General features: G+C 66.4%; 91 protein-coding genes, 1 tRNA gene and 2 pseudogenes (1 of these 94 running past the window's edge). 61 read left to right on the top strand and 33 right to left on the bottom strand.

The window, feature by feature from the left end:
- Positions 1 to 798 carry the 3' portion of an LTA synthase family protein gene (locus tag BCHO_RS00470; protein ID WP_081707943.1) on the top strand. The gene continues 1,218 nt to the left of window position 1, outside the view, so only the last 798 of its 2,016 coding nucleotides appear in the window; the start codon falls outside the window, past its left edge; the stop codon is at positions 796 to 798.
- Positions 799 to 898: 100 nt separating this feature from the next.
- Here the strand turns inward: BCHO_RS00470 and purD are convergent, their stop codons facing one another.
- The 3 genes from purD to purF form a co-directional block, all read right to left on the bottom strand.
- Positions 899 to 2,164, bottom strand: a complete 1,266-nt coding sequence (gene purD, locus BCHO_RS00465; RefSeq protein WP_024540741.1) for a phosphoribosylamine--glycine ligase — start codon at positions 2,162 to 2,164, stop codon at positions 899 to 901.
- Positions 2,165 to 2,272: 108 nt separating this feature from the next.
- The gene (gene purM / locus BCHO_RS00460; RefSeq protein ID WP_024540742.1) at positions 2,273 to 3,307 is read right to left on the bottom strand and encodes a phosphoribosylformylglycinamidine cyclo-ligase; all 1,035 of its coding nucleotides are present in this window, start codon (positions 3,305 to 3,307) and stop codon (positions 2,273 to 2,275) included.
- Positions 3,308 to 3,418: 111 nt separating this feature from the next.
- Positions 3,419 to 4,975: an amidophosphoribosyltransferase gene (gene purF / locus BCHO_RS00455; protein ID WP_024540743.1), complete on the bottom strand. Its 1,557-nt coding sequence runs from the start codon at positions 4,973 to 4,975 to the stop codon at positions 3,419 to 3,421.
- 350 nt (positions 4,976 to 5,325) lie between these two features.
- Between purF and BCHO_RS00450 the strand changes: the two genes are divergently transcribed.
- The 5 genes from BCHO_RS00450 to BCHO_RS00430 all read left to right on the top strand — a co-directional run bounded on the left by BCHO_RS00450 (position 5,326) and on the right by BCHO_RS00430 (position 10,729).
- On the top strand, positions 5,326 to 7,029 hold the full coding sequence (locus tag BCHO_RS00450; RefSeq protein WP_029675398.1) for a Y-family DNA polymerase: 1,704 nt from the start codon (positions 5,326 to 5,328) through the stop codon (positions 7,027 to 7,029).
- Positions 7,026 to 7,484 carry a hypothetical protein gene (locus BCHO_RS00445; RefSeq protein WP_024540745.1) on the top strand — a complete coding sequence of 153 codons (459 nt, stop codon included), beginning with the start codon at positions 7,026 to 7,028 and terminating at the stop codon, positions 7,482 to 7,484. Before BCHO_RS00450 ends, BCHO_RS00445 begins: the two co-directional genes overlap by 4 nt.
- Before the next feature lie 227 nt (positions 7,485 to 7,711).
- On the top strand, positions 7,712 to 8,374 hold the full coding sequence (locus tag BCHO_RS00440; RefSeq protein WP_024540746.1) for a DUF6591 domain-containing protein: 663 nt from the start codon (positions 7,712 to 7,714) through the stop codon (positions 8,372 to 8,374).
- 75 nt (positions 8,375 to 8,449) lie between these two features.
- Positions 8,450 to 9,670: a GTP-binding DUF697 domain-containing protein gene (locus BCHO_RS00435; RefSeq protein WP_024540747.1), complete on the top strand. Its 1,221-nt coding sequence runs from the start codon at positions 8,450 to 8,452 to the stop codon at positions 9,668 to 9,670.
- 483 nt (positions 9,671 to 10,153) lie between these two features.
- Positions 10,154 to 10,729, top strand: coding sequence for a hypothetical protein (locus BCHO_RS00430; RefSeq protein WP_237742998.1), 576 nt, complete (start codon positions 10,154 to 10,156; stop codon positions 10,727 to 10,729).
- A 181-nt stretch (positions 10,730 to 10,910) separates the two neighbouring features.
- Here the strand turns inward: BCHO_RS00430 and BCHO_RS00425 are convergent, their stop codons facing one another.
- Together BCHO_RS00425 and BCHO_RS00420 are read right to left on the bottom strand one after the other, a co-directional pair.
- Positions 10,911 to 12,155 (bottom strand): hypothetical protein, encoded by a 1,245-nt coding sequence (locus tag BCHO_RS00425; RefSeq protein ID WP_024540749.1) that lies wholly within the window; start codon positions 12,153 to 12,155, stop codon positions 10,911 to 10,913.
- Positions 12,156 to 12,340: 185 nt separating this feature from the next.
- Positions 12,341 to 13,000, bottom strand: a complete 660-nt coding sequence (locus BCHO_RS00420) for an XRE family transcriptional regulator (RefSeq protein WP_237742997.1) — start codon at positions 12,998 to 13,000, stop codon at positions 12,341 to 12,343.
- Positions 13,001 to 13,565: 565 nt separating this feature from the next.
- Between BCHO_RS00420 and BCHO_RS00415 the strand changes: the two genes are divergently transcribed.
- The 7 genes from BCHO_RS00415 to BCHO_RS00385 all read left to right on the top strand — a co-directional run bounded on the left by BCHO_RS00415 (position 13,566) and on the right by BCHO_RS00385 (position 21,296).
- Positions 13,566 to 15,164 (top strand): hypothetical protein, encoded by a 1,599-nt coding sequence (locus tag BCHO_RS00415; protein ID WP_152595861.1) that lies wholly within the window; start codon positions 13,566 to 13,568, stop codon positions 15,162 to 15,164.
- An 828-nt stretch (positions 15,165 to 15,992) separates the two neighbouring features.
- Positions 15,993 to 17,591, top strand: coding sequence for a DUF6591 domain-containing protein (locus tag BCHO_RS00410; RefSeq protein WP_081707944.1), 1,599 nt, complete (start codon positions 15,993 to 15,995; stop codon positions 17,589 to 17,591).
- Positions 17,592 to 17,628: 37 nt separating this feature from the next.
- A complete protein-coding gene (locus tag BCHO_RS00405) occupies positions 17,629 to 18,288 on the top strand; it encodes a hypothetical protein (RefSeq protein ID WP_024540753.1) in 660 nt (219 codons plus the stop codon).
- 111 nt (positions 18,289 to 18,399) lie between these two features.
- Positions 18,400 to 18,849 carry a hypothetical protein gene (locus BCHO_RS00400; RefSeq protein ID WP_024540754.1) on the top strand — a complete coding sequence of 150 codons (450 nt, stop codon included), beginning with the start codon at positions 18,400 to 18,402 and terminating at the stop codon, positions 18,847 to 18,849.
- 73 nt (positions 18,850 to 18,922) lie between these two features.
- Positions 18,923 to 19,501: a hypothetical protein gene (locus BCHO_RS00395; protein WP_024540755.1), complete on the top strand. Its 579-nt coding sequence runs from the start codon at positions 18,923 to 18,925 to the stop codon at positions 19,499 to 19,501.
- Positions 19,502 to 19,539: 38 nt separating this feature from the next.
- The gene (locus BCHO_RS00390) at positions 19,540 to 20,742 is read left to right on the top strand and encodes an SPFH domain-containing protein (RefSeq protein ID WP_024540756.1); all 1,203 of its coding nucleotides are present in this window, start codon (positions 19,540 to 19,542) and stop codon (positions 20,740 to 20,742) included.
- A 35-nt stretch (positions 20,743 to 20,777) separates the two neighbouring features.
- Positions 20,778 to 21,296 carry a hypothetical protein gene (locus tag BCHO_RS00385; RefSeq protein ID WP_024540757.1) on the top strand — a complete coding sequence of 173 codons (519 nt, stop codon included), beginning with the start codon at positions 20,778 to 20,780 and terminating at the stop codon, positions 21,294 to 21,296.
- Between the two features lie 672 nt (positions 21,297 to 21,968).
- Here the strand turns inward: BCHO_RS00385 and BCHO_RS00380 are convergent.
- From BCHO_RS00380 to purT, 3 genes are all read right to left on the bottom strand, one after another.
- Positions 21,969 to 25,700, bottom strand: coding sequence for a phosphoribosylformylglycinamidine synthase (locus BCHO_RS00380; protein WP_024540758.1), 3,732 nt, complete (start codon positions 25,698 to 25,700; stop codon positions 21,969 to 21,971).
- Positions 25,701 to 25,857: 157 nt separating this feature from the next.
- Positions 25,858 to 26,610 (bottom strand): phosphoribosylaminoimidazolesuccinocarboxamide synthase, encoded by a 753-nt coding sequence (purC, locus tag BCHO_RS00375; protein WP_024540759.1) that lies wholly within the window; start codon positions 26,608 to 26,610, stop codon positions 25,858 to 25,860.
- A 136-nt stretch (positions 26,611 to 26,746) separates the two neighbouring features.
- A complete protein-coding gene (purT, locus tag BCHO_RS00370) occupies positions 26,747 to 27,994 on the bottom strand; it encodes a formate-dependent phosphoribosylglycinamide formyltransferase (protein WP_024540760.1) in 1,248 nt (415 codons plus the stop codon).
- A gap of 116 nt (positions 27,995 to 28,110) precedes the next feature.
- Here purT and BCHO_RS00365 point away from each other — a divergent pair, with 116 nt between their 5' ends.
- Positions 28,111 to 29,361: a glycosyltransferase gene (locus BCHO_RS00365; protein ID WP_024540761.1), complete on the top strand. Its 1,251-nt coding sequence runs from the start codon at positions 28,111 to 28,113 to the stop codon at positions 29,359 to 29,361.
- Here the strand turns inward: BCHO_RS00365 and BCHO_RS00360 are convergent.
- A complete protein-coding gene (locus BCHO_RS00360) occupies positions 29,352 to 30,377 on the bottom strand; it encodes a threonine aldolase family protein (protein WP_024540762.1) in 1,026 nt (341 codons plus the stop codon). The two genes, BCHO_RS00365 and BCHO_RS00360, sit on opposite strands and share 10 nt — an antisense overlap.
- Before the next feature lie 48 nt (positions 30,378 to 30,425).
- Positions 30,426 to 31,355 (bottom strand): hypothetical protein, encoded by a 930-nt coding sequence (locus BCHO_RS00355; protein ID WP_152595860.1) that lies wholly within the window; start codon positions 31,353 to 31,355, stop codon positions 30,426 to 30,428.
- Between the two features lie 424 nt (positions 31,356 to 31,779).
- On the opposite strand from BCHO_RS00355, the gene BCHO_RS00350 reads away from it, so the two are divergent.
- From BCHO_RS00350 to tuf, 5 genes are all read left to right on the top strand, one after another.
- Positions 31,780 to 31,855: transfer RNA gene (locus BCHO_RS00350), tRNA-His, on the top strand.
- 578 nt (positions 31,856 to 32,433) lie between these two features.
- Positions 32,434 to 32,805, top strand: a complete 372-nt coding sequence (gene rpsL, locus BCHO_RS00345) for a 30S ribosomal protein S12 (protein WP_006294990.1) — start codon at positions 32,434 to 32,436, stop codon at positions 32,803 to 32,805.
- Positions 32,806 to 32,810: 5 nt separating this feature from the next.
- Positions 32,811 to 33,281 (top strand): 30S ribosomal protein S7, encoded by a 471-nt coding sequence (gene rpsG / locus BCHO_RS00340; RefSeq protein ID WP_003813834.1) that lies wholly within the window; start codon positions 32,811 to 32,813, stop codon positions 33,279 to 33,281.
- 33 nt (positions 33,282 to 33,314) lie between these two features.
- Entirely contained in the window at positions 33,315 to 35,444 is a 2,130-nt protein-coding gene (fusA, locus tag BCHO_RS00335; protein WP_024540764.1) for an elongation factor G, read from the top strand.
- 166 nt (positions 35,445 to 35,610) lie between these two features.
- Entirely contained in the window at positions 35,611 to 36,810 is a 1,200-nt protein-coding gene (gene tuf / locus BCHO_RS00330; protein WP_024540765.1) for an elongation factor Tu, read from the top strand.
- A gap of 287 nt (positions 36,811 to 37,097) precedes the next feature.
- On the opposite strand, the gene BCHO_RS00325 is transcribed toward tuf, so the two are convergent.
- Positions 37,098 to 37,787 carry a Pr6Pr family membrane protein gene (locus BCHO_RS00325; RefSeq protein ID WP_024540766.1) on the bottom strand — a complete coding sequence of 230 codons (690 nt, stop codon included), beginning with the start codon at positions 37,785 to 37,787 and terminating at the stop codon, positions 37,098 to 37,100.
- Positions 37,788 to 38,013: 226 nt separating this feature from the next.
- The gene (locus tag BCHO_RS00320) at positions 38,014 to 38,565 is read right to left on the bottom strand and encodes a hypothetical protein (RefSeq protein ID WP_024540767.1); all 552 of its coding nucleotides are present in this window, start codon (positions 38,563 to 38,565) and stop codon (positions 38,014 to 38,016) included.
- A gap of 236 nt (positions 38,566 to 38,801) precedes the next feature.
- Here BCHO_RS00320 and efp point away from each other — a divergent pair, with 236 nt between their 5' ends.
- The 6 genes from efp to gmk all read left to right on the top strand — a co-directional run bounded on the left by efp (position 38,802) and on the right by gmk (position 46,194).
- Positions 38,802 to 39,365: an elongation factor P gene (efp, locus tag BCHO_RS00315; protein ID WP_024540768.1), complete on the top strand. Its 564-nt coding sequence runs from the start codon at positions 38,802 to 38,804 to the stop codon at positions 39,363 to 39,365.
- 30 nt (positions 39,366 to 39,395) lie between these two features.
- The gene (gene nusB / locus BCHO_RS00310) at positions 39,396 to 39,833 is read left to right on the top strand and encodes a transcription antitermination factor NusB (RefSeq protein WP_024540769.1); all 438 of its coding nucleotides are present in this window, start codon (positions 39,396 to 39,398) and stop codon (positions 39,831 to 39,833) included.
- Between the two features lie 68 nt (positions 39,834 to 39,901).
- Positions 39,902 to 41,149: a glutamine-hydrolyzing carbamoyl-phosphate synthase small subunit gene (gene carA / locus BCHO_RS00305; protein WP_029675407.1), complete on the top strand. Its 1,248-nt coding sequence runs from the start codon at positions 39,902 to 39,904 to the stop codon at positions 41,147 to 41,149.
- Positions 41,136 to 44,528 (top strand): carbamoyl-phosphate synthase large subunit, encoded by a 3,393-nt coding sequence (gene carB, locus BCHO_RS00300; RefSeq protein WP_024540771.1) that lies wholly within the window; start codon positions 41,136 to 41,138, stop codon positions 44,526 to 44,528. Before carA ends, carB begins: the two co-directional genes overlap by 14 nt.
- A gap of 32 nt (positions 44,529 to 44,560) precedes the next feature.
- Positions 44,561 to 45,466: an orotidine-5'-phosphate decarboxylase gene (pyrF, locus tag BCHO_RS00295; RefSeq protein ID WP_024540772.1), complete on the top strand. Its 906-nt coding sequence runs from the start codon at positions 44,561 to 44,563 to the stop codon at positions 45,464 to 45,466.
- Positions 45,467 to 45,585: 119 nt separating this feature from the next.
- Positions 45,586 to 46,194 (top strand): guanylate kinase, encoded by a 609-nt coding sequence (gmk, locus tag BCHO_RS00290; RefSeq protein ID WP_029675408.1) that lies wholly within the window; start codon positions 45,586 to 45,588, stop codon positions 46,192 to 46,194.
- Between the two features lie 191 nt (positions 46,195 to 46,385).
- Here gmk and ilvD read toward each other — a convergent pair whose 3' ends face one another.
- Positions 46,386 to 48,245 carry a dihydroxy-acid dehydratase gene (gene ilvD / locus BCHO_RS00285; RefSeq protein ID WP_024540774.1) on the bottom strand — a complete coding sequence of 620 codons (1,860 nt, stop codon included), beginning with the start codon at positions 48,243 to 48,245 and terminating at the stop codon, positions 46,386 to 46,388.
- A gap of 205 nt (positions 48,246 to 48,450) precedes the next feature.
- Between ilvD and rpoZ the strand changes: the two genes are divergently transcribed.
- From rpoZ to fmt, 5 genes and pseudogenes are all read left to right on the top strand, one after another.
- Positions 48,451 to 48,735 carry a DNA-directed RNA polymerase subunit omega gene (gene rpoZ / locus BCHO_RS00280; RefSeq protein WP_024540775.1) on the top strand — a complete coding sequence of 95 codons (285 nt, stop codon included), beginning with the start codon at positions 48,451 to 48,453 and terminating at the stop codon, positions 48,733 to 48,735.
- A 170-nt stretch (positions 48,736 to 48,905) separates the two neighbouring features.
- On the top strand, positions 48,906 to 50,135 hold the full coding sequence (gene metK / locus BCHO_RS00275) for a methionine adenosyltransferase (RefSeq protein ID WP_024540776.1): 1,230 nt from the start codon (positions 48,906 to 48,908) through the stop codon (positions 50,133 to 50,135).
- A 155-nt stretch (positions 50,136 to 50,290) separates the two neighbouring features.
- Complete coding sequence (locus BCHO_RS00270) at positions 50,291 to 51,574, top strand: class I SAM-dependent methyltransferase (protein WP_024540777.1); 1,284 nt, start codon at positions 50,291 to 50,293, stop codon at positions 51,572 to 51,574.
- Positions 51,575 to 51,623: 49 nt separating this feature from the next.
- A pseudogene (locus BCHO_RS00265) lies at positions 51,624 to 53,838 on the top strand (primosomal protein N').
- 148 nt (positions 53,839 to 53,986) lie between these two features.
- Positions 53,987 to 54,964, top strand: a complete 978-nt coding sequence (gene fmt, locus BCHO_RS00260) for a methionyl-tRNA formyltransferase (RefSeq protein WP_024540779.1) — start codon at positions 53,987 to 53,989, stop codon at positions 54,962 to 54,964.
- 152 nt (positions 54,965 to 55,116) lie between these two features.
- Here the strand turns inward: fmt and serB are convergent, their stop codons facing one another.
- The gene (gene serB, locus BCHO_RS00255) at positions 55,117 to 55,830 is read right to left on the bottom strand and encodes a phosphoserine phosphatase SerB (protein WP_024540780.1); all 714 of its coding nucleotides are present in this window, start codon (positions 55,828 to 55,830) and stop codon (positions 55,117 to 55,119) included.
- A gap of 121 nt (positions 55,831 to 55,951) precedes the next feature.
- Between serB and BCHO_RS00250 the strand changes: the two genes are divergently transcribed.
- The 6 genes from BCHO_RS00250 (at position 55,952) to BCHO_RS00225 (ending at position 62,974) form a co-directional block, all read left to right on the top strand.
- Entirely contained in the window at positions 55,952 to 56,575 is a 624-nt protein-coding gene (locus tag BCHO_RS00250) for a DedA family protein (protein ID WP_081707945.1), read from the top strand.
- 226 nt (positions 56,576 to 56,801) lie between these two features.
- Positions 56,802 to 58,442: a proteasome ATPase gene (arc, locus tag BCHO_RS00245; RefSeq protein ID WP_081707930.1), complete on the top strand. Its 1,641-nt coding sequence runs from the start codon at positions 56,802 to 56,804 to the stop codon at positions 58,440 to 58,442.
- Positions 58,439 to 60,070: a depupylase/deamidase Dop gene (dop, locus tag BCHO_RS00240; protein ID WP_024540783.1), complete on the top strand. Its 1,632-nt coding sequence runs from the start codon at positions 58,439 to 58,441 to the stop codon at positions 60,068 to 60,070. The genes arc and dop overlap by 4 nt, the downstream gene beginning before the upstream one ends.
- 185 nt (positions 60,071 to 60,255) lie before the next feature.
- Entirely contained in the window at positions 60,256 to 61,179 is a 924-nt protein-coding gene (locus BCHO_RS00235) for an inositol monophosphatase family protein (RefSeq protein ID WP_418214991.1), read from the top strand.
- Between the two features lie 101 nt (positions 61,180 to 61,280).
- Complete coding sequence (locus BCHO_RS00230) at positions 61,281 to 61,484, top strand: ubiquitin-like protein Pup (RefSeq protein WP_024540785.1); 204 nt, start codon at positions 61,281 to 61,283, stop codon at positions 61,482 to 61,484.
- Complete coding sequence (locus tag BCHO_RS00225) at positions 61,484 to 62,974, top strand: proteasome accessory factor PafA2 family protein (protein ID WP_024540786.1); 1,491 nt, start codon at positions 61,484 to 61,486, stop codon at positions 62,972 to 62,974. The genes BCHO_RS00230 and BCHO_RS00225 overlap by 1 nt, the downstream gene beginning before the upstream one ends.
- Before the next feature lie 91 nt (positions 62,975 to 63,065).
- Here BCHO_RS00225 and BCHO_RS00220 read toward each other — a convergent pair whose 3' ends face one another.
- The 12 genes from BCHO_RS00220 to BCHO_RS00165 all read right to left on the bottom strand — a co-directional run bounded on the left by BCHO_RS00220 (position 63,066) and on the right by BCHO_RS00165 (position 75,989).
- The gene (locus BCHO_RS00220) at positions 63,066 to 63,347 is read right to left on the bottom strand and encodes an HU family DNA-binding protein (protein ID WP_022857750.1); all 282 of its coding nucleotides are present in this window, start codon (positions 63,345 to 63,347) and stop codon (positions 63,066 to 63,068) included.
- 161 nt (positions 63,348 to 63,508) lie between these two features.
- Positions 63,509 to 65,980, bottom strand: a complete 2,472-nt coding sequence (locus tag BCHO_RS00215) for a lysylphosphatidylglycerol synthase transmembrane domain-containing protein (protein ID WP_024540787.1) — start codon at positions 65,978 to 65,980, stop codon at positions 63,509 to 63,511.
- A 279-nt stretch (positions 65,981 to 66,259) separates the two neighbouring features.
- Positions 66,260 to 67,702 carry an adenylosuccinate lyase gene (gene purB / locus BCHO_RS00210; RefSeq protein ID WP_024540788.1) on the bottom strand — a complete coding sequence of 481 codons (1,443 nt, stop codon included), beginning with the start codon at positions 67,700 to 67,702 and terminating at the stop codon, positions 66,260 to 66,262.
- Between the two features lie 81 nt (positions 67,703 to 67,783).
- Entirely contained in the window at positions 67,784 to 69,076 is a 1,293-nt protein-coding gene (locus BCHO_RS00205) for a PGAP1-like alpha/beta domain-containing protein (RefSeq protein ID WP_474843895.1), read from the bottom strand.
- A 275-nt stretch (positions 69,077 to 69,351) separates the two neighbouring features.
- Positions 69,352 to 69,729, bottom strand: coding sequence for a hypothetical protein (locus BCHO_RS00200; protein ID WP_152595921.1), 378 nt, complete (start codon positions 69,727 to 69,729; stop codon positions 69,352 to 69,354).
- Positions 69,730 to 69,960: 231 nt separating this feature from the next.
- On the bottom strand, positions 69,961 to 70,563 hold the full coding sequence (locus BCHO_RS00195) for a DUF6466 family protein (protein ID WP_024540791.1): 603 nt from the start codon (positions 70,561 to 70,563) through the stop codon (positions 69,961 to 69,963).
- On the bottom strand, positions 70,560 to 71,570 hold the full coding sequence (locus BCHO_RS00190; protein WP_024540792.1) for a vWA domain-containing protein: 1,011 nt from the start codon (positions 71,568 to 71,570) through the stop codon (positions 70,560 to 70,562). The genes BCHO_RS00195 and BCHO_RS00190 overlap by 4 nt, the downstream gene beginning before the upstream one ends.
- Positions 71,567 to 72,619, bottom strand: coding sequence for a vWA domain-containing protein (locus BCHO_RS00185; protein WP_024540793.1), 1,053 nt, complete (start codon positions 72,617 to 72,619; stop codon positions 71,567 to 71,569). Before BCHO_RS00185 ends, BCHO_RS00190 begins: the two co-directional genes overlap by 4 nt.
- Before the next feature lie 2 nt (positions 72,620 to 72,621).
- Positions 72,622 to 73,155: a hypothetical protein gene (locus BCHO_RS00180; RefSeq protein ID WP_051354861.1), complete on the bottom strand. Its 534-nt coding sequence runs from the start codon at positions 73,153 to 73,155 to the stop codon at positions 72,622 to 72,624.
- Complete coding sequence (locus tag BCHO_RS00175) at positions 73,152 to 74,129, bottom strand: DUF58 domain-containing protein (protein WP_024540795.1); 978 nt, start codon at positions 74,127 to 74,129, stop codon at positions 73,152 to 73,154. Before BCHO_RS00175 ends, BCHO_RS00180 begins: the two co-directional genes overlap by 4 nt.
- On the bottom strand, positions 74,126 to 75,184 hold the full coding sequence (locus BCHO_RS00170; protein WP_024540796.1) for an AAA family ATPase: 1,059 nt from the start codon (positions 75,182 to 75,184) through the stop codon (positions 74,126 to 74,128). The genes BCHO_RS00175 and BCHO_RS00170 overlap by 4 nt, the downstream gene beginning before the upstream one ends.
- Positions 75,185 to 75,287: 103 nt before the next feature.
- On the bottom strand, positions 75,288 to 75,989 hold the full coding sequence (locus tag BCHO_RS00165; RefSeq protein WP_029675414.1) for a uracil-DNA glycosylase: 702 nt from the start codon (positions 75,987 to 75,989) through the stop codon (positions 75,288 to 75,290).
- A 135-nt stretch (positions 75,990 to 76,124) separates the two neighbouring features.
- Here BCHO_RS00165 and BCHO_RS00160 point away from each other — a divergent pair, with 135 nt between their 5' ends.
- The 3 genes from BCHO_RS00160 to groL all read left to right on the top strand — a co-directional run bounded on the left by BCHO_RS00160 (position 76,125) and on the right by groL (position 79,191).
- Complete coding sequence (locus BCHO_RS00160) at positions 76,125 to 76,805, top strand: LytR C-terminal domain-containing protein (RefSeq protein ID WP_024540797.1); 681 nt, start codon at positions 76,125 to 76,127, stop codon at positions 76,803 to 76,805.
- A 261-nt stretch (positions 76,806 to 77,066) separates the two neighbouring features.
- Positions 77,067 to 77,276, top strand: a complete 210-nt coding sequence (locus BCHO_RS00155) for a cold-shock protein (RefSeq protein WP_024540798.1) — start codon at positions 77,067 to 77,069, stop codon at positions 77,274 to 77,276.
- 301 nt (positions 77,277 to 77,577) lie between these two features.
- Positions 77,578 to 79,191, top strand: coding sequence for a chaperonin GroEL (gene groL / locus BCHO_RS00150; RefSeq protein WP_024540799.1), 1,614 nt, complete (start codon positions 77,578 to 77,580; stop codon positions 79,189 to 79,191).
- A 121-nt stretch (positions 79,192 to 79,312) separates the two neighbouring features.
- Here the strand turns inward: groL and BCHO_RS00145 are convergent, their stop codons facing one another.
- Positions 79,313 to 79,606 carry a WXG100 family type VII secretion target gene (locus tag BCHO_RS00145; RefSeq protein ID WP_024540800.1) on the bottom strand — a complete coding sequence of 98 codons (294 nt, stop codon included), beginning with the start codon at positions 79,604 to 79,606 and terminating at the stop codon, positions 79,313 to 79,315.
- 172 nt (positions 79,607 to 79,778) lie between these two features.
- Here BCHO_RS00145 and BCHO_RS00140 point away from each other — a divergent pair, with 172 nt between their 5' ends.
- From BCHO_RS00140 to BCHO_RS09710, 5 genes and pseudogenes are all read left to right on the top strand, one after another.
- Positions 79,779 to 80,639, top strand: coding sequence for a TPM domain-containing protein (locus tag BCHO_RS00140; RefSeq protein ID WP_160271599.1), 861 nt, complete (start codon positions 79,779 to 79,781; stop codon positions 80,637 to 80,639).
- Positions 80,640 to 80,728: 89 nt separating this feature from the next.
- Positions 80,729 to 81,466: a response regulator transcription factor gene (locus BCHO_RS00135; RefSeq protein ID WP_099721263.1), complete on the top strand. Its 738-nt coding sequence runs from the start codon at positions 80,729 to 80,731 to the stop codon at positions 81,464 to 81,466.
- A gap of 36 nt (positions 81,467 to 81,502) precedes the next feature.
- On the top strand, positions 81,503 to 83,317 hold the full coding sequence (locus BCHO_RS00130; RefSeq protein ID WP_081707932.1) for a sensor histidine kinase: 1,815 nt from the start codon (positions 81,503 to 81,505) through the stop codon (positions 83,315 to 83,317).
- 103 nt (positions 83,318 to 83,420) lie between these two features.
- Complete coding sequence (locus tag BCHO_RS00125) at positions 83,421 to 83,810, top strand: cold-shock protein (RefSeq protein WP_024540804.1); 390 nt, start codon at positions 83,421 to 83,423, stop codon at positions 83,808 to 83,810.
- A 3-nt stretch (positions 83,811 to 83,813) separates the two neighbouring features.
- Positions 83,814 to 84,824 (top strand): annotated as a pseudogene (locus BCHO_RS09710) (DUF3027 domain-containing protein); the annotation flags it as partial.
- 840 nt (positions 84,825 to 85,664) lie between these two features.
- Here BCHO_RS09710 and BCHO_RS00115 read toward each other — a convergent pair.
- Together BCHO_RS00115 and BCHO_RS00110 are read right to left on the bottom strand one after the other, a co-directional pair.
- Entirely contained in the window at positions 85,665 to 86,699 is a 1,035-nt protein-coding gene (locus tag BCHO_RS00115; protein ID WP_024540806.1) for a hypothetical protein, read from the bottom strand.
- Positions 86,700 to 86,799: 100 nt separating this feature from the next.
- A complete protein-coding gene (locus BCHO_RS00110; RefSeq protein WP_051354863.1) occupies positions 86,800 to 87,777 on the bottom strand; it encodes a universal stress protein in 978 nt (325 codons plus the stop codon).
- 177 nt (positions 87,778 to 87,954) lie between these two features.
- Between BCHO_RS00110 and BCHO_RS00105 the strand changes: the two genes are divergently transcribed.
- Together BCHO_RS00105 and BCHO_RS00100 are read left to right on the top strand one after the other, a co-directional pair.
- Entirely contained in the window at positions 87,955 to 90,504 is a 2,550-nt protein-coding gene (locus BCHO_RS00105; protein ID WP_024540808.1) for an ATP-dependent Clp protease ATP-binding subunit, read from the top strand.
- A 263-nt stretch (positions 90,505 to 90,767) separates the two neighbouring features.
- Entirely contained in the window at positions 90,768 to 91,367 is a 600-nt protein-coding gene (locus BCHO_RS00100; RefSeq protein ID WP_024540809.1) for a hypothetical protein, read from the top strand.
- A gap of 413 nt (positions 91,368 to 91,780) precedes the next feature.
- On the opposite strand, the gene BCHO_RS00095 is transcribed toward BCHO_RS00100, so the two are convergent.
- Complete coding sequence (locus BCHO_RS00095; protein WP_024540810.1) at positions 91,781 to 93,208, bottom strand: DUF349 domain-containing protein; 1,428 nt, start codon at positions 93,206 to 93,208, stop codon at positions 91,781 to 91,783.
- A gap of 118 nt (positions 93,209 to 93,326) precedes the next feature.
- Here BCHO_RS00095 and hisS point away from each other — a divergent pair, with 118 nt between their 5' ends.
- The 8 genes from hisS (at position 93,327) to BCHO_RS00055 (ending at position 102,539) form a co-directional block, all read left to right on the top strand.
- A complete protein-coding gene (gene hisS, locus BCHO_RS00090; protein WP_024540811.1) occupies positions 93,327 to 94,718 on the top strand; it encodes a histidine--tRNA ligase in 1,392 nt (463 codons plus the stop codon).
- A 114-nt stretch (positions 94,719 to 94,832) separates the two neighbouring features.
- Positions 94,833 to 96,629: an aspartate--tRNA ligase gene (gene aspS, locus BCHO_RS00085; protein ID WP_024540812.1), complete on the top strand. Its 1,797-nt coding sequence runs from the start codon at positions 94,833 to 94,835 to the stop codon at positions 96,627 to 96,629.
- 223 nt (positions 96,630 to 96,852) lie between these two features.
- The gene (locus BCHO_RS00080; RefSeq protein ID WP_024540813.1) at positions 96,853 to 97,635 is read left to right on the top strand and encodes an alpha/beta hydrolase family protein; all 783 of its coding nucleotides are present in this window, start codon (positions 96,853 to 96,855) and stop codon (positions 97,633 to 97,635) included.
- Positions 97,636 to 97,864: 229 nt separating this feature from the next.
- Positions 97,865 to 98,644, top strand: coding sequence for an amino acid ABC transporter ATP-binding protein (locus BCHO_RS00075; RefSeq protein WP_024540814.1), 780 nt, complete (start codon positions 97,865 to 97,867; stop codon positions 98,642 to 98,644).
- Positions 98,645 to 98,737: 93 nt separating this feature from the next.
- A complete protein-coding gene (locus tag BCHO_RS00070) occupies positions 98,738 to 99,586 on the top strand; it encodes a glutamate ABC transporter substrate-binding protein (RefSeq protein WP_024540815.1) in 849 nt (282 codons plus the stop codon).
- A 1-nt stretch (position 99,587) separates the two neighbouring features.
- Positions 99,588 to 100,265, top strand: coding sequence for an amino acid ABC transporter permease (locus BCHO_RS00065; protein WP_024540816.1), 678 nt, complete (start codon positions 99,588 to 99,590; stop codon positions 100,263 to 100,265).
- A gap of 3 nt (positions 100,266 to 100,268) precedes the next feature.
- A complete protein-coding gene (locus BCHO_RS00060) occupies positions 100,269 to 101,384 on the top strand; it encodes an amino acid ABC transporter permease (RefSeq protein ID WP_024540817.1) in 1,116 nt (371 codons plus the stop codon).
- Positions 101,385 to 101,558: 174 nt separating this feature from the next.
- On the top strand, positions 101,559 to 102,539 hold the full coding sequence (locus BCHO_RS00055; protein WP_024540818.1) for a PPK2 family polyphosphate kinase: 981 nt from the start codon (positions 101,559 to 101,561) through the stop codon (positions 102,537 to 102,539).
- A gap of 51 nt (positions 102,540 to 102,590) precedes the next feature.
- Here the strand turns inward: BCHO_RS00055 and BCHO_RS00050 are convergent, their stop codons facing one another.
- Positions 102,591 to 105,158, bottom strand: coding sequence for a DEAD/DEAH box helicase (locus tag BCHO_RS00050; RefSeq protein WP_024540819.1), 2,568 nt, complete (start codon positions 105,156 to 105,158; stop codon positions 102,591 to 102,593).
- 88 nt (positions 105,159 to 105,246) lie between these two features.
- Between BCHO_RS00050 and BCHO_RS00045 the strand changes: the two genes are divergently transcribed.
- Both BCHO_RS00045 and BCHO_RS00040 read left to right on the top strand, forming a co-directional pair.
- Positions 105,247 to 106,686 carry a replication-associated recombination protein A gene (locus BCHO_RS00045; protein ID WP_024540820.1) on the top strand — a complete coding sequence of 480 codons (1,440 nt, stop codon included), beginning with the start codon at positions 105,247 to 105,249 and terminating at the stop codon, positions 106,684 to 106,686.
- Between the two features lie 104 nt (positions 106,687 to 106,790).
- Positions 106,791 to 108,266, top strand: coding sequence for an MFS transporter (locus BCHO_RS00040; RefSeq protein ID WP_029675419.1), 1,476 nt, complete (start codon positions 106,791 to 106,793; stop codon positions 108,264 to 108,266).
- Positions 108,267 to 108,422: 156 nt separating this feature from the next.
- On the opposite strand, the gene BCHO_RS00035 is transcribed toward BCHO_RS00040, so the two are convergent.
- Positions 108,423 to 110,300, bottom strand: a complete 1,878-nt coding sequence (locus BCHO_RS00035; RefSeq protein WP_051354864.1) for an AMP-dependent synthetase/ligase — start codon at positions 110,298 to 110,300, stop codon at positions 108,423 to 108,425.
- Positions 110,301 to 110,585: 285 nt separating this feature from the next.
- Between BCHO_RS00035 and BCHO_RS00030 the strand changes: the two genes are divergently transcribed.
- The 4 genes from BCHO_RS00030 to BCHO_RS00015 all read left to right on the top strand — a co-directional run bounded on the left by BCHO_RS00030 (position 110,586) and on the right by BCHO_RS00015 (position 114,161).
- Positions 110,586 to 112,151: a DUF6508 domain-containing protein gene (locus tag BCHO_RS00030; protein ID WP_152595863.1), complete on the top strand. Its 1,566-nt coding sequence runs from the start codon at positions 110,586 to 110,588 to the stop codon at positions 112,149 to 112,151.
- Between the two features lie 129 nt (positions 112,152 to 112,280).
- Positions 112,281 to 113,003, top strand: coding sequence for a GNAT family N-acetyltransferase (locus tag BCHO_RS00025; protein ID WP_051354865.1), 723 nt, complete (start codon positions 112,281 to 112,283; stop codon positions 113,001 to 113,003).
- Positions 113,004 to 113,005: 2 nt separating this feature from the next.
- A complete protein-coding gene (locus BCHO_RS00020; protein ID WP_024540824.1) occupies positions 113,006 to 113,806 on the top strand; it encodes a MazG nucleotide pyrophosphohydrolase domain-containing protein in 801 nt (266 codons plus the stop codon).
- Entirely contained in the window at positions 113,793 to 114,161 is a 369-nt protein-coding gene (locus BCHO_RS00015; RefSeq protein ID WP_024540825.1) for a metallopeptidase family protein, read from the top strand. The genes BCHO_RS00020 and BCHO_RS00015 overlap by 14 nt, the downstream gene beginning before the upstream one ends.
- Before the next feature lie 191 nt (positions 114,162 to 114,352).
- Here the strand turns inward: BCHO_RS00015 and BCHO_RS00010 are convergent, their stop codons facing one another.
- Positions 114,353 to 114,712, bottom strand: coding sequence for a YccF domain-containing protein (locus tag BCHO_RS00010; RefSeq protein ID WP_024540826.1), 360 nt, complete (start codon positions 114,710 to 114,712; stop codon positions 114,353 to 114,355).
- A gap of 347 nt (positions 114,713 to 115,059) precedes the next feature.
- Here BCHO_RS00010 and BCHO_RS00005 point away from each other — a divergent pair.
- Positions 115,060 to 115,343, top strand: a 284-nt coding sequence (locus tag BCHO_RS00005; RefSeq protein WP_156097561.1) for a hypothetical protein, incomplete at its 3' end; no start/stop codon positions are given.

Raw genomic sequence — 115,343 nt, 5'->3', positions numbered from 1 at the left:
GCGCTCAAGGGCGACGACGTCATCGCGCATCAGGACCGCATCGACGATTCGCCGTACGTCTCCGACGAGGCGACCTACAGGAGCACCGTCGAGGAGATCAGGAAGACCGACGACAACCAGTTCCTGCAGGTCATCACGATGCAGAACCACATGCCGTACAACGACTGGTACAAGGACAATGAGTTCACGGTCACCGACGCGCCCGGCTCGGACAAGCCGCTCACCGACAAGGAGAAGCGCTCGATCCGCACCTACGCGAAGGGCATGGAGCTGACCGACGAGGCGACGAAGGACTTCCTCGAGGAACTCGACGACATCGACAAGCCGATCACCGTCGTCTTCTACGGCGACCATCTTCCCGGCATCTACTCGACGGCCGGCGCGGACGCGCGCAACTCGGTCGGGCTGCATCTGACCGACTACTTCATCTGGTCGAACAAGGCCTCGTGGAGCCACGACACGAAGATCGAGGACAGCGCGTACACGTCGCCGAACTTCTTCATCGCGCAGGCCGCCGAACAGATGAACGCGAAGGTCTCGCCGTACATCGGCTTCCTGACGCGCATGCATGAGCATGTGGCCGCGATGGAACCGCCGGTCGTCAACACGATCCAGGGGTGGGACCGCATCCCCGAAGGCCAGGCGATCTACCTCAACCAGGACGGCGAGCCGATGGCCTATGCGGACATGGACGCCGAGACCAAGCAGCTGCTCGCCGACTACCGCCTCATCCAGTACGACATCACGGCCGGCGCGAACTACCTCAAGGACACCGACTTCATGAACCTGCCGAAGTGACGCCGTCGGTCAATCGCATATCGCGCGGCATATGAAAGAGCGGCCGGCTTCCCCATCCGGGGATACCGGCCGCCCTTTCATATGCGCTCGGCTGCGCAGATCAGTCCTTGAGCGCCTTCGCGCCGATGTCGTGACGGTAGAACATGCCGGTCGTGTCGGCGGCGTCGAGGATTGCGTAGACCTTGTGCTGCGCCTCGGCGAGCGTCGGCGCCGAGGATTCGACGAGCAGCACGCGGCCGGAGTTCGCGACGAGGCCGTCGCCGTCGCGCGCGACGCCCGCATAGTAGACGTGCGAGTCGTCGTCGACGTGCAGCTCGGGGATGCGCGCGCCCTTGACGACGTCGTTCGGATAGCCGTCGGAGGCGAGCACGACGCCGAGCGTCGCATGGTCCTCGTCCCAGGTGAACTCGGGCGTCTCGCCGTTGAGGATCGCGTCGACCGCGGCGCCGAGGTCGCTCGTGAGCTTCGGCAGCACGACCTCGGTCTCCGGGTCTCCGAAACGCGCGTTGAACTCGATGACCTTCGGGCCGTCGGCGGTCGCGATGAGGCCGGCGTAGAGGATGCCGGTGAACGGCGTGCCGTCCTGCGCCATCGCCTCGACGGTCGGCTTGACGATCGTCGCGATCGCCTCGTCGACGACGTCCTGGCCGATCTGCGGGACCGGGCTGTAGGCGCCCATGCCGCCGGTGTTCGGACCCTGGTCGTCGTCGTAGGCGCGCTTGTGGTCCTGACTGATCGGCATCGGCCAGAAATCGGTGCCGCTGACGAAGCTCATCAGCGAGAACTCCTGACCCTCGAGGTAGTCCTCGACGACGACCTTCGCGCCGGCCGCGCCGAAACGGTGGTCGACGAAGATGTCGTTGAGCGCGGCGACGGCCGTCTCCTCGTCCATCGCGACGGTCACGCCCTTGCCCGCGGCCAGGCCGTCCGCCTTGATGACGATCGGCGCGCCGTGCCCGTGCACGTACTCGACGGCCGGGGCGAGCTCGTCGAAGGTGCGGTAGGCGGCCGTCGGAATGCCGTAGCGTTCCATGAGCTGCTTGGCGAAGTCCTTCGAACCCTCGATCTGCGCGGCGGCCTTGCGCGGGCCGAAGGCCTTGATGCCGGCTTCGGCGAAGGCGTCGACGATGCCGTCGATGAGCGGGACCTCGGGGCCGACGAAGACCCAGTCGTAATCGTTGTTGCGCACGAAATCGATGAGCGCGGCCTGGTTCGACGGCGCGAGCTGCAATGTGCGGATGCCGTCCTCGAGCTCCATGCCCGGATTGCCGGGGGCGACGGTGACCTCTTCGACGCTGCCGCCGCGCAGCAGCGCGTCGGCGATCGCGTGCTCGCGCGCGCCGGAACCGATGACCAAAACCTTCATGTCTCTTCTTTCTTCGGGAATGGTTGGGAACAATCGTTGGAAACGACGAAAATCGCCGGGAAACAACGTGGAAGGCCGCGCGCGTGACGCGCACGGCCTTCGGATGGCTCAGACGAGCTCCACGTCCCGGTCGGACTTCTCGACGACGGCGCCGATGCGGTAGGCCGCCTCGCCCGCATGGTCGAGCAGGTTCATGACCTCGTCGACGCGGTCGGCGGGCACGGCGACGACCATGCCGATGCCCATGTTGAAGATGTTGTACATCTCCATATGGTCGACGTCGCCGGCCTTTTCGATGACGTCGAAGATCGGCGGCACCTGCCATGCGTCCAGGTCGATATGCGCGGCGAGGCCGTCGGGCAGCATGCGCGGCACGTTCTCGATGAAGCCGCCGCCGGTGATGTGGGCGACGCCGTGCACCAGATTCGCCTCGAACAGCGGCATGAGCGCGTTCACGTAGATCTTCGTCGGCGTGAGCAGCACGTCGCCGAGCTCGCGGTCGCCCAGTTCGGGCAGACGCGTGTGCACCGTGTAGCCGGCCCGCTCGAAGAGCGCCTTGCGCACGAGCGAGAAGCCGTTCGAATGCACGCCGGTGGACGGCAGGCCGATGAGGACGTCGCCGGCGCGGATCGCGGAGCCGTCGACGATCTGCGAACGTTCGGCGCAGCCGACGGTGAAGCCGGCCAGATCGTACTCGTCGGCGTCGTACATGCCCGGCATCTCGGCGGTCTCGCCGCCGATGAGCGCGGCGCCCGCCTGCACGCAGCCGTCGGCGACGCCGGAGACGACCTGTTCGAGCACGGCCGGGTCGTTCTTGCCGCAGGCGATGTAGTCGAGGAAGAACAGCGGCTGCGCGCCCTGGGCGACGACGTCGTTGACGCACATCGCGACGCAGTCGACGCCGATCGTGTCGTGCTTGTCCATGAGCTTGGCGATGACGAGCTTCGTGCCGACGCCGTCGGTGCCGGAGATGAGCACCGGCTCCTTGTAGTCGAGCGACGCGAGGTCGAAGAGGCCTCCGAAGCCGCCGATGCCGCTGACGACGCCCGGACGGTCCGTGCGCGCGACGTGCGATTTGATGCGCTTGACCACTTCGTAGCCGGCTTCGACGCTCACGCCCGCGTCTTCATATGCTTGTGGCATGCTGACCTTTCTGTCCGCCGCGTGGAATCGGCGGGTCTCGTTGGGGTTTTCGGTGAGGTTTGGCCGGTCGGCTTTGCGCATGGGCGGAGCCGGCCGGACGGATCGGATGCGCTAGATGTTCGGGACCATGTATTCGGTGGGCGCGTCGGAGGCGTGCTCGCCGAGGGGCTTCTGGTGCATCGTGTACTCGGTGCCTTCGTACATCGTCTTCCTGCCGTTGTATCCGGGCAATGTGACGCGGTCCTCCGGCGTCAGCGAGGCGAGGAAGTCGGCCTCGTAGTCGTCGAGCGCGGTCGGGTAGTCGCCGTTGAAGTAGGCGACGCACAGGCCGCCGTACGGCGCGTCCGCGTTCAGGCCGATCGATTCGATCAGGCCGTCGAGGGAGAGGAAGGCGAGGGAATCCGCGCCGATGAACTCGCGGATCTCGTCGACCGACTTCTTCGCGGCGATGAGCTCCTGCGTCGTCGAGATGTCGATGCCGTAGAAGCACGGGTATTTGAGCGGCGGCGAGCTGATGCGCATGTGCACCTCGGCGGCGCCGGCCTCCTTGAGCAGCTGCACGATGCGCTTCGACGTCGTGCCGCGCACGATCGAATCGTCGATGACGACGATCCTCTTGCCTTTGACGACCGACTTGACGGCGGACAGCTTCATGCGCACGCCCTGCTCGCGCAGCGCCTGCGTCGGCTGGATGAACGTGCGTGCGACGTACTGGTTCTTGATCAGGCCCATCTCGTTGGGCAGTCCCGCCTCCTCGGAGTAGCCGGAGGCCGCCGACAGCGACGAGTTCGGCACGCCGATGACCATGTCCGCGTCGACCGGCGACTCCTGGGCGAGGCGCGCGCCCATGCGCTTGCGTGCCGAATGCACGTTGACGCCGTAGATGTCCGAGTCGGGACGCGCGAAGTAGATGTACTCCATCGAGCAGATGGACAGCTGCGTGCGGCTCGTGTACGTGTGGATGCGGTAGCCGGAGTCGTCGATGACGATCATCTCGCCCGGCTGGATGTCGCGGATGCGTTCGGCGCCGACGACGTCGAGCGCGCAGGTCTCGGACGCGAGCACGTAGGCGCCGTTGGACATGCGGCCCAGGGACAGCGGGCGGAATCCGTTGGGGTCGAGCGCGCCGATCATCTCATGTTCGGTCATGATCAGATACGCGAAGCCGCCGTGGATCGTGTTGAGCGCCTCCTGCAGCTTGTCGGTGATCTTCGCACGCACCGAACGGCGGACCAGATGCATGAGCACTTCGGTGTCCGAGTTCGAATGGAAGATCGCCCCCTCGTCCTCGAGCGCGCGGCGCAGCGAGAAGCAGTTCGTCAGGTTGCCGTTGTGGCACAGCGCCACGTCGCCGTCATGGAAGCGGAAGATGAACGGCTGGATGTTGTCGATGCCGCCGGATCCGGCGGTCGCGTACCTCACGTGGCCGATCGCGGCGTCGCCCTGAAGCCGCTGGATGTCCTTTTCGTCTTGGAACACCTGGGTGAGCAGGCCGAGCCCGCGGTGTCCGATGAGGTGGCCGTGGTCGTTGGAGACGATGCCGGCTCCCTCCTGGCCACGATGCTGCAATGCGTGTAATCCGAAGTAGGTGAGGCGCGCGGCATCGGGATGTCCCCATACGCCGAAAATGCCACATTCCTCATGGATCTCTTCGAGTTCAGCCGACAAGCCAAAACTCCTTCCACAACTGGAGACAGGGGATTCGCTACGAGATAAACCCTAGCAAGTGTCGACTACATCGGGAAACGCGGATTTCGCCAGAACGGCGTCATCGCAACGAATCGGCGACGCACGCCCATTCACATGCCGGACACGGGCGTGCGACGCGGCCGTTCGGATGTGGAGCGGCAGTTCCGCTTCCGCGGCGATCGGCGAGCGCGAATTCGCCTAGCGCATCATCGCGTCCCCAGGGCGGGGCGCCGGAACGGAACCGACGCTGCGCCCCGCGTTTGTATGGCGTGACGCCGACACGGCGCGCCGGGCTCGACATATTCGAACGTTTGTTCGATAATGGGGGCATGGACGCACGCAGCTATCTCGCCATAGACCTCAAGTCGTTCTACGCATCCGAGGAATGCGTGGAGCGCGGGCTCGATCCGCTCGACGCCAACCTGGTCGTCGCGGACCGCTCGCGCACGTCCAAGACGATCTGCCTCGCCGTTTCGCCGTCGCTCAAGGCGCTCGGCATCGGCGGGCGTCCCCGTCTGTTCGAAGTCGAGGAACGCATGCGCGAGGTCAACGAGGAACGGCGGCTGCATGCACCGGGACGCCGCTTCACCGGCGGATCGTCAAGCGCGGCCGCGCTCGCGGCCGACCCGTCGCTCAAGGCGGAGTTCATCGTCGCGAAGCCGCGCATGGCGCACTACCTCGAGGCGAGCGCGCGCATCTACGGCATCTACCTGCGCTACGCCGACGCGAAGGACATCCACGTCTACTCGGTCGACGAGGTCTTCATCGACGCCACGTCGTATCTGGGATACTTCGGCTGCGACGCGCACGAGCTCGCGCGGCGCATCGTCGCCGCGATCGCCGCCGAGACCGGCATCACGGCGACGGCCGGCATCGGCACGAACCTGTATCTGGCGAAGGTCGCGATGGACATCGTCGCCAAGCACGTCCCGGCCGACGCGGACGGCGTGCGCATCGCGCGTCTCGACGAGATGGCGTACCGGCGCTCGCTGTGGGCGCACCGTCCGCTCACCGACTTCTGGCGCGTCGGCCCCGGCGTGTCGCGCACACTCGAACATCATGGGCTGATGACGATGGGCGACGTCGCGCGCTGCTCGATCGGTTCGGTGAACGACTACTACAACGAGGGGCTGCTCTACCGGCTGTTCGGCGTCAACGCGGAGCTGCTCATCGACCACGCATGGGGCTGGGAGCCGTGCACGATCGCCGACATCAAACGCTACCGGCCGGCCCGATCGACGCTGAGCTGCGGGCAGGTGCTGCACGAGCCCTACGACTGGCGGCGGGCGCGCACGATCGTGCTCGAGATGGCCGACGATGTCGCCTACGAGCTGCTCGGACACGGCGATGTGACCGACCATGTCACGCTGACGGTCGGCTACGACGTCGCGAGCCTCGGCGGCGCGCACGATGGCGGATATATGGGCCCGGTCGACGTCGACCGCTACGGCCGGCGAGTGCCGAAGAGCGCGCACGGCTCGCATCGGATGGAGGCGGCGACGGCGAACGCGGCGCGGCTGCGCGAGGCCTTCGCCGGGATCTTCGACCGCGTCGTCGACCCAAGGCTGCTCGTGCGGCGCGTCACCGTCGGCGCATCGAAGATCGCCTCGGACGGAGCGGATGGTTCGGTCGCGGACGGGCATGCGGAGGGTGCCGGACGGTACGAGCAGCCGGATCTATTCGCCGCCGCGGATGAACGGGGCCCGGATGAGCTCAGCGCGGATGGGCGGCGCACGGGCGGACGGCATGCGGACGGGGAGCGTTCAAACGGACGAAGCGTGAGCGAACGGGGTGCAGGCGAGCGGGATGTAGGCGGGCAGAGTGCGAGCGGTGCGCGCGGAGGCGACGACCATGGCGGTCGCGGCGATGTGCGCCGCGACGCCGACCGCGACGCACGCGAACTCGCCGTACAGCGCGCGCTGCTCGGCGTCAAGGAACGCTTCGGTGGCAACGCTGTGATCACCGGCCTCAATCTCGAGGACGGCGCGACCGGCATCGAACGCAACCGGCAGATCGGAGGGCACGCTGCATGAGTCTCGAACACACGCATCGCTACGACGACATCGTCGATCTGCCGCATCACCGCTCGCGCATCCATCCGGCGATGCCGGCGGCGCAGCGGGCTGCGCAGTTCATGCCCTTCGCGGCGCTCACCGGATACGAGGAGATCATCGACGACGTCGCACGCCCGCGTGCGCGCCGCGCCGAACTGGGGGAGGATGCGCGGGAGGAGCTCGACCGACGTCTGTCCGCGCTGCTCGCACGTCTCGACGACATGCCGCATGTCGAGGTGACGTATTTCGTGGCGGAGCATGACGGCGCCGACGTCGGCGAGTACAGGACGGTGCGCGGCGCGGTGCGCGGCTATGACGGCGCCGCGCGGCGGCTGTCGATCGACGGAAGTCAGGATGCGTCGATCGATGCGCGCGGCGATGGACGCTGCGAAGTATCCTGCGCGGACATCGTGCGGATCGTCGTCGACGCATGAGCGGTCGTCGACGAATGCGAGATGGAGGCACGCAGCGCGGCGGGCGTGAAGATTGTGTCGAAAAACACGAAGAAACGGCGGTGTCGGCCGACGTTGTCATCGTCTGATTTGTTAGGATGGAATACGGATTAAAGCCATCGTGATGCAAACGATGGATGTGCCGCGCGTCGGCCGCGCGCATGGATGACGACGGTGCCATCCGTCGTCGATGAGGTCAAGGAGCCCGGATGGAAACCACAGAACCGAAGCAGTCGAAGTCGAAGAAGATCTGGATCATCGCCATCGTCGGCGTCGTCGTCGCCGCGCTCATCGCCGTCGGCGTCATCGTTGCGCTACGTCTCAACGCGAAGGACGATGCGGAGGCCGAAGCCAAGCCGGCCGCCTCCACGTCGCAGAGCGCGGCATCGGAGGACAAGGACGACAAGAGCAAGGAATCCGACGGCAAGGACGCCGACGGCAAGGAGGAGAAGGTCGCGCCGTCCACGACCGATCCCGAGCAGGTCATGAAGAACTACGAGGAGTTCATGACGAAATACGCGCACTACGCGACGCTGCTCAACAGCCAGGAGGGCATTCCCGCCGATGAGGTCGAAGGATACATCGAGTGGAACAGCCAGATGGAGGACATCCTCGCACAGATCGAGGCGGTCGAGAACACGAAGCTCACGCCCGAACAGCAGAAGGAATTCGACGCGATGCTCGACCGCGTCGACGACATGATGGTGAAGGCCACCGGCTCGGAGCTCGTCCGTACGCCACGCTCGGCGGAGGAGGCGAAGAAGCAGGCCGAGGAACGCAAGAAGGCCGCCGAGGGGTCGCGCAAGGCGCTGACCGGAGGCGCCGGTTCGAGCACGGATGACCAGAAGGACTCGTCGACGCAGACGAAGTGACGGCATCAGCCGATCGGACGTCCGCCGGTGGGACATGATAGGCATGCAAGCGGCAAACGCGGTTAGGATGGCGGCATGGCATACGACAACGGCGGTGTGAACGACGGGCGGCCCATCGCGCCGTCACGGCAGCTGGAACCCAAAGGCAACGTGCTCGTGCTGGGCAATTCGGGCGTCGGCAAATCGACGCTCATCAACGCCGTCATCGGCGAGGACGTCGCGAAGACGAGCTTCGGCACGCGCGGCACGACCGGGGAACTCGCGATCTACGCAAGTCCGTCGGTGCCGTTCCGCGTCATCGATTCGATCGGTTTCGAACCGTCGCCGATCGCAAGTTTGCGTGCCGTGCATGCGGTGCGCAAATGGTCGCGGATGAGCGCGAAGGAAGGCAGCGAGAACACGCGCATCAACGTGATCTGGTTCTGCGTGGACGGCACGGCGGCGAAGCTGTTCCCTGACACGATCCGCAACCTGACGAACGCCGTGCGGATGTGGAAGTCGGTGCCGATCATCGCCGTCGTCACGAAATCGTATTCGCAGCCGGACCGCGAACGCAACATCGCGATGGTGCGGGAGGCGTTCCACGGGACGCATATCGAGCGCAACCTGCGCGCGATCGTGCCGGTCGTCGCGCAGACCTATGTCATCAACGACACGGCCTTCGCGGCGCCCGAAGGCATCGCCGACCTCATCGACGCGACGATGCAGGCGATGCCCGAGGGCTTGCGCGGAGGCGCACATGACCTGCAGCACTTCAAACTGACACGCAAACGCGTGCTCGCGCAGGGACTGATCGGCGCATGCGTCGCGGCCGGCGCCACCGTGGGCGCCGTGCCGATCCCGATCGCCGACTCGCTGATCCTGTCCCCGCTGGAACTCGCCGAGCTGAACGGATTGGCAAGACTGTACGGGATCGACAAGGACGAGGACGCCAAACGGCTCTTCGATGAGGTCGTGCAGGTGGGCACGGCGGGCGTCGTCGCGCATTCGGCGATCAGCGCGATCAAGGCGATCCCGGGCATTGATCTCGCGGCGAGCGTCATCAACGCGATCGTCGCCGCGAGCATCATCGCCGCGCTCGGCGAGGGCGCCGTCGCCATGTTCGAGGAGATCTACTCCGGCAAACGCAGCGTGCACGACCTCGGATGGGCACGCCATCTGATGGAGGAACAGTTCGGCGAAGGATTCATCGGCAAGGTCAACGGCATCACCGTGGCCGCGCAGGCCGGCGGCAAGGACATGCGTCAGATGATCGTCGACCTGGTCAAGGCGGCGTTCCTGCAGCGCGGGAAGTAGGGGACGGAGACGATGTGCGGTGCGACCGTGAGAGAGGAAGTTGTTCGCGCCGCACGGGATGCGTCAGCATGGATTCCGCTGATTCGGATGGCTGAATCAGAAAACGTATTGTTGTCTAGTTTTATTCTTGTGTAAGCAGAGGTCGGTTGATGCAACAGTCGTGTTTGCATTGCGTCTGTTTACAGATGTTCGCTGTGATTATGGGCAATGGGGCCTGTCGATATCGCATGCTCTGATAGAGTAAATCTGCGGTGAGGCGAAGCGCGAATGTGAAGGCTTTGGAGGTGCTTCCGTCGAACTGCACCGAATGCATCGTCGCATGCGGAAGCCGATGGTTTTCCGGAAGGGCGCGAAGGAGGAGAGGCGATGGCGATGGGTGGAGGCAACAGCCTTAATAAGGGCAATAATAATAACAATGGAGGAGAGAAGAAGTGGTGGCAGAAAGGGAAAACGTGGGGCATCATTATTGTGCTGATTGTTGCCATGGGTGCAGGCTGGGCCACTAGTGTCGGATTCTATTCGCTGTTTCCGTGGGCGATGCCCGGGTCGATACGAGAGAAGGGTACCGAGGATACGCAGGTGATCCGTTCGATGCGGCGTACGAAGGAGGTGTCGCTGCTGAGGCTGGGTGTGACCGGCATCATATCGAAGGAGAACAAGAGCCACTTCTTCAATATGGAAATCCCCGGCACCGAGCGTGCGCGATTCATTCAGTACACCTTTGACGCGAAGCTCGGATTCGAAGGCAAGGAGGTCACCATCAAGAAGACCGACGAGAACACCTTCGACATCACGATCCCCGAATTCAAATTCATTGGCTACGACGATCCCGAGTACCGGGTGATCGTCGAGCAGAACGGGGCGTTGAGCTTTGGCACACAGCAGATCGATTCCCTCGACATGATCAACAACATCCTCACCGACAAGGCGAAGAAGGAATACGTCGATTCGAACAGGGACATCCTCGAGGAGCAGGCGAAATCATTCTACACCTCCATCGTCAACAGCATCAGTCCGGAGACGAAACTTCATTTCACGTTCCAACAAGCTAAAGAATGAGGACGCTTGTATGCGTTGACGGGAGGCTGCGCAAACGCCGATTGCTGCAGCGATATGCGAATCTGAAGAAGCCGCCTCGCGGACGATATGCCGTAAATCATATCGTTCGCGAGGCAGCTCTTTTATAACGGTGCTATAACAGTGCCGATGCGGATGAGGCAGATGTTGATGGGACGCGACCTCACCACAGCTTCGGGAAGTTGCTGAACGCCTTCTTGATCTGGTTGCCTGCCTCGTTAGCGGCATTGCCGATCTGCTTGGCGCCTTCGTCCAATGCGTTGCCGGTCTGCTGCAGCAGCTGCCCGGTGCCGTTCGCGATGTTCTGCCCGACTTCGCCCATCGCCTGATCCCACTGTTTCTCCGAATAATGCGGCGTCTTGTATTCCATGCCCAGCGCTTTGTCGAAGCGTGCGAGGGCGGCCGCGATCTCATTGCCTTCCCGTATGACGACTGGCGCATCCATCGGCAGCAGGATGACGCGCATCGTGTCGTCCTTGCCCTGCACCGCCTGCTTGATGGCCTGCTGCAGTCTGGCGGTCGCATCGGTGAGCGAGTGGTAGCGTGCGCGCCGATTGTCCGCGATGACGAAGCGATGCTTGCTGAGCAGTTCCGGATCGAGGTCGGCGTCGATGAACCGCTGTACCTTGAGCATGTCGATGCGGTCGCGCAGGCGCAGGCAATCCGCGGCGACTGCCAACCATTCTCCGATGCTGGGGCGTGCCTTGGTCAAGGCGTCTTTCGTGGATCGGGTATCGTTGGTGGACGCGACGATCTTGTCGGCGATGGCCTTGAGTTGCAGCAGCGCATATTGCTGTACTTCGTTCACGGTCTGGGCGCTGCTGCCCAGTTGGTCCCATGTCGCGTCGGAGAGGGCGCCGATATGCCGCAGTTCGTTTTCGGCCTCCGACACCAGTCCGGCGACGCTGAGGAATTTCGCCAGTTCGGCGTTCTTCTGCTGACGCAGCACCTGATCGACCTTGGCGTAGATCTGCTTGAGATAGTCGGTCATTTCCTTCATCGTCTGCTCGAGCGCCATCGTCAGCATCAGCATTTCGACATTCGCCAGTTTCTCCGGCGAAATGCCGCCGGCTATCTTCTCGAACTGCACGTTGCCCTTGATGCCGCCTTTGCCGCCCTTGCCGATCACTCCCATGAAATTGCCGGTGTCGTTGTTGCGCAGCAGACCGTGCTTGCGTGCTTTTTCGGCGGATTCCTTGGTGAGCTTCACCCATCGCCCTGAGCGCTCCTGCATCTTCCGGAGCATCTTCGCGGCGCGTTGCGCGTTTTTCAATATTGCGGCATTATTGATGTCCACGGTCTGCTCCTCTGCGATCTGGAGCTCGGCGAGGGCCTGCCGGATATCGTCGGAATCGCCCAACAGCATGATTCCGTCGTCGTCGCCGTACACTTCGATTTCGTTGGTCATGGCATCCCTTTCCATGTCGTGCAGGTCGAGCCGGCTGCATTGCCGCTATGAACCTTTTGCGAATTCAATTATCCTCATAATACTGTTTCGAAGAAGGGAGAGACGGTGGGCGTGGCGCGGAGCCTCATCGTTACAGCGGCTGCATCATGCAGAGAATAGGTGAGTGGCGTGTTGTCCGGTGGATCTCAGAGTGCGCCGTACCAGAGATCGTCGTTGTCGGAAACGTCCTGCGTATCCGATGCATCCGCGGAATCGGTATTCAGGGAATACTCGAATTGCTGCTCGGTCGGGGTCGGATAGGCGTCCTTCAGCAATGACGAGAACGATTCGTTCGCCATGCCGTAGAATGCTCCGGTGATCAATTGGAAGGTCCGGTTGTCCGGCAGGTCGCTGCTTGCGGCGAGCGATTGCATCAGGCTTTGGAATCGCTCGGGGCTGGAATAACAGATCGTGGACATCTCGTATAGCGTGAGCATCTTGGCCGCCAGCTCGCTGAATCCGCTGGAGGAGAGCATACGGTCGATCGTGTCGGCGCGCCAGCTGCGCAGTTCGTCGTCGGGTGCGCCGTCGGGAGCGTCGATCCACCGCCGGATGGCAAGTATGGAATCACTGCTCAGTCCGGTATAGGAGCTGGCTTTCTCCAGGTCGAAGGATGTCTCGTTGGTCTCGCCGGTCAGGTAGCCGACGTCGACTCCGAAGAAATCGGCGATGAGCATCATCGTCTCGTATTTGGGGAAGCCGATGACGCCGTTGGCCGTCTGGTTGCCGGTGTTGAGCCACCTGCTGACGTCCTTCTGATGGAATCTCGTCAGATAGGTGCGGTTGAGTGCGCTGACGAACTCCACCTGCGTCAGGCCCCGTTCGTTCAGACATTCACGCAGTCTGCGCCTCCAGCAGGCGGCCCTCGTTTGGTTTATATCATCCATGCCATAATTCCCTTCTCTTAATTCGTTTATATATAACATGTTATGTCATTGACACTATATGACGAAGCTTCGAGAATGGAACAACAGGGCAGAGGACTCGTCATATCCCCGGAAAACCGCCGATTGTCGCGATAGGTAAGGAGTGCGATTCGCGAATAAAACATGCCCCTTGATGACGAGAAGCATGACAGGGCGCAAGCCCAACGCGACCGAAGGCCGGTCGCGAACCATCTCTCGTCAGAAAGGAGTGCAGATATGTTCGCACAGTTGGCAAGCATGATTCTGCGCGGCGTTCGAGAGTTGGATGAGGCGGCACGCGAGGCGTCGTCGGGTGAGGGTCGTCCGCGTACGGCGGATGACGGGAGCTCGGCGCCGGTCTCTATGGGGAGTTCCGCGCCAGAACAGAACGACCGATAGATGAGCGGGTGTGCGGATGCGGCGACGCATCCGCACACCCTGTCTCCGAGAGAAGGGAAGGTCAGCCATGACCTCGCCAGAAGTGAACCCAGGAGCGGATCCGCAGAACGATTACACTCCGGTAGATTCCATGCAGACAGATGCGACGCAGCCTGTGCAAATGACGGAACCGACGATGCCGATGGCGGCAACGTCGGGGGTGGATCCGACGCGGGCGATGCCGACTCAGACCATGCCGCAGATTCCGTCACAGCAGTTCCCGCAGTCCGCCGATGTCGTCTATCAAGCGATGAAGGACGCGCTGCTGAAGAGTCAGGGCTTTACGCTCGACATGGCCGATGACGTCATCAAGACGGCGAATATCACTTCGCGTAGCGATGGCTCTACCTATATGGTGCAGGTCATGGAAAACCCATTGGGTGGATCCGTGGTCCAGATTGTGCCACAGGGCCAGACAGGCGCCAATATGCAGATGGAATCCATGGTCTTCTTCGGGGAGCTGAACCGCGAACTGATGATGCAGCAGATGACTGCCGCAGCACAGCAGAATCCTGCGGCGCTGCAGAACGCAGACGGTCAGCAGACGTGGGCCCCCCAGAGCGCGGGGACCGGCGGCGGGGCGCATGCTCCGAAGAAGCCTGCGGGCTGGGTGATGTACACTGCTATCGGCGCACTTGCGTTGGCGGTTGTGGCGCTCATCCTGCTTATCGTGCTCACTCCGAAGACCGGTGCCTGGCTCGTGTGGGTGCTTGGTCTGGTGTCGTTGGCGCTCTCTGGATTCGCTCTCTATGCAGCGTTTGCGCTCAACAAAAACACGGTGTCTAGGATCCTTGCGGCAGTTGCCGCGGTGGTGTCCGTATTGGCGCTTGTTTTGGGCTTTGTCAATGTTCCGAAAGCTGGAACCAGTCAACCGTCTAAGGCATCATCGTCAATGAGCAGCGGTGGGGCGACATCGGATTCCTCGGATAACAAGGTGGATACCAAGTCGGAGAATAAGCCGTCAGAGACGCAGACGCCTGCCAATGATGAAACTCAAAATCAGGCTGGTACGGCCAGCGGCCTTGAAGAAATCACGGCGGAAATTGAAAAGGACTTCCAGTCGAGTTCAGCGGCCATTACTGCCAAGATGACGGAAACCGAGGCGAAGATTGGCGACACCATCGATTCGTATAAGACAAATAAGTCGGCGCTGACGGATTGGTATGCTTTTGTGTCTAGCGAGACGGATGCGTTGTATAACAAGGTAAGCGATGGTGCCGTGAAGTATATGCAGACATTGTCACAGAAAGCCACGTCGGATAAATATCTTGATGCGGATGCTCTGCTTGATGATTTCTATAAGGCCGTGTACGAGGACGCGTTTGAAGATTATTATGATGATATTTATGATACTGCTTATGAAGATGTGTATGATAAATATTATGACGGTCTTCTTGATGACAAACCGGAGAATATGGAGTATTCGGAATGGTCGGATCTCCGTAGCGAGGCGTACAAGGCTTGGTCTGATTCCAAGTCTGATTTCTATTCCACATGGTCGGATATGAAATCGGCTGTCTATACGCTGTATTCGGACGTGAACTCGGAAATCTGGGATGATGAGTTCGACTTCACGAAGGCGATTGAGCGCTTCCAGAAGAAGACAACCCAGTTCAAGGCGCAGTGACAATGCGGCCATTGGCCGGATGAACGAGGCGATGGGCGGGGCTCGCCGCAGAAGGTCGATCCCGTCCATTCCCTCCGTATCCGTCGGTTTGAGGTGGGGATGCAGGTGTTCGAGCTCGAGTGCGGCGCAACGATCGTTGGCTACTGTGGACTGAGTTGGTCAGGTCGGATTTCAGGTCTGCTCGAATCGGTTGCCTGTCTCCGTTCTGGGGAGCTGAGTGTACACGGCTCGTCCGGTGATCCTTCGAGGTGAGGCTCGGTTTGCGGTCGCGATGGCGTCGTCGTCGAACTTGACGGAGGTAGTATGTTCAACGTCGTGATTACGGAGTCCAATTTTGTCGGATGCGATCATCCGAAGTGCCGGATGGTCGTTGGATGAAACGATGTGGAGATGATCGGATCGACATCCCTATTGCTGGTGACATCAATCTGAGGGTGAAGCTGAATTTCAACTTTCGGTAAGAAGGCGATAGGGGTGAGAATATTTGGCAATTAAGAGAATGAAGATAGTATGATTGTAGTCTATATTTTCTCTGCTGCCATATGATGCTAAATTTTACTGATTGTGAAGTTCTTGCGATGTGGAGGGCTGAATGCTATACATGATGAAGTGACATGTTTAATTAAGCGAAGATGCTTATGGAAGTAGACAGTCGTGACATGTTTGTGATATATTATCAAATCTGCACATTGTTTGTGCGATGTATGTCATGAATCACAATTACATGGTTTCTCTACAAAAACATGTGTTTTCTGCATTTCGCTTGCAGTAGTGGAGTAGAATCAAAACACTTTTATTCATGATGAGGAAATGAAGGGAAGGCTGACCATGACCACGCCAGAAGCGAATCCGGGGGCAAATCCGCGGTCAAACCAGCAAAGCTATATGGCCTCGGCACAGGACGTATACGGCGCGTTGGAGCAGATGCTGCAGTTCAGCGCCGTCTTTGATCTGATTCATAAGGATGACCAGACGAAGACCGTCACATTCAGCACTCCGAACATCAATGGGCTGTTTATCGCGAAGGTGACGGAGGGCACCGATCCCTCCTCCGGCGTCGTGCAGGTGACGGTACCAGTCGAAGCAGGGGATGCCGCACAGCAGGAGATCGCGAAATTCTACAAGGATCTCGGCGACCAGCTGATGGTGCAGGGTACGACGCAGACGATGCCGGTTGCGACGACGACCATGCTCAACGCGCAGGAACAGCCGACGCAGGCAATGCCGACTGTCCCGACGACGCCCGCTGCGAATGCGGCTGCCGACGAAGGCCAGACGGCATCGACGACGCATCGTGCGCCGAAGAACAAGTTCACGGCGATGCTGACTGACAAGAATACTGGAAAGACGTCCGCGGTCGCGGTCGCGGCACTCATTGTTAGCGCCGTATATTTCCTTATCGGTCTATTTGCTATGGCAACAAATCCGCCAATTGGGCTATGTGTAGTTTTCGCGATTGTTCCTATTGTGCTGTGTGTGTTGGCGTTCTCGCAAACACAGCCGGGGAGGAAACATGGTCGTATGATCACGGTCATTGCGGCTGCTATCGCTGTCATTGCGCTGGTGCTGTCTCTGATCGGCGCCGTCGGAGGCAGCAAGCATGAATCGCATACGACGAGTACTACACCGTCAAATGCTTCGTCGTCTTCTGCGGAGGACGAGGACCGATGCAAGACTTTCGCTTGGCCGACGACAGGTGCCGCCACCAAGATTCCCGCACCGAAATCCACCAGGGGTATGGATGTCTATGAATTTACGGCGTCCTACAGCGTCACGGTATGCGATGTCACGGCCAGCGATTTCGAATCCTATGCCAATGATCTACGTGCCAAGGGCTTCACTGTGGACCTCGCCAAGTCGGATGATACGTTCAGTGCGAAGAATACCGCAGGCGACAGTGTCATCGTGATGCATAATCCCAACGAAGACACGATGAGCATCTCCATCGATTCCAAGGAGGATGCGGATAAGGAAAAGCAGCGGAAGGCCGACGAAGAAGCTGCCAAGAAGGTCGAAGAGGAAGCCGTCAAGAAGGCTGAGGAAGAGAAGAAGGCTGAAGAGGAACGCAAGAAGGCCGAAGAGGAGCAGAAGCGCCTCGCAGAGCAGGAAAAGAAGGCTCAGGAGGAAGAGACGAAGAAGCAGCAGGAGTCGCAGAACCAGAACGCCGGCGGCGTGACTCCGTCCGTCAAGGAGGCGATGGATTCCTACGAGTCCTACATGAACAAGTACTGCGACTTCATGGAGAAGTACAACTCGTCCTCGAACCAGGCCGGCATGATGAACGACTACCTCAAGATGATGCAGGAGTATTCGGAGATGACGCAGAAAATCGATGACATGGATCAGTCGTCGTGGACTGATGCCGACCTGCAGTACTATCTCGAGGTCATGAACCGCGTCAACCAGCGCCTCGCCTCGGTCAGCTGATCCTCTTCTCCACGTTCCGATATCTGAAGGATGCATCATGACTACGTCGAATCCCGCGATCTCCCGCGTGTCCCTGGCGCGGCAGAGCTATCAATCATCGGTGGCGCAGACCTATGCCGCGTTGCTGCAGACGTTGCAGTACAGTGCGGGATTCGATGTGGCCGGCAACGATGATGCGGCGCACGCCGTGCGGTTCCGCCTGCCCGACGGCGATGACGAATTCGAAGCGCATGTGATCGCCGACGGCGATCACAGCGCGGTCGTCATCGACGCGCCCATCGGCGTGAACGACAAAGGCGCCGCCTATAGCCGTCTGTATCGGGAACTCTCGGAACAGCTGGCAGCGCAGAGCACCGCCATTCCCGCCGACGTCATCGCGAAGCGCCGTTTCTGGAAGTTCGTGACGGCCGACAACCAAGGGCCGCGGTCCAAATGGGCGATCGCCTCCGTCGTCGTCGCCTGCATCGGACTGATCGACGCCATATCCAGTTTCGACGCATGGCGTCCGAACTGGAGCGGCACCTTCATGCTCATCATCCTCATGTTCGTCGTGTGCGGCGTGGGCTTCGCGGTCACCGGACGCGGCGGCAAGGTATCGGGACGGAACCTGGTGCTCATCGCGATTGCAATCGCCTGCGCCGCCACCGTGCTGCTGCTATGCGCATGCACGATCGTCCAGATCAACTATTCGTATTAATCAACCCGGCGCTGTCGCCCATGGTCACGTCGCACGATATGCGGCTGCGGTTCATGGTCGGCGGCATCTTTCTCCAATAATCAGCCACCGATCACCGGCAAAGGAACAATCATGAACAAGAAATCACTGGCAGGTCCCCGCGCGCTCACGATCATCGGAGCAATCGTCATGCTCGTCTCGCTGGCGCTTCCATACGCCACGTCGAGCGACGACACGATGACCGCGTTCACGATCGCCGAACGGTGGAAGGAACTGCAGCGACTCACGAGTATGAGCATCGGCGTCTCGGAGATCATCCTCGCCATGATCATCATCATCGCGGTCTTCTCAGTGCTCGCGCTCATCTTCGCCATCGCCGCGAAAGGCGTCCCGACGCTCGTCTTCGCCATCATCGCGACGCTCGCCTACGTCTATTTCAATCTGAGTTTCACGCCATATGGTCAGTACAGCCTCGGCTTCGGCGTCTATCTGTTCTACATCGCCGCCGTCGCCGCCATCGCCGGATCGATCTGGATGATCGTCGTCAAGCACGGCAACAAGAACACGGCCGCCAACGCGTGACGGGCGAGGTCGTCCTGGTACGGCGGCCCTAATGAAGAGAGCACGTTCCACAGGGAAGTGAGGAGGAACAGGCATGCACAGCATCGATCTGCTGCCCAATGAGGGCATCATCGCGCAGTTTGACGGCGTCGGCTGCGAGAGCCCCGATTTCAAGGGCTTCGAACGTGGTGAACTGACGCTGACCAATATGAGTCTCGTGTTCACCTACACGCAGATCAAGATGTTCGGCAAGGACATCGACCATACGTTCTCGTGGTCGTTGCGCGACATCAAGGTGGTGAACGGCAAGCCGCAGCTCATCATCGACAAAGGCGACAGCCACCAATGCGACATCCTGCTGCGCAAGGGGAAGATCGAGCTGCGCATGGCTTCGCATGCGGACCTCTCGAAGCTGGCGAACGGCATCAACAAGGAGATCACCGGCAGCGACGAGGACATCGTCGGCGCGCCGAAGACCTTCATCAGCGGCATCGCCAGCGCACTGACCGGAGCAACCAAGGAAATGGCGGAGGCGTTCAACATGAGCGGCCTGACGAAGCCGAAGAGCGCGAAGACGGTATCGAAGACCTGCTTCGGTTGCGGCGCCGCCCTGCATGGTGCCGAAGGCACGTCGGTCCACTGCGAGTATTGCGGCAGAAACGAACAGCTCTAACCATCCACGGGATCCAGCAAGTCAGAAAGTAGGCAGCTATGGCGTTAATCAGGGCATTCACCGGCGCACTGGGCGGCACCTTCGCCGATCAGTGGCTCGACATCATCACCGTGGACCGCTTCGACGAGCATGCGGCGCTGATGCCGGGCGTCTATCAGGAGACGAACCGCGGACGCGGCTCGAACACGCGGCATTCGGATGCCGTGATCTCCAACGGCTCGCGCATCTATGTGCCGGAGAACACGGCCGCGTTCATCTTCGACCAGTCGGGCATCGAGAACATCATCACCGAAGCCGGCGGCTACGAATACCGCACCGGCGGCACCGACAGCGTGTTCGCCGGCGACGGCATCGGCAAATCGATCTTCGGGCAGATCGGCGAACGCTTCAAGTACGGCGGCGAACCGGTGGCGAACAAGCGCGTCGCCTTCGTCAACCTGCGCGAGATCCGCGGCCTCAAATTCGGCACGCCGGCGCCGCTGATGTACCACGACAGGTTCTACGACACCGATCTGGACATCCGCGCCTGCGGCATGATGTCGCTGCGCATCACGAATCCGACCGCGTTCATCCGGCAGTTCGTGCCGCCGAACGTCGACTACATCAGCTTCGACGATCCGAAGACGAAGTCGCAGCTGCTCAGCGAGTTCATGCAGTCGTTCTCGGTCGCGCTCAACTCGCTGTCGAACGAATACCGCATCTCCGAGCTGCCGAGTCAGGCGAATGCCATCGCGCAGGCGATCGCGGCGGACGAAGGCAACGCGGGTACGTGGGAGTCGCGGTTCGGTATTCATCTGGCGGGTATTGGTATCGAGAGCATTGAGTTCACGCCGGAGTCGCGTGAGCTGGTCAAGCAGTATTCGGCGAATCGTATGAATGTTGCGGCGTATGAGAACGTTTCGCAGCAGGCGTCGAACATCGCGGCGCAGCAGAAGATCGCGCAGGGTGTGCAGGAGAGCGGGTTCGGTGATATGGGCGGCATGATGCTCGGTGTGGGCTTCGCGCAGGGCGTCAATCCGATGACCGGGGCGATGCCGGGCCAGCAGGTGGCGCAGCAGGCGGCTGTGGCTGGTGCTGCGCCGGCGTCGCAGCCTGAGGCTTCGCAGGCGTCGTCCGGGCAGCCGGCGATGTCGTTGTCGGAGCAGATGGATGCGTTGAAGAGTCTCAAGGAGTTGTTGGACGCCGGCATCCTCACGCAGGAAGAGTTCAACCTCAAGAAGAGGCAGATTTTGGGGCTGTGATACGCCCCGTTATAAGGAAAAGGAAAGGGGACACCATGTCCGATCAGGGAGCCACCAGGAATCTGACGATTCCGAAGATCATTGCGATCGCGGGCAACGCGCTCATGCTGCTATGCATCTTCCTGCCGTACGCCTCAGCGCCGCAGGATTCGCCGTACCGCCAATTCGCCGATGAGACGATCGACGGCGTGCGCGCCGGCGAACTGGCCGACCCGTCATTGTTCAAGTTCGTGACGCTTTACAACAAGCTCAAGAACGACGTCGCCGGAGGCTCGGAAGTCGCGACGATTATCATGGTGATGGTCATCGCCATCGCCGTCGCGGCGCTTGTCGCACTGATCTTCGCATGCATCGCGAAGGGCATTCCGGCGCTGGTGTTCAGCATCATCGGCTTCATTCTGTTCCTCGTGCTGAACTGGGACTTCAGTGACCGCGGCGTCATCTCTTCGGACAACTACGGCTGGGGCTTCGGCTACTACCTGTTCTTCGTCGCCGCGATCGTCGCCGTCGTCGGCGCGATCTGGCTGATCGCCGCCAAGCGTCAGGCCAAGTAATCCGACATACGGCAGATTGAGAATGCAAGGCCCGCGCATCCGGTTGGGTGTGCGGCCTTGTTTTTTGCTGTGAAGACGGGGGGAGGAGGGATGTCGTGGCCTATATGCGATTTTGGGGTGGGGTGTTCCGGAGACCGGGCGGTTAAATGTGCTGTTCTTAGCGCCTTTGTTCGCATATGGTAGCTTTGGAGGTTGTTGGAGGCGGTGTCTCCGAGAGCGCCCACCCCAAAATCGCAGATAGGGCCTCGGGAGGGACGGAGAGGACGTCGGATGGGTCTTGCCGCATCCGACATATTGTCGGATAGGGCTTTGAGAGCGCGGAGAGGACAGTGTCCGGCACCGCAACGGCAGGTCCTTCGCAGATGGGGCCTCGGGACCGCGGAGAGGATGCTCAGTCGCGGCGCCGAGGCGGGGCGGGGTAGTGCTTGACCGTGAATTCGGCGGCATCGATGCGTCATGCCGCCACTTTTCCTGCACCACCTCAGAGAGGGAAACAGCGGTGCATCGGACAGGGATTGCGGACCGGATGTGGGTAGGAGCTCTGCTCCTTATATATGCAGGGGGATGCGGGATAGGGGATACAGGATAGGGGATACAGGATATACGAATCGGCCCCGCGGAACGGATTCCGCGGGGCCGATTCATGCGCTCAGCCAAGCGCCCGCCAATCGCTCAGCCGAAGTACTCGACGCCGGCTTCGAAGATCGGCTGGTAGGTGTTGCCCGGCACGTTGAGGTACAGGCCGTTGCCGGAGCGCTCCGAATGGCCCATCTTGCCGAAGACGCGGCCATCGGGACTCGTGATGCCCTCGACGGCGAGCATCGAGCCGTTCGGGTTGACCGACAGGTCCATGCTCGGCACGCCGTCCTCGTCCACGTACTGCGTGGCGATCTGGCCGTTCGTGGCCAGCTGCGCGAGCATGTCGTCCGAGGCGACGAAACGGCCCTCGCCGTGCGAGATCGCGACGGTGTGCACGTCGCTGACCTCGGTCTTCGCGAGCCACGGCGAGAGGTTCGATGCGACGCGCGTGCGCACGAGGCGGCTCTGATGACGGCCGATCTCGTTGAACGTGAGCGTCGGGCATTCGGCGGTCATCGGCACGATGTCGCCGAAGGGCACAAGACCGAGCTTGATGAGCGCCTGGAAGCCGTTGCAGATGCCGAGCATCAGGCCGTCGCGGTTCTTGAGCAGGTCGCGCACCGCCTCGGTGACGGCCGGCGCACGGAAGAAGGCCGTGATGAACTTCGCCGAGCCGTCCGGCTCGTCGCCGCCTGAGAAGCCGCCGGGAATCATGACGATCTGGCTGCGGCCGATTTCGTCGACGAGCGCCTGCGCGGATTCGGCGACCGCCTGCGGCGTGAGGTTGTTGACGATGAGCGTAGTCACCTCGGCGCCGGCACGTTCGAACGCCGCCGCCGTGTCGTACTCGCAGTTGTTGCCCGGGAACACCGGGATGACGACGCGAGGCTTGGCGATCTTCGGCCCCGCATACTGCACGCGGCGGTCAGTCTCGAAGGACACCGTCTCGACCTGCTCGAGTTCGGCGCCGGCCGGCGTGCGGTACGGGAACACCGATTCGAGGCCGCGTTCCCACGTCTCCTGCAGCTGCGCCATCGGCAGGTCCTCGCTGGCCGCATGGAAGACGTAGTCGTCGGTGGTCTCGCCGATCTGGCCGATTTCGACGAGGTTCGACGTCGCCGGCAGCTTCGCGTCGTCCGCCAGTTCGACGATGAACGAACCGTACGCCGGCGCGAAGAGGTCGTCGACGGCGATCGCGTCGTCGAGCTTGACGCCGATCTGGTTGCCGAGCATCATGCGGAACAGCGATTCGGCGGTACCGCCGTAACCCGGCGTGGACACGGCGAGCGCGTCATGGAAGTCGACGAGCTCCTCGACGACGTGGAAGGCCTCGAGCAGCGCGTCCTTGTCCGGCGTGATGCCGTCGGCGAGGTAGCGCGGCGCGAGGCGCACGACGCGATGGCCGCCCTGCTTGAACTCCGGGCTCGTCGCGCGGTTCATGTTGCCGACGGCGACGGCGAAGGAGATCAGCGTCGGCGGCACGTCGAGGTCCTCGAAGGATCCGGACATCGAATCCTTGCCGCCGATCGCGCCGACGCCGAGGTCGACCTGCGCCATCAGCGCGCCGAGCACGGCCGCGAGCGGCTTGCCCCAGCGTTCCGGCTCGTCGCGCAGCTTCTCAAAGTACTCCTGGAAGCTCAGATACGCCTTCTCGTGCTCGAAGCCGGCGGCCACGAGCTTGGCGAGCGATTCGACGACGGACAGGTAGGCGCCGGTGAACTGGTTCCGCTCCATGATGTACGGGTTGAAGCCCCACGCCATCGCCGACGCGGTCGTCGTCTCGCCGAAGACCGGCAGCTTCGCGACCATCGCCATCGGCGCGGTCAGCTGCGTGCGGCCGCCGAACGGCATCAGCACGGTGCCGGCGCCGATCGTCGAGTCGAAGCGCTCGGACAGGCCCTTGTTCGAGGCGACGTTGATGTCGGAGAGCATCGCGTCCATGCGTTCGGCGAGCGTGCCTTCGTTGAACGGCGTGACGTAGGTGCCCTGAGCGGTCACATGCGCGTCCTGATGCTTGTCGGCGCCGTTCGACGCGAGGAACTCGCGCGACAGGTCGACGATCGCGTCGCCGTTCCAGCGCATGACCATGCGCGGCTCCTCGGTGACGGTCGCGATGACCGACGCCTCGAGGTTCTCCTCGGCGGCGTACTTGAGGAACTCGTCGACGTCCTCGGCGGCCACGTCGACGGCCATGCGCTCCTGCGATTCGGAGATCGCGAGCTCGGTGCCGTCGAGGCCCTCGTACTTCTTCGGCACCTGGTTGAGGTCGACGTCGAGGCCGTCGGCGATCTCGCCGACCGCGACGGAGACGCCGCCGGCGCCGAAGTCGTTGCAGCGCTTGATCAGACGGCACGCGTCGCCGCGGCGGAACAGGCGCTGCAGCTTGCGTTCGACCGGCGCGTTGCCCTTCTGCACCTCGGCGCCGTCGAGCTCGAGCGATTCGACGTTGTGCGCCTTCGAGGCGCCGGTCGCGCCGCCGATGCCGTCACGTCCGGTGCGGCCGCCGAGCAGGATGATGCGGTCGCCTGGCGCCGGCGTCTCGCGGCGCACATGGTCGGCGGGCGTCGCCGCGACGACGGCGCCGACCTCCATGCGCTTGGCGACGTAGCCCGGATGGTAGATCTCGTTGACCTGTCCGGTTGCGAGCCCGATCTGGTTGCCGTAGGAGGAGTAGCCGTGCGCGGCCGTCGTGACGATCTTGCGCTGCGGCAGTTTGCCTTCGAGCGTCTGGTCGATCGGCGTGCGCGGATCGGCCGCGCCGGTCACGCGCATCGCCTGGTAGACGTAGGAACGTCCCGACAGCGGGTCGCGGATGCAGCCGCCGATGCAGGTCGCCGCGCCGCCGAAGGGCTCGATCTCGGTCGGATGGTTGTGCGTCTCGTTCTTGAACAGGAACAGCCAGTCCTCGTCCTCGCCGTTGACGTCCACCTTCACCTTGACGGTGCAGGCGTTGATCTCCTCGGATTCGTCGAGGTTCGTCAGGATGCCGTTCGCCTTGAGCCATTTCGCGCCGAGCGTGCCCATATCCATCAGCGTCACCGGGCGGTCGTCGCGGCCGAGCTCCTCGCGCATCTTCAGGTAGCGTTCGAAGGCGGCCTGGACGGTCGCGTCGTCGATCGTCACGTTGTCGAGCTGCGTGCCGAAGGTCGTGTGGCGGCAATGGTCGGACCAGTACGTGTCGATGACCTTGATCTCGGTGATCGTCGGGTCGCGGTCCTCGTTGACGAAGTAGTCGCGGCAGAACTGCAGGTCGGCGACGTCCATCGCGAGCCCGCGGTCGTCGATGAAGCGTTCGAGCTGCTCGTCGTCCATGTCGCGGAAGCCGTCGATGACCTCGACCCTGCCGGGCGTCGGGATCTGTGTCGCCAATGTGTCGCGCGTCGCGAGGCTCGCCTCGCGCGCCTCGACCGGGTTGATGACGTACTTCTTGATCGCGTCGATGTCCGGCGTGCTCAGGTCGCCCTTGAGCGCGTAGAGCGTGGCCGAGCGCACGGTCGGGCGCTCGCCCTGGCTGATGAGCTGGATGCATTCGCTCGCCGAATCGGCGCGCTGGTCGAACTGGCCCGGCAGGAACTCGACGGCGAAGACGGCGTCGTCGCCGAAGTCGGGAAGGTCGGAGGACACGTCATCGGACTGCGGCTCGCTGAAGACGGTCGGCACGACCTGCTCGAACAGCTCCTCGCCGATGCCCTCGACGTCGTAGCGGTTGATCAGGCGGATCTGCTCGAGCGGCTTGATGCCCAGGATCGTCCTGAGCTCCTGGGTGAGCTGCTGGGCCTCGACGTCAAAGCCCGGCTTCTTTTCAACATATACGCGGAAAACCACGGTTCTTCCTTGCTCTCTTGACTCTGATGGTTGCAGGTGGATATGGGGTAGGAATGGGAGAAAAACAGGGGCATGGGTGGCGGAGGGCGGCCCCATGCGGCGCGCTCACGGCAAAAACGGCCCGCATCCGGTATGTGCCGGATGCGGGCCGTCCGCGTCATTCGGCGCGCTCGATGCCTTCCTGTTCGGCAAGCGCCGTCAGACGGTCGTAGATCTCCTCGTAGGCGGGGATGATGTTTCCCAGGTCACGGCGGAACAGGTCCTTGTCGAGATGCTCGATCTGGCCGGAGCCGTCCCTGAGGTCCCACAGGCGGCAGGTGTCCGGCGTGATCTCGTCGGCGAGTAGGATCGTGCCGTCGGAGGTCTTGCCCTCTTCGATCTTGAAGTCGACGAGCTGCACGTCGATCTTCGAGAAGATGTCGAGCAGCGCGTCGTTGACGGCGCGCGCCTGCTTCGAGATCTCGGCGAGCTCCTCGTCGGAGGCCAGACCGAGCGCGACGATGCCGTCGTCGTTGATGAACGGGTCGCCGAGCTCGTCGGACTTGTAGCAGAATTCGAGGATCGGACGGGCGAGCTTCGTGCCCTCCTCGACGCCGTAGCGCTTCGCGAAGGATCCGGCGGCCGTGTTGCGCATGATGATCTCGAGCGGGTACATGTCCATCGCGCGTACGAGCTGCTCGGTGTCCGAGATGCGCCTGATGAAATGGGAGTCCACGCCGCGCGCCTTGAGCAGGTCGAAGAGGACCGAGGTGATGCGGTTGTTGAGGCTGCCCTTGCCTTCGATCTGGGCTTTCTTCGCGCCGTTGCCGGCGGTCGCCTGGTTCATGTATTCGACCCAGAGGACGTCCGGATCGTCGGTTGCGTACAGTTTCTTGGCCTTGCCCTCGTAGAGCTTGTCCATCTTCTGCATTTTCTGCTTCTGCCTTCCGTGGATTAAGGGAAATGGAACGCTGAACTGACGCCATCAGCGTAGCAAGCGGCGGCAACATGGGCGCGCCCCTGCTCACGTTTCAAACGCGGGAAGGGGCGCGCGGGCCTTCGCATGCTCAGACGATGCTGACCTGCAGCGCCTGGGCCGTCTCGACGGCGCGCACGCGCGCCTCCTCGACGTCCTGTCCGAGCGCGAGCGCGACGCCCATGCGACGGTGGCCGTCGACCTTCGGCTTGGCGAACACGCGCACGTCGACGCCCGGCTGCGCGAGCGCCTCGTCGAGGTCGTGGAACTCGGCTTCGCCGTGTCCCTCGACGACGATCGCGTGGCTCGCCGCCGCCGTGTACTTCGGGATGTCGAGCGCGACGTGGCCGTCCTTGACCGGCACACCGAGCATCGCGCGCGCATGCAGGTCGAACTCGCTCAGCCGCTGGCTGATCATCGTGACCATGCCAGTGTCGTGCGGACGCGGCGAGACCTCGTTGAACAGGACGGTGCCGTCCCTGAGCACGAACAGCTCGACGCCGAAGACGCCCCACGCCGTGTCGGTGCCGGCGCGCGCGACGAGTCCCTCGACGACGGCGTGCGCGATGCGGCGCGCCTCGTCGAGCACGTCCGCCGGCACCTGCGCCGGCTGCCACGAGTCTCGGTAGTCGCCGTCCTGCTGACGCTGGCCGATCGGCTCGCACACGACGACGCCGGCGACCGAGCTGACGGTGAGCATCGTCAGCTCGTAGTCGAGGTCGACGAGACGTTCGACGATGACGCGCGAGACGTCGCCCTCGCCGTGCGTGCGGCGGCCCTGCTGCGCCGCCGTCCACGCGTCGTCGACGCCGTCCGCGGCATGCACGACCGACTGTCCGTGGCCGGAGGAGCTCATGATCGGCTTGACGACGCAGGGGAAGCCGATCGCGTCGGCCGCCGCCTTGAGTTCGTCGAGCGAGCCGGCGAAGCGGAACGGCGTCGTCGGCAGGCCGAGTTCGTCGGACGCGAGCGTGCGCAGCGCCTCGCGGTCCATGCACGTCGCCGCGATCCTCGCACTCGGCACGACGCGCACGCCGTCGTGCTCGGCCGTCTCGAGCACCGACGTCGCGATCGCCTCGACCTCGGGGATGATGATGTTCGGGCGCACGTCGTCGATGAGCGCGCGCAGCGCGTCGGCGTTCGCCATGTCGACGACGCGCGCCTCGTGCGCGACCTGCTGCGCCGGCGCGTCCGCATACGAATCGGCCGCGATGACGCGCACGCCGAGACGCGTCAGCGAGATCGCGACCTCCTTGCCGAGCTCGCCGGAGCCGAGCAGGAGCGCGCGGGTGGGATGTTTGCCGTTGGGGGTGCCGAGTGCACAATCGATTTTCGTCATGGCATCCATTGTGCCACCGGTAGTGCACGGCCGCCGGCGGCGTTCCACGCGCCGTCATGGACGCCCGCGGGACGCGAACCGCCGGTTCGGCGGCGTGGCCGCTAGACTGGACGACTATGTGCGCACAACAAAACACGGCATCCTCCAGCGACGACCGGCAGGACGACGATCGGCCGCTCAAGGTCGCGCTCGTCGTCGACACGTCCGGCAACGGCGGCAATGGCACGTCCAATTCGGCGACCCAGTGGGCGGCCGAACTGCAAAGACAGGGACACGAGGTACGGCTCGTCGGCATCGGCGCTCCCGAATACCCGGCGCGCGAGAACCATATACCGCTCGTCAGCTGGATATCGGCGAAGCAGCAGATGCAGTTCGCGCAGCCGAGTCGCACGCTGTTCGACCGCGCCTTCGAAGGCGTCGACGTCGTGCACATCTACGAGCCGTTCAAATTCGGCAGGCACGCGCTCGCGAACGCGCGCGCGCACGGGCTGCCGGTGACCGCCGGCTTCCACGTGCAGCCGGAGAACGTCATGTATTCGGCCGGTCCGCTGCGCTACATCCCCGGCATGAACGCGTTCCTGTACTGGCTGTTCCACCACTGGCTGTACCGCAACGTCGACGCGATCCACGTGCCGACGAGGCTCGGCGCGCATCTGCTCAAGGAGCACCACTACGGCGAGCCGATCTACGTCATCTCGAACGGATACCAGCCCAGGTTCACGGCGAAGCGTCAGCGGCCGGGCGCCGAACCGGCCGGCGTGCCGTTCCGCATCGTCGCCTCCGGCAGGCTCGCCAACGAGAAGAACCATGTGGAGCTCATCGAGGCGATCGCGATGAGCGCGCACGCCGACGACATCCATCTGACGATCGCCGGCACCGGGCCGATCAGGCGGCGCGTCATGCGCAAGGCGCGCAAGCTGCTCAGCCGTCCGGCGACGATCGGCTTCCACCGCAACGTCGACATGCCCGACCTACTGCGCTCATGCGACCTGCTGTGCCATCCGTCGATCGCCGACCTCGAATCGGTGAGCGTCATCGAAGGCATGGCGTGCGGCCTCGTGCCGGTCATCGCCGACTCGCCGCTGAGCGCGGCCGGACAGTTCTCACTCACGCCGGAATCGTTGTACCCGGTCGGGCATCCAGAACAGCTCGCCGACCGCATCGACTGGTGGATCGACCATCCGCGCGAACTCAACGAATGGGGCCAGACCTACGCCGAACACACGAAGGAGACGTATTCGGTCGAACAGTCGGTGAAACGCTTCGTGCGGATGGAGCGCGAGGTCATCGCCGCGCATCGCGCCGGCAGGCGCGCCGCCGGCGACACCGACGGCCGCAGCATGTATCGGGGGAAAACTCACAGATAGGAGATCAGTTCAGCCGTCTGCTCGTCGGTCGTCGCCCAGCTCGTGCAGATGCGCAGCATGACATGGTCGGCGTCGACGGCCTCCATGAAGCCGAGCGTCACATGCTTGGCCAGCTCGGCGGCCTTCTTGTCGGTGACGGTGATGAAGATCTGGTTCGTCTGCGAGACGAAGGCCACGTCGTAGCCCTTGTCCGTCAGCGCCCGGCGGATCTTGTCGGCCTCCTTGTTCGCGTGTTCGGACAGCTTGAAGTACAGGTCGTCGGTGAACAGCGTGTCGAACTGCAGGCCCAGCAGCCAGCCTTTCGCGAGCAGCGCGCCATGCTGCTTGACGAGCGTCGTGAAGTTCGTCGGCGCGTTGCCGCGCGTGAACACGACGGCCTCACCGAACATCGCGCCGACCTTCGTGCCGCCGATCGTGAACACGTCGGCGACGCGCGCGATGTCGTCGAGGTTCGCGTCGTTGCCGTCGCTCGTCAGCGCATAGCCGAGGCGCGCGCCGTCGATGAACAGCGGCAGCCTGCGGTCGTGCGCGACCTGGGAGAGCGCCTCGAGCTCCTCGAGCGTGTAGACGGTGCCGTATTCGGTCGGCTGCGAGATGTAGACGGCGCCGGGGAAGACCATATGCTCGTGGTTCGCATCGGCGTAGAAGCGCTCGCAGTAGTCGTCGAGCTGTGCGGCGGAGATCTTGCCGTCCTCGTTCGGCAGTGCGAGCACCTTGTGGCCGGTCGCCTCGATCGCGCCGGCCTCATGCGTGTTGATGTGGCCGCTGTCGGCGCACACGACGCCGGCGTACTGCGGCGTGATCGACGCGATCACCGTCTGGTTCGTCTGCGTGCCGCCGACAAGGAACCACACATGTGCTTCGGGGTCGTCGCACAGTTTGACGATCTTGTCCGCCGCGGCCTTGCAGTAGTCGTCGACGCCGTAGCCGGGCTGCTGCTCCTGCTGGATCTGCTGCATGCGCGCGAGGATCTGCGGCGCGGCCGTCGAGGAATAGTCGTTCTGGAAGGACAGCATGATGGGCTCCTTGGGTCTGGATGGGTGTGGTCCGTGCTGTAGGACAGTCTAGTCGGTCGGCCTCCGGCCGCCGCGGATTGCGGCGACGGTGAACGGGCGGCGGGACATGTTGGACGCCTCGAGCGACTGCGCGAGCGAGAGCGCGGGCGTGCGGGCGCCCAGGTCCTCGTGCCAGCGTGCCGAGACGGCGAGGAAGATTAGATAGACGTACGGCATGCCGAGGTTCGTCTCCAGCAGCGAATCGATGACGAGCGGCCTGAGCGACTGCGCGGCGCTCAGACCGGCGCTGCGGATGCCGCCGAGCAGCAGCGCGAGCTCCCACGCGAACTGGATGCCGATGCCGCATACGAGCAGCCAGCGGATGTCGACGCGCAGCGCCGGGCGCGCGGCGAAGCCCAGATTGTAGACGACGAGGGCCGCATAGCCGGCGAACAGGATGAGCGCCATCCAGCCGTGGTAGGCGCCGGTCGTGCGCTGGATGACGATCGGGTCGGCGGCCTGGGCAGGCAGGAAGCGGGACGTGATCGTCTGCGTGATGAGCGGCGCGCAGAACCACCAGCCGAAGATCAGCGTCGACCATTCGACGAGCCGGTCGTCACGGCGCAGATACAGCCAGATCCAGCTGAAGTTCGTGAAGCCGTAGCTCATCGACATCCACGCCAGCACCCAGAACAACGACGCGTTCGGCGAGATCGAGCGCGTGTGCAGGGCCAGATGGAAGATGCCGAAGTCGACGGCGAAGTACAGCAGCCCGGCGACGAGGCCGACGAGCACCGTCATGCGCCGGCGGCGCCACAGCAGCAGCGCGGCGTACAGCACGAGGAACATGATGTCGAGCCAGATGTAGCATGGGGCGAACTGGCGGCGCGCGACGAAATCGGAGGCGGCGGTCGCGGCGGCGGTCGCGGGTGTGGGCGTCGCGGCCGTCGTCATGGCGGTGGTCATCGCCATGTCCGCGGAAAGGGGAAGCGTCATCATGGTTCCAGCGTAGACGATGGGAGATGGGAAAGCGGACGACGGAAGCGGACGCGACGGGGAAGCCGACGACGATGGGGAAGTCGACGATGGAGGAAGCGGCGGGCGGCAAAAAAGGGGCGGCCCCCGAAGCATCTAGATACCTTTGGGGGCCGCCTCGCCTGTTTCTCTTATCCTCTTGTCCATCATCTCCATCATCCGCGATCGCGTTCGCATCAGGAAACCATCAAGCCGGAAAGGAGTTCAGCGCCACATTGCGCTTTGTCTGTAACCCTGTGTCTGCAACTCTGTTGAATTATGCTTCCAGTCTACTCCCGATTGGCGCGCGACAGGCCCGGACACGGCCGCGACACGCCGTGTGGGCGTGTCGGAAGCAGATGGTGTATAGTGTTCATCTGTTGCCCGGTTCTACGGAGCCGTTGCGATGGTGGCTATAGCTCAGTTGGTAGAGCATCTGATTGTGGTTCAGAAGGTCGCGCGTTCGAGCCGCGTTAGCCACCCCACTGAAGACCCTCCCTCGCGGAGGGTCTTTTTGTTTCTCTCGGCGCGACCACGGCAAACGGCTCCAATGGTGTCCCGTTCCATCGAATCAGTCGATGGAACGGGACGCAAAAGGGATGGTGTGCGTCCAGGTTCGTCGGGCCGGTCGACGGTTCGTCCCGCGAAGGGGGCGGCTCGCGTCCCGTTCCGTCGGGCCGGTCGATGGTCCGTCCCGCGGAGGGGGCGGTTCGCGTCCCGGTTCGTCGGCGGTGCCGATGGAGCGGGACACAGAGGGACACGGCGGGGGGCGATTGTGAAGACACACCGAGGGTGTCTTCACAATTGATTCTTATCCGGGATCCGTGCTATATTCATCGATTGTGTGTGCCAGCCACGCACCTTATGTAACAGGAGCATGTGCTGGGATATCCCCGAGTTCGTTTGTACCACGCGCAGTAATGCGACCAGTGAGAGAACGAAGGGTCATCGGGCCGGTGAACAGTGGCTGTCTTTTCTTCATTCAGTGAATCGGGGGAAAGTGAGGCTGCGATCAGTCGGCTTCACTAGGAAGAACAGAAACCACTGAATCGGAGAATTCAAGTTGCCTACTATTGAACAGCTTGTCCGTAAGGGACGTAAGGCAAAGCCGAAGAAGTCCAAGACCTTGGCGCTCAAGGGAAGCCCGCTGCGCCGCGGCGTGTGCACCCGTGTGTACACGACGACGCCGAAAAAGCCGAACTCGGCTCTGCGTAAGGTCGCTCGTGTGCGCCTGAGCTCGGGCGTCGAAGTCACCGCCTACATTCCGGGCGAGGGCCACAACCTGCAGGAGCACTCGATCGTGCTCGTGCGCGGCGGCCGTGTCAAGGATCTGCCGGGTGTGCGCTACCACATCGTGCGCGGTGCGCTCGATACCCAGGGTGTCAAGGATCGTAAGCAGGGCCGTTCCCTGTACGGAGCAAAGAAGGCGAAGTAAGAGATATGTCACGTAAAGGACCCGCCAAGAAACACCAGCTGCTGCCGGACCCGATCTACGGCTCGACCGTCGTGGCGCAGCTCATCAACAAGATTCTGCTTGACGGCAAGAAGTCGATCGCCGAGGACATCGTCTACTCCGCGCTCGACATGGTCAAGGAGAAGACCGACCAGGAGCCGGTCGCGGTGCTCAAGCGCGCGCTGGACAACATCCGCCCGTCCCTCGAGGTCCGCTCCCGCCGTGTCGGCGGTGCGACCTACCAGGTCCCGGTCGAGGTCAAGCCGGCCCGCGCGAACACGCTGTCGCTGCGCTGGCTGACCGACTTCTCCCGCGCCCGTCGCGAGAAGACGATGGCTGAGCGCCTCGCCAACGAGATCCTCGACGCGTCCAACGGCCTCGGCGCCTCCGTGAAGCGCCGCGAGGACACGCACAAGATGGCGGAAGCCAACAAGGCCTTCGCTCATTACCGCTGGTAATTAGTCACAGAAACGAAGAGTTAAGGAACATTCATGGCACTGGACGTGCTTACCAACCTCAACCAGGTTCGTAACATCGGCATCATGGCGCATATCGATGCCGGTAAGACCACCACTACCGAGCGTATTCTGTACTACACCGGTAAGAACTACAAGATCGGCGAAACCCACGACGGCGCTTCGACGATGGACTTCATGGCCCAGGAGCAGGAGCGCGGCATCACCATCCAGTCCGCCGCGACGACGTGCTTCTGGAACCGCCAGACCCATGACACGGGCGATAAGTTCCAGATCAACATCATCGATACGCCGGGCCACGTCGACTTCACCGCCGAGGTGGAGCGTTCGCTGCGCGTCCTCGATGGCGCCGTCGCCGTCTTCGATGGCAAGGAGGGCGTCGAGCCGCAGTCCGAAACCGTGTGGCGTCAGGCCGACAAGTACGGCGTTCCGCGCATCTGCTTCATCAACAAGATGGACAAGCTCGGTGCCGACTTCTACTACTCGGTGGACACCATCAAGGAGAAGCTCGGCGCGACGCCGCTCGTCGTCCAGCTGCCGATCGGCGCTGAGAACGACTTCGTCGGCGTCGTCGACCTGATCCGCATGAAGGCCTACGTCTGGAACGACGTCAAGGACGACATGGGTGCTCACTACGACACCGTGGACATCCCGGACGATCTCAAGGAACGCGCCGAGCAGTACCGCGCCGAGCTCCTCGACCAGGTCGCGGAGTCCGACGAGGACCTCATCGAGAAGTACCTCGAGACCGGTGAGCTGAGCGAGGACGAGATCCGCAAGGGCATCCGCACGCTGACGATTTCGCGTCAGGCCTACCCGGTCCTGTGCGGCTCCGCGTTCAAGGACAAGGGCGTGCAGCCGATGCTGGACGCCGTCGTCGACTACCTGCCGAGCCCGGAGGACGTTCCATCCATCGTCGGCTTCGACCCGTCCGACGAGTCCATCGAGATCGACCGCAAGCCGACGCTCGACGACCCGTTCTCGGCGCTCGTCTTCAAGATCTCGACGCACCCGTTCTACGGCAAGCTCGTCTTCGTGCGCGTCTACTCCGGCTCCGTCAAGCCGGGCGACAACGTGCTCGATTCGACGAAGGGCAAGAAGGAACGCGTCGGCAAGATCTTCCAGATGCACGCCGACAAGGAGAACCCGGTCGACGCGGCCGAGGCGGGCAACATCTACACCTTCGTCGGTCTGAAGAACGTCACGACCGGCGACACGCTGTGCGATGAGAAGCACCCGATCTCGCTCGAGTCGATGACTTTCCCGGACCCGGTCATCGAGGTGGCCGTCGAGCCGAAGACGAAGGCCGACCAGGAGAAGATGAGCCTCGCCCTCGCGAAGCTCTCCGACGAGGATCCGACCTTCCAGGTCAAGACCGACGAAGAGTCCGGCCAGACCCTCATCTCCGGCATGGGCGAGCTCCAGCTCGACATCATCGTCGACCGTATGCGCCGCGAGTTCAAGGTCGAGTGCAACGTCGGCAAGCCGCAGGTCGCCTACCGTGAGACGATCCGCAAGGCCGTCATGGGCCAGGAGTACACGCACAAGAAGCAGACGGGTGGTTCCGGCCAGTTCGCGAAGGTCCTGATGAACTTCGAGCCGCTCGACACCGAGAACGGCGAGGTCTACGAGTTCGTCAACGAGGTCACCGGCGGCCACATCACGAAGGAATTCATTCCTTCGATCGATGCGGGCGTGCAGGAGGCCATGGAGTCCGGCATCCTCGCCGGCTTCCCGGTCGTCGGCGTCAAGGCGACGATCGTCGATGGCCAGGTTCACGACGTCGATTCCTCGGAAATGGCGTTCAAGATCGCAGGTTCGATGTGCTTCAAGGAAGCCGCCCCGAAGGCCAAGCCGGTCATCCTCGAGCCGATCATGGCCGTCGAGGTCCGTACTCCGGAGGAGTACATGGGCGACGTCATGGGCGACCTTAACTCCCGCCGTGGCGCCATCCAGTCGATGAACGACGCCACCGGCGTCAAGGTCATCGACGCGAAGGTGCCGCTGTCCGAGATGTTCGGCTACATCGGCGACCTGCGTTCCAAGACCCAGGGCCGCGCGATGTTCACGATGCAGATGGACTCCTATGCGGAGGTCCCGAAGGCCGTCGCGGACGAGATCATCAAGGCCCAGCGCGGTGAGTGACACGCGCTGCCATTTGGCTTGAACCTGTCCCCAGTCAGCGCTAATATTCTGTAGCGCTGACTGGGTTCGGGCTCTACAAGTGGCGAAAACCCAGAAACCCAGTAAACTGTAGCAAGTGCCTTGAGCGATCAAGGCTTACTACGAGAACGTCCAGGAGGACAAACACATGGCAAAGGAAAAGTACGAGCGTACTAAGCCGCACGTTAACATTGGTACGATCGGCCACGTCGATCACGGCAAGACGACCCTGACCGCAGCGATCTCCAAGGTCCTGCACGATGAGTATCCGGATCTGAACCCGGAGTACGACTTCAACCAGATCGACGCCGCTCCGGAAGAGCAGCAGCGTGGTATCACCATCAACATCGCCCACATCGAGTACCAGACCGCGAAGCGTCACTACGCTCATGTCGACTGCCCGGGCCACGCCGACTTCGTCAAGAACATGATCACCGGCGCCGCCCAGATGGATGGCGCGATCCTCGTTGTGGCCGCCACCGACGGCCCGATGGCCCAGACCCGCGAGCACGTTCTGCTCGCTCGTCAGGTCGGCGTTCCGAAGATCCTCGTCGCGCTGAACAAGTGCGATATGGTCGACGATGAGGAGCTCATCGAGCTCGTCGAGGAAGAGGTCCGTGACCTCCTCGACGAGAACGGCTTCGACCGTGACTGCCCGGTCGTCCACACCTCCGCTTACGGCGCGCTGCATGACGACGCTCCGGATCACGAGAAGTGGGTTGCGACGATCAAGGAACTCATGGATGACGTCGACGACTACATCCCGACCCCGGTCCATGACCTCGACAAGCCGTTCCTGATGCCGATCGAGGACGTCTTCACGATCTCCGGTCGTGGTACCGTCGTCACCGGCCGTGTCGAGCGTGGCCGCCTGCCGATCAACACCAACGTCGAGATCGTCGGCATCCGCCCGACCCAGACCACCACCGTCACCTCCATCGAGACCTTCCACAAGCAGATGGACGAGTGCGAGGCTGGCGACAACACCGGTCTGCTGCTGCGCGGCATCAACCGTACCGACGTCGAGCGTGGCCAGGTCGTGGCCGCTCCGGGTTCGGTCACCCCGCACACCAAGTTCGAAGGCGAAGTCTACGTCCTCACCAAGGATGAGGGCGGCCGTCACTCGCCGTTCTTCTCGAACTACCGTCCGCAGTTCTACTTCCGCACGACGGACGTCACCGGCGTCATCACGCTGCCGGAAGGCGTCGAGATGGTTCAGCCTGGCGATCACGCGACCTTCACGGTCGAGCTCATCCAGCCGATCGCTATGGAAGAGGGCCTCACCTTCGCAGTGCGCGAAGGCGGCCACACCGTCGGCTCGGGCCGTGTCACCAAGATCCTCGGCTGATTCGATTCAGCGTTGATCTGACGCGGTAGTACGCGACTGATCGGAAAGCCCCACCTGATTCATTCAGGTGGGGCTTTCCTTGTTATTACGTTGTTTCTACGTCCCGCAACGCCCGATGTGAGGATTCGGGTGGAGGTTGATTTGAGGTCGATCACACGCCGCTATTAGCGGCCATTGTCTGCAGTCGGTGGTTGAGGTCAATCATGGACTGCTGTCGGGTCGGCGGTCGTAAGGCATAAAAACAGCCGCCCGTAGGGGCGGCTGCGGAGAGGGATGGGAATCGGCGGCTAGTCGAGTTCGGTCGCGACTTCGCGCGCCGGCGTACCGGCGCGGTCGTCGGCCGGCAGCACACGGTCGAGACCGACCATCAGATAGCCGAAGGCGATGAACGCGATAAGCAGGACGCCGATCCAGCGCAGGACGCCGCCGACGCCGAGCTGCGCGGCGTCGAGGAAGAAATAGGGGTAGAGCAGCGGCGTGTCGGGGTCGAAATGGCACAGCCATGCGCGGATGTAGACGAAGCCGACGTAGCACAGCGGGAAGATCGTCGCGGCGAAGGGCCAGGTCCAGCGCACACGGCGGTGTTCGTAGCACAGCAGCCAGTCGAAGGTGAACATCAGCGGCAGCGCGACGTGGAAGAGCAGGCTCGTCACCTGGAAGTTCTGCGCGGGGTCACGGTCGGGCTGACCGGCGAGCAGCAGGTTGAAGACGAAGAACGTGAGCAGGATCGCGATGACGCTGACGAACTTGAGCTGCGGCGCGAAGTCGACCGGGCCGTCGTCGCGGCGGCGCGCCGTCCGGACGAGCTCACACAGCACGACGGTGATGCACAGGTAGTTCGACAGGTTCGTGAAGTAGACGAAGAAGTCGGCGTCGAACTCGGCGTCGTACAGGCCGATGCTGCCGAGGACGCCGACGGCGCCGAGCGCGACGTAGAAGGTCTGGAAGATGAGCTGCGCGGTTCTGCTGCGGATCATGGATGCTCCTGGGATGACGGTACGGGGATGGGCGGCGCCGGCGCGCGGGAGTCCCGTGCGCCGGCGCGACCGCTCCACGCTACGCCAGACGCGATCCGTCCGCGTTGTGCGACTCGCGCCAAGCGCGGCCGGCGAATTTGTGGGGAACCACAAAAAACGGCCGCCCGCACACCCCCCCTCGCAAGGTGCGCGGATGGCCGTCGCATGAGGCGCGTGGACGCGCGGATCAGCGGAATGTGACCGTGTGCAGGCCGTCCTTGTGCAGGTCGACGACCTTGATCGACTCGACGTTGCCGTTGGCGTCGAGCGAGACGACGACCGGGTTCATCGCCTTGATCGCCGCATCGGAGAACTCGGTGTGGCCGGACGGCGACGACTTGAGCAGGATCATCGGCAGGTCGTTGCGCAGCGTGTCCTCGGCGTCCGAACGCGCGTCGTTGACGAGGAGGACCTGGCCGTCCTCCTGGCCGGCGAAGTCCATCAGCAGACGGACGATGTCGCCGCGGCGCATGTTCGGCACGGCGACCGCCGTGTCGCCGTGCTCGCGGATCTCGCGGTGGATCGCGTCGACGCCCTTGAAGTCGACGTCGATGACGTCGGCGGACGGCGGCACGGTAGGCAGGACGTGCTTCTCGTCGATGATGGCGAGCTTGCGCGTGCCGGCGACGGCGTTGACGAGGGACTGGAACGTCGTGACCTTGTCCGCGAGCGGCGCGGCGCCGACGATGATGACGGAACGGCCGTCGAGCAGCGCGTCGTTGACGAGTGAATCGATCATGGATGCCTCCTTGACATAGGTCCTGCTAACAGGTATAGCGCGCCGCGGCGGCGCCGTGCGGGCGTTGTCGTCGATGGCGTAACCGCGTCCGCGCGGCGCGCCGCCGCCGGTTTCCCGCCGTGCGCCCCTCCCGCGCCGCTGCGCGGACCGCATATGCGGACTGTATAGAGGTGCTGGCATAATATGCAAGGCTCTTTGTATAGCTGCATGACACGTCGAATGAATAGGTGAGTAATTTGGCACAGACTACCAACGACATCAAGAACGGATCGATCCTCAACCTTGACGGCCAGCTGTGGCAGGTCATCAAGTTCCAGCACGTCAAGCCGGGCAAGGGCCCCGCCTTCGTGCGCACGACGATCAAGAACGTCCTGTCGGGCAAGATCGTCGACAAGACCTTCAACGCGGGCATGAAGATGGAGTTCGAGACCGTCGACAACCGCACGCTGCAGTACTCCTACGACGACGGCGACAACTTCGTCTTCATGGACATGACCACCTACGACCAGGTCATGATCCCGAAGACGCTCGTCGGCGACAAGGCGAAGTACCTGCTCGAGGGCACCGACTGCATCGTCTCCTTCCACGACGGCCAGCCGCTGTCCGTCGAGCTGCCGGCCTCCGTCGTCCTGACCGTCACCCACACCGAGCCGGGCCTGCAGGGCAACCGCTCGAACGCCGGCACGAAGCCGGCGACCGTCGAGACCGGCGCCGAGATCCAGGTGCCGCTGTTCATCGGCGAGGGCGAGAAGGTCAAGGTCAGCACCGAGGACGGCTCCTATCTGGGCCGCGAGAACTGATCCGGGACAAGCAGTAAGGATCACAGCTCCATGGCACGTTCCACCGCTCGCAAGAGGGCTCTGAACACGTTGTATGAAGCGGACGAGAAGGGACAGGACATCCTGTCCCTTCTTGATGAGCGCATCGCACAGCCCGGTGCGCAGACGCCGCTTCCCGACTACGCCGTCGAAATCGTGCGCGGCGTCGCCGACCACCGTCGCGACATCGACCGCATGCTCAACGACCATTCCACCAGCTGGAAGGTGCGCCGCATGCACGTCGTCGACCGTAATATCCTTCGTATTGCGACTTGGGAGATCGTCTACAACGACGATGTCCCCGACAAAGTGGCCATCGATGAAGCGATCAACCTCGCCAAGACCTTGTGCGACGACGACGCGCCGTCCTTCATCCACGGCTTGCTCAGCGCGATAAGCGCCGCCGAGCATCCCGACGGCAAGGACGCACGACCGGATCAGGCCGAATAGCCTCACGCGTTTGGCCGGGTCGCGAGTCTCAACCGGCCGCTATCCATCCTTTCGACAACAACTGATGAATGGGGGTTTGGGTGAACCAGATCGACTCGGCATCCGCTTTCACCACCGATGATGCCGTCCTCGTGCTCGAGGACGGACAGGTCTATGTGGGCGAACCTTACGGAGCGCGCGGAGAGACGCGCGGGGAGATCGTCTTCTCCACCGCGATGACCGGCTATCAGGAGACGCTCACCGATCCAAGCTACGACAGGCAGATCGTCGTGCAGACGTTCCCGCACATCGGAGACACCGGCGTCAACGACGAGGACCCGGAGTCCTCGCGCATCTGGGTCGCCGGCTACGTCGTGCGCGACCCCAGCCCGACGGTGAGCAACTGGCGTGCCGACGGCACACTCGACGACGCGCTCGTCGCCGACGGCATCGTCGGCATCAGCCACATCGACACCCGCAAGCTCGTGCGCCATCTGCGCGATGCCGGCGTCATGCGCGCCGGCATCTTCTCCGGCGACGTCCTCGTCGGCGCCGACGGCGAGCCGCGCACGATCGAATCGCTGCTCGACGACGTGCGCGCCACGCCGCAGATGAAGGGCATGGGCCTGTACGACGAGGTGAGCACCGACAAGGCCTACGTCATCGAGCCGGCCGGCGAGTTCGAGGGACACGAGCCCGTCGCGACCGTCGCCGCGATCGACCTGGGCATCAAGGCGATGACGCCGCACCGCATGGCCGAACGCGGCTGCCGCGTCCATGTGCTGCCGTCGACGACGACCTTCGAGCAGATCGAGGAGCTCAACCCCGACGGCGTCTTCTTCTCCAACGGACCGGGCGACCCGGAGCAGGCCGACGACATGGTCGCGCTGCTGCGCCGCGTGCTTGACGCCGGCTACCCGTTCTTCGGCATCTGCTTCGGCAACCAGCTGCTCGGCCGCGCGCTCGGCTTCGGCACCTACAAGCTCAAGTTCGGCCATCGCGGCGTCAACCAGCCGGTCAAGGACCTGACGACCGGCAAGGTCGAGGTGACCGCGCACAACCACGGCTTCGCCGTCGACGCCCCGATCGGCGAGACGGTCGACGCGCCGTACGACGGCGGCCGTTACGGCAAGGTCTTCGTCAGCCACGTCGACCTCAACGACGACGTCGTCGAAGGCCTGCAGTGCGTCGACATCCCCGCCTTCTCCGTCCAGTACCATCCGGAGGCCGCCGCCGGCCCGCACGACGCCGCCTATCTGTTCGACCGCTTCGTCGCGATGATGAACGACGCCAACGCCAAGAATGCCAAGGAGGAATCCACGAATGCCCAAGCGTAACGACATCAAGTCGGTAATGGTCATCGGCTCCGGCCCGATCGTCATCGGTCAGGCCGCCGAGTTCGACTATTCGGGAACCCAGGCCTGCCGCGTCCTGCGCGAGGAGGGCATCCGCGTCATCCTCGTCAACTCCAACCCGGCCACGATCATGACCGACCCGGAGATGGCCGACGCCACCTACATCGAGCCGATCGCCACGCCGATCCTCGAACGCATCATCGCCAAGGAGCGCCCCGACGCGCTGCTGCCGACGCTCGGCGGACAGACCGCGCTCAACGCGGCCGTCGCGCTCGGCGAGGCCGGCGTGCTCAAGAAGTACAACGTCGAGCTCATCGGCGCCTCGCTCGAGGCGATCGACCGCGGTGAGGACCGCGAATCGTTCAAGAAGGTCGTTGAGGAAGCCGGCGCCGAGTCGGCGCGCTCCGACATCGCGCACACGCTCGAGGAGGTCGATGCGATCGCCGAACGCTTCGGGTTCCCGCTCGTCGTGCGCCCGTCGTTCACGATGGGCGGCCTCGGCTCCGGCATCGCGCACGACACCGAGGAGCTGCACCGCATCGCCGGTGCCGGCATCCATTATTCGCCGACCGACGAGGTGCTCATCGAGGAGGGCATCGAGGGCTGGAAGGAATACGAGCTCGAGCTGATGCGCGACCGCAACGACAACGTCGTGGTCGTCTGCCCGATCGAGAACGTCGACCCGGTCGGCGTGCACACCGGCGACTCGATCACCGTCGCCCCGGTGTTCACGCTCACCGACCGCGAATACCAGAAGCTGCGCGACATCGGCATCGCGATCATCCGCGGCGTCGGCGTCGACACCGGCGGCTGCAACATTCAGTTCGCGATCCACCCGAAGACCGGCCGCATCATCGTCATCGAGATGAACCCGCGCGTCTCGCGCTCGTCGGCGCTCGCGTCGAAGGCCACCGGCTTCCCGATCGCGAAGATCGCGACGAAGCTCGCGCTCGGCTACACGCTCGACGAGATCCAGAACGACATCACGAAGTCGACGCCGGCGAGCTTCGAGCCGACGATCGACTACGTCGTCACGAAGGTGCCGCGCTTCGCGTTCGAGAAGTTCCCGGGCGCCGACCCGACGCTGACGACGTCGATGAAGTCGGTCGGCGAGGCGATGGCGCTCGCCGGCAACTTCGAGGAGTCGCTCGGCAAGGCGATGCGTTCGATCGACAAGCGCGACATGGCCTTCTCGTGGGACGGCGACAAGCCGTCCGCCGACGGGGTCGCCGAGCTGCTCGAGGCGATGCGCACGCCGACCGAGCACCGCTACCTGCAGCTGATGCGCGCGATCTGGGGCGGCGCCACCGAGGAGCAGATCTTCGAGGCGACGAAGATCGACCCGTGGTTCATCCGTCAGTTCACGCGCATCAACGACATGGCGATGCAGGTGCGCGCCGCCGAGACGCTGTCGCCGCGCCTGCTCAAGAAGGCGAAGCTCGCGGGCCTGTCCGACCTGCAGATCGCGCATCTGCGCGGCCTGGGCGACGCCGGCGAGAACACGATCCGCGAACTGCGCTGGAACTACGGCCTGCACCCGGTCTACAAGACCGTCGACACCTGCGCTGCCGAGTTCGACGCGGCCACGCCGTACTACTATTCGTGCTACGCCGACGAGACCGAGCTGCGCCGCCGCGACCGCGAGGCCGTCATCATCCTCGGCTCCGGCCCCAACCGCATCGGCCAGGGCATCGAGTTCGACTACACCTGCGTGCACGCGGTGCAGGAGCTCGGCAAGGACTATGACACGATCATGGTCAACTGTAACCCGGAGACCGTCTCGACCGACTACGACATGTCCGACCGCCTCTACTTCGAGCCGCTGACCTTCGAGGACGTCCTCGAGATCTACGAAGCCGAGAAGAAGATGGGCCCGATCAAGGGCGTTATCGTGCAGCTCGGCGGCCAGACGCCGCTGTCGCTCGCCGCGCGGCTCAAGGCCGCCGGCGTGCCGATCCTCGGCACGACCCCCGAATCGATCGACCTGGCCGAGAACCGCGAGCTCTTCGGTGAGGTGCTGCGCGCCGAGAAGCTCAACGCGCCGCGCTTTGGCACCGCGCTCAGCCTCGGCGAGGCGCTCGACGCCGCGCACAACATCGGCTACCCGGTGCTCGTGCGCCCGAGCTACGTGCTCGGTGGACGCGGCATGGAGATCGTTTACGACGACGCCCAGCTTGAGAAGTACGTCAACCGCGCGCTCGACCAGGCGAAGGCCGACACGGTCGTCTCCGGACGCCTGCCCTCGCCGCTGCTCATCGACAAGTTCCTGCAGGATGCGATCGAGATCGACGTCGACGCATTGTTCGACGGCCACGAGCTGTACATCGGCGGCATCATGGAACACATCGAGGAGGCCGGCGTCCACTCCGGCGATGCGGCGTGCACGCTGCCGCCAAGCACGCTGAGCGACGACCAGATCCGCCGTCTGCGCGAGGCGACGCTCGCGATCGCCAAGGGCTGCGGCGTGCAGGGCCTGATCAACGTGCAGTACGCGTTCATGGCGAACACGCTCTACGTCATCGAGGCGAACCCGCGCGCGTCGCGCACCGTGCCCTTCGCGTCGAAGGCAACCGGCGTCGCGCTCGCGAAGGCCGCGGCGCGCATCATGGTCGGCGAGACGATCCAGCAGCAGCGCGACAACGGCCTGCTGCTGCCGCATGGCGACGGCGGCGACGCGCGCATCGGACAGCAGGTGGCCGTCAAGGAGTCGGTGCTGCCGTTCAAGCGCTTCCGCACGCCGGTCGGCAAGACCGTCGACATCCTGCTCGGACCCGAGATGCGTTCGACCGGCGAGGTCATGGGCTTCGACCGCGACTTCCCGCACGCCTTCGCGAAGAGCCAGCTTTCGGCGTACGAGGGCGGCCTGCCGACCTCCGGCACCGTCTTCCTCTCGGTCAACGACACCGACAAGCGCCAGCTGCCGCTGTTCGCCGTGCGCCTCGTCGAGCTCGGCTTCACGATCTGCGCGACCGAAGGCACCGCCTCGGTGCTGCGCCGCTACGGCATCGATTCGAAGATCGTCGACAAGATCACGGCGCGCGTCGACACCGACCCGGACGCCCCGGTCGAGGTGCGCAAGGCGGCCGGCAGCATCGGCAAGAACGTCGTCGAGCTGATCGAGGAAGGCAAGATCGACCTCATCCTCAACACGCCGAACTCGCGTGGTTCGCGTTCGGACGGGTATTCTATCCGCGCCGCGGCGATCGCCGCCGATGTGCCGCAGTTTACGACGATGACCGAATTCGCTGCGGTACTATTGGCGATAGAGGCGGTCAAGGCGAACGACTACCAGGTCATGAGCATCCAGGAGCATGCCCGTGAGCTGTTCGCCCTCGAACGCCGTGCGCAGGACAACGGATAACCGACCAACCTCATCAGGGGAGGAGCAGCATCATGACCGACCCCAGCACGCAGGAGCAGCTTGCATTGCGGTCCGACTTCGGACTGCGGCTGAGCAATTCGATGAAACGGTACGGCCCACTGTGCGTGGGCATCGACCCGCATCGCCAGCTGCTTGCGGACTGGGGCTATGACATCGACGCGCAGGGCGCCGAGCTCTACGCGATGCGCATGCTGCAGGCGGCCAACGGACGCGCGGCCGCCGTCAAATTCCAGACCTCGATGTTCGAGCGCTACGGCTCACGCGGGTACGCGGCGCTCGAGCGCGTCCTCTTCGCCGCGCGGCAGATGGACATCATCACAATCGTCGACTGCCTGCACGGCGGACTGTCGACGACGATCTCGGCGATCGCCGACGCCTACTTCAAGCCGGACGCGCCGATGCTCGCCGACGCGATCACGCTGCTGCCGTACTACGGCGCACGTTCGCTCAGCGGCGTCATCGAGGACGCGCTCAACAACGGGCGCGGCGTGTTCGTCGCGTCGCTCACATCGAATCCGGAAGGCGCGAGCCTGCAGACGGCGATCCGCCAGACCGGCGAATACAAAGGCAAGACGGTCGCCTACGGCATCGCCAACACCGCGCAGAAATACAATGTGGACACACCGGGCCTCGGCTCGGTCGGCCTGATCATCGGCGCGACGATCGGGCAGTGGCTGCAGGAGAGCGGCGTGGCGCCGTCGAGCTTCACCGGACCGATCCTCTCGCCGGGCTACGGCTGGCAGGGCGCCGAGGCGAGCGACCTCAAGACCGTGTTCCGCGGCACGCACGGCAACGTGCTCATCACCGTCTCTCGCGCGATCGCCGAGCACGGTCCGGACATCCAGTCGCTGATCCAGGCCACCGAGAGCATCGCGCTCGACGTGCGGCTCGCACTGATGGAGGAGGCGCTCGACTGAAAAGGCGGCGCCGGACGGCGGTCGTCGGCCGGCAATCATCAACCAACACGGCGGCCTGGCCGCCGCATCAACGTGACGGGAAACGGAACGTGGAACATTCGCAGCAGCAGGCACAGGGCATCGTCGACACGGCGGACGACGCCGGCAAGGGCGGCAGGCTCGTCGTGCTCACCGGGCCGACGGCGGTCGGCAAGGGCACCGTCGAGGCGGCGATGCTCGCCAAGCATCCCGAGGTGTGGGTGTCGGTGTCGGCGACGACGCGCGACCCGCGCCCCGGCGAACGCGACGGCGTCGACTACTGGTTCATGGACGACGACGAATTCGTCGCCAAGGAGGCCGCCGGTGAGTTCCTCGAGACGGCCGTCGTGCACGGCATGGCGCACTACGGCACGCCGCTGGCGCCGGTGCGCGAGCATCTCGCCGCGAACACGCCGACGCTGCTCGAGATCGACCTGCAGGGCGCGCGCCGCGTCAGGGAACGCGCGAAGGAGCTCGGACTCGAGATCGTCACCGTGTTCATCGCGCCGCCGAGCTTCGAGGAGCTCAAGCGCCGCCTCGTCGGCCGCGGCACCGAGACGCCCGAACAGCAGGCGAAGCGTCTCGAGACGGCGAAGGTCGAGCTGGCGGCCGAATCCGAGTTCGACGTGACGATCGTCAACGAGGAGGTCGAACGGACCGCCGACGAACTGTGGAGGATCATCGCCGACGAATACGGCATCGCCGAATAGTCGAATAGTCGAATAGTCGAATAGTCGAATAGTCGAATAGTCGAATAGACGAATAGACGAATAGACGGAACGCCTCCGCGCCGTACGGCGGATACAGCATATCTATCGGCATGGCAAGAGGAAAGCCCCCACCGAGGGAACATCGGTGGGGGCTTTCACATCCTTGTACGCCGCCGCGGGCGGCCGGCCGGTCAGGCCAGGCCGGAGAGACGGTCGATGAGCTCCGGGTCGCGCGTCGCGCCCTTGTCGGCGGAGCGGGCGAAGGCGGCGAAGGCCTTGAGCGCCTGGCTCACCTGACGGTCGCGGTGCGCGACGTAGCCGTCGCCGGCCTCGAGCTTCGCGCGGCGTTCGGCGAGCTCCTCGTCGGACAGTTCGACGTTGATCGTGCGGTTCGGGATGTCGATCGAGATGATGTCGCCGTCCTCGACGAGCGCGATCGTGCCGCCGCTCGCGGCCTCCGGCGCGACGTGGCCGATCGACAGGCCCGACGAGCCGCCCGAATAGCGGCCGTCGGTGATCAGCGCGACCTCCTTGCCGATGCCCTTGCCCTTGACGAAGGACGTCGGGTAGAGCATCTCCTGCATGCCGGGGCCGCCCTTGGGGCCCTCGTAGCGGATGATGAGCGCCTGGCCGGGCTTGAGCGTGTCGTTGAGGATGACCTCGACGGCCTGCTCCTGCGATTCGACGACGAGCGCCGGGCCGCGGAAGGTCCAGATTTCCTTCGGCACGCCGGCGGTCTTGACGACGCAGCCGTCGGGGGCGAGGTTGCCGCGCAGCACGGCGAGGCCGCCCTCGGTGACGGCCGGATGCTCGACGTCGTGGATCGCGCCGTTGACGCGGTCGGTGTCGAGCGAGTCGAACTTCGTCTCGTGCGTCCACGGTTCGGGGGAGACGATATGGCCCGGCGCGGCCCTGAAGAAGTCCTTCGCGTAGTCGGTGCAGGTCTCGCGCATGATGTCCCAGTCGTCGAGCTTCGCCTCGAGCGGCGGATAGTCGATCGAATGCACGTCGCGGTGCAGCTTGCCGGCGCGGTCGAGCTCGCCGAGGATGCCGGTGATGCCGCCGGCGCGGTGCACGTCGGAGATCTCCCATTCACCGGAGGGAGAGGCCTTGCAGATGCACTGGACGGTGTGCGAGATGCGCTCGATGTCGTTGAGCGTGAAGTCGACGTCCGCCGACTGTGCCATCGCGAGGATGTGCAGCACCGTGTTCGTCGAGCCGCCCATCGCCACGTCCATCGTCATCGCGTTCTCGAAGGCGTGCTTCGTCGCGATCGAACGGGGGAGCACCGACTCGTCGTCCTCGTGGTAGTAGCGGTTCGCGATGTCGACGACGGTCTGCGCGGCGCGCTCGAAGAGCTGCCTGCGGTAGCCGTGGGAGGCGAGGACGGTGCCGTTGCCGGGCAGCGCCAGGCCGATCGCCTCGGTCAGGCAGTTCATCGAGTTCGCCGTGAACATGCCGGCGCACGAGCCGCAGGTCGGGCAGACGGTGCGCTCGTAGGCGAGCAGGTCCTCGTCGGTCATGTCGTCGTCGGCCGACGCGTACATGACGTCGATGAGGTCGGTGTTCTCCTTGACGGTGCCGTCGGGCAGCACCGTCGTGCCGGCCTCCATCGGGCCGCCGGAGACGAAGACGGTCGGGATGTTCAGACGCAGCGCCGCCATCAGCATGCCCGGCGTGATCTTGTCGCAGTTCGAGATGCAGATGAGCGCGTCGGCGCAGTGCGCGTTGACCTGGTATTCGACGGTGTCGGCGATGATCTCGCGGCTCGGCAGCGAGTAGAGCATGCCGGTGTGGCCCATCGCGATGCCGTCGTCGACGGCCATTGTGTTGAATTCGCGCGGGATGCCGCCGGCCTTCTTGACGGCCTCGGAGACGAGGCGGCCGACCTTGTTGAGGTGGACGTGGCCGGGGACGAACTCGTCGAAGGAGTTTGCGATGGCGACGATCGGCTTGCCGAAGTCCTTGCCATCCACACCGGCGGCGCGGTAGAGCGCACGGGCGCCGGCGAACATTCTTCCGTTCATGATTTTCGCAGATCGCATTTCCATAACACGCCATTCAACCGCACCGCGGGCGCGGCATGCCGCCGAATGGTCATATCGTGGGAAATTTTCGCCGAACCTTGACAAATGCGTGCGGCGCCATCGGCGGCGCCGACGGCGGGAGGTCTTGAACGGGTCGGCGCCCTGAGATAGAATGACTGTTTTGAACAAGCTGAACAAGCATCGTGCGAGTGATTTGGAGACCTCAACTATGGCATTCGGTACCGAGCCTACACCAACCGGACTTGCGAATCCGCCGATCGACGACCTGATGGAGCACGCCGACTCCAAGTACGCGCTGGCGATCTTCGCCGCGAAGCGCGCCCGTCAGATCAATTCCTACTTCGCGCAGCTCAACGAGGGACTGCTGCAGAACGTCGGCCCGCTCGTCGAGTACCAGAGCCAGGAGAAGCCGCTGTCGATCGCCTTCCGCGAGATCAACGAGGGACTGCTCGAGGAGACCCTCGGCGAGGACGACCTCAACGAGGGCAACTGACCGCAGGCCCTTGCGCCTCCGGAGCACGGCCCCCGGTTTCCCACGTCGCGTAATGCATGGCGTGGGGAACCGGGGGCCTCTAATATGCGACGGAGCGACTATGATGTGTCGCGGACGTTTCCAACCCATACGCCCGCCGCATCGCACACCACCAGCATCAGGGGAGTTTTATGGCCGAACTCAAGTTGATTTCCGCGGAATCGGTGACCGAAGGGCATCCGGACAAGATCTGCGACCAGATCTCCGACGCGATCCTCGACGACATGCTGCGCCATGACCCGCATTCGCACGTCGCCGTCGAGACGTCGGCGACGACCGGTCAGTTCTTCGTCTTCGGCGAGGTCTCGAGCGAAGGCTACAGCGACATCCAGAACATCGTGCGCTCCGTCGTGCGAAACATCGGCTACACGAGCTCCGAGGTGGGCCTCGACGCCGACTCGTGCGGCGTCCTCGTCTCGATCACCGAACAGAGCCCCGAGATCAACCAGGGCGTCTCGCGCCTGAGCCGCGAGGCCGAAAGCGCCGCCTCGCGCGAGGAGCGCTACGAGGCGCAGGGCGCCGGCGACCAGGGCGTCATGTTCGGCTACGCGAGCGACGAGACCGTCGTGCTGATGCCGCTGCCGATCCATCTGGCGCACCGCCTCGCCAAACGCCTGACCGACGTGCGCAAGTCCGGCGAGGTGCCGTTCCTGCGCCCCGACGGCAAGACGCAGGTGACGATCGAATACGACGAGCACGACGTGCCGGTGCGCCTCGACACCGTCCTTGTCTCGACGCAGCACGACCCGTCGGTGCGTCAGGACTGGCTCAGGGAGCAGCTCGACGAGCACGTCATCAAACCGGTGCTCGACGAGGTCCTCGCCGACCGCGTGCGCCACGACGACTACCGCGTGCTCGTCAATCCGACCGGCTCGTTCATCATGGGCGGCCCGGCCGCCGACGCGGGACTCACCGGCCGTAAGATCATCGTCGACACCTACGGCGGCGCCGCGCATCATGGCGGCGGCGCGTTCTCTGGCAAGGACCCGAGCAAGGTCGACCGTTCGGCCGCCTACGCGGCGCGCTGGGTCGCGAAGAACATCGTGGCCGCGGGGCTTGCGCACAAGGTCGAGGTGCAGGTCGCGTACGCGATCGGCGTCGCCGACCCGGTGAGCATCAACGTCGAGACCTACGGCACCGAGGCCGACGGCGTGACGCGCGAGCAGATCCAGCGCGCCGTGCGCCGCGTCTTCGACCTGCGTCCGGCCGCGATCGTCGACGAGCTCGACCTGCTACGCCCGATCTACGCGAAGACCGCCGCCTACGGCCACTTCGGACGCGAGGACGCCGACTTCCCGTGGGAGGCGACGGACCGCGTCGACGCGCTCAGGGACGCGATCGCCGCCGAACGCGAGGACTGAGACACGACCGGGACCCGGCGGCACGCCGCCGGGTCCCGCCATAACCGGTTTTACCGGCAGCTGAACGGCCATGCGACGCCGCATGGGTAGACTGTCCTTCCAAAACCGGCGCCGCGACAGGACGCGGCCGGACACGCACAGAGGAGGAACGAACAATGGCATCGATGACCGTCGCGCAGATGGTGGAGCTCTTCGTCAAACCGGACGCCCCGATCCATGTGACCGCCTTCGACGGATCGAGCTTCGGCGACCCGGACGCGCCGGTCACGATCAGCGTGAACAACGCGCGCGCCGTCTACCATATGGTCAACGCGCCCGGCGAACTCGGCCTGGCGCGCGCCTACCTGCAGGGCGACATCGACTCACCGCAGCTCGTGCCCGGCAACCCGTACCGGCTCTTCGGTGACCTCGTGGCCGTCAAGCCGTATCTGCGCATGCCGAACCCGGCGCAGCTCGCGCACGCGCTCGCCTCGGTCGCCTCACACGGCATCCGCCGCCCCGCCGCGCCGGATATCGAAGGCCCAGGCAGGCTGCGTCGCCTGACCGAGGGGCTGCTGCCGCATTCGAAGGCCGGCGACGCGGCGACGGTCAGCTACCACTACGACCAGTCGAACGACTTCTACGCGCTGTTCCTCGGCCCGTCGATGACCTACACCTGCGCCGTCTTCGACTCCCCGGACACGTCGCTCGAGGCCGCGCAGAAGGCCAAGCTCGACCTCATCCTCGACAAGCTTGCGCTCAGGCCCGGCGAACGCCTGCTCGACATCGGCTGCGGCTGGGGCTCGATGGAGATCGAGGCCGCCAGGCGCGGCATCAGGGTGCTCGGCGTCACGCTCTCCGAGGAGCAGGTCGAATGGGCGCAGCGCTGGATCCGCGACGAGGGCCTCGAGGACCTCGCCGAGGTGCGGCTGATGGACTACCGAGACGTGCCCGAAGGCGACTTCGACGCGATCTGCTCGATCGGCATGATGGAGCACGTCGGCCACAAGCACTATCCGTCGTACTTCAAGGAGATCTACGACAAGCTCAAGCCGGGCGCGAAGCTGCTCAACCACCAGATCACGCGCTGCAACTCGCATCAGGGCAAGAAGGCGGGCGAGTTCATCGACCGCTACATCTTCCCCGACGGCGAACTGTCGAGCCCGGCCGAGATCGAGATGGTCATCCAGGACACCGGCTTCGAGGTCGTCAACCAGGAGAACCTGCGCCAGCACTACGCGCTGACGCTGCACCGCTGGAACGAGAACCTCGCCGCGCACTGGGACGAGGCCGTCAGGCTCGTCGGCGAGCCGAAGGCCCGCCTGTGGGGCCTGTACATGGCCGGATGCGCGTACAACTTCGAGATGAACCACATCCAGATCCACCAGTTCCTCGCCGTCAAGCCGGAGGACAACGGCACCGACGTCTACCCGCTGCGCCCGTGGTGGCCGCGCCACTGAGCGCAACGCCGGCGGCGGCCGCCTCCGCGGGGTCGTTACACTGGGAGCCATGAGCACGAGCGATGCGACGCAACCCACCTTCGACGGCATGCAGCCGCGCCGCCGGCGTCCCCGCGGCGGGGCCGCGCACACGCCGGCCGTGCGGCTGCCGGTCGCGCGCGTCGTCCTCGACATCCAGGCCACCCATCTGGGACGCTGCTTCGACTATCTGATCGACGAACGCCTCTCCGAGGCCGCGCGCCCCGGCTGCCTCGTGCGCGTACGCTTCGGCGGCCAGCGCGTCTCCGGCATCATCTGGGAGCGCGTCGAGCACAGCGACACCGACCCGTCGGCGCTGCGCTACATCGAACGCGTGCTCAGCGGCGTTGTCATGGGCGGCCAAATGCGCCGCGACGTCGCTGCGATCGCCGACGCCTACGGCGGCACCTGCGCGAACATCGTGCGCGTCGCGCTGCCGCAGCGCATCGCCGCCGTCGACAAGGAGATGGCGAACCTCGCCGACGGACCGGACACGCGCGCCGACGCCGGCGCGCGCGCGGCCGCCGCGCAGGCGATGGGCGCCGACTTCGCGCGCCGCTACGAGCGGGCGCAGGTCCTCGCCGACGCGCTCGCCGGCGAACGCTTCCAGTCCTTCGTCGTCGACGCCGTCGCCGGCTCGGCGTGCGCCGACCTCACGTGGATGGCGGCGTCGGCGCTCGCGCACGGCAGGTCGGCGGTGCTCGTCATGCCGTCGATGCGCGAGGTGTGGGAGGTCATGCGTGCACTCGAGGGCGCGGGACTGACCGCCTTCGCGCCCGACGGCGAAGGTCCGGGCGGCGAAGCCTGGGGCGGTGACGTGGCCGTGCTCAGCGGCTCGCTCGGCCCCGCCGAACGCTACCGCGCCTACCTCGCCGTCGCGTCGGGGCGTGTGCGCTGCGTCGTCGGCACGCGCGCGGCGATGTACGCGCCGGTGACGGGCCCCGCGTTGTTCGCCGTGCTCGACGACGGCGCCTACCAGTACGCCGACGGGCTGATGCCGTACGCGAACGCACGCGGCGTGTGCCGGCTGCGCGCGCGGCTGCACGACGGCGTCTTCGTCGCGATGGCCTATGCGCGCAGCGTGCTCAGCCAATGGGAATGCGAGGACACGACGGCGATGCCGGTCGCCGTGAGCGGACCGAGCGCCGCGATCGTGCCCTTCCGTGACGTCGCGCGCGCCGCCGCGCCGCCGGTGCGCTGGCTCAACCGCGACGAACTCGCACGTCTCGCCGATCCGAGCATCGCGCGCGCGCGTGCCGCACACCGCCGTGCGCGTGCTGTCGGCCGCGCTCGAGCACGGCCCGGTCCTGTTCTCGATCCCCTCCGACGGCATCAGCGAATCGTTGGTGTGCGCGCGCTGCCTGCGTCAGGCGCGCTGCCTGCGCTGCACCGGGCCGCTCGAACGCGGCGGACCGACCGGCACGCCGCGCTGCCGCTGGTGCGGGGCGCCGGCCGTCGACTGGCACTGCCCGCACTGCGGCGGCGAGCGCATGCGCGTCGTGCGCGTCGGCGCTGCCGGCACCGCGCAGGAGCTGCAGGGGCTGTTCCGTGGCGTGCCGATGGTCCTGTCGAGCCCGCACCAGCCGCAGGGCGTCGTCGAACAGGTCGCCGACGCGCCGGCGATCGTCATCGCGACGCCCGGCGCGGAGCCGCATGTGCGCGCGGGCGCCTACCGCGCCGTCGCGATCCTCGACGCATGGACGAGCCTGTACCGGCAGAGCATCGACGCCTACATCGACGTGCTGCGCGACTGGATGCGCGCGATGGCGCTGTGCGCGCCGCGCGCCGACGGGGGAGCGGGGCTGCTGATCGGCGAGACCGACCCGGTGATCGCGCAGTCGCTGATGACGTGGGACCCGCGTATCCTCGCCGCCGCCGAACTCGCGCAGCGACGCGAGGCCGGGCTGCCGCCGGCCGTGAGCGCGGCCTGCGTGTGGGGGCAGCGCAACGCCGTAGCCGAGACGCTGCGGCGCATCGGCGTCGCCTCCGGCGGCGATTGGGCGACGCTGCGATTGTGTGACGACGAGTTCCAGACGGTGCTCGGCCCGGTGCCGATCCCGCCCGAACGCACCGTCGACTCGCGTGAGCTCGAGCAGATGCGCGACCGCGTCAAGGCGGTCGTGCTCGTCGCGCATGCGCGCCGCGCCGAACTGGCGACGCGGCTGCGCACTGCCGTCGCCCGTCATGTCGCTGCGCGCGAGTTCGGCGAGCTGCGCTTCCGCGTCGACCCGAAGGACCTGCTGTAGCGCTCAGCTGACGGCGACACGGCCGGTACTGCCGGCCGTGTCGACTACGATGGGGGACGGTCGGCGCCGTCCGCCGTGCGGCGGGACGCCGTGATGACGACGTCATGGACCGTCGATGGACGGACGAACGGACAAGGAGGACGTGAGGATGCTGCGAGTACTGTTTGCGGGCACGCCGGAGGTGGCGGTGCCGTCGTTGAGGACGCTGGCGAAGGACACCGAGCATTTCGAGGTCGTCGCCGTGCTCACGCGCCCCGACGCCCCGACCGGCCGCGGCCGCAGGCTCATGGCGAGCCCGGTCAAGATGGCGGCGCTCGAACTGGGGCTGCCGGTCATGGAATGCGACCCGAACGAGGAGGTCTTCCTGTCCGCGCTCAAGGCGACCGGCGCCGAGGCCGCCGCGATCGTCGCCTACGGCAGGATCCTCAAGGAGCCGGTGCTCGAGGCGCTGCCGATGGGCTGGTACAACCTGCACTTCTCACTGCTGCCGCAGTGGCGTGGCGCCGCGCCGGTGCAGCGCGCGATCTGGGCCGGCGAATCGGTGACCGGCGCATCGGTGTTCCGTGTCACGAAGGGCATGGACGAAGGCCCGGTGCTCGCGCAGTCGACGGTCGAGATCGGCGCGCACGAGAACGCCGGCGAACTGCTCGACCGTCTCGCCGAGGACGGCGCGCATCTGCTCGCCGCCTCGCTCGAAGGCATGGCCGAAGGCCAGATCACGCCGGTCGAGCAGCCGGCCGGCGCCTTCGAGGTGGCCGCGAAGATCTCGCACGACGACGCCCATATGCGCTTCGACGTGCCGGTCTTCGCGCTCGACCGCCAGATCCGCGCATGCACGCCGCTGCCCGGCGCATGGTGCGACCTGCATGTGCAGGGCGACGCGCTCGCGCCGACGACGCTGCATGTGACGAAGGCGTCGCCGGCGAGCGCCGAGCTGCGCGAAAGCGTCGAGGTCCCCGAAGGCCTCAAGCCCGGCGAGCTGCACATCACGAAGCATCATGTCTGGGTCGGCACGAGCACCGAGGCGCTCGAGCTGCAGCTCGTCAAGGCGCAGGGCAAGAAGGAGATGGGTGCGGCCGAATGGGCGCGCGGCGCGCATCTGGGCGCCGGCGCGTTCCTCGACTGAGCGCGGTTTCCGATTGGCGTGTGATGGGGCGTCGGCGATGCCCCGAACGACGAAGCGGTCGGTCGCATCGGTGATCGATGCGACCGACCGCTTCGTATGCCGTGCTCCGCACGCCGCGCGCGGCTGACTGATTCGTCTGCGACGCCGGCGGATCAGCGGCGCAGGTAGTCGAGGACGCGCGTCAGGTCGCGCTCGTCGATCGTGTGCGGCGCGGCGGCGCGCACGGCTGGTTTCGCGCAGAACGCGATGCCGAGCCCGGCCGCGTCGATCATCGGCAGGTCGTTCGCGCCGTCGCCGACGGCGACCGTCTGCGCGGCGTCGACGCCGTCGGCGGCCGCCCACCGGCGCATCGCGCGCAGTTTGACGTCCTTCGTGACGATCGGGCCGGCGACGCGTCCGGTGAGCGTGTGCGAGGCGTCGTCCACCTCGAGGCGGTTCGCGATCCGGTAGTCGAGTCCGGCCGCCTCGGCGAGCCGGTCGACGATTTCATGGAAGCCGCCGGAGACGACGCCGACCTTCCAGCCGTGCCGGTGCAGCTCGTCGATGAGCTGCAGTGCGCCGTTCGTGAAATGCAGCCTGCGGTAGACGTCGTCGAAGATCGACGTCGGCAGTCCCTCGAGCAACGCGACGCGCGCGTCGAGCGCCTGGGCGAAGTCGAGCTCGCCGTTCATCGCGCGCGCCGTCACCGCGCTGATGCGTTCGCCGACGCCGGCGGCCTCGCCGAGCTCGTCGATGACCTCCTCGTCGATCAGCGTGGAGTCGACGTCCATGACGAGCAGGCCGGGGCGGCGCAGCGTCGGCAGACCGTCCGCGGGCGTGTCGGCTGCGGGCGTGTCGTCAAGGATTTGCAAAGGTATTGGGCTCATAGTGACGATTGTCGAAAAACGTTGGGACAATGGCGCAATGCGTTTTTCGATGATTCTCTCCCAGATCCCGGTCGATGAGCAGCTGCAGTGCGCGACGAGCTCGGACGGCCTCATCGGCTCGATGACCTCGTGGCTCGTGCAGCTGATGGAGACCGTCGGCGGCGTCGGCGTCGCGCTCGCGATCGCGCTCGAATCGATCTTCCCGCCGATCCCTAGCGAGATCATCCTGCCGCTCGCCGGATTCACGGCGGCGCGCGGCAGCATGGGGCTCGTCGCCGCGATCCTGTGGGCGACGATGGGCTCGCTGCTCGGCGCATGGGCGCTCTACGGCATCGCCCGCTGGTTCGGGCTGCACCGCATCCACCGCGCCGCCGACCGCATCCCCGGCGTCAGCCGCGACGACGTCGACAAGGCGAACCGCTGGTTCACGAAATACGGCACCTGGTCGGTGCTGCTCGGCCGCGTCATCCCGGTCGTGCGCTCGCTGATCTCGATCCCGGCCGGCTTCAACCGGATGAACTTCGCCCAGTTCTCGCTGTGGACCTTCATCGGCTCGGCCGTGTGGAACACCGTGCTCGTCACCGCCGGCTACATGCTCGGCGACCGGTGGTGCTCGATCCTCGGCGTGCTCAACGTGTTCGAGGACGTCATCATCGTCGTCTTCGCCGCCGTCCTCGTCTTCTTCGCCGTGCGCTGGATTCGTAATCTGATACGCGAGCGCCGCGCCTCGCGCATCGACGGGTAGCATGGCGGTACGCGCTACGCGTTGAAGTCAGGGCCGGACGGCGCGCTTCCGCTACACTGGGTATGGGTCGCCTTCCGGGCGACGCCCGATGCGGCGGCGGACGCCGTCCGGCCGTTTTCCATGCATGCGCTTTCGCCGGAGCCGTCCGCGCGACGCCGCCGGGCACAGATCGGACGAAGCGCATGACGAGGTGGAGATGCACGAACCAGACGTTGCCGGCGATGCCATGGCCGGCTTTGATGCCTCAGCCGCTCCTTCGGCCGATTCCCCCGAAACCCATGCGGATCTCGCCGCGCACGCCGACCGGTTGCAGGCGAAGAACCATGCGCTCGCGGCCGCCCTGCGGCGCGCGACCGACGAACTCGCCAAGGCGAAGTCGCAGCTCGAGCAGTTCACGCGCCCGCCGCTGGGCTTCGCGACGATGCTGCGGCTGCACGACAGCCGCATCGACGGGCACGGCGTGCGCCACGCGAGCGTCGAGGTGATGCACGGCGCGCGCCGCATGGTCGTGCCGGTGGCCGCGCAGGTCGACGCCGCGCGCCTCGAGGCGGGCATGACATTGTTGCTCGACGAGAACCTCGTCGTCGTCGCGACGGCGACCGCCGAAGGCGTCGGCGCCGTGCGCGCCGTCGACGACGTGCTCGACGACGGCCGGCTCATCGTCGTCGACGCCTCCGGCGACCGCCGTCTCGTGCGCCGCGCCCGCGACCTGCGCGACGCGCGGCTGACCTGCGCCGACCGCGTCGTCGTCGACCCGTCGAACCACTTCGCCGTCGCGACGGTGCCGCGCGAGGAGACGGCGCAGCTGCTGCTCGAGGAGACGCCGGACGTCTCCTTCGGCGACATCGGCGGACTCGATGCCCAGATCGCGCGCATCCGCGACGCCGTGCAGCTGCCGTTCGAACACCGCGGCCTGTATGCGGCCTACGGGTTGACGCCGCCGAAGGGCGTGCTGCTGTACGGGCCGCCTGGCAACGGCAAGACGCTCATCGCGAAGGCGATCGCGCACGAACTCGCCGGCGAGGGCGCGCGCGGCGTCTTCCTCGCCGTCAAGGGGCCGGAGCTGCTTAACAAATACGTCGGCGAGTCGGAACGGCTCATCCGCCTGCTGTTCGACCGCGCGCGCGAACGCGCCGCCGCCGGGCAGACCGTCATCGTCTTCATCGACGAGATGGACGCGCTGCTGCGCACGCGCGGCTCGGGCGTCTCGTCGGACGTCGAGACGACGATCGTGCCGCAGTTCCTCGCCGAACTCGACGGCGTCGAACGGCTCGACAACGTCATCGTCATCGGCGCGTCGAACCGCGTCGACATGATCGACCCGGCCGTGCTGCGCCCGGGCAGGCTCGACGTCAAGATCCGCGTCGACCGTCCGGACAGGGACGCCGCGCTCGCGATCGTGGCGCGCTACCTGACGCCGCGGTTGCCGTACGCCGACGGCGTCGACGCCGCCGCGCTCGCGCATATGCTCGTCGACGACGTCTACCGGCGCGACGGCGCGCGCAGGCTCGGCCGCGCCGTCCTCGACGACGGCTCGAGCCGCGCGATCGCACTCGCCGATGTCGTCTCCGGCGCGATGCTGCGCAACATCGTCGACCGCGCCAAGACGGCCGCCGTCAAGGCGAGCGTCGGCGGCGGCGAACCGGTCGCGCTCGACGCGGCGATGGTCGCGGCGGCCGTCGACGACGAATACCGTTCGGTGCGGGACACGCTCGCCGGCGTCGACGCCGCGCAGTGGGCGAAGGTCAACGCGCTCGGCGACGGCCGCGTCGTCGAGCTGCGGCGCGCCGACGGCATCGACGACGGCGACGGCAACGAGGCGGACGCGGCGTATCGCACGCGCCGGCCGGAAAGGACAGGGGCATGAGCGTCAGGAGGGTGGTCGGCACCGAGACGGAGTACGCGGTCATGGCGGATCGGGGCAATCCGGTGCGGTGGTCCTTCGACGTCATCTCGGGCGCCGGAGCGGACGGCGACGCGCGCCGGATCCGCTGGGACTACCGGCAGGAGGACCCGGTCAACGACATGCGCGGCCGGCGGCTCGAACGCGCCGCGGCACGCCCGGAGATGCTCACCGACGAGCCGCAGCGGCAGATCACGAACGTGCTCGCCGACAACGGCGGCCGGCTCTACGTGGACCATGCGCATCCGGAATACTCGTCGCCGGAGACCTGCGACCCGTTCACGGCCGTCGCCTACGACACGGCCGGCGACGTGCTGATGCGCCGCGCCGCCGAGCACGCGAACGCCGAAGGGCTCGACGACGGCACGTTGCGGCTCTACCGCAACAACGTGGACGGCAAGGGCGCGAGCTGGGGCTCGCACGAGAACTACCTGATGCGCCGCGACGTGCCCTTCGACGCGACGGCCGCGATGATGACGGCGCATTTCGTCACCCGCCAGCAGTACGTCGGCTCGGGCAGGATCGGCCTGGGCGAGCGCGGCGAGCGGGCTGGCTACCAGCTGAGCCAGCGCGCCGACTACTTCCATATGAACGTCGCGCTGCAGACGACCTTCGACCGGCCGATCGTCAACACGCGCGACGAGGCGCACGCGCCGGCGGACATGCGCCGGCTGCACGTCATCGTCGGCGACGCGAACCGCATGGACGTGCCGCGCGTGCTCAAGCTCGGCACGACGAGCATGCTGCTGTGGACGCTTGAACACGCCGACGAGGCCGGCATCGACGTCGCCTCGCGGCTCGAACAGCTGCGGCTGGCCGACCCGGTCGACGCGATGCACCGCGTCTCGCACGACCTGACGCTCGCCGAGCCGCTCGCGCTGGCGCACGGCGGCACGATGACGGCATGGCAGATCCAGGTCATGCTCAACGCGCTCGTCTACGAGACGGCCGCCGCCGTCCACGGCACCGACACGCGCGGCGAGCCGGTGTGGCCCGACCGCGAGACGAGGTCGGTCATGGCGATGTGGAAGCAGGCGCTGCTCGACGTGGCCGCCATCCGCCACGCCGACGATGGCGAACGTTTGCAGTCTATGGCCGAGGCGGGGCGTCTTGAATGGCTGCTCAAATGGCAGCTCGTCGAACGGATGCGCCGCCGGCTGCACCCGGACGAGCCGCTCGAACGGGCGTTGGCCGACCCGCGGCTGCAGGCGATCGATCTGCGCTGGGCGAGCCTCGACGAATCCGAGTCGATCTATGCGCGGCTGCGCGGCCGCACCGAGCGCACGGCGAGCGACGACGAGATCGCGCAGGCCGTGGACACGCCGCCCGCGGACACGCGCGCGTGGCTGCGCGGAACGCTTGTGCGTCGCTGGCCCGAGCAGCTGCGCGCCGTATCGTGGACGCACGTCACGACACGCGACGACGCCGACGGGCGGCAGTGGACGCTCGACATGAGCGACCCGCACGCCTTCACGCAGGAGGCCTGCGCCGAGGTGCTCGCCGGCGCCGACGACGCATGGGGCGCCGTGCGCGCGCTCGGTGCCACGCCGGCGCCGCGGCCGCGAGACGGCGACGCCCGGAATGCGGTATGATGGCATCGACACCTATGCAAACGTTGTACTGATGTTGCGCCGTCGCGCTTCGGCCGTATCGCGGAGCCGGTGCATCGAAGGGACAGACGGGACCAAGTCGCCCGCCGCGCGCCGCGGACACGAGACCACGACGGCGCCGCGAGGAAGCGACCGACGGGAAACGACGAGAAACGAGGACGGGCACGATGACGATGGAACTGCGCGACCTGGCGATGCAGGTCGCCCGCATCGCCCAGGACGCCGGCGAGCATGCGCTCAGCAACCAGGTGACGCCACGCAGCCTGACCGAGGTGAGCACGGCGGCGCGCGACTATTCGCATGGACTCGAACTGGACGGACGCCTCACCCAGTTCATCTACAACAGGCTCACCTATGTGGACCCGTTCAACGGACGCTGGGATGAACGCAGCGACGAATGGCATGCGGGGGACCGCTACTGGTGCATCGGCGGCATCGACGGCGTCATCAACTACACGCGCAACATGGCCGAATGGTCGGTCACCGTCTCGCTGTTCGAGTTCAACGAGTTCGGCTCCGCGCAGCCGATCCTCGGCGTCGTGCACGCGCCGGCGCTGCAGTTGACCTACATCGCCGCGCGCCGCAGCGGCGCGATCCGCATGCGCGCGACGCCGCTCGGCGAGAAGCGCGAGAAGATCATGCCGTCGACGACGAGGAGCCTCGACGGCTCGGTCATCGGCTTCGGCATGTCGTTCAAGTCCGACGAGGCGCGCCACGCGCTCAAGGTCGTCGGCGACATCGCCGGCCGCCCGGCCGACATGAAGCGCATCGGGCCGTCGTCGCTCGACCTGTGCAAGGTCGCCGACGGCACCTACGACGCCTACTTCGAGCCGCATCTGCACAAATGGGACGTGCCGGCGCTCTCCGCCGGCGCCGTCGTGCTGTGGGAGGCGCAGGGCCAGCTGAGCAACTGGCGCGGCGACCTGATCCACTGGCGCAGCGAGAACAACCTCGTCGCCACGAACGGCCTCATCCTCGACGACCTCAAGCCCTACCTCGTCGAATCCTGGGACACCGGCGATGAATCCGACGGGACATTCGGCGACGCGCCCGGCGGTGCGGCCGCAGACTCGTCGCAGCCGGCGCGCTAGACGGCCTCGACGCCGATGACGATGCGATCGGAGCGGCCGATGCAGCCGATGCAGTAGTGTGGCAACCGGATCACGAAAACCCGGACGAGGGAGGAACGACGATGCCACAGGAACAGCACAGCCAGTCGATGGCGCACGACGAGCAGCACGAGGACGACGCCGCGATTGGCGCGCAGACCACACATAGGACGGCCGCTGACGCCGCGATTGACGACCTCGACGCGATCCTCGACGACATCGGCATGGTGCTCGAGACGAACGCCGAGGAATACGTCAGCGGATTCGTGCAGAAGGGCGGCCAGTGATGCCGCAGCTGCACGACAGCGGCAACCGCGGCCGCGTCGGCGCGCGCCCGTCGGCGCATCTCGACGACTTCGCGCGCATCTTCGGCATCGAGACCGAATATGGACTGAGCGTCACCGGCGCGTCGCGGCCCTGCGACGCCGGACAGGTCGCGATGATGATGTTCCAGCCGATCATGCAACGCGTGCGCGCGACGAACACCTACCTGACCAACGGCTCGCGGCTCTACCTCGACGTCGGCGCGCACCCCGAATACGCAACCGCCGAGGCGCGCACGCCCGGCGACGCGACGCTCGCCGACGCCGCCGGCGAACACATCATGCGCGATCTGGCGCTCGACGCGCAGCGCCGCCTGCGCGCGACGCTCGGGCAGGGCGCGACGATCCATCTGTTCAAGAACAACGCGGACAGCGCCGGCCACTCCTTCGGCTGCCACGAGAACTACCTCGTGCGCCGCGGCGTCGCGCTCGGCCAGATCGAGACGCAGCTGCTGCCGTTCCTGATCACCCGCCAGATCCTCACCGGCGCAGGCCGCTTCGACGGCGTCCGCTGGCACGTCACGCAGCGCGCGGCCTTCGTCGACGAGACCGTCTCGTCGGCGACGACGCGCTCGCGGCCGATGATCAACACGCGCGACGAACCGCATGCCGACCCTGAGTCCTTCCGCCGCCTGCACGTCATCATCGGCGACTCGAACCGTTCGCAGTGGGCGACGACGATGAAGCTCGCGACGACGCATCTCGTGCTGTGCCTGATGGAATGGGGCGCGCGGCACGGCGAGGAGACCGGGCTCGAATCGATCGCGCTCGCCGACCCGGTCGAGGCGAACCTCGCCGTCGACGCCGACGGTCCGCGCGCGGCGCTGCGCCTGGCCGACGGCACGACGACGACCCCGCTCGCGCTGCAGCGGCGCGTGCTCGGCGCGGTGCTGCGCTTCGTGCGCATGCGCCGCGACGAGGTCGCCGCGTCCCTCGACGGCGACCCGCTCATGACGCTCGACGACGTGCTCGGCGAATGGGAGCGCGGCATCGAGACGCTCGCCTACGACGACGAGGGGGCAGGGCTCGCCGACCGCGCCGACTGGGCGTGCAAGCGCCGTTTCGCGGCCCGGCTCGCCGCGCGAGGCGCCGTCGACCCGATGCGCCTCGCACAGCTCGACCTCGACTACCACGACATCGCCAGCGGCGCGCTGTTCGCCTCGCTCACGAGGCATGGCATGATGCGCGCGCTGTGCGACGACGCGCGGATCGAACGGGCCGTGACGACGCCGCCGGCCGGCACGCGCGCCGTATTGCGCGGCGCCTTCGTCGCGCACGCCGAGGCGGCGCCGGTGGCATGGTCCTGCGACTGGACGCAGCTGCGGCTCACGGCGCCGGTGAAGGACGACGTCATGATCCTCGACCCCTTCGACGCCGTCGGCGACGAGCGGTACGCGAGGCTGCTCGCCCTGATCGACGGGGCGTGTGGCACCGGCGCCGACATGGCCGTATGAACGCGCGGATGCGACCGGGCGACGAATACGATGAAGCCCCCGACCAGCGTTGGTCGGGGGCTTCATCGGTCGATGCGGCATGGTCAGCCGATCATTCGGTGACGGCCTTCTTCAGCAGGGAGCCGGCCGAGATGCGCACGCCGTAGGTCGCCGGGATCTCGATGGTCTCGCCGGTGCGCGGGTTGCGGCCGGTGCGGGCGGCGCGCTTGACGCGCTCGGCGGAGAACAGACCGGTCAGCTTCAGGCCTTCGCCGGACTTCATGGCCTCGACGAACACATCCTGGAATGCGTTGACGGCGGCCTCAGCCTGAGCCTTGGTCAGGTGGGACTTCTGAGCGATCTTGGTGACGAGATCAGACTTGTTGTATGCCATGTGAGCATCCTTCTTGGTTCAGGGGTTGAGCCCATTGCACGTCTCAACCACATGTTCAGTAATGAATCTTAGCGCATAAATATGGTGAAAGCGGCGTTTCGTAAGGGTTTTGGGAACTTTTTTCGCGTTCGGCGCCCTTCGGGCCGCCTTCGGGGGCGAAATCAGATCAGATTGTGCCTATCGAGCCATTTCATCGCGAGCGCGCCGACCGGGATGCGCAGCCAGTAGAAGCCGAGGCGGTAGACGAGCGTCGCCGAGATTGCGATCGTCGACGGCACGCCGACGGCCGTGAACGCGACCGACAGCGCGGCCTCGACGGCGCCGAGGCCGCCCGGCGTCGGCACGGCCGAGCCGAGCGTGTTCGCCAGCAGGAAGATGAAGGTCGTCTCGAAGGGGTTCGTCGAGTAGCCGAAGGCCTCGAGCGCCGCCCAGAAGCCGAAGCCGGTGGCGATGTTGAGCAGCAGGCCGCCGGCCGCGCTGACGACGAGCTTCGCCGGCTGCGTCAGCGTCTCGAGCAGGCTGCGCGCATACGACTTGACGAGCGGCAGGTATTTGTCGGTCACCTTCTTGCGCACCGGCGGGATCGCCATCGCGACCGAGACGATGAGCGCGACGGCGGCGATGACGATGATCAACGTGTTCGTCGGCACCATGCTCGACAGCGAGTTGCGGCCGGTGAAGATGCCGATGACGATGAGCAGCAGCACGGTGACGGCGGCCTGCACGGCCCAGACGGCGCTCATGATCGCCGTGGCGACGGTGTTGCGGTAGCCGCTCTTGCGCAGGAACTGCAGGTTGACGAAGGCCGGGCCGATGCCGGCGGGCATCGAGACGGCGGTGAAGCCGGCGGCCATCTGCGAGAACAGGATGCCGAGCGGACGGCGCTTGTCGCGGTCGATGAAGCCGCCCAGCGAGACGGCCGAGCCGACCCAGGCGAGGAAGCTGAACAGCAGCACGACGAGCGCCATCCAGATGTTCGCGTCGCGCGCCGCCTTGATCATCTCGCTCGGGTTCATCTGCGTGATGATGACGACGACGGCGACGACGAGCAGCGCGAGCGCGAAGAACGAGCGCGCGCTGAAGCGCGAGAGCGTCACCTGTTCGAGTGATTCGGAGACCTCCTCCGGCGCGAGCGCGCCCATGGCCTTGCGCAGGTCCTCGAGCAGCGTCTTGCTCCAGCCTTCGAGCGTGCGCGTCGAGGCGGGCACGGCGGCCTTCTGCACGAAGGGAATCAGGTTGACGAGCGTCTCGTCGCCCCAGACGCGTCGCGCGACGCGCAATGTGCGTTCGATGCCGACGAGCGCCGAGCACAGCGCGAGCAGCTGCACCTTGTCGAGCGAGACGTTGGCCGGCGAGCTTGCGTCGTCGCCGTTCTGCCAGCCGGCGATGACCGGCGCGCCGTGGCCGGTGCGGGCGAGGACGTCGGTCGTGATACGCCGGTGCGTGTAGCCGCGCCGGTGCGCGCGCCGCAGATAGGTCATGTATCCGGCGACGGCGTCGTCGTCGAGGTGGGCGAGGTCGGCGGGGCGCAGCGCCGAGTCGCGGTCGAGCACGAGGATCGACGATTCGCCCGAATCGACGACGCCGTAGGGGCGCATCGAGGCGAGGCCGAGGTTGCGCAGTCCGAGCAGCATCGCGAAATGGTGGTGCGTCGCGCTGACGGCGGAACGGTCGTGGCGCACGGCGACGCCGCTTAGGCGGATGAGCTGCCACAGCTGGTTGAGGTAGCCGGTCACGTGCAGCTGGTTGTCGAGGACGGAGACGACGTAGCGTGCGCCGTCCTTCGTGCGGCACGAGTAGATGCGCGAGTTCTCGACGAGGTCGTCCTCGAGCGATGCGTGCAGGATGCCGTCATGGGCGTCGTCGGCGTCGCGCAGCCGCAGCTCGACCGGGTCGAGGCCGATCTGCCGCAGCGCCGTGACGACGTGGACGCCCCAGGCGCCCGAGTTCGGCGTGCCGATCGCGAAGCGGATGACGAGGCCGACGATGCGGCCGATGAGGATCGAGACGATGACGCCGGGGACGGAGTTCCACGAGCTGATGACGAGCAGCAGCGCGCCGACGAACAGCACGTTCCAGCCCCATTTGACGGTCGAATGCATGCGTCGCGGTCCCGCCACCGTCAGGAAGGCGCCGATCGCCGCGTAGAAGTCGGGCAGCAGCGACGTGCCGGCGTGCGTGCCGGTCGACAGCAGCGAGTTGACGAGGATCGCCGAACCCTGCGAGGACAATAGGTAGGAGACGCCCCAGACGGCGCCGAAGCCGAGCATCAGCGCGCCGACCGAGCACGCCGAGCGCAGCCATTCGCGGCTGACGACGAGCTGGATGAGCACGCTGACGACGGCGTACACGACGATGAGCTGCTGCAGGAACGATGCGGGCACGTCGAGCAGCCATTCGAGGGCGCGCGCGGCCGTGTGCGCGTCGCTTTCGACGCCGGCCGTGATGCCGCGCAGATAGACGGCGAACACGATGACGAGCACGCCGGCGATGAGCGCGGCGGCCGCATGGATCAGGTCGGAGAAGACGTGCGCGCGTTGCGGCTCGTTGTCCGCGATGACGACGTCGGAGGTTCCCGGCACGTCGCCGCCGTGCGGCCGGGTCGTCGGCGTTTCCTGTTCAGATGCTTGCATCGGCGTCCTTTTCCCATGGATGACGGCGCCGGCGGGCGTCGTCTCCGCCGCGTCCTGCCGTCTTAGAACGCTACCATTCTAGGGGAGCGGCTGCCAAAACGCCGGCGGCGGACACCGGCTCGGACACCGGCATGGACACCGCCGTGGACACGGCGCCGGCTCGGACGGACACATGTCCGGCGCCGGCCACGATATGCGAAGGCCGCCGCCCGTACGCCGGCGGATCCATGCGGGGGATCTCGCGGCGGACGGACGACGGCCGGTCGAAGGTTGCGCGCGTCAGCGGTCGTAGGCGACGAGCTTCGCGGCGTCGCCGACGTAGGTCGCCGGCGTCAGCGCCTTGAGGCGCGCGGCGGTCGCCTCGTCGAAGGCGAGCGAGTCGATGAAGGCCTCGACGTCGCGCTGGCCGATCTCGTGCCCGCGCATCAGCTCCTTGACCTTCTCGTAGGGCTTCTCCATGCCGGGCAGTCCCGCGAGCTCGCAGGCGCGCATCGCCGTCTGGATCGGCTCGCCGAGCACCTCCCAGTTCTCGTCGAGTTCGCGCGCGATGACGGCCTCGTTCGGATGGATCGACTTGAGTCCGCCGAGCAGGTTGTTCAGTGCGAGCACCGAATAGCCGATCGCCGAGCCGATGTTGCGCTGCGTCGTCGAATCGGTCAGGTCGCGCTGCCAGCGGGATTCGACGAGCGTCGCGGCGAGCGTATCGAGCAGCGAGCACGAGATCTCGAAGTTCGCCTCGGCGTTCTCGAAGCGGATCGGGTTGATCTTGTGCGGCATCGTCGACGATCCGGTCGCGCCCTTGACCGGCACCTGCGCGAACACGCCGCGCGAGATGTACATCCACACGTCGACGCACAGGTTGTGCATGATGCGGTTCGCATGGCTCATCGTGCCGTAGAGCTCCGCCTGCCAGTCGTGCGATTCGATCTGCGTCGTCAGCGGGTTCCACGTCAGGCCCATGCGGTCCTCGACGAAGGTGCGCGAGATGTCGATCCAGTCGGCGTCCGGGACGGCGGCCAGATGCGCGCCGAAGGTGCCGGTCGCGCCGTTGATCTTGCCGAGGTACTGTTGCGCGCGCACATGGCCGACCTGGCGGTTGAGGCGGTAGACGTAGACGGCGAGCTCCTTGCCGAGCGTCGTCGGCGTCGCCGGCTGGCCGTGAGTCAGCGACAGCAGCGGCAGGTCCCTGAAGCGCTCCGCCTGCTCGGCGAGCAGGTCGACGATCGCGTCGATGCCCGGCAGCCAGACACGTTCGACGGCGTTCTTGACGCAGCGGGCCGTCGACAGGTTGTTGATGTCCTCGGAGGTGCAGGCGAAATGCACGAGCGTCTTGAGTCCGGTCAGCTGCGTCGGGTGGCCGAGCACGTCGGCGGCCTTGTCGAGCTGGTCGTCGATGTAGTATTCGACGGCCTTGACGTCATGGTGCGTGACGGCCTCGTGCGCCGCATGCTGTTTGATGCCTTCGGCGCCGAACTCCTCCGGAATCGCGCGCAGGAACGCCTGCTCCTGTTCGGTCAGCGGCTCGACGCCGGGGACGATCGGCTTCCATCCGTTGCCGGCGTAGCCGTTGGCGAGCATGATCATCCATTCGACCTCGACGCGCATGCGCTCGCGGTTGAGGGCCGGCTCGCTGAGGTATTCGACGAGTTCGGCGGTCTGGGCATGGTAACGGCCATCGAGCGGAGTGAGCGCGATGGCGGGGGTGATGTCGGTAAGCTTCATGCCCCTCACTCTACGCAGGGCCGTGAACGCGCGGGCACCGCCGTCCCATCCATGAGACGGCCGGCGCCGTCCGTGCGTCCGTCACCGGTGCCGCCCGTCGTCCGTGTCGTCGCCGATGCGGCCCTGCCAGTACGTCGTGCCCTGATAGCCGCCCCCGATCGTCGCGCGCAGATGCATGTCGTGCCGCTCGAGCGCCGGCGAGCCGAGTTGCGCGGCGTTCGCGTACGCGGCCTCGTGGAACGCGAGGTCGTGCGTCAGCGGCAGCGGCCCGTCGCCGATGTCGACCGGACTCGAGGCGAGCAGCCGTCCGTCGTCGCCGTCAGCGGCGAGCGCGCCGCGCACCGTCAGCCATCGGTCGGACTGCGGGCTCGCGGCCCCGTCGAGCGCGGCGACGAGCTCGTCCTCCATCTCGACGCTCGTCACCCACACGTCGTCGCCGACCGGATGGTTCGCGATCGGCGAGCCGGCGGTCACGATGTGCTCGATGCGGAACTCGTCGACGTAGTCGCTCGCGAGCGTCGCCGCGACGATGCCGCCCTGCGAGTGCCCGACGAGCGCGACCGGGTCGTCGGCGCCGACGCCGGCGAGCCGCATCGCCTCGGCGACGAAGCGCGCGCTGTCCGCACGCGCGCGCCGCACCGCGTCGTCGCCCATCAGTTCGACGTTCTGCTCCCACCCGAAGGGCGAATCCGGCTGCCCGTCGGTGCCCGGGATCGTGACGAGCCACGCGTTCGTGCCGTCCTCGCGCGCATAGCGCGAGATCGCGATCGTCGCGTACGACAGGCCGGTGCGCGCGCCGTCGCCGTTCGCGGCGCCGAGCCGGCGCAGGTCGTGCAGCGCCGCGGCGGTGGAGTCGACGTAGCCCACCGGGCGCGCGTCGGGCAGCGGCGAGACGCATGCGACAACGAGACGGTCGCCCTGCAGCCGGTCGTTGGCCGGCGCGCTCACCGCGGCGATGCCGCCGGCCGCCGCGGCGACGTGCCGTCCGTCGTCGCCGAGCGAGCCGAGCGCGGACAGGCCTCCCGGACCGGCCAGTCCGCCCGGTGCGCCGAGAGCGGCGATGCCGGAGAGGTGCGCGCCGATGCCGGCCATCAGCCCCTCCTGCATCCACGCCGTGGCATGCGAGGCATGGGCGATGCCGGAGGAGCCGTCGGCGGCGCCGCAGGACCCGTCGACGGCGCGGCCGACCGACGCCCCGTACAGGCCGACGCCGGCGGCGAGCGCCGCCATCGCCGCCGGGTTGAGCGTCGTCAGCAGCTGCACGGCCTTCGACGTCAGCCTGCGGCTGCCCGACTCGGCCGCGTTGTACAGGCCGTGGGCGCGTGCGACGAGGTCGGCGAGGCGGCCGCATTCGTCGCCGATGCGGCGCAGCATCGTGCCGATGTCGTTGCAGGCGTCGACGGCGCGCGTGATGCGGTGCGTCAGCGCCGCCGAGGCTGCCGCCGCGCCGCCGGCGGCCTCGACGGCGGGCAGCCGCGCGAGCACGTCCATCTGGCGCGTCGACAGCGCGAAGGCCGTGCGCGTCCAAGCGTCGGCGCATGCCGTGAGCGTGCTCCGGGCCGCCTCGAGCCGCGCCCAGGCCGCGCGGTAGGCGCCGTCGTCGGCGACGCCGTAGGAGCCGCCGTATACCGAGGATGTCACCCGTCCGGTCATCGCGCACCTCCCGTCGCCAGCAGCATCGCCGGTGCGAGATCGGCCTGCGCGCGCACGATGCGCGCCTGCGCGCCGGCCGAACGGATGCGCTCGCGGTAGAGTTCGGCGGCCGTGCCGTGCCAGCCGTCGATCGCGGCGGCGCCGAGCGAGGCGGCGGCCTCGTCGAGCGTCGCCGCGCATTCGCGCGCCATCCGCTGCATGATCCGGTGGCAGTCGGCCATCGCGGCCTCGAGCATCGCCGTGCCGTCGGCGTCCCGGAACAGCGGCTGCGGCGTGGCGGGCGGCATCAGCGTCGGCGCGCCGCCCAGCGGTCGTATCGGCCGGCGTCCGTGGGACGGGCCGGCCATCTGCAAGATGTGCTGTGTCGTATCCATGGGTCCCATTGGACGTCCGGGACGGCCGCCGTGTCCAGCCGGATCGGGCGTTGTGACCGGAAGGGTGGCTCGGCCCCGGAATGTGGACGACACGGCGTGTGGATAACAGCCTTCTCTATCCACAGCGGATGTGGAAGGACCCGGCCGCATCCACCGATTGTGGATACGGTCGGGCCCGTGATGCGCATGATGTGCACCCCGCCGGCGCCCGGCGCCGGCGGGGGAGCGCCGCTACCAGGGTTTGGCGTCGCGGTTTCCGGCCGTGCCTCCCTGCTGCGTGCGCTTGCCGTCCTGCGTCGCCGTGGCGTCGTCGCCTGCGGTCGGCTCGTTGTTCCTGAGCAGCTCCTCGAGCTTGCGGCGTTCCTGTTCGTCGAGCGCCGGGTCGGCGCCGCGTTCGGCGTCCTGCGTGCGTTTGCCGTCGGCGTTCTGGTTCTGGCGGTCCTGCTCTTCCTGCGCGATGCGGTCCTCGATCCGCCCGGTCAGCGCCCTGGAGACCTCGGCGTTGCGCTCGACGGACGTGGCGAGCTGCGGCAGCAGCGTCGCCTTCGCCGCCATCAGCGCGTCGTAGCGCGCGTCGGTCTGCCGCTGCTGCGTGAGCAGTCGCCTGAGGTCGGCGTCGGGCTTCGACGCCTCGTCGATCGTGCGCGTCAGCGTCGCCGTGGCGTCGGCGTTCTCGTCGGCGGCGTGGACGTTCCACAGCGACCAGACGGCCACGGCCACGGCCACGACGGCGACGGCGAGCAGTACGATGCGCGCGGCGAGCGGCAGACGGCGCGCGCGGCGTTCCGGTTTGGATGATGCGTTGGATGATGCGTTGGATGATGCGTCGGTCATTGCAGCAGCCTCCTCGACTGGCCGAACCATGCGCCGGCCTCCCAGGCCATGACGGCGAGCAGCGCGAGCACGAGCGGCCAGACGACCGGCGTGACGCGCACGCGTTCCTTGTCCGTCGTCGTCGCGCGCCACCGGCGCGACTCCTTCGCGATCGCCGACGAGGCGACGGTGCCGCCGGAGTCGGTGAACAGCGCCGACCCGCTCAGTTCGTCGGCGATCGACTCGATCTGGCGCCGGTCCATGATCGACACGCCCGGCTGGCCTGTCGACGGGTCGACGACCCATCCGCCGTCCGCGCCGTCGGCCGCCGGCTTCGGCACCTTGCCGCCGGCCTCGGTACCGACGCCGATGACGCAGGCGTCGTCGAGATAGCGGCGCAGCGACGAGAACGTGCGCCGCGACGTCGGGATCGTCTGCTCGCCGTCGGTGATCAGATACAGCACGATGCGGTCGTCGGGATGCGCGTCGCGGATCGATTTGAGCGTCAGCAGCAGCTGGTCGATCGCCGCGTCCGCCGACGATCCCGACGACGCGGCCGTCGGCTCGACGCGCAGCGACGACGCCCAATGGTCGATCGCCGCCGCGTCAGGCGTCAGCGGCACGTCGAGCGTGCCCGACGAGCCGAAGCTGACGGCCGCGAAGCTCGAGTTCGCGTAGGTCGCCGTGATGTCGTCGATCGCCGCCTTCGCCGCGTCGAGGCGGCTGACGTCGCGCCGGTCGCCGTAGGTCGCGTCGGACACGCCCATCGAGCCGGTGACGTCGGCGGCGATGACAACGTCGGTCGCGTTCACGGCGCGGCTCGTCGTCGTCGTCGCGACGCTCGGCGTCAATGCGATCACGGCGAGCAGCACGCAGATCGCGGCGCGCCTGACGCACATGCCGAGCGTCTCGTCGCCACGGCGGCGCACATGCAGCACGACGACGCCGACGGCGAGCGCGACGAGCACGGCCGCGAACAGGGAGCCGACGACCCATCCGAGCGCCGGCGCGAAGGTGAATCCGTTCATCGTCTCAACCTCCAAGCCACGAGCAGCCATGCGCCGACGAGCGCGGCGAGCGCGAGCGTCCACCAGCCCGGCGCGTCCGTCCATGCGGCGCGGCCTGCGTTCTCGACGTCCTTCGTGCGCCGCGCGTCGATCGAACGCACGAGCGCGTCGACCGAATCGCCGTCAGCGCGCGTCAGGAAGACGCCGCCGTGCCTCTCGATGAGCGTGCGCATCTGCTGCGTCGCCTCGTCGCCCTCGCTCTGCTCGGGGCCGGAGAACAGGCCGTCGACGGCGATGTGCGCCTTCGACGTCATCGCGAGCGCCTCGTCGAGCGTGTAGGTGGGCGTGCCGGAGACGACGTTGTCGGTCGCCAGGACGATCGACGCATCGCGGCTCATGTCCGACGACGAGCGCCCGTAGGAGAAGCCGGGCAGCATCGCCGCGCAGCTGACGAGGCCGTCGCCGATCAGGCTCGTCGCGTTCTTGCGGTTCTGCGTGCCGGCGAGCCAGTCGGAGACCTGCTGGTACTGCCGGTCGGTCATGTCGTCGATGTCGTCCTGCGATTCGACGCCGGCGAGCAATGCGCTCGCCTCGTCGAGCTGGCGGCTGACCATCGCGTAGTCGTCGGTGAGCGGGAACACGGTGCGCGACGTCGAATTGAAGATGCTCATGCCGATGCGTTCGCCGCGGAAATGCCCGACGAGCGAACGGTAGGTGTCGATCACCTGACGGTCGTAGGGCAGCGCCGAGCCGGAGACGTCGAGGCACAGCACGATGTCGCGCGTCGCGCTGCGTTCGTCGGAGGCGTCCACCTGGGCCGGGCGCGCCGCGAACACGCAGGCGAGCGCGAGCGCGAGCGCGACGAGCGCCGCGGCCGCGCGGTTGAGCCGGCGCCATTGGCGCGCCAGCCGCGCGCCCAGCTCGGTCTCGAGACCGTCGTCGACGTCCCAGGCCTCGGCGTCCGCCGGGTCGGCGCCGCCGCGCGCGTTGAGCCAGAAGGCGAGCGCGCCGATCGCGCATGCCGCGGCGAAGGCGATCGGGATCGCCCAGGGCCATTGCCAGTGCAGCATCGTCAGCGCCACCTTTCCACAAGATCGGACACCCAGCCGGCGGCCGTCGCGACCGACGCCTCGCGCGCGTCCGGATGGCCGCCATCGGCGAATTCGGGCGGGTAGAGCGCGGCGATCGTCATGCGCAGCGCGTCCCAGTTGCCGGCGTCGCCGCCGCGCGGCTCGCGTTCGAGGTCGCGCAGCGTGCGCGTGGCGAGCGGGCGTCCCGTCCTCGCCGATGCGAAGGCGCGAGCGATCGCGGCGAGCCGCGCGTAGGCCTCGTCGGCCGTGATCCTCCGCGCGTCGTAGTCGTGCACGACGGCGTCGATGCGCGCGAGCCAGGCGCGCCTGTCGGAGCCTTCGGCGTGCGCGCCGGAGGGCCGGCGCGCCGTCCGCGTGCGCTTCGGCATGAACGCGAGCGCGACGCAGACGGCCGCGACGGCGAGCGCGACGCCGGCGCAGATCCACAGCGGCGTCGTGAGCCGCGGTGCCGGAACGGCCGTCAGTTCATCGGATTCGACGGCGAGCAGCAGCATCGCGATGACGGGGCGGCTCATACGGACACCTCCTTGCGCGGCGCCGTCGCTCCGGCGCGCAGATGCGAGCGCGCGCCGGGCGAGCCCAGACAACTCAGTGAGATCAACCGGACGAAGTCATGGAACATCGCCTCGCTCGAATCGGCGTGGATGAGCCGGGCGCCGGCGCGCGAAAGCTCCTGGCGCAGTGCCGAGACGCGGTACGCGCGGTGCGTGGCGACCTCGTCGGCGAGCGCGCGGCGCGTCAGGAACGCCGGGACCCGCCGGCCGCTGACGCCGTCGACGACGCGCGAGCCGCGGCGTGAGGCGACCGGCTCGGCGGCGAAGGGGTTGACGGTGGCGACGTCGATGAGGACGAAGGGATGGGTCTGGGCGATGCGGCGGATGCGGCGCAGCTCGCCGTCGCCGACGGCGCCGTCTGCGGTCGCCAATACGACGAGCGCGTCGCGGTCGCGCAGGCGGACCGCGTAGTCGAGCAGCGCGCCGAGGTTGCGCGGATGCGACCAGGAGCGCTCGGACGCCTCGTCGATCGTGCGTTCGAACTGCGCGAAGCCGCCGTGGAACGGCACGCGCGTGATGCGCGACGCGTCGCCCAGGACGAGGGAGACGTCGTCGCTGCGGCGCAGCGTCAGCGCCGCGAACATGCACAGCGCGTTCGCGGCGACGGCGTACGCATGCTCGCCCGACGGGCAGGTGGCCGTCATCTCGCGGCCGGCGTCCATCAGCAGGTGGACGCGGCTGCTCACACGGCGCTCGCGCTGCACGACCATCGTGCGGCCGGAGCGCGCGCTGATCTTCCAGTCGATCTGGCGCGCCTCGTCGCCGATCTCGTAGGCGCGCACGTCGAGCAGGTCGTCGGTGCCGCCGCGCCGCGGCGAACGGTGCTCGCCCTCGAGCACGCCGAGCGCGCGCGCGACGGTCGGCAGCGACATCGACGTGCCCAGCGCCTCGATGCGCCGGCGCACCGGGTCTTCGTGTCGGCGGGCGTCGATCATGGAACCGGGACCGCCCGGACGATCTGGTCGACGACCTGGTCGGCGGTCACGCCGTCGGCGAGCGCCTCGAAGGTCAGCAGGATGCGGTGGCGCAGCACCTCATGGGCGAAGCGCTTGAGGTCCTCGGGGATCACGTAGTCGCGGCCGGCCATCAACGCCGAGGCCTGGCCGATGCGCACGAGCGCGATCGACGCGCGCGGCGAGGCGCCGAGGCGCACGAGCGACGCAAGCCCCTGGACCGGCTTCGGGCCGCCGCCGCGTGACGTGTCGGCGATATCGACGGCGTACCGCATGATCGGGTCGGCGACGTGGACGCGGCGGGCCGCGGAGCGCAGGAACTCGACGTCGGGGATCGAGACGACGTCCGGCGTCACGGCCGTCGGGTCGATAGTGTCGGAGCCGCGGCGTGTGAGCATCGCGAGCATCGCGACCTCCTGCTCGGGCGTCGGATAGGTCATGACGGCCTTCATCATGAAGCGGTCCATCTGCGCCTCGGGCAGGTTGAAGGTGCCCTCCTCCTCGATCGGGTTCTGCGTGGCGATGACCATGAACGGCTTGGGCAGCGGGATGCGCTGGCCGCCGATCGTCGTGGCGCCCTCGGCCATCGCCTCGAGCATCGCCGACTGCGTCTTCGCGTTCGAACGGTTGATTTCGTCGAGGAGCACGAAGTTCGCGTGGATCGGGCCGATCTGCGTCGAGAAGCGCTGCGTCGAGAAGTCGAAGACCTGTGTGCCCACGAGGTCGGAGGGCATCAGGTCGGGCGTGCACTGGACGCGCTTGAAGGTGCCGGAGACCGAGGTAGCGAGCGTCTGCGCGGCCGTCGTCTTCGCCAGGCCCGGCACCGATTCGATGAGGATGTGGCCGCCGGCGACGAGCGTCGTGATCAGCGATTCGCGCAGGTTGTCCTGTCCGACGAGCGTGCCCGAGAAACGGTTGCGGATGCGGGCGACGAGCTGCTGCGCACGCGCCGCGTCCTGGGCGGACAGCGCCGGATGGTTGGGGGCCGCGGGCGGGGCGGCGGGCGGCGTCTGTGGTTGCTGTTGGAACAAGGCCATGGCATGCACTCTTCTGTAGTACGGATAGGTTCGAGAGCACATTGTACTTGCCATGCTTGAGCGCGGTCCGCCGGCGCCGGTGCCGACGGCCCGCGCGGGGGCGCTAGAGCGTCCAGTCGATCGGGGAGGCGCCCATCGCCTCGAGCGCGGCGTTCGCGCGCGAGAACGGGTGCGAGCCGAAGAAGCCGCGCGAGGCGGACAGCGGGCTCGGATGCGCCGAGGCGATGATGAAGGCGTTCGTCAGCAGCGGCGCGAGCGTCTGCGCGTTGCGTCCCCACAGGATCGCGACGAGCGGCAGCGGCCTGCCGTCGTCGTCGACGCGGTCGTTGAGCGCCCTGACGGCCGCGTCGGTGACCGGCCTCCAGCCCTTGTCCTGATGGCTGTTCGGACGGTGCGCCTCGACGGTCAGGCTCCTGTTGAGCAGCATGACGCCCTGGCGCGTCCACGGGCTCAGGTCGCCGTTGCGCGGCGGCGGCACATGCAGGTCGTCCTGCAGTTCCTTATATATGTTGATCAGGCTCTTGGGCAGCGGGCGCACGTCCGGCGCCACCGAGAAGCTCAGGCCGACCGGGTAGCCCGGCGTCGGATACGGGTCCTGCCCGACGATGAGCACCTTGACGTCGCGCAACGGCGGCACACGGAACGCGCGCAGGATGTTGTGCGCGTCCGGCAGGATCTGCCTGCCTTCGGCGGCCTGCTCGTGCAGGAAGTCGCCCATCCGGTGGATCTGAGCCTCGACGGGGGCGAGGGCGAGCGCCCATTGCGGGTCGATCGATTCGTTCAGCGGTTTGCATGGTCTGCTCATGGCTTCAAGGGTACCCGCGGCGCGTGCCGGTGGCGTTGCGGCGTGCCCAGTGCGTTCGTTATAGTGAGTTGCGGGAACGTCGTGCGCGCGCCTTGGCCGGTCGCGCACACGCTCGTAAGACACGGAAGGACCATTATGGCTCGCAAGGACAGCGAAGGTTACGACTCCTACCCGAAGGACGCCTACGACGACCCGCCCCAGGGCCCGGTCGGCGTGCACCGGGGCGCGCGCCCGTGGGGCGTCAGGCTCACGCCCTTCGTCGTCGTCATCATCGCCGCCGTCGCCGCCGGCGTGCTGTTCTGGGGCATCTTCTCCGGTGAGGCGGCGAACCTGCTGCGCGGACGCGTCTCGTCGTCGGCGAGCTCGAGCGCGCAGGTCGCGCAGACGACGAAGGCGGCGGGGGAGGACGAATCCACGGCCTCGGCGGGTGCGGACGCGTCGGCCTCGCCGAACGAATCGGCCTCGTCGGACGCATCGGCGTCGCCCTCCGAGTCGGCGTCGCCGAGCGAGTCGTCGCAGGTGCCGACGCCCGAGGAGTCGCAGCAGGTCAACAAGGCGGCGGCGATCAGCGTCGTCAACGGCACCGCGCAGGAGGGATACGCGTCCACCGAGGCGCAGAAGCTCGTCGCCGACGGTTACACGAACGCCACGCCGATGAACCCGGGAGACATGGCGCTGCCGGGGCAGACCGTCGTGTGGTACCAGAATGACGCCGATCTGGCCACGGCGCAGGCCGTCGCCAACACGCTCGGCATCGCCACCGTCGAACAGGCGCCCGGCATCGGTGCGCCGGTCGTCGTTGTGCTCATGCAGTGAGCGCCGTCTTCGCGGCCCATCGGACGGGTCCGTGCGCCTTCGGGTGTGCGGACCCGTTCTTTCGTCGCCGTGCCGGCCGGCGATCTCGTCCCCGTTCGGTCCATATTCGGGACGCATGGGGCCGCCGGGTGCGTCCCGGGCCATATGGGTGGCTACACTGTAGTTGCGATTACGGTCTGATTCCCGTTGATTGGGGACGTTTTAGGTCACGGGTCATGCCGATCGCGATTTCATGGTTTGGCTAAAGAAAGAATTAGGGAAATGACACAGGGAACCGTCAAGTTCTTCAGTGCTGGCAAGGGTTATGGTTTCATCACGACGGCGGAGGGAGGCGATGACGTCTTCGTCCACTATTCGGCGATCCAGTCGGAGGGCTTCCGCACGCTGCACGAAGGCGACGCCGTCGAATTCGAACTGGAGGACACGCCGAAGGGGCTCCGCGCGACGAAGGTATCGGTGATCGGTCGCTAGCGCCTCGCCGCGGGGCCCATCAAGGCCGGACCACGACCCGCACGAAACCGCCCGCGGGAACGTCGTCCGGCCTTGTCGTATCCGTCCGTCCGTCCCCGCCGCGCCGGCATGTCCGCCCGGCCCATATCTTGCCCACAGCGCAATGTGCAGCATGTCGTGTTGGCACTCGGGCATCGAGAGTGCTAATCTGCGATGTAGCACTCGGGCGATGGGAGTGATCGCCGGAAGCTGACGGTCGGCGGCCGCTCCGATGTTCCGGGTGATGTCGTAATGACGTATCTATCCCATAGCGGAGGAACATATGGCAAAGATCATTGAATATGATGAGGAAGCGCGCCAGGGCATGCTGGCCGGTCTCGACAAGCTCGCCGACACCGTCAAGGTGACGCTGGGCCCGAAGGGCCGCAACGTCGTGCTCGACAAGACCTACGGTGCGCCGACCATCACCAACGACGGCGTCTCCATCGCCAAGGAGATCGACCTCGAGGATCCGTTCGAGCGCATCGGCGCCGAGCTCGTCAAGGAAGTCGCGAAGAAGACCGATGACGTCGCAGGTGACGGCACCACCACCGCGACCGTGCTCGCCCAGTCGCTCGTGCACGAGGGCCTCAAGAACGTCGTAGCCGGCTCGAACCCGATCGCGCTGCGCCGCGGCATCGAGAAGGCCTCGGACGCCATCGTCAAGGAGCTCGTCGCGTCGGCCAAGCCGGTCGAGACGAAGGACCAGATCGCCGCCACCGCGACGATTTCGGCCGCCGATCCGGAGGTCGGCGAGAAGATCGCCGAGGCACTCGACAAGGTCGGCCAGGACGGTGTCGTGACCGTCGAGGACAACAACCGCTTCGGCCTCGACCTCGAGTTCACTGAGGGCATGCGCTTCGACAAGGGCTACATCTCCCCGTACTTCGTCACCAACGCCGACGACCAGACCGCGGTCCTCGACGACCCGTACATCCTGCTCACGTCGAACAAGGTCTCGTCGCAGCAGGACGTCGTCCACATCGCTGAGCTCGTCATGAAGACCGGCAAGCCGCTGCTGATCGTGGCCGAGGACGTCGACGGCGAGGCGCTGCCGACGCTCATCCTCAACAACATCCGCGGCACCTTCAAGTCTTGCGCCGTCAAGGCCCCGGGCTTCGGCGACCGCCGCAAGGCGATGCTGCAGGACATGGCCATCCTCACCGGCGGCCAGGTCGTCTCCGAGGAGATCGGCCTCAAGCTCGACTCGATCGACCTGTCCGTCTTCGGCACCGCGAAGAAGGTCATCGTCTCCAAGGACGAGACGACGATCGTCTCCGGCGGCGGCTCGAAGGAGGACGTCGCAGCACGCGTCGCGCAGATCCGCGCCGAGATCGAGAACACCGACTCCGACTACGACCGCGAGAAGCTGCAGGAGCGTCTCGCCAAGCTCGCCGGCGGCGTCGCCGTCATCAAGGTGGGCGCCGCGACCGAGGTCGAGGCCAAGGAACGCAAGCACCGCATCGAGGACGCCGTGCGCAACGCGAAGGCCGCCATCGAAGAGGGCCTGGTGCCCGGCGGCGGCGTCGCGCTCGTGCAGGCAGCCGCGAAGGCCAAGAAGGACGTCAAGCTCGAGGGCGACGAGGCCACCGGCGCCGCGATCGTCTTCAGCGGCATCGAGGCCCCGCTCAAGCAGATCGCCGACAACGCCGGCCTCTCCGGCGACGTCGTGCTCGACAAGGTGCTGTCGCTGCCCGAGGGCGAAGGCTTCAACGCCGCGACCGACACCTATGAGAACCTGATGGCCGCCGGCGTCACCGACCCGGTCAAGGTCACCCGTTCCGCGCTGCAGAACGCCGCGTCGATCGCCGGTCTGTTCCTGACGACCGAAGCGGTCGTCGCGAACAAGCCGGAACCGGCTCCGGCCGCCGGCGCTGGCCAGGACATGGGCTACTGATCGACGCCCGCGACCATGCGATGAGCACGGTCGCCTGACCGTGCATGGGTCCCGGCTCCCGATGGGGAGCCGGGACCTTTTTCGTCGCCCCTCGCCGTCATCCGCGTGTCGCGGCGGCGCGTCAGCCGGCGGCGAAGAGCCGCGCCGCCACATGCTCGGCGTCGGCGTACACCGTCGACGCCTGCGTGAGCGCCTGCTGGATCGACTCCAGAGAACGCTCCATCTGCTGCTGGGCGGCGCGCCACTGCGCGGCGAGCGACGCGAACTGCGTCGCCGCGCCGCCGTGCCAGCAGTCCTGCAGCGCGTTGAGGTTCGCATACATGCCGCCCACCGCCTGCCTGATCTGCGCGACCGACGAGCACACCGCCGCGCTCGACGCCTGGATGCGTTCCGAATCCACCTGATACTGGGGCATGATCCCGTTCCTTTCGTCGTTGTCCTGTGTTCTGCCGTCCCGCCGGAGCGGAACGCCGGAGGGCATGTGACCGCCGACCGGTACTGTGGAATGTATGACAACGCGAATCGAGAACCAAGGCGCAACGACCCCTGTGTACGGACGGGGCGGTCATCCACATTCCTCCGACGGCGTGACGACGCGGCTCGCGCGCCGCTGCGCCGCGCTCGCGCTCGCCTTCGTCCTCGCCATGGCTCCGGGCATGGCCGCCTTCGCGCCGGCCGCGATCGCCGACGAGACGACGCCGTCGCCGACGACTTCGCAGACGACGGACGACGACGCGGCCGTCGACCCCAACAGCGGCTACATCCTCGACCCGCAGAACCTGCTCGGCAACGACATCGCGAAGGTCTCCGACGCGATCACGCACACGCGCGAGCGGACCGGCGTGCAGGTGCGCCTCATCTACGTCGACTCGTTCAACTCGACCGACCCGCCGGACGACTGGGCGCGCCAGACGCTCCAGTCGCTCGGCCCGGCGCCGAACACCGTGCTGCTCGCCGTCGCGACGAACGACGGCAACCTCGCCGTCGTCGTCTCGCCGGATTCCGAGGAATGGCTCAGCAGCCAGCAGAGCGTCGACGCGCTCTCCGAAGCCGCCTCGGCGCCGCTCACCGACGTCAAGACCGGCGAAAGCCCCGACTGGGCGCGCTCGGCGATCGACATGATGGACGTCATCGACAAGGAGAAGGACACGGCGACATCCCATTCGGCCGTCATCGTCGGCGCCGTCGCCGTCATCGGCGTCGTCGCGCTCGCGGCCGTCGTCGTCGGTGTCGTCATCGTCGTGCGCCGCCGCCGCGAGGTCGACGCCGACGCCGCCGGGGACGTGCGTGACGGGGAGCATGCGCCGCACGCCGATGCGGATGGCGACGCCGACGCCGACGCGGACGACTCGCCTGTCGAGGCCACCGCAGACACCGCGACCGCCGCCGGCACGCCCGCGACGGGGACGGCCGGCGCCGCCAATCCGCACGCGAAGTACAGGGGCTGAGCGCCATGCCGCAAGGGCAAGCCGGCGCGGAACGGAATTCACAGCGGACATTCAGGAAACCTTCAGTCGGCGAGTCCATGATGAACGGTATGAACGCGAGCAAAGGTACTGAAGCAAAGATCGCCGTCGTCGACGACGAACCGTCCATCCGCGAACTCCTCGTCGCCTCGCTGCACTTCGCCGGCTACGAGGTCGAGACCGCGGCCTCCGGATCCGAGGCGATCGAGGTCATCGAACGCACGAAGCCGGACCTGATCATCCTCGACGTCATGCTGCCGGACATCGACGGCTTCACCGTCACGCGCCGCATCCGCCAGGAGGGCATCGACGCGCCGGTCCTCTTCCTGACCGCGCGCGACGACACGCAGGACAAGGTCATGGGACTGACCGTCGGCGGCGACGACTACGTGACCAAGCCGTTCAGCCTCGAGGAGGTCGTCGCGCGCATCCGCGCGATCCTGCGCCGCACGCGCGAGCACGTCGAAGACGACCCGATCATCCGCGTCGGCGACCTCGAGATCAACGAGGACTCGCACGACGTGACGCGCGCCGGCCAGCAGATCGACCTGAGCCCGACCGAATACAAGCTGCTGCGCTACCTGATGGACAACGAGGGGCGCGTGCTGTCGAAGGCGCAGATCCTCGACCACGTCTGGCAGTACGACTGGGGCGGAGACGCGGCGATCGTCGAATCGTACATCTCCTATCTGCGCAAGAAGGTCGACGACCTCGAGGTGACCGACGAGGACGGCACGAAGCACAAGGTGCAGCCGCTCATCGAGACGAAGCGCGGCATCGGCTACATGATCAGGGTCCCGCGCAGCTGAGCGCCGGACACGAAGGACGGCGAGGAAAGACGGACGATGGGCAGAATGGGCAACGCGGCGGCGCGCAGGGAGAACGGGCCGCTCGCGCACGTCTCGCTGAGCGCGAAGCTCGTCGCGTCGATCATCGTGCTGCTGTCGGTGGGCACCGTCTGCATCTCGCTGGCGATCACGCAGCTCGTCAACAACTACATGATGCAGCGCACCGATAGCCAGCTGCTGCAGCAGGCGGAGCTCGTCTTCAAGAACACGGTGCTGCTCAACGACAAGGCGAACGCGTCGAACCTGATGATCAGCTACTACGTGCAGGCCTACGACGCGAACACGCAGACGTCGACGGTGCTGCTGCAGCCGGTCTACAAGGACGGCGTCGTCTCACGGCCGCGGCTGCCGATGGACGGCGACCTCGCCGGCCACGAGCTCGCGAAGCCGTACACGACGCCGGCGATCGTCGACACGTCGCACGCGACGCGCACGCCCGACCATTCGACGATGACGATGGCCGAATACCCGTGGCGCGTCGTCGCGCTGCGCTGGATCAGCGAGGACGCGAACGGCAACCAGCACGACCGCGGCATCATCTACATCGGCCTGTCGCTCGGCAACCAGATCGACATGGTCGACAACCTGACGAAGTTCTGCGTCATGGTGAGCATCGCCGTCGTCATGCTCGGCGGCGTCGTCAGCGCACTGCTCGTGCAGCGCACGCTCGAACCGCTCAAACGCATCGAGAAGACGGCCGCGAAGATCGCCAACGGCGACCTGTCGCAGCGCATCCCGTCGGCGCCCGAAGGCACCGAGATCGGCTCGCTGTCGCGCTCGCTCAACCTCATGCTCGCGCAGATTGAACGCAGCTTCCGCCAGCAGCAGGCGGCGACCGACAAGATGAAGCGCTTCGTCTCCGACGCGAGCCACGAGCTGCGCACGCCGCTCGCCGCAATCCACGGCTACGCCGAACTGTACAAGATGCAGCGCGGCAGCGGCGACGCCGCCGACGCGCTCGCGCGCGCCGACGATTCGATCGACCACATCGAGGCGTCGAGCGCCCGTATGACCGTGCTCGTCGAGGACCTGCTCTCGCTCGCCCGACTCGACGAGGGCCGCGGCATCTCGATCACGCAGCGCGTCGACATCGGCGCCGTCCTCGCCGACTCGGCGAGCGACCTGCACGCGCTCGACCCGGAACGCCAGATCCGCACCGGCGTCGTCGGGCTCGACATGGCCGACCCCGCGCATCCGACGCTGACGATGACCGAGGGCGCGCTGCCGAAGGTCACGATCGTCGCCGACGGCGCGCGCCTGCAGCAGGTCGTCACGAACATCGTCGGCAATATCCACCGCTACACGCCGCAGGATTCGCCGGTCGAGCTCTCGCTCGGCGTCCTCGGCCTGGCGATGGAGGCCGACGAGCTCGCGCAGCTGCCGCCCGACGACGAGTCGATGGCGCATGTGCTGCGTGCGGCCGGCGAATATACGACGACGGACCGTGGCATGACGGTCGCCGTCGCACGCTTCGCTGACCACGGCCCGGGCGTGCCCGCCGAGGCGCGCTCGAAGATCTTCGAACGCTTCTACACCGCCGATTCCTCCCGCGCCAGGCTCAAGGGCGGCACCGGGCTCGGCATGGCGATCGCGCAGTCGGTCGTCAACGCGCACCACGGCTTCATCTGCGCCGGCGAAAGCGACGGCGGCGGCCTGACATTGACGCTAATCCTGCCGCTCACGCAGGGCGGCGTGACGGAGTCGGACGAACGGCGCTCCGACGCCGCGCAGCCCAAGGACGCGAAGCGCCGCGGCGAGGCGCGCAAGGAGACGAAGCGCAGGCGCTCGACGGATGCGCAGTCCGTGCAGTAGAATGAAGATTTGGTAAGAACGCGGGGCAGGTTCCCCGCGTCGAGACGGCAACAGCAACAAGACAAACAGCAACAGGACAATCTGGGAACAGTGAGAGGTGGACATGCCTAGCGGACGCGTACGTTGGTTCGATGCGAAGAAGGGATTTGGATTCATCGCCGGCGATGAGGGTCCGGACGTGTTCCTTCCGCAGACCTCGCTGCCTGCGGGAGTGAGCGAACTGCGCAAGGGCGCCCGCGTCGAGTATTCGGTCGTCGACGGCAACCGCGGACCGGTCGCGATGAGCGTGACGCCGATCAAGACGGCGCCGTCACTCGTCAAGGCGACGCGGCCGAAGCCGGACGACATGGCCGCGATCGTCGAGGACCTCATCAAGCTGCTCGACAACGCCGGCAACCAGCTGCGCCGGCACCGCTACCCGTCGCAGGCGGACAGCCACAAGCTCGCCCAGCTGCTGCGCGCCGTCGCGGACAACTTCGACGTACAGGAATGAACGATGGCAGAAGAATTTGACCCGGAGGCGCTCGCACGCGCCGTCGCGATCGACACGGCGGAGGACGCCGACCACGTCGGCGCCTTCGTGACGAGCGAGACGAGCGCGGACGGCGTGACCGATTTCCGTTTCGTGGCGACGATGGTCGGCTACGAGGGCTGGCAGTGGTCGGTCACGTTGTTCCACGACGTCGACGCCGACCGCTGGACCGTCGACGAGGCGTCATTGATCCCGACCGACAAGGCGCTGCTGCCGCCGCCATGGGTGCCGTGGAAGGACCGCCTCGAACCGTCCGACCTGTCGGTGACCGATTCGATCGGCACCGAGCCCGGCGACGAGCGGCTCGAGCCCGGCGTCACCGAGACGACGATCGAGCAGGTCGAGGAGACGCATGGCGCCGTCGACGAGGACTCCGAACGGGACGCGGAGCATGAGAGGCAGGCGCAGCGGACGGCGCAGGCCGAAGCCGAAACGCGGCTCGACGATGCCGCGGCCGTCATCGAAGGCGTCGAGACCGTGTCCGAGGCCGTCGAGGACCGTCCCGAAGCGCAGTCCGGCGCCGATGCGGCGGATGCGCAGTCGCAGCAGGCGCATCGGGAATCGTCGACGACGCAGCAGGACCTGCACGACGCGATCGAGGAGTTCGACCTGTCGCGTCGCGCCGTCATGTCGCCGTTCGGCCGTGCGCAGACGGCGCAGCGCTGGTACGACGGCCCGCACGGCCCGAAGTCGCTGTCGACGAAGACGGCGAACGGCAACGTCTGCTCGACCTGCGGCTTCTTCATCCCGCTGCGCGGCGACCTGTCCGAGATGTTCGGCGTCTGCGCGAACCGGTGGAGCCCCGACGACGGCCGCGTCGTCTCGCTCGACCACGGCTGCGGCGAGCATTCGCAGATCGAGCCGCCCGAGCCGAGCCGTCTGTGGATCCAGACGAAGCCCGCCTACGACGACGTGCACATCGACATCGTCGCGCAGAGCCCGCGCGAGGAGCGCGGCGACGTCGAGCTGATCGAGACGGTCGTCGACGCGAAGAAGCACGACCACGAAGCCAAGCGCCATGACGGAGAGGCGCCGGCCGGAGACGACGTGCCGCATGAGGAGCGTCGGGCCGCGCAGGACGCCGACGTGCCGATGCCCGACGCCGATGCGCAGCGCAAGGCCGCCGACGAGGCGATCGCCGGCGAGACAGACGCCGGGAAGCCGGCGCAGGCGCCGGCGCAGCAGATCGTCGACGCGGCGGACGCGATCGTCGACGGCGAGCAGCGTCAGGTGCTCGCCGACTCCGCGGCCTCGGACACGATCGGACGGACGCAGGTCGTCGCCGAACTGGCGACCGACGCCGAGAACGAAGGCGAGGACTTCGACGACGCGCTCAGCGCGAAGGCCGGCGCGGACGCCGGGTCGCCGCACGACGAAGCCGATCGGAAGGCGGCCGATGCCGGGACGTCGGCGGAGTCGTCGGATGCCGAGCAGCCGGCGGACGCGGCGGACGACGAGCATGCGACGGACGTCGAGGCGACCGTCGAACCGGACGTCGCCGAAACGCCGGACGTCGCCGCGCCGGAAGACGACGCTCAGACGGAAGGCGCTGTGCAAACAGAAACGGTCGAGCACGCCCCGGTCGAAGTCGAGACCGCCGACGTCTCATCCGATGCGCTGCAGGAGGAGACCATCGAGCCGTATCAGGAGGCGCACGACTGACCGATGCGCGGCTTCCACATGGTCGGCGCCGCGACAGATGACCACTGACGGCGGCCATGAACGCAGAGCGGGGGTGTGTGACGATTCGTTCGTCACACACCCCCGCTGCCGTCCGCGTGTCGTTGCCGCGTCGTGTGCGGATCCGTTCCGCCGTCAGCGGCCGGACGACGCCGCGGCGTCATGCCGCGCCGTGCCGGACTGCGCGCCCGGCTGCGCCGTCTGCTGTCCGGAGGGGTCGGACGACGGCGCAGCGCTGCCCGACGGCGTCGGCGTCGCGCTCGGCGACGAGGACGGCGACGCTGATTCGCTCGGCTTCGGCGAGGACGTGGACGTCGCCGTCGGTTCCGGCGTCGGCGAGACGTCGGTGCCCGTCGATGGTTCGGGCGTCGTGCTCATCGTCGGCGACGGCTCCTCGGTGACGGTCGCCGTCGGTTCCGGTGTCGTCGTCGCGTCGGGGGAGGAGTCGTCGTCGAGCCCGTCGATCGTGCCGCCGGTGATCGCGAGCAGCTCCTTCGCGATCGTGATGTAGACGTCGTGCAGGTCCTTCGACGTCTTCGCATGCGCCTTGAGGTCGTTGTCGCGCGTCGTGATCGTGCACGCCGGGATCGCCGGCTCCTTGCCGGCGTCGTCCATCAGGACGTTGAGCCGGCGCAGGTCGTCGGCGTCGATCTGCGTCTTTGGGTCGTCGATGTACGTCTTCGTCGAGCTGATCGCCATGTCGGCGAGCCGCTTCGCCTCACCGGCCCTCGCCGCCTGCGTCTGGCATTCGGACATCGCCTGCGCGCGTGGCGTGCCGTTGACGTTGCCGTTCGCGTACAGATAGCCGAAGGCCGCGCACAGCACGAGCACGCCGATGACGGCCGTCAGCCACGGCAGGCGACGGCGCCGCTTCGTCGAACGGCGCAGCTCGTCGTGGTCCTCATGGCCGGGATGGTCGTCGTCGTCCTCGTGCTTCGCGAGCGCCGATTCGTGGCCCTCGCCGTCGTCGTCTTCGTCGCCGCTGCGCGGCGCGAAGGACGGCGGCGCCTGCCTGCTGAACTCGGCCGTGTCGTCCGACGCCTCCTGCGCAGCGTCGTCCGCCGAGATCGACTCCTCGATCTCATGCGCTGACGTCGCGTCGTCGTCCGACGCTTCGTCCCTCGCCTCGTCGTCCTTCGTCTCGTCGTCCCGCGCGTCGTCGTTCGTCATCGTGTCCTCATCAGCCTTCCAAATCCATGTAGTCTATGCGTCGCCGCCGCCGCGCCGGCGCGGCGCTGAGCTCAGGGTGAACCCATACTGTCGCGTGTGCTCAGTGCACGACGGTGACGTTGCATTCGGCCGAATTGATCACCTGCTTGGAGACGGAGCCGAGGAAATGCGCGTCGAGGCCGCTCAGGCCGCGCGAGCCGACGACGACGTGGCGCGCGTAGCGCGACGCGCTCACGAGGCCCTTGCCGGGGGAGATGTGGAACGCGTTCGGCGTCACGTCGAGTGACTTCGGCAGCTTCGCGCCGTCGATGAACTCCTCGAGGCGGCGCATCGCGTACTTCTGGGCGACGTCCATCGGCGCGACGCTCGTCTCGTATCCGGGCACCGTGCCCAGGTCCTTGATCCTCCAGAAGAACATGACGTGCAGCGGCGCGCCGTTGAGCTTGGCGAGCTCGGCCGCGAAGCTGAGCGCGCGCCGCGACGTGTCCGAACTGTCGACGCCGACGACGATCGGGCGGGCCGTGCGCGGGATCTCGACGTGCGGCGTCACGAAATGCACGTTCTGGTCGTTCGGCGACAACGCGTTCGCGATCTGGTCCTGCACGTCGATGTCCTCGTCCTGCGCGCTGCGGATGATCGTGACCGGCACGCTCGCCTCCTCGGCGAGCGACGACGAGAGCGAGCCGAGCAGCCAGCGCGCGACGCGGCTCATCGAACGGCGGCCGATGACGATCTGCTGCGCGTTCGCGCCGATCTCGAGCAGCGCCGTGCTCGCGGCCGCGCGGAACGACGTCAGCTTGATCTGCTCGTCGGCGAGGTCCATGTCCTTCGACGCCGCCTCGACCCAGACGTGCAGCTCGTCGGCGATGCGCTTGCGCAGCGCGTCCGCCTCCTCCTTGTTCGCCGGTTCGGGACCCATGTCCCACGAATACGACCATCCGTACACGGCGTTGACGCGCTGTCCGGACAGCTGCGCCTGCTGCAGCGCCCAGCGCAGCGCCGAGAACGATTCGGGGGAGCCGTCGACGCCGACGACGATGTCCCCGGTGGGGTTGAGAGAATCGATTGTTGCGCTCATGCGTTGCTCCTTCGTTGGTAGATCCGCCTCCGCCGCCATATGGCGGCGGAGGCGGCTTCGCTCACCGTCTTCAAGCATAACGTAGTCGCCTCGCGGAGAAACTCGGATGTCGCGGAAATAAACGTCACCAGAAATTTGTAGAGTGAGGTGGAATTACCAAGTCATGGAAGGACAAGCATGTTCGAACGGTTCACCGACCGTGCGCGGCGCGTCATCGTGCTCGCGCAGGAAGAGGCTCGTGCCCTCCAGCACAACTATATCGGCACCGAGCATCTGCTGCTCGGCCTGATTCGTGAGGGAGAGGGCGTCGCCGCGAAGGCCCTGGAGGCCAAGGGCGTCACGCTCGAGGACACGCGCAAGCAGGTCGAGGAGATGATCGGCAAGGGCAATGCGGCGCCGAACGGCCACATCCCCTTCACGCCGCACGCCAAGCAGGTGCTGGAGCTCTCGCTGCGTGAGGCACTGCAGCTGGGGCACAGCTACATCGGCACCGAACACATCCTGCTCGGCCTCATCCGCGAGGGTGAAGGCGTGGGCACCCAGGTCCTCATCAAGATGGACGTGGACCTTGGGGAACTGCGCACCACGACGATCGACATGATCCGTGGCAATTCGAACGGTTCCGAGGACAAGGGCGACATGGCGAACGCCGGCGGCGTGCAGGACAAGCGCGGCCAGAGCGGCTCCGTCATCCTCGACCAGTTCGGCCGCAACCTCACCGCCGAGGCGCAGGAAGGCAAGCTCGACCCGGTCATCGGACGCAGCAAGGAGATCGAGCGCGTCATGGTCGTGCTCTCGAGGCGCACGAAGAACAACCCGGTGCTCATCGGCGAGCCGGGCGTCGGCAAGACCGCCGTCGTCGAAGGACTCGCGCAGAAGATCGTCGCGGGCGACGTGCCCGAGACGCTCAAGGACAAGCAGGTGTATTCGCTCGACCTCGGTTCGATGGTCGCAGGATCGCGCTACCGCGGCGACTTCGAGGAGCGCCTCAAGAAGGTGCTCAAGGAGATCAAGACGCGCGGCGACATCGTGCTGTTCATCGACGAGATCCACACGATCGTCGGCGCGGGCTCCGCGGACGGCGCGCTCGGCGCGTCCGATATGCTCAAGCCGATGCTCGCGCGCGGCGAACTGCAGACGATCGGCGCGACGACGACCGACGAGTACCGCAAGTACATCGAGAAGGACGCGGCGCTCGAACGCCGCTTCCAGCCGATCCAGGTCGCCGAGCCGTCGATCGCCGAGACGATCGAGATCCTCAAGGGCCTGCGCTCGCGCTATGAGAACCATCACCACGTGACGATCACCGACGGCGCGCTGCAGTCGGCCGCGGAGCTCTCCGCGCGCTACATCCAGGACCGCAACCTGCCGGACAAGGCGATCGACCTGATCGACGAGGCGGGCGCACGCCTGCGCATCAAGCGCCTGACGGCCCCGCCGGAGCTCAAGGAGCTCGACAACCGCATCGCGAAGATCGCCAAGGACAAGGACCAGGCGATCAAGGATCAGGAGTTCGAGAAGGCCGCCGAGCTTCGCGACAGCCAGGAGAAGCTGGAAAGCGAGCGCAAGGAGAAGGAGAAGGCCTGGCGCGAAGGCGAATCCGACGTCCGCATGGTCGTCGACGAGGACGTCATCGCCGAGGTCATCTCGCAGAGCACCGGCATCCCGGTGTTCAAGCTCACGCAGGCGGAATCGAAGAAGCTCATGTCGATGGAATCGGAGCTCCACAAGCGCATCATCGGCCAGGACGAGGCGGTCTCCGCACTGTCGCGTTCGATCCGCCGCACGCGTGTGGGACTCAAGGACCCGAAGCGACCCGCAGGCTCGTTCATCTTCGCCGGCCCGACCGGCGTCGGCAAGACCGAGCTCGCGAAGACGCTCGCGCAGTTCCTGTTCGACGATGAGGACGCGCTCATCCGCGTCGACATGTCGGAGTTCTCCGAGAAGTACGCGGCGTCGCGCCTCTTCGGCGCGCCCCCGGGATACGTCGGCTACGAGGAGGGCGGCGAGCTCACCGAGAAGGTGCGCCGCAAGCCGTTCTCCGTCGTGCTCTTCGACGAGATCGAGAAGGCGCATCCGGACATCTTCAACACGCTGCTGCAGGTGCTCGACGACGGCCATCTGACCGACGGCCAGGGACGCAAGGTCGATTTCAAGAACACGATCATCATCCTGACGACGAACCTCGGCACGCGCGACATCGCGAAGGCGGCGAACACCGGCTTCAACACCGGCAACAACACCGAGTCGAGCTACCAGCGGATGAAGGACCAGGTCTCGAACGAGCTCAAGCAGCAGTTCCGCCCCGAGTTCCTCAACCGCCTCGACGACATCATCGTCTTCCGCCAGCTCACCGAGCCGCAGGTGCGCCAGATCGTCGATCTGGACGTCGAGCAGCTCAACGACCGCCTCTTCGAGCGCCACATGGAGCTCGACCTGACGGACAAGGCGAAGGACCTGCTCGCGCAGAAGGGCTTCGACCCGCTGCTCGGCGCGCGCCCGCTGCGCCGCGTCATCCAGCGCGACATCGAGGACACGATCTCCGAGAAGATCCTGATGGGCGAGCTCAACGACAACGAGCGCGTGATTGTCGACGCCGAAGGCGACGGCATCCTCGGCGAGTTCACCTTCAAGGGCGAACCCTTCGAGCTGCCGGCGGCCGACGAGGGCGACGAGAGCAAGGACGTCGTCGTCGAGGAGCCGCAGCCGGTCGTCGGCGCCGAATAGGGCGTCGGCTGACCGATTGCATCCTCCACCATTGCAAAGGGCGTGCACCGCTTCGTGCGGTGCACGCCCTTTTTCTTTTCCGCCGCGCTTTCACCATATGCAAACGCCGCGTCCGGAAATGCGGCAGAACGATGCCGGAATGACGGCGCACGGAAGGTGATTATCCCGAAGGGAAGAATCGCTGGACATCACGGGCGGCGCGCCCACCATCATCAGTGGTCATCGGGAAGTCGATGAATACGAACATGGGAAAGGACCTGATCATGGCTATCTTGGAACTTGGCACAATCGACGCGCGGACCATCGATGCGGAGGCGCTGACGCGCGCATACGACGCCTATCGGCATGACGCCTTCGACGGATACTTCCCGGACGCCGAAGGCGTCGGCGCGCTCGCGTCGGATTTCGTCAACGCGGCCGCGAAGACGATCGCGGCACATGTCGGCGCCGGCGAACAGACGTCGTTCATCAACGAGGACACGGCCGCGCAGGACGTCGACGCATTGCGTTCGTCGCTGAAGACGGACAGCTTCCGCACGCCGCTGCTGACGATCACCCATGAGACGGTGAGGTCGTGGCTCGCCGCGCAGTTCAAGGACGCCGACGATCCGCTGCGCACCGCGCTCGGCGCCTACGCGGACGACGTGTTCGCCGCCGCGCCCCGCGACGAGCAGGAGGCCTCGATCAACGCCGCGCAGTACATTCAGGAGGGCCCGGCGCTCGCGGCCATCGTCAACGAGATCTCCGAGGCCAACATCGAGCATCTGAGCGGCAAGGACATGCAGTCCGGCGCCTTCCTCGTCTACGACGGCACCAAGTACGGGACCGCCACCGACGACCCGAACATGGTCCTCTTCGAGTGACGCCTCTTACGCTACCGGCAGCGATTCCTACCGTTAGGACTGCTACGGGTGGCGATTCCCACCGGCATCACCGTCTATGGGCGGCACTGCCTGTAGGAGGCATCGCCTACCGGTGGCGCATCCTGCGGGCGGCGCCGGTAAACGATTGATCGATGTATTGCGATTGCGTTCCCTTATCGGTCGTAGTGTTCTTCAAGGTGCGACGTGCATCCCATCCGGCTGACCGCCGCACCTTCTTTCTTCGTATGCATTCGGTGTATGCACCCGACGAGACATCAGATGACGCCGCCCGTAAGGCGATGCCGCCGGTAAGCGGTGGGGGAGCGGGCCGCGCGACAGTGGCAGACAGTGCAAAAGGAAGGGGACGCACCTTCGGGTGCGTCCCCTTTGCGTTCCGCGTCGGATGCGGACGATCACATGATCGCGTTGAGCCACTGCTCCTTCGTGGCCTTCTCGGCCTCGAGCTTCGCCTTGGCCTTCGGGTCGGTCGCCTTGGCGATGCGCGCGTCGAGCTCGTCGAGCTGCGCCTTGAGCTGGCCTTCGAAGCTGGACTTGCGGGCGTCGGCCTCCGGGTCGCTGCGCTTCCACGCGGCGTCCTCGACGGCCTTGATCTGCTTGTCCACGTCGTCGAGGCGGGATTCGATGCGGTGCATGTCCTCGCGCGGCACGTAACCGATCTGGTCCCATTCCTCCTGGATCTCGGCGAGCTGCTGGCGCGCCTTCTTCGCCTCGGCCTCGTCCTTGACCGGCACGAGCGCCTCGGCCTTGACGAGCAGCGCCTCCTTCTTCGCGAGGTTCTCCTTCTCGGCGGTGTCCATCTGGTCGCGGTCGGCCTGACGCGCGTTGAAGAACGTGTCCGCGGCCTCGCGGAACTGCGCCCACAGCGCGTCGTCCTCCTGGCGGCCGGCGCGTCCCGCCTGCTTCCAGCGGGCCATCAGGTCGTTGAAGCGGCGCGAGGTCTCCGCCCAGGCCGTCGAGTCCTTGATCTCGTTCGCCTCGGCGATGATCGCCTCCTTGGCCTTGCGGGCTGCCGCGCGCTCGTTGTCACGCGCCTGCGCCCACTTGCGGCGCGACTGGTTGAAGGTCGTGCGCGCCGACGAGAAGCGCTTCCACAGCGCGTCCGCGTCGGCCTTGTCGATGCGCACCGTCGTGCGCTGATGCTGCTGCCACTGGTCGAACAGCGAACGGAACTTGTCCGCCGTGGAACGCCAGTTCGTGTTGTCGCCGAGGCTGGCGGCGAGCTCCTCCGCCTTCTCGACGATCTTCGTGCGTTCGGCGACGGCCTTCGCGACCGCCTCCTTGCGCGCGGCGGCGATCGACGTCTTCTTCTCCTGCGCCTGCGTCCTGAGTTCCTCGAAGCGGCCGCGCAGCGCCGGGATGTCGCCGACGACGTCGGGCTTGGCGAGCTCCTCGCCGAGCGCCTTCACCGTCTCGTCGATCTCGCGCGGCTTGATCGAGTTCGACTTGAGGCGCTGCGCGAACAGGTCGAGCTTCGCCTTGAGGTCGAGGTAGCGGCGTGCGTACAGCGAGAGCGCCTCCTCCTTCGAGGCGTCCGGGAACTGTCCGACCTCACGCTCCTCGTCGCCGTCCTTGACGTAGACGGTGCCGTTGTCGTCGACGCGGCCGAAGCGCTCCGCGTCCTTGATCTCCGATTCGCCGAAGCCGCCGGTCTTCGCCGCCGGCGCGTGCGCCGCGCTCTTCGCGAACGCCGCCGGCGAGGGAGCATGGGCCTTGACGGCCGCCGGCGTCGGCGCCGCCTTCGCGCTCTTCGTCGCTTCGGGGGCAGCCGTCTGCTGCGTCGAGTCGTTGGTCTGGGATTCGGTGACGTTGTTGTCGGCCATGGTCAGCTCCTTAGGCTTGGTGGACACGTAAGAATGGGAACGTATTCACACTCTTACGCCCTTAGTGTAGGCAATGGTATCGATACATTTTCCGCGACATCCCTTATGATGTGGAACCGTGGCAAAAGGTGCATCTATATCAGGTTTCCCAGAGTGGCTCCCCTCTGAACGCGTAGTGGAGCAGCGTGTCATCGACACGCTCCGTGAAGTATTCGAGCTCAACGGGTTCATCGGCATCGAGACCCGCGCGATCGAGCAGGGCTCGAGCCTGCTCAAGAAGGGCGAGACGAGCAAGGAGATCTACCTGCTGTCGCGTCTGCAGGAGGTCGGCCATGAGTCGGACACCCCGGTCGAGCAGCGCCTCGGCCTGCATTTCGACCTCACGGTGCCGCTGAGCCGCTACGTCGTCGAGCATTCGGGACAGTTGCCGTTCCCGTTCAAGCGTTGGCAGATCCAGAAGGTGTGGCGCGGCGAGCGCCCGCAGGAGGGCCGTTTCCGCGAGTTCGTCCAGGCCGACATCGACGTCGTCGGCGACGGCACGCTGCCCGAGCACTACGAGGTCGAGCTGCCGCTTGTCATGGTCGGCGCGCTTGAGCGGCTGCGCGAGTTCGGCCTGCCGAAGGCCACCGTCCACGCGAACAGCCGCAAGCTCTCCGAAGGCTTCTACCGGGGCCTGGGCCTGACGGACATCGAGGGCGTGCTGCGCGAGATCGACAAGCTCGACAAGATCGGCGCCGACGAGGTCGCCTCGCTGCTCGTGTCCGCATGCGGCGCCACGCCCGAGCAGGCGAAGGCGTGCCTCGAGCTCGCGCAGATCACGGCGGACGACGGCGGCGCGCTCATCGACCGTTTCAACGGCCTGTGCGAGATCCACCACATCGACATGGACGGCGACGACTACGCGATGGCGAAGGAGGGCCTCGACACGCTGACGATGATCGTCGACGAGGCCGCGCGCATCCGCCCCGGCTCGGTCATCGCCGACCTCAAGATCGCCCGCGGGCTCGACTACTACACCGGCTCCGTCTACGAGACCTTCCTCGACGGCGCCGACTCGCTCGGCTCGATCTGCTCGGGAGGCCGCTACGACAACCTCGCGACGCAGGGCAGCCGCAAATACCCGGGCGTCGGCCTGTCGATCGGCCTGTCGAGGCTCGTCTCCTACATGCTGCATTCGGCCGGCGCGACCGCGTCGCGCATCTCGCCGGCGTGCGTCCTCGTCGCCGTGTGGAACGAGGAGAACCGCGGCGACTCGAACGAGGTCGCCCGCCGGCTGCGCGCGCGCGGCATCGCGGCGGACGTCGCGCCGACCGCGGCCAAGCTCGGCAAGCAGATCAAGTATGCCGACAAGCTCGGCATCCCGTACGTGTGGTTCCCCAACGAGGACCCGGCCGACGACGGCCCCGACCAGGTGAAGAACATCGTCAGCGGCGAGCAGAACGACGCCGATGCGCGGTCATGGGAGCCGGATACTGTGTATGCCCGGCAAACGGTGACGACGAACGCCTGAGCCGCCTGCGTCGGCGCGCCGAGACGTCGCATGGACGCATCTCGGCGGCGCGCGCCGCCGTAACGAACGAACCACAACAATCGAAAAACGAACAGAATACAGAATAGAGGAAGTATGAGCCAGACGGCTTATCGCACCCATCACGCCACCGAGGTTACCGAGGATCTCGTCGGCGAACGCGTCACGCTCGCCGGTTGGGTCGACCGTCGCCGCGACCACGGCGGCGTCGCCTTCATCGACCTTCGTGACAACAGCGGACTCGTGCAGGTCGTCATCAACGACGAGGAGATGGCGCGCCCGCTGCGCAGCGAATACGTCATCGAGGTCGAGGGCACGGTGCGCCTGCGCCCGGAGGGCAACGAGAACGACCATCTGGCGACCGGCAAGGTCGAGGTCGTCGCCGACAGGATCGACGTGCTCGCGAAGTCGGACGCGCTGCCGTTCCAGGTGTCCACGGCGCTCGAGAACGAATCCGAGAACAAGCTGCCGGGCGAGGACGTGCGCCTCAAGTACCGCTACCTCGACCTGCGCCGTCCGGCGATGCAGCGCAACATCAAGCTGCGTTCGGACATGATGCGCGCCGCGCGCACCGAGCTCGACAAACTCGGCTTCACCGAGGTCGAGACGCCGACGATGATCAAATCGACGCCTGAGGGCGCGCGCGACTTCGTCGTGCCGGCGCGCCTCGTGCCGGGTTCGTGGTACGCGCTGCCGCAGTCGCCGCAGCTGCTCAAGCAGCTGCTCATGGTCGCCGGCGTCGAACGCTACTACCAGTTCGCGCGCTGCTACCGCGACGAGGACTTCCGCGCCGACCGCCAGCCCGAGTTCACGCAGCTCGACATGGAGATGGCCTTCGTCGACCAGGAGGACGTCATGGCGATGGCCGAGCAGGTCATCGCGGCGATCTGGAAGGCCGACGGCTACGACATCAAGCTGCCGATCGACCGCATCACCTGGCAGGACGCGATGGACAAGTACGGTTCGGACAAGCCGGACCTGCGATTCGGCAATGAGCTCGTCGAGCTCACCGACTACTTCAAGGACACGCCGTTCCGCGTGTTCCAGGCCCCGTATGTGGGCGCCGTGCTCTTCAAGGGCGGCGCCTCGACGCCGCGCCGCCAGTTCGACGCATGGCAGGACTGGGCGAAGCAGCGCGGCGCGAAGGGCCTCGCATACGTCGTCTTCGCCGAGGACGGCGAGCTCAAGGGACCGGTCGCGAAGAACCTCTCCGAGGCGGAGCGCGCGGGACTCAAGGAGGCCGTCGGCGCCGAGGACGGCGACGCCGTGTTCTTCGCCGCGGGTCCGCGCGAATCCTCGCAGCTGCTGCTCGGCGCCGTGCGCGTCGAGCTCGCCGAGCGCGCCGGCCTGCTCAAGCCCGACGAGTTCGCGTTCACGTGGGTCGTCGACTTCCCGCTGTTCAAGCGCACCGACGATCCGGATGACGACGACGTGGCCGTCGGCCATTCGAAGTGGACGTCGATGCACCATCCGTTCACGATGCCGTCGAAGGACTGGATCGACACCTTCGACCAGGATCCGGAGCATGCGATGAGCGACTCGTATGACATCGTGTGCAACGGCAACGAGATGGGCGGCGGTTCGGTGCGTATCCACCGCGACGACATCCAGGACCGCGTGCTCAACGTGCTCGGTATCACGCCGGAGGAAGCGAACGACAAGTTCGGCTTCCTGCTCGAGGCCTTCAAGTACGGCGCGCCGCCGCACGCGGGCATCGCGCTCGGCTGGGACCGCACCGTCGCGCTGCTCGCCGGCGCCGACTCGATCCGCGACGTCATCGCCTTCCCGAAGGCCGGCGGCGGCCGCGACCCGCTCACCGGCGCGCCCGCGCCGATCAGCGACGAGCAGCGCGCCGAGACCGGCGTCGACTACGACCCGGAGGAGGACGACTGAGTCCGCCGATCGACTCGGCTGATCGATCCGATCGATGCATGGGGAGGGGCGGAACCGTACGGTTCCGTCCCTCCCCTTTTGCCGCCGTGCCGCCGTCCGGGAATGCGATGGCCTCATCGGCGGTGCATGGTCCGGATTGGCTCTCGGCATGACGGCGGGCGCGCCGCGGCGCCGGCGTCTACGATGGCCGGTAGTGCAACGCCAAGCGGCAGGAGGTAAGCAGATGACGGACAGGACAAGCGAGGACATCGAAGTCGGGCGCGACGGGCTCACGCTGCGCGGACTCGTGGAACGGCCACAGGACTCGGAGCATGGGCCCGCCGTCATCTTCATGCACGGCTTCATGCGCGACATGGGCGCGAAGGAGGGCGACGTCTACCAGCAGATCGCCGACGGCCTCGTCGACCAGGGCTTCACCGTCGTGCGCTTCGACTTCAACGGGCGCGGCGGCAGCGACGGCGACTTCGCCGACTCCGACGTCTTCAACCAGATCGAGGACGCGATCGCCGTGCTCGACTATGTGCGCACGAGGATCCAGCCGACCGAGATCTCGCTGATGGGCCACTCGCAGGGCGGCGTCATCGCCGGCATGACCGCCGGCATGTACTCCGACGTCGTCAACAACCTCGTCATGCTCGCGCCGGCCGCGACGATCAAGGACGACGCGCTGCGCGGCACGTTGCTCGGCGTGCCCTTCGACGCGAACCACGTCCCCGACGAGATCACGCTCAGGAACGGCAGGACCGTCGCCGGCAAATACGTACGCATTGCGCAGACGCTGCCGATCTACGAGACGACGGCGATGTTCAAGGGGCCGGCGCTCGCCATCCAGGGCGAGGACGACGCCGTCATCGGCGACGGCGCGGTCAGGCAGTACGGCGCGGCGATGCCCAACTGCGCGGTGAGCCTGTACACGAATCTCGGGCATCCCTTCACCGGCGAGGACCGCGACGCCGCCATCGCGGAGGCCGTGCAGTTCCTCGCCTCGCACAAGCGCATCGTCTGAAGCGGCGAACGCGCGCGGCGTAGCGGCGCGCCGCCCGTGCGCATCGACCGTGCGGACGCCCATGCGCGGGCCGTACGATCGGCGGACGGCGAACGCGGGCGGCGCGGTCATCCGCGCAGAGCGGATAATGATACAGCATTCCATAATCTGACCAGATAATATTCGGAATCGGCGAATTCATCCCGCCGCACTTGCCATACGAAACACACGAACCCTACACTGTGCGCCTATGACAGCAACTACAGCAACACAACAGGGCGCGCAGGACGACGACCGCTACCTCGTCGAGCTCGAGCACGTGGAGAAGCACTTCGGCAATCTGCACGTGCTGCGCGACATCAACCTCAAAGTCAAGAAGGGCGAGGTGCTCGTCATCGTCGGACCCTCCGGATCGGGAAAATCGACGATGTGCCGCACGATCAACCGTCTCGAGACGATCGACTCGGGAGTCATCCGCATCGACGGGCAGCCGCTGCCGAAGGAGGGGCGCGCGCTCGCGCAGCTGCGCGCCGAGGTCGGCATGGTCTTCCAGTCCTTCAATCTCTTCGCGAACAAGACGATCCTCGACAACGTGACGCTCGCGCCGATCAAGGTCCGCCACATGGACAAGACGCAGGCCGAACGCGAGGCGATGGACCTGCTCGCGCGCGTCGGCGTCGCTTCGCAGGCGAACAAGATGCCGTCGCAGCTCTCCGGCGGCCAGCAGCAGCGCGTCGCGATCGCGCGCGCGCTCGCGATGCATCCGAAGGTCATGCTGTTCGACGAGCCGACGTCGGCGCTCGACCCGGAGATGGTCAACGAGGTGCTCGACGTCATGGTCGAACTCGCCCACGAAGGCATGACGATGCTGTGCGTCACCCATGAGATGGGCTTCGCGCGCAAGGCCGCCGACCGCATCATCTTCATGGCCGACGGGCAGATCCTCGAACGCGGCACGCCGGACGAGTTCTTCGAACATCCGCAGACCGAGCGCGCGAAGGACTTCCTGTCGAAGATCCTCACCCACTGATGGCCGTCCGCCGCCGCGAGACGGCGACGCAGGCCGCCCCCGGAGGGAAGAACGGGGTCGGGACAAGGAACGCAAGCAAGCAAGGAAGGAACAATGACCCAACGAACAACGATGCGCAGATGGCTGCGCAAGGGGCTCGCCGCGCTGTGCGCGCTCGCGTGCGCCGCGGGGGTGGCGGCGTGCGGCTCGGGCGGCTCGGACGACGGCGATGTCATCAAGGTCGGCATCAAATTCGACCAGCCGGGCCTCGGATTCAAGAAGTCGGGCACCTATGAGGGATTCGACGTGGACGTGGCCCGCTACATCGCGAACCAGCTCGGCTACACGGATTCGCAGATCGTGTTCAAGGAGGCGCCGAGCAAGCAGCGCGAGGCGATGCTGCAGAACGGCGACGTCGACATGATCCTCGCGACGTATTCGATCACCGACGAACGCAAGAAGGCCGTCGACTTCGCCGGCCCGTACTTCGTGGCCGGACAGGACCTCATGGTCCGCGCGAACGACGACTCGATCAAGGGGCCGCAGGACCTCAACGGCAAGCGGCTGTGCTCGGTCACCGGCTCGACGTCGGCGAAGGTCGTCAAGGACCGGTTCGCCAAGGAGGTGCAGCTCATGGAGCAGCCGGGGTATGCGGAATGCGCGACGGCGCTGCTCTCCGGCATCGTCGACGCCGTGACGACCGACGACATCATCCTCGCGGGCCTCGCGTCGGCGTCGCGCGGCAAGCTCAAGGTCGTCGGCAAGCCGTTCACCGAGGAGTACTACGGCGTCGGCATCAAGAAGGACGCCGGCTCCAAGGAGTTCGCGACGAAGATCAACGCCGCCATCGAGGAGATGGAGAAGACCGGCGAATGGGAACGCGCGATCGAGAACGCGACCGAAGGCACCGGCTACAGGCCGAACCCGAAGTACAACCCGCCGAAACCGGACGAGGGAGAGTGACATGGAAGGATTCATTTCGCTGTTCCAGCAGTACAACGTGCCGGCCGCGTTCCTCGTCAACCTCGAACTGACGTTCTGGTCGGCGCTGTTCTCGGCGATCCTCGGCATCATCCTCGTGCTCATGCGCATCTCGCCGGTCTCGTCGATGCGGCACGTCGCCGGCGGCTACGTCGAGTTCTTCAAGAACATGCCGCTGACGATCATCATGGTCTTCATGGTGCTCGGCGCATTCGCGCAGCTCAAGCTGAGCTTCTCCGACAACTTCCAGACGAACTTCTTCTGGCTCGCCGTCGTCGGCCTGTCGCTGTACACGGCGGCCTTCGTCTGCGAATCGCTGCGCAGCGGCATCAACACGGTGCCGCTCGGTCAGGCCGAGGCGGCGCGCGCGATGGGGTTGAGCTTCATGCAGTCGGCGACGCTCATCATCATGCCGCAGGCGTTGCGCGGCTCCGTCGCGCCGCTCGGCAACACGCTCATCGCGCTGCTCAAGAACTCGACGGTCGCTGCGGCGGCCTCGGTCGCCACCGAGACCTCGTCGCTGATGAGCGAGATGATCGAGTTCCGTCCGGACGTCATCATCCAGATCTTCCTGATCTTCGCGTTCGGCTACGTCATCCTGATCATCCCGATCGGTCTGCTGACGACGTTCCTGTCCAACAAGCTCGCGGTGCGGAGGTGAGCCATGGCCGCAAATGAAAGCGCATTGCTGTTCGACCAGCCCGGTCCGAGGATGCAGAAGAGGATCAGGATCATCAACTGGGCCGCCGCGATCGTGTTCATCGCGATCGCCGTCCTCATCCTCCTGCGGCTGCACAATCCGCCGGACGGCGAGAACCAGCTCAGCTGGGAGCTGTGGAAGCCGGCGCTCGACGGCGAGGCATGGGCCGACTTCTATCTTCCCGGCCTGTGGGCGACGCTGCGCGCGACGTTCCTCGCCGTGATTGGCGCCGTCGCCTTCGGCCTGCTGTTCGGCGTGGGACGACTCATCCCGAACGCGCTCGTGCGCGGCGTGTGCGGCGTCGTCATCGAGTTCTGCCGCGCCGTGCCGGTGCTGATCATGATGATCTTCTTCTGGCGTTGGTTCGCGTTCATGGACATGCCGAGCCCCGCGTACTGGTCGGTCGTCATCTCGCTCGTGCTGTACAACGGCTCGGTCGTCGCCGAGCTCGTGCGCTCCGGCGTCGGCAACCTGCCCAACGGGCAGCATGAGGCGGCCGTCGCGCTCGGACTGACGCGCACGCAGTCGCTGCTGAGCGTCGAGGTGCCGCAGGCGATCTACGCGATGATGCCGGCGGCGGTCACGCAGCTCGTCGTCGTGCTCAAGGACACGGCGCTCGGCTCGATCATCATGTACACCGACCTGCTGCAGGAGTCGCGCCGACTGGGGTCGATGTACTTCAACATCCTGCAGACGCTCGTCGTGGCCGGCGTCATCTACTTCATCCTGTGCTGGCTGCTGTCGAGGCTCGCCGAATGGCTGCCGGTGCGCATGCAGCAGCGCACGATGGCGCCCACCGAGGCCGAGCCGGTCGCGCCGATCGCGATCCTCGACCCGTCGAACGTCAACCAGATCGCCGTCGCGCGTGAGGAACGTCCGCTGGGTGGCTCGCAGCGCCTCTACCATGTGCATCACCGCGGCACGAACGCGTCGATCCACAATTGGCGCCGCACGCGCTACACGCAGGGCTACGACGAGACGCAGCCGCAGAGCCAGGTCTCCAAGGAAGGCCATCAGCACCACCACCGCCCCCATCCGGGTCGCGGCGGCCGGCCGAAATCGGACGACGGACGCTCGTAGGCGCGGCGCACGCCCGTAAGGTCGGTGCACATCCGCTAGGCGGCCACGGGTCGGATCGGGGACGGATCCCCGAATCCGCCCCGTGGCCGCCTTCGTCGTTATGGGTGGTCGTCGTGCTGCCGGCAGGAGCAAGAGAAGGCGAGGGCGGAGGATGCAGGCATTAGACTTGGGGGTATGGCGAAAGACAAGCAGTCGAAGAACATCAAGAAGACGATGAAGCAGATCGCCTCACAGGCCCAGGACGTCGAGGACGCGGACACGATCACCGAGCGTCTTGCGCGCGCGGCCAAGTCCAGCGACATGCTCAGCTCGGTGTGGACGCTGCCGCCGGCGCAGCGGCTTCGGTTCTCGGCGAACACGGAGCTCACCGGCATCGACGCCGGTTCGACGCCCGGATTCGACGGCGACCAGGACGACGGCGAGCGCTTCATCGCGCTGAGCGCGACCGAGATCGCGCGCTACCAACGGCTCATGTACGCCAACGGCATACGCGGCGACCATCATCGGCTGCTCATCGTGCTGCAGGGCATGGACGCCTCCGGCAAGGGCGGCATCGTCCGGCATGTGTTCAGCCAGGTCGACCCGATGGGCATCCACTACCACGGCTTCGGCGCGCCCACGCCGGAGGAGCGGCGCCACGACTATCTGTGGCGCATCCGCAAGGAGCTGCCGGCGAACGGCTGGATCTCGATCTTCGACCGTTCGCAGTACGAGGACATCGTCATGCCGCACATCTACGGGACCGTGCCGCAGGAGGTGTGGCAGGAACGCTACGACGAGATCAACGCCTTCGAACGCGACCTCGTCGCCGGCGGCTGCGCGATCATCAAGATCTTCCTCGTCTCCAGCAAGGAGGCGCAGCGCAAGCACTTCCTCGACCGTCTCGACGACCCGCGCAAATACTGGAAGTTCGATCCGAGCGACCTCGACGCGCGCGACCGCTGGGACGAATACATGATCGCCTGGCAGGACGTGTTCGAACGCACGAGCACCTCGTACGCGCCGTGGTATCTCGTGCCCGCCGACAAGCGCTGGTATTCGCGCATCGTCGTCTCCGAATTGCTGCGCACGACGATGAAGAACTTCAACATGACATGGCCGCCGCTCGACGTCGACCGGGACGCGGCCATCCGCAGGCTCAACGCGGACTCGTGACCGGGGGCGCCGGCGATCGCCGCGCACCGGACGCATCGACCGTGCGTGTGCTCAGTCGGATTCGGTCACGTTCCGGACGCTGTAGTCGCGGAAGACGACCTCGCCCTGCTCCTGCGTGGCGTCCAGATCGACGACGCCGGTGATCGCCCAGTCGTGGTCGCCGTCGGAGTCGTCGAGGATCTGCCGCACCGTCCATGTGTGGTCGCGTTTCTCGTCGCGGTCGTCGATGATGAAGAACTCGCCGCTGCGCGCCTTCATGTCGGTGCCGACGTACTCGTGTTCGTCGTAGAACGCGTCGAGCACGTCCTCCCATTCGTGCACGCCGTAATGCCAGTCCTTGTCGAGCGCGCCGAGCGCCTCCGGGTCGTCGAGGTCGATGAGCTGGACGCGGCGGAACAGCGCGTTGCGCACGAGCACGGTCAGGCCTCTGCGGTCCTCGACGACGGCGTCCGCCGTGGCCGGTGCGGCGAGTGTCGCCGCGTCGCCGGCGTCGAGACGGCCCGCGTTCTCCCATTCGTCCACGAGGCTCGAATCGATCGAGCGGACGACGACGCGCAGCCATGCGATGATGTCGTCGAGCCGTTCGTCGCGCTTCTCCGGCGGCACCGTGCGCGCGAGCACGCGGTACGCGTCGGACAGGTAGCGCAGCAGCGTGCCTTCGGAGCGCGCGATGTTGTACCGGGCGATGTAGCCGGTGAAATCGGAGGCCGTCTCGACCATGTCGCGCACGACCGACTTCGGGCTCAGCCAGTAGTCGTTCGCCCACGGCACGTCATGGCGGTATCTGGCGAAGGCGGCGTCGAGCAGGTCGGCGAGCGGCTTCGGATAGGTGATCTCCTGGATGCGTTCCATGCGCTCGTCGTAGTCGACGCCGTCCGCCTTCATGTCCGCCATCGCGGCGTCGCGCGCCTGGCGCTCCTGTGCGCGCAGCACCTGCTTGGGGTCCTCGAGCGTCGCCTCGACCATCGAGATCACGTCGAGCGCATAGGTCTCGCTGTCCGGGTCGAGCAGCTCGAGCGCGGCGAGCAGGAATGGGCTCAGCGGCTGGTCGAGCGCGAAGTCGCGCGGCACGTCCACCGTCAGGTAGTAGTCCTTGCCGCCGTCGGGACGGTCCTCGGTCTCGATGACGTCGGTGTCGAACAGCGTCGTGAAGATCTCGTCGGCGCGCGTATGCAGCCGATCCTTCTGCTCGGGCGTCTGCTGCGAGTCGTCGATGAGCCTCTCGATGCGCCGGCGCGCGTCGCCGCCCTGCTCGACCTCGTTGAGCACCATCGCATGCGTGATCCTCATCTGGGGGACGAGGGTCTCCGGAGCGGCGTCGATCAGCTTGTCGAAGGTCTGCTCGTTCCAGGTCACGAAACCCTCCGGCGCCTTCTTGCGCTTGATCTTGCGCAGCTTCTTCGGGTCGTCGCCGGCCTTCGCGACGGCCTTCGCGTTCTCGATCTCGTATTCGGGTGCCTCGGCGATGACGAGCCCCTCAGTGTCGAAGCCGCTGCGGCCCGCACGGCCGGCGATCTGATGGAACTCGCGGGCGCGCAGCCGGCGCATATGCGTGCCGTCGAACTTCGTGAGCTGCGTGAGCACGACGGAGTGGATCGGCACGTTGATGCCGACGCCGAGCGTGTCGGTGCCGCAGATCACCGGCAGCAGGCCCCTCTGCGCGAGCTGTTCGACGAGACGGCGGTAGCGCGGAAGCATGCCGGCGTGGTGGATGCCGACGCCGTTGCCCAGCAGACGCTTGAGGATCTTGCCGAAGGCCGTCGTGAACTTCGTGCCGGCGATGGCCTCGGCGATCGCCTTGCGCTGCTCCTTGCTGGAGACGCCGGCGCTCGCGAGCGACTGCGCGGTGTCGAGGGCGGCGTCCTGCGAGAAGTGCACGACGTAGATCGGCGTCTCGTTCTTCCCGATGGCCAGCTCGATGGTCTTCTCGAGCGGGTTGAGCGTGTACTCGTAGGACAGCGGCACCGGGCGCGGCGCGTTCGCGATGATGTCGACGTCGGCGTCGGTCATCGCCTCGAGCTTGTCGGCGATCGCGTCGACGTTGCCGAGCGTGGCGCTCATCAGCAGGAACTGCGTCTGCGGCAATGTGAGCAGCGGCACCTGCCACGCCCAGCCGCGTTCGGGGTCGCCGTAGAAATGGAACTCGTCCATCGCGACGCAGCCGATGTCCGCGTGCGCGCCCTCGCGCAGCGCCTGGTTCGCGAGGATCTCCGCCGTGCAGCAGACGATCGGCGCCTCGGCGTTGATATGGGAGTCGCCGGTGATCATGCCGACGTTGTCGCGGCCGAACACGTCGACGAGGTCGAAGAACTTCTCGGAGACGAGCGCCTTGATCGGCGCCGTGTAGTAGGAGCGCCGGCCGGTGCACAGCGCGGCGAAGTGCATGCCGAGCGCCACGAGCGACTTTCCCGAGCCGGTCGGCGTGTTGAGGATCACATGGTCGCCGGCGAGCAGGTCCATGACCGCCTCCTCCTGATGCGGCCACGGCTCGATGCCTTTGATGTCATTGACCCACGTGAAGAAGCGCTCGTAGATCTCGTCGTCGCTCAGTGGCTCCATATGGGAGCCCCAGCTCGGCGCGAGCTCGCCGAGGGAACCGTATTTCGTTGCGTCCGTCATACCGTCCAGTCTAATGCGAGGCGCGGCGCGGCGGCCGGGACGGCATGTCGAACAAATGTTCGAACGAAGGGGCGTTAGACTGGAGACCATGACGGAAGACCTGTTTTCGGCGACTGACGCCGATGATGACCTCGTGCGGCCGCTCGCCGTGCGGATGCGCCCGACGACGCTCGACGACGTCGTCGGGCAGCGGCGCGCGCTCGCGCCGGGCTCGCCGCTGCGCAGGCTCGCCGACCCCGAGTCGCGCGGTTCGCTGACGGCGCCGAGCTCGATCATCCTGTACGGGCCGCCCGGCGTGGGCAAGACGACGCTCGCGTACATCGTCGCGCAGCAGTCGGGACGCGTCTTCGAGGAGCTGTCCGCCGTCACGTCCGGCGTCAAGGACGTGCGCGCCGTGCTCGCGCGTGCCCACGAACGGCTCGTGGCTCAAGGCAGGGAGACGGTGCTGTTCATCGACGAGGTGCACCGCTTCTCCAAGTCCCAGCAGGACGCGCTGCTGCCGAGCGTCGAGAACCGCGACGTCACGTTCGTCGCGGCCACGACCGAGAACCCGAGCTTCTCGGTGATCAAGCCGCTGCTGAGCCGGTCGGTCGTCGTCAAGCTCGAATCGCTCGAACCCGACGAGCTGAAGCGCGTCGTCACGCGCGCCGTCGACGACCCGCGAGGCCTCGACGGCAAGGTCGTGCTCGAGAAGGCGGCGCTCGACGACATCATCCGCATGGCCGGCGGCGACGCGAGGAAATCGCTGACGATACTCGAGGCCGCCGCCGGCGCGCTCGACGAGTCGCCGCGCGCCGAAGGCAACGGCGCTGGCGAAGGCGCTGGCGGCAGCGCGAACTTGTCCAAGCCGGTCATCACGCCGCAGGTCGTCGCGCAGGTCATGGACGCCACCACCGTGCGCTACGACAAGGACGGCGACGACCACTACGACGTCGTCTCCGCGTTCATCAAATCGATGCGCGGATCGGATCCAGACGCCACATTGCACTATCTGGCCAGGATGATCCGCGCGGGGGAGGACCCGCGGTTCATCGCCCGGCGCATCATGATCGCCGCCGCCGAGGAGGTGGGCATGGCCGCGCCGCAGATCCTGCAGGTCACCGTCGCCGCCGCGCAGGCGGTGGCGATGATCGGCATGCCCGAGGCGCGGATCATCCTGTCGGAGGCGGCGCTCGCCGTGGCGACGGCTCCGAAGTCCAACGCGAGCTATCTGGCGATCGACGCCGCGCTCGCCGACATCGACGCCGGCCATATCGGGCAGGTGCCGCTGCATCTGCGCAACGCGCCGACGAAGCTGATGGAGAGCTGGGGCAACCACCGCGGCTACCAGTACGCGCACGACGCCCCGGGCGCCGTCGCCGCGCAGCAGTACATGCCGGACGAACTGGTGGGGCGCGAGTACTATCATCCCAATGACAGGGGCTACGAGCATGAGCTCGGGCCCCGTCTCGACGCCATCCGGTCGATCCTGCACCGGGCGCCTGCACCGGACGCGCCGCAGGCGCATGATGGCACGTCCGATCATTGACAGGTGATACCGGCCGCCCCATGCTGCGGCGCGCCGGCATGGGAAGGAGCATGCCCGTTTTGAGCGTGAAGCAGAGCAGGTCCGGCGCCGCCGGCGAACATGGAATGGGGCGCACCGCCGCAGGCGCGGCCAAAGCGGGGGACGAACGGATCCCGCGCCGGCTCATCGGCTCGATCGTCGCGGTCGGATCGCTCGCGTTCATCGGCATCCTCACCGAGACGGTCATGACGGTGCTGTTCCCGCAGCTGATGGAGGAATTCGGCGTCGACATGGCGACCGTGCAGTGGATCACGACGATCTACCTGCTGTCGGTCGGCGTCACGATGCCGCTGTCGTCGTACCTCAACCGCCGCTTCACGATGAAATCGACATTCGTGGCCGCCGTCGCGCTCGCCGTCGTCGGCTCGGCGATCATGGTCTTCACGTCGAACTTCGCCGTCATCCTGCTGGCGCGCGTCATCCAGGGCGTCGGGTCGGGCGTCGCGACGCCGCTGATGATGAACATCATCCTGCAGCAGTCGCCGCGTTCGAAGGTCGGCAGGCTCATGGGCGTCGGCTCCCTCGTCATCACCGTCGCGCCGGCAATCGGGCCCACGGTCGGCGGCGCCGTGACGAGCGTGCTGCCGTGGCGCAGCATCTTCGTCTTCGTCATTCCGGTCGTGCTGCTCGTCTCGCTGCCGACCGGGCTGGTCTGCATCCGCCAGGGCCGTCCGCTCGAGGAGGCGAGGCTCAACCCGCTGCAGTTCCTGGCCGTCGTCGTCGGCCTGGCCTCGCTGATCCTCGCGATCAACCAGGGCGGCGTCGCCATCAGCGACGCCGTGTCCGGCTCGCCGGCCATGTCCACGGCCGTCGTCGCGGCGGTCGCGTTCGTCGTCGGCGTCGCGGCCCTCGTGTTCTTCGTATGGTCGTCGCGGCGTTCGTACTCGCCGCTGATCCGTCTGGGATGGATGCGCGACCGCGTCGTCCTGTTCCATCTGGCCGCCTATCTGCTCATGCCGATGGTCGGCATCGGCTTCGGCTACGTCATCACGAACCTCGCGCAGCTCGCACTCGGCACGACGGCGCTCGTCGCCGGCCTGCTCGTGCTGCCGGGTGCGCTCATCGGCGCGTTCTTCGCGCCCGTCGGCGGCATGTTCTACGACCGCTACGGTGCACCCCGCCCGATCCTGTGCGCGTTCGCGGCGTGCATCGTGGCGCTCGCGCTCATGCTCGTGTGCTCGATGCATATGACGCCCGCGCTGCTCGCCGGGCTGTACTTCGTCTTCGGCGTCGGCTACGCGCTCGGCTATTCGAACATCCTGACCTCGGCGCTGCGCGACGTCGCGCCCGAATTCTCGCCCGACGGCAACGCCGTGTTCAACACGTCGCTGCAGTTCGGCGGCGCCGCCGGCACGACGCTGTTCTCGACGGTGTTCGCGATCGCGCAGGCGGGCGCCGGCGCGCAGGGCGCGGCGCGCTTCGCGCATGCGACCACGGTCGGAGGAAGCTGGACCTTCGCGATCATGCTGCTCATCGTCACGACCTCGTGGTGCCTGCTGTTCGCCGCCTTCCGTCTGCGTTCGCGGCGCGCCGCCCGCTGACCGCCCTCCTCGCATGCGCCGTCCGGCCGACCGGGACGGCGCATGCCGTTTCGCGGGGCTCGGGGGTGCATGCGGATGCGAACGGATACGGAAAAGGGGCGCGGTCCGCATTCAATGCGAACCGCGCCCCTTTTCCGTATCCGGCGCGACGTGCCGCTACTTCTTGCGCGGCACGTAGATGACCGTGTCGATGAGCTTGCGGTAGTGGTCGATGATCTGCTTGCGGCGCGTCTTGAGGCTCGCCGTGATCATGCCGTTGTCCTGCGTGAACTCGTCGGGCAGGATCTCGAACTTGCGGATCGACTCGGCGCGCGAGACGCCCTCGTTCGCCTTGTTGACGATGCGCTCGACCTCGGCGTAGACGATCGGGTTCTTCGACAGCTCCTCGAGCGTGGCGGCCGGCGCGGCGCCCTGCGACGTGAGCCATGCGTTCGCGTCGTCGAGGTCGAGTGTGACGAGCGCGGCGATGAACGGTTTGCGGTCGCCGATGACGAGGCACTGCGCGACGACCGGCGACGTCATGACCGTCGTCTCCAGCTGGCCGGGGGAGACGTTCTTGCCGCCGGCCGTGATGATGAGGTCCTTCTTGCGGCCGGTGAGCGTGATGAAGCCGTCCTCGTCGACGTCGCCGAGGTCGCCGGTGTGCAGCCATCCGTCGGTGATCTGCTGCGCGGTGACCTCCGGCTGGTTGTGGTAGCCCATGCACACGTTCGCGCCGCGGAAGCACAGCTCGCCGTCCTCGGCGACGCCGACTGTCGTCCCGCACAGCGGCTGTCCGATCGTGCCGATGTGGTTGTTCTCCGGCAGGCTCACGCTCACCGGTCCGCAGGTCTCGGTCATGCCGTAGCCCTCGAGCAGCGGCATGCCGATGCCGTTGTAGAAGTGCGCGAGATCCGGATCCATCGGCGCGCCGCCGGTGATCGCGAAGTCGGCGTTCGGGCCGAAGACGGTGAGGATCTTCTTGTAGACGACCTGGTTGTAGAACGCGTGGCGCATCCTGACCGACAGCGGCATCTTCCTGTCGGACTGTTCGTAGGACGACCAGTCCTGCGCCGCCTTGACGCCGCGCAGGAACATGCGTCCGGCGAGGCCGGTGCCGGCGCGCTGCGACGCGGCGTTGTACACCTTCTCGAACACGCGCGGCACCGCGAGCAGCAGCGTCGGGCCGAAGGACTCGAAGTCCTTGATGATCGTCTTCATGTTGCTGCTCAGGCCCAGCGTGAGCGTGCCCGCGAAGGCAACGATCGTCATGAAGCGCGCGAAGACGTGCGACATCGGCAGGAACAGCAGCAGGCGGCGGTCGGGGATGTCGATCGCGCGCGGCATGTACTGCAGCGCGTGCATGCATTCGGCGGCCATGTTGCGGTGGCTGATCTCGATGCCCTTCGGCGTGCCGGTCGAACCGGAGGTGTAGATGATCGTCGCGAGCGTGTCGCCGTGCGCCGCCTTGCGGCGCTTCTCGAACTCGTCGTCGCCGACGTGCGCGCCGAACGCGATGATCGCGTCGACGGCGTCGGATTCGATGACGTAGGTCGCGCGCAGCGACGCGACGTCGTTGCTGATCGACTCGACCTTGTCGCGCTGCCCGTCGTCCTCGGCGAACGCGAGCACGACCGACGAGTCGTTGAAGACGGTGCGGATCTGCGACGGGGAGTTCGTCTCATAGACGGGAACCGTCACGCAGCCGATCGCCATGATCGCCAGATCGAGCGCGACCCATTCCCAGCGGGTGTGCGCGATGATCGCGATCGATTCGCCCGGCCGCGCGCCCCATCCGATGAGGCCCTTCGCGATCTGGATGACCTTGTCCCGGAACTCGGTCGCCGAGAACGTCTGCCATGCGCCGTCGGCGTCCTTGTAGCAGACCATCGAACCATCGGGGTCGCGCTGCGCGCGCTGCGCGAGGAAGTCGAAGAGGTTGATGTCCGGGTCGATTGGCTTGTGCAACGGGGTCGTGTATTCCTTGACGATCGTCGTCGCGTTGCTGACTTCGTCGTCGGTGCGCCCGACGCGCTTCGTGTTGTCTTCGCTCATAGGTATACGATTACTCGATTGCCGATACAAAAACGTGGTCTGAGCCGCCCATTCCCTACGGTTACGTAAGCGTTCGCGGAGCGTCCCGGAGCGCATCCCGCGCGTGTCGCATCCCGACATGCACGATTCGCTATGAGAGAACAAACTGCTATACTAAATGCACATGAATAACGAAAGATGGCTATTGAGCGCCCTGTTCCGCTGGTGGCTGATAATCATTTCCTCGAAAGGCAGGCCGCAAGGGATAATGCCCCTACGGTCACCGGCCGGATGAAGGAGGTAGGCTTGGTCAGGAGGCAGTGCATATGCGGCGCCCCGCTGCACGGACTCGACGCGCAAGGTCCGCAGATGTTCGGGTTCATACCCTCCTCGTCGCTCGCCCATTACAACTACGACTGCGAATTCGACACCGGCGTCACATTGCCCGGCGGCCGCGTCTTCGAGCAATGCCTCGAATGCGGCGCGATGACGCTGTGCGAATACCCGACGCTCGACGGCTCGCTGCGCGGCGACGACCCGCTCATCACCTACGGGCCGGGCACCGTCTACGAGCAGTGCGACATCGCGTCCGTGCCCATGACCTACCGCTCGTTCCGCGCGCTGATGTCCTCGGGCGTGACCGGAGGCGTCATGTACTCGCAGGCCTTCCGCGCCAACCTCGCCGAACTGTTCCGCACCGACGAGCGGCACATGCCCAGCTGGAAGGTCGCCAAGGACGCGATGCTGGACGTCGCCAACAACGCGCTCGACGAATGGTGGTACGCGTCGGTCGGCCGCAACTTCATCGTGCTGTACGAGGACCCCAAGGTGCCGCAGATCGTCAGCGCCTGGCACCGCATCCCCGGCATGGCGATCAAGAACTCCGACATCGTGCGCATCAACGGGCTCAACGCCGACCCGCGACGCCACGGCGCGAGCGACACGATCGAAATGGCCGCCGAACGCGAACTCGAGATCCCCGACGAACGCCGCGCCGCGCTGCGCATCGGCAATCAGGCGCGCCTGCGCCTGATCGAATCGGGCATCGGCATCGGCCGCGGCATGCGCGAGCTCGCGTCATGGTCGAGCCCGGAGGCGCTCGCGGGCGGCGCACGGCTGTTCGACGAGGACGCCGTCGTCGAGCTTACCGACACGTCCTTCGGCATCCGCCACGCCGTCGTGCGCGACGACGGCCACGACGAGCAGGTCGACCTGCTCACGCGCCACGATGTCGTCGCGAAGGTCGCCTGCACCTGCGACGTCGCACAGTCGCGTCACGTGTGCGCGCACATCGTCGCGATGGTGCTCGAAATCGCGCGCCGCTACCGTTTCCGCATCACATTGCCGACGCCGGTGGAGCATACGCACGGCGCGATGACGCGCACGGGCGGCGCCGCGCAGATCGACCGCGCGATGTTCGACCACTACGCGGACGTGCTCGACGTGATCCACGAGGACGACGCCGACGGGCCGCGCTACGACTGGCTCACCTCGTACATCGAGCCCTTCGAGGCGCCGTCGACGCCGCTCTACCGCGTCGAGTTCCTCACCGAGGGGCCGCTCGCGGTGTACAACGTGGGGTATTGCGTGTACAACGAGGTCGTCCTGAGCTTCATCGACATCGTCATCAGCCAGGGCGACCACGACTACATGCGCACCCTGCGCAGATACGGGCTCGACAAGGATGTGTCGATTCCGATCCTCAACGTCGACACGCTCGACGCCGAGCTCATCGCCGCGCTCGTCACGATGATCGTCTACCGCGAGCGCCGCAACGAGGGGTATCTCGCCGAATGCCTCGAAAGCGGCGTGCTCATGCGGCTGCTCAGAAGGCTGCGCGACATCGACGGCGTATGCGGGCGGCTCGTGTGACGGACGGCTGCGGCGACGGCGGCGCCCACGTGTGCGGGCGCGGCGGAAACGCCATGCTTCGCCGGCTGCGCCCACGCCGGAAGGTGAATTGCGGCGTGGCCGGCGCGCCCGGCGCGTAGCATGTGAGGTATGAACGAAGCAATCACCTATAGGACGCTGCGCCGCGAGGACTACCCGGCGATCACGCGGATGCTGTGCGACGCATGGCACACCGATCCAACGATGGACCACGATCTGGAGATGAAGCTCGCCGAAATCGACCTCGAGCACTGCCTCGGCCGCGCGACGGCCGCGCAGGTGGCCGTCAGCGGCGACGAGGTCGTCGGCGTCGTGCTCGGCAGGATCGATTCGCATGAGACGCGCAACGGCCTCAACGACCACCATGTGCGCAACATGCGGCTGCTCGCATCGCTGCTCACGTCGTCGCGCGGCCGCAAGGCGCTGCTGCGCATGAAGCATTACGAGGACACGAACCTGCGGATGATCGCCGAGGCGAAGAAAGACGGCCACGCCTATCAGGGCGAGCTCGTGCTGCTGCTCGTCCGTCCGGACATGCGCGGACGGGGCATCGGCGCCCATCTGTTCGAGTGGATGACCGACCGCTTCCGCCAGGCGGACGTCGAACGCTACTTCCTGTTCACCGACAGCGCGTGCGACTACTCGTTCTACGACAAGGCCGGGCTGACACGGCGCGCCGAGTCGATCGTGCTCGACAACGAGCCGCATACGCCGAAGGGGGACGCCGAAGTCCACGCCGAGCATGACGACATCGACGACCATCTGCACGCCTTCGTCTACGACAACGAGACGTCGCCGTCGAACGAGGGCGTCAACCCGCTCGGTCGTGACTGACGATGGCGGATATGCATGAACAGGACGCCGCAGGCGGCTACCGGCTGCCGGAAGGCTATGAACGCTGCTCGAAGCTCGACCCTGTGCGCGACGCGCCGGACGCCTTCGGTCGCGTGCGCGCGCTCGTGAGGATCCTGCACGGCCCCGACGGCTGCCCGTGGGACGGCGCGCAGACGAACGAGTCGCTGCTCAAGCCGATGCTCGAGGAGACCTACGAGTACGTCGACGCCGTCGAGACCGACGACCGCGACAACATGCGCGAGGAGCTCGGCGACGTGCTGCTGCAGTCGGTGTTCCAGGCGCAGGTGTGCTCCGAGGACCCGGACGACCCCTTCGACCTCGACGAGGTGTGCGACAGGCTCATCGACAAGCTCATCACCCGCCATCCGCAGGTGTTCGCGCCCGACGACGAGACGTCGCGGCCGCTCGACGCCGACGAGACGCTCGCATTGTGGGAGCGCATGAAACAGCGTGAGAAACGCCGCGCGTCGGTGCTCGACGGCATCTCGAAGGCGCAGGGCGCGCTGCCGCGCGCCGCGAAGGTCGTTTCGAGGATCGGCAAATCGGAGCATGCGGGCGAGCTCGACGCCGCCTTCGACGCGCCGAGCGCGCTCGACGACGACTACGCCGACCGGATCCTGCGGATCGTACGCGAGGCGCGGCGCGACGGCGTCGACGTGGAAGGCGACCTGCGCGTGCGGCTGCGCGAGGTCGAGACGGCGATCGCGGCCATCGAGGCGACGCTCGCCTCGGACGACGGCGCGGATCGGGGAACGGAAGGAGATGACGATGGAGATCAGTAGGAAGGACTTCAACGCCGCCGTGCGCGAGGCGATCGCGGGACTGCCGCAGAAGTTCAAGGACGCGCTGCAGAACATCGCGATCACGACGGCCGACGAGCCGACGAAGGAACAGCTCGAATCGGCCGACGTCGGACATGGCGAACTGCTCGGCCTCTATCAGGGCACGCCGATCACGAAACGCGGATTCAGCTTCGCCGGCGAGCTGCCGGACGTCATCACGATCTTCCGCGGCCCGCACGAACGCGTCTGCCACACGCGCAAGGAGCTCATCACGCAGATCCAGAAGACGGTGCTGCACGAGATCGGGCACTACTTCGGCTTCGACGACGCGTATCTGCATTCGCACGGATACTGATCGTCGGTCGGCGGACGACGGTCGCTCGGCGGCAATCGGTCGTCAGTCGGCGAATGGTGGACAGTGGTCGGCGGACGACGGTCGAAACATCAAGTCGGAACATCGGAAGGTGGGCGCATCCCGTACCGTCGGGATGCGCCCACCTTCCGATGTTCCGCGTGGCGGGACGCGCGGCACGGATGCATGCGGTCTCAGACGATCTGCGAGCCGAAGGGCCACAGGGCCAGCTTCGCCATCTTGAAGCTCTGGATGCCGAAGGGCACGCCGATGATCGTGATGCAGTTGAGCAAGCCGGCGACGCAGTAGCCGAGCACCATCCACAGGCCGACGAGCACGACCCAGATGATGTTGAGCAGCAGCGAGCCGGCGCCGCCGCCGTAGACGACATGCGTGCCGAACGGCGTCAGCGTCAGCTTCGCCATCTTGAACGCCTGCACGCCGAGCGGGATGCCGACGATCGTGATGCACAGCACCAGCCCGACGACGAGCCACGCGATCGCGATCTCCAGACCGCCGAGCACGAGCCAAAGGATATTGCCGATCAATCTCATACCAGCAGTATACGGGCGCCCCGCGCTTATCAGTAGTCGTCCCTACGGGTGGTCGTCGCGGAATGCTGTCATACTGAGGGCGCTCGTCGTGCGCGAACACATCACACGCAGGGGCACCCTGAGGCGAACACGCCCGGGGTTGAGAGGACCTCGGTCCGACCCTTTGAACCTGTTGGTTGACACCATCGTATCGTGTTTGACGGCGGAAACCGTGTGGGCGCATGGGCGTGGCCGTGCAAAACATTGGTATTACGCCGTTTTGGGTATCATGTGCATAGCAGGTGGGTGCCATGTGGTGCCCTTCTGCATTCATTAAACATTCATTAAACGTTCGAGGGAGGCTGGACATGCCAAGGAAAAGGGCCACCGGGGCGGCGCGCCCGTACCCGTATCGGCAGAAGCGCCGCATGAAGGACGGGACGGTGAAGATCGTGGAACGGTGGAAGGTCGAACTGTCGTTGGGCGGCGGCAGGACGAAGCAGATCACCGCAAGCACGTTCCGTGAGTGCGAACGCAAACTGAAGGAGGCGCGCGCACGGCTGAACCTGACCGGAAGCGCCGACGCGCCGGATGCGCGGCCTGTGCGGCATTACACGGCGTTGTTCCTCTCGGACGCCCAGCGTCGCGTCGC

This window comes from Bifidobacterium choerinum, assembly GCF_000741135.1.
Lineage (GTDB): Bacteria > Actinomycetota > Actinomycetes > Actinomycetales > Bifidobacteriaceae > Bifidobacterium > Bifidobacterium choerinum.
The sequence above is the reverse complement of the archived record's forward strand: the minus strand, read 5'-3'. Positions and strand labels throughout refer to the sequence as shown.

What these genes read in the sequence shown, in the direction of transcription:
- purD (WP_024540741.1), bottom strand. Translation starts at nt 2,164, where the DNA reads ATGAAGGTTTTGGTCATCGGTTCCGGCGCGCGCGAGCACGCGATCGCC.
- purM (WP_024540742.1), bottom strand. Translation starts at nt 3,307, where the DNA reads ATGCCACAAGCATATGAAGACGCGGGCGTGAGCGTCGAAGCCGGCTAC.
- BCHO_RS00450 (WP_029675398.1), top strand. Translation starts at nt 5,326, where the DNA reads ATGGACGCACGCAGCTATCTCGCCATAGACCTCAAGTCGTTCTACGCA.
- BCHO_RS00445 (WP_024540745.1), top strand. Translation starts at nt 7,026, where the DNA reads ATGAGTCTCGAACACACGCATCGCTACGACGACATCGTCGATCTGCCG.
- BCHO_RS00440 (WP_024540746.1), top strand. Translation starts at nt 7,712, where the DNA reads ATGGAAACCACAGAACCGAAGCAGTCGAAGTCGAAGAAGATCTGGATC.
- BCHO_RS00435 (WP_024540747.1), top strand. Translation starts at nt 8,450, where the DNA reads ATGGCATACGACAACGGCGGTGTGAACGACGGGCGGCCCATCGCGCCG.
- BCHO_RS00430 (WP_237742998.1), top strand. Translation starts at nt 10,154, where the DNA reads ATGGGTGCAGGCTGGGCCACTAGTGTCGGATTCTATTCGCTGTTTCCG.
- BCHO_RS00425 (WP_024540749.1), bottom strand. Translation starts at nt 12,155, where the DNA reads ATGACCAACGAAATCGAAGTGTACGGCGACGACGACGGAATCATGCTG.
- BCHO_RS00415 (WP_152595861.1), top strand. Translation starts at nt 13,566, where the DNA reads ATGACCTCGCCAGAAGTGAACCCAGGAGCGGATCCGCAGAACGATTAC.
- BCHO_RS00410 (WP_081707944.1), top strand. Translation starts at nt 15,993, where the DNA reads ATGACCACGCCAGAAGCGAATCCGGGGGCAAATCCGCGGTCAAACCAG.
- BCHO_RS00405 (WP_024540753.1), top strand. Translation starts at nt 17,629, where the DNA reads ATGACTACGTCGAATCCCGCGATCTCCCGCGTGTCCCTGGCGCGGCAG.
- BCHO_RS00400 (WP_024540754.1), top strand. Translation starts at nt 18,400, where the DNA reads ATGAACAAGAAATCACTGGCAGGTCCCCGCGCGCTCACGATCATCGGA.
- BCHO_RS00395 (WP_024540755.1), top strand. Translation starts at nt 18,923, where the DNA reads ATGCACAGCATCGATCTGCTGCCCAATGAGGGCATCATCGCGCAGTTT.
- BCHO_RS00390 (WP_024540756.1), top strand. Translation starts at nt 19,540, where the DNA reads ATGGCGTTAATCAGGGCATTCACCGGCGCACTGGGCGGCACCTTCGCC.
- BCHO_RS00385 (WP_024540757.1), top strand. Translation starts at nt 20,778, where the DNA reads ATGTCCGATCAGGGAGCCACCAGGAATCTGACGATTCCGAAGATCATT.
- purC (WP_024540759.1), bottom strand. Translation starts at nt 26,610, where the DNA reads ATGCAGAAGATGGACAAGCTCTACGAGGGCAAGGCCAAGAAACTGTAC.
- purT (WP_024540760.1), bottom strand. Translation starts at nt 27,994, where the DNA reads ATGACGAAAATCGATTGTGCACTCGGCACCCCCAACGGCAAACATCCC.
- BCHO_RS00365 (WP_024540761.1), top strand. Translation starts at nt 28,111, where the DNA reads ATGTGCGCACAACAAAACACGGCATCCTCCAGCGACGACCGGCAGGAC.
- BCHO_RS00360 (WP_024540762.1), bottom strand. Translation starts at nt 30,377, where the DNA reads ATGCTGTCCTTCCAGAACGACTATTCCTCGACGGCCGCGCCGCAGATC.
- BCHO_RS00355 (WP_152595860.1), bottom strand. Translation starts at nt 31,355, where the DNA reads ATGATGACGCTTCCCCTTTCCGCGGACATGGCGATGACCACCGCCATG.
- rpsG (WP_003813834.1), top strand. Translation starts at nt 32,811, where the DNA reads ATGTCACGTAAAGGACCCGCCAAGAAACACCAGCTGCTGCCGGACCCG.
- fusA (WP_024540764.1), top strand. Translation starts at nt 33,315, where the DNA reads ATGGCACTGGACGTGCTTACCAACCTCAACCAGGTTCGTAACATCGGC.
- tuf (WP_024540765.1), top strand. Translation starts at nt 35,611, where the DNA reads ATGGCAAAGGAAAAGTACGAGCGTACTAAGCCGCACGTTAACATTGGT.
- BCHO_RS00325 (WP_024540766.1), bottom strand. Translation starts at nt 37,787, where the DNA reads ATGATCCGCAGCAGAACCGCGCAGCTCATCTTCCAGACCTTCTACGTC.
- BCHO_RS00320 (WP_024540767.1), bottom strand. Translation starts at nt 38,565, where the DNA reads ATGATCGATTCACTCGTCAACGACGCGCTGCTCGACGGCCGTTCCGTC.
- nusB (WP_024540769.1), top strand. Translation starts at nt 39,396, where the DNA reads ATGGCACGTTCCACCGCTCGCAAGAGGGCTCTGAACACGTTGTATGAA.
- carA (WP_029675407.1), top strand. Translation starts at nt 39,902, where the DNA reads ATGGGGGTTTGGGTGAACCAGATCGACTCGGCATCCGCTTTCACCACC.
- carB (WP_024540771.1), top strand. Translation starts at nt 41,136, where the DNA reads ATGCCCAAGCGTAACGACATCAAGTCGGTAATGGTCATCGGCTCCGGC.
- pyrF (WP_024540772.1), top strand. Translation starts at nt 44,561, where the DNA reads ATGACCGACCCCAGCACGCAGGAGCAGCTTGCATTGCGGTCCGACTTC.
- ilvD (WP_024540774.1), bottom strand. Translation starts at nt 48,245, where the DNA reads ATGGAAATGCGATCTGCGAAAATCATGAACGGAAGAATGTTCGCCGGC.
- rpoZ (WP_024540775.1), top strand. Translation starts at nt 48,451, where the DNA reads ATGGCATTCGGTACCGAGCCTACACCAACCGGACTTGCGAATCCGCCG.
- metK (WP_024540776.1), top strand. Translation starts at nt 48,906, where the DNA reads ATGGCCGAACTCAAGTTGATTTCCGCGGAATCGGTGACCGAAGGGCAT.
- BCHO_RS00270 (WP_024540777.1), top strand. Translation starts at nt 50,291, where the DNA reads ATGGCATCGATGACCGTCGCGCAGATGGTGGAGCTCTTCGTCAAACCG.
- fmt (WP_024540779.1), top strand. Translation starts at nt 53,987, where the DNA reads ATGCTGCGAGTACTGTTTGCGGGCACGCCGGAGGTGGCGGTGCCGTCG.
- serB (WP_024540780.1), bottom strand. Translation starts at nt 55,830, where the DNA reads ATGAGCCCAATACCTTTGCAAATCCTTGACGACACGCCCGCAGCCGAC.
- BCHO_RS00250 (WP_081707945.1), top strand. Translation starts at nt 55,952, where the DNA reads ATGACCTCGTGGCTCGTGCAGCTGATGGAGACCGTCGGCGGCGTCGGC.
- arc (WP_081707930.1), top strand. Translation starts at nt 56,802, where the DNA reads ATGGCCGGCTTTGATGCCTCAGCCGCTCCTTCGGCCGATTCCCCCGAA.
- dop (WP_024540783.1), top strand. Translation starts at nt 58,439, where the DNA reads ATGAGCGTCAGGAGGGTGGTCGGCACCGAGACGGAGTACGCGGTCATG.
- BCHO_RS00235 (WP_418214991.1), top strand. Translation starts at nt 60,256, where the DNA reads ATGACGATGGAACTGCGCGACCTGGCGATGCAGGTCGCCCGCATCGCC.
- BCHO_RS00230 (WP_024540785.1), top strand. Translation starts at nt 61,281, where the DNA reads ATGCCACAGGAACAGCACAGCCAGTCGATGGCGCACGACGAGCAGCAC.
- BCHO_RS00225 (WP_024540786.1), top strand. Translation starts at nt 61,484, where the DNA reads ATGCCGCAGCTGCACGACAGCGGCAACCGCGGCCGCGTCGGCGCGCGC.
- BCHO_RS00220 (WP_022857750.1), bottom strand. Translation starts at nt 63,347, where the DNA reads ATGGCATACAACAAGTCTGATCTCGTCACCAAGATCGCTCAGAAGTCC.
- BCHO_RS00215 (WP_024540787.1), bottom strand. Translation starts at nt 65,980, where the DNA reads ATGCAAGCATCTGAACAGGAAACGCCGACGACCCGGCCGCACGGCGGC.
- purB (WP_024540788.1), bottom strand. Translation starts at nt 67,702, where the DNA reads ATGAAGCTTACCGACATCACCCCCGCCATCGCGCTCACTCCGCTCGAT.
- BCHO_RS00205 (WP_474843895.1), bottom strand. Translation starts at nt 69,076, where the DNA reads ATGCTGCGCCGCATCGGCGACGAATGCGGCCGCCTCGCCGACCTCGTC.
- BCHO_RS00200 (WP_152595921.1), bottom strand. Translation starts at nt 69,729, where the DNA reads ATGGATACGACACAGCACATCTTGCAGATGGCCGGCCCGTCCCACGGA.
- BCHO_RS00195 (WP_024540791.1), bottom strand. Translation starts at nt 70,563, where the DNA reads ATGACCGACGCATCATCCAACGCATCATCCAACGCATCATCCAAACCG.
- BCHO_RS00190 (WP_024540792.1), bottom strand. Translation starts at nt 71,570, where the DNA reads ATGAACGGATTCACCTTCGCGCCGGCGCTCGGATGGGTCGTCGGCTCC.
- BCHO_RS00185 (WP_024540793.1), bottom strand. Translation starts at nt 72,619, where the DNA reads ATGCTGCACTGGCAATGGCCCTGGGCGATCCCGATCGCCTTCGCCGCG.
- BCHO_RS00180 (WP_051354861.1), bottom strand. Translation starts at nt 73,155, where the DNA reads ATGAGCCGCCCCGTCATCGCGATGCTGCTGCTCGCCGTCGAATCCGAT.
- BCHO_RS00175 (WP_024540795.1), bottom strand. Translation starts at nt 74,129, where the DNA reads ATGATCGACGCCCGCCGACACGAAGACCCGGTGCGCCGGCGCATCGAG.
- BCHO_RS00170 (WP_024540796.1), bottom strand. Translation starts at nt 75,184, where the DNA reads ATGGCCTTGTTCCAACAGCAACCACAGACGCCGCCCGCCGCCCCGCCC.
- BCHO_RS00165 (WP_029675414.1), bottom strand. Translation starts at nt 75,989, where the DNA reads ATGAGCAGACCATGCAAACCGCTGAACGAATCGATCGACCCGCAATGG.
- BCHO_RS00160 (WP_024540797.1), top strand. Translation starts at nt 76,125, where the DNA reads ATGGCTCGCAAGGACAGCGAAGGTTACGACTCCTACCCGAAGGACGCC.
- BCHO_RS00155 (WP_024540798.1), top strand. Translation starts at nt 77,067, where the DNA reads ATGACACAGGGAACCGTCAAGTTCTTCAGTGCTGGCAAGGGTTATGGT.
- groL (WP_024540799.1), top strand. Translation starts at nt 77,578, where the DNA reads ATGGCAAAGATCATTGAATATGATGAGGAAGCGCGCCAGGGCATGCTG.
- BCHO_RS00145 (WP_024540800.1), bottom strand. Translation starts at nt 79,606, where the DNA reads ATGCCCCAGTATCAGGTGGATTCGGAACGCATCCAGGCGTCGAGCGCG.
- BCHO_RS00135 (WP_099721263.1), top strand. Translation starts at nt 80,729, where the DNA reads ATGAACGCGAGCAAAGGTACTGAAGCAAAGATCGCCGTCGTCGACGAC.
- BCHO_RS00130 (WP_081707932.1), top strand. Translation starts at nt 81,503, where the DNA reads ATGGGCAGAATGGGCAACGCGGCGGCGCGCAGGGAGAACGGGCCGCTC.
- BCHO_RS00125 (WP_024540804.1), top strand. Translation starts at nt 83,421, where the DNA reads ATGCCTAGCGGACGCGTACGTTGGTTCGATGCGAAGAAGGGATTTGGA.
- BCHO_RS00115 (WP_024540806.1), bottom strand. Translation starts at nt 86,699, where the DNA reads ATGACGAACGACGACGCGCGGGACGACGAGACGAAGGACGACGAGGCG.
- BCHO_RS00110 (WP_051354863.1), bottom strand. Translation starts at nt 87,777, where the DNA reads ATGAGCGCAACAATCGATTCTCTCAACCCCACCGGGGACATCGTCGTC.
- BCHO_RS00105 (WP_024540808.1), top strand. Translation starts at nt 87,955, where the DNA reads ATGTTCGAACGGTTCACCGACCGTGCGCGGCGCGTCATCGTGCTCGCG.
- BCHO_RS00100 (WP_024540809.1), top strand. Translation starts at nt 90,768, where the DNA reads ATGGCTATCTTGGAACTTGGCACAATCGACGCGCGGACCATCGATGCG.
- BCHO_RS00095 (WP_024540810.1), bottom strand. Translation starts at nt 93,208, where the DNA reads ATGGCCGACAACAACGTCACCGAATCCCAGACCAACGACTCGACGCAG.
- aspS (WP_024540812.1), top strand. Translation starts at nt 94,833, where the DNA reads ATGAGCCAGACGGCTTATCGCACCCATCACGCCACCGAGGTTACCGAG.
- BCHO_RS00080 (WP_024540813.1), top strand. Translation starts at nt 96,853, where the DNA reads ATGACGGACAGGACAAGCGAGGACATCGAAGTCGGGCGCGACGGGCTC.
- BCHO_RS00075 (WP_024540814.1), top strand. Translation starts at nt 97,865, where the DNA reads ATGACAGCAACTACAGCAACACAACAGGGCGCGCAGGACGACGACCGC.
- BCHO_RS00070 (WP_024540815.1), top strand. Translation starts at nt 98,738, where the DNA reads ATGACCCAACGAACAACGATGCGCAGATGGCTGCGCAAGGGGCTCGCC.
- BCHO_RS00065 (WP_024540816.1), top strand. Translation starts at nt 99,588, where the DNA reads ATGGAAGGATTCATTTCGCTGTTCCAGCAGTACAACGTGCCGGCCGCG.
- BCHO_RS00060 (WP_024540817.1), top strand. Translation starts at nt 100,269, where the DNA reads ATGGCCGCAAATGAAAGCGCATTGCTGTTCGACCAGCCCGGTCCGAGG.
- BCHO_RS00055 (WP_024540818.1), top strand. Translation starts at nt 101,559, where the DNA reads ATGGCGAAAGACAAGCAGTCGAAGAACATCAAGAAGACGATGAAGCAG.
- BCHO_RS00050 (WP_024540819.1), bottom strand. Translation starts at nt 105,158, where the DNA reads ATGACGGACGCAACGAAATACGGTTCCCTCGGCGAGCTCGCGCCGAGC.
- BCHO_RS00045 (WP_024540820.1), top strand. Translation starts at nt 105,247, where the DNA reads ATGACGGAAGACCTGTTTTCGGCGACTGACGCCGATGATGACCTCGTG.
- BCHO_RS00040 (WP_029675419.1), top strand. Translation starts at nt 106,791, where the DNA reads ATGGGGCGCACCGCCGCAGGCGCGGCCAAAGCGGGGGACGAACGGATC.
- BCHO_RS00035 (WP_051354864.1), bottom strand. Translation starts at nt 110,300, where the DNA reads ATGAGCGAAGACAACACGAAGCGCGTCGGGCGCACCGACGACGAAGTC.
- BCHO_RS00025 (WP_051354865.1), top strand. Translation starts at nt 112,281, where the DNA reads ATGAACGAAGCAATCACCTATAGGACGCTGCGCCGCGAGGACTACCCG.
- BCHO_RS00020 (WP_024540824.1), top strand. Translation starts at nt 113,006, where the DNA reads ATGGCGGATATGCATGAACAGGACGCCGCAGGCGGCTACCGGCTGCCG.
- BCHO_RS00015 (WP_024540825.1), top strand. Translation starts at nt 113,793, where the DNA reads ATGGAGATCAGTAGGAAGGACTTCAACGCCGCCGTGCGCGAGGCGATC.
- BCHO_RS00010 (WP_024540826.1), bottom strand. Translation starts at nt 114,712, where the DNA reads ATGAGATTGATCGGCAATATCCTTTGGCTCGTGCTCGGCGGTCTGGAG.